98 protein-coding genes, 1 other RNA gene and 3 pseudogenes are annotated in these 115,343 nt (G+C 32.8%); 57 read left to right on the forward strand and 45 right to left on the reverse strand.

Going from position 1 to position 115,343, the window contains the following annotated elements:
- The 4 genes from HM982_RS12070 to HM982_RS12085 form a co-directional block, all read left to right on the forward strand.
- A partial coding sequence (locus HM982_RS12070; RefSeq protein ID WP_179353502.1) for a T9SS type B sorting domain-containing protein occupies positions 1 to 512 on the forward strand: 512 nt, incomplete at its 5' end.
- Between the two features lie 129 nt (positions 513 to 641).
- Complete coding sequence (locus HM982_RS12075; RefSeq protein WP_179353503.1) at positions 642 to 1,271, forward strand: NAD(P)H-dependent oxidoreductase; 630 nt, start codon at positions 642 to 644, stop codon at positions 1,269 to 1,271.
- Between the two features lie 78 nt (positions 1,272 to 1,349).
- On the forward strand, positions 1,350 to 2,549 hold the full coding sequence (locus HM982_RS12080) for a DegT/DnrJ/EryC1/StrS family aminotransferase (protein WP_179353504.1): 1,200 nt from the start codon (positions 1,350 to 1,352) through the stop codon (positions 2,547 to 2,549).
- A 92-nt stretch (positions 2,550 to 2,641) separates the two neighbouring features.
- Complete coding sequence (locus HM982_RS12085; RefSeq protein ID WP_179353505.1) at positions 2,642 to 3,634, forward strand: glycoside hydrolase family 16 protein; 993 nt, start codon at positions 2,642 to 2,644, stop codon at positions 3,632 to 3,634.
- A gap of 116 nt (positions 3,635 to 3,750) precedes the next feature.
- On the opposite strand, the gene ribB is transcribed toward HM982_RS12085, so the two are convergent.
- The 7 genes from ribB to pheT form a co-directional block, all read right to left on the reverse strand.
- Complete coding sequence (gene ribB, locus HM982_RS12090; RefSeq protein ID WP_179353506.1) at positions 3,751 to 4,902, reverse strand: 3,4-dihydroxy-2-butanone-4-phosphate synthase; 1,152 nt, start codon at positions 4,900 to 4,902, stop codon at positions 3,751 to 3,753.
- Positions 4,903 to 4,933: 31 nt separating this feature from the next.
- Positions 4,934 to 6,934: an LptF/LptG family permease gene (locus HM982_RS12095; RefSeq protein ID WP_179353507.1), complete on the reverse strand. Its 2,001-nt coding sequence runs from the start codon at positions 6,932 to 6,934 to the stop codon at positions 4,934 to 4,936.
- Positions 6,935 to 6,952: 18 nt separating this feature from the next.
- Entirely contained in the window at positions 6,953 to 7,594 is a 642-nt protein-coding gene (locus HM982_RS12100; protein WP_179353508.1) for a LolA family protein, read from the reverse strand.
- A 61-nt stretch (positions 7,595 to 7,655) separates the two neighbouring features.
- The gene (locus HM982_RS12105; RefSeq protein ID WP_179353509.1) at positions 7,656 to 10,085 is read right to left on the reverse strand and encodes an FtsK/SpoIIIE family DNA translocase; all 2,430 of its coding nucleotides are present in this window, start codon (positions 10,083 to 10,085) and stop codon (positions 7,656 to 7,658) included.
- Positions 10,086 to 10,497: 412 nt separating this feature from the next.
- A complete protein-coding gene (locus HM982_RS12110; RefSeq protein WP_179353510.1) occupies positions 10,498 to 10,866 on the reverse strand; it encodes a diacylglycerol kinase family protein in 369 nt (122 codons plus the stop codon).
- 221 nt (positions 10,867 to 11,087) lie between these two features.
- On the reverse strand, positions 11,088 to 11,588 hold the full coding sequence (gene tpx / locus HM982_RS12115; RefSeq protein WP_179353511.1) for a thiol peroxidase: 501 nt from the start codon (positions 11,586 to 11,588) through the stop codon (positions 11,088 to 11,090).
- 188 nt (positions 11,589 to 11,776) lie between these two features.
- On the reverse strand, positions 11,777 to 14,203 hold the full coding sequence (gene pheT / locus HM982_RS12120) for a phenylalanine--tRNA ligase subunit beta (RefSeq protein WP_179353512.1): 2,427 nt from the start codon (positions 14,201 to 14,203) through the stop codon (positions 11,777 to 11,779).
- A 205-nt stretch (positions 14,204 to 14,408) separates the two neighbouring features.
- Between pheT and HM982_RS12125 the strand changes: the two genes are divergently transcribed.
- The 3 genes from HM982_RS12125 to HM982_RS12135 all read left to right on the forward strand — a co-directional run bounded on the left by HM982_RS12125 (position 14,409) and on the right by HM982_RS12135 (position 16,569).
- Complete coding sequence (locus tag HM982_RS12125) at positions 14,409 to 15,626, forward strand: peroxiredoxin family protein (protein WP_179353513.1); 1,218 nt, start codon at positions 14,409 to 14,411, stop codon at positions 15,624 to 15,626.
- 134 nt (positions 15,627 to 15,760) lie between these two features.
- Positions 15,761 to 15,913 (forward strand): YqaE/Pmp3 family membrane protein, encoded by a 153-nt coding sequence (locus HM982_RS12130; protein WP_179353514.1) that lies wholly within the window; start codon positions 15,761 to 15,763, stop codon positions 15,911 to 15,913.
- Between the two features lie 14 nt (positions 15,914 to 15,927).
- Positions 15,928 to 16,569, forward strand: a complete 642-nt coding sequence (locus tag HM982_RS12135) for an SDR family oxidoreductase (protein WP_179353515.1) — start codon at positions 15,928 to 15,930, stop codon at positions 16,567 to 16,569.
- A 405-nt stretch (positions 16,570 to 16,974) separates the two neighbouring features.
- On the opposite strand, the gene recG is transcribed toward HM982_RS12135, so the two are convergent.
- On the reverse strand, positions 16,975 to 19,077 hold the full coding sequence (gene recG / locus HM982_RS12140; RefSeq protein WP_179353516.1) for an ATP-dependent DNA helicase RecG: 2,103 nt from the start codon (positions 19,075 to 19,077) through the stop codon (positions 16,975 to 16,977).
- 189 nt (positions 19,078 to 19,266) lie between these two features.
- On the opposite strand from recG, the gene HM982_RS12145 reads away from it, so the two are divergent.
- The 4 genes from HM982_RS12145 to HM982_RS12160 all read left to right on the forward strand — a co-directional run bounded on the left by HM982_RS12145 (position 19,267) and on the right by HM982_RS12160 (position 23,406).
- On the forward strand, positions 19,267 to 21,228 hold the full coding sequence (locus tag HM982_RS12145) for a M1 family metallopeptidase (RefSeq protein ID WP_179353517.1): 1,962 nt from the start codon (positions 19,267 to 19,269) through the stop codon (positions 21,226 to 21,228).
- The gene (locus HM982_RS12150; protein WP_179353518.1) at positions 21,228 to 22,112 is read left to right on the forward strand and encodes a patatin-like phospholipase family protein; all 885 of its coding nucleotides are present in this window, start codon (positions 21,228 to 21,230) and stop codon (positions 22,110 to 22,112) included. Before HM982_RS12145 ends, HM982_RS12150 begins: the two co-directional genes overlap by 1 nt.
- 224 nt (positions 22,113 to 22,336) lie before the next feature.
- Positions 22,337 to 22,813, forward strand: a complete 477-nt coding sequence (locus HM982_RS12155) for an Hsp20/alpha crystallin family protein (protein WP_179353519.1) — start codon at positions 22,337 to 22,339, stop codon at positions 22,811 to 22,813.
- Between the two features lie 104 nt (positions 22,814 to 22,917).
- Positions 22,918 to 23,406, forward strand: coding sequence for a hypothetical protein (locus HM982_RS12160; RefSeq protein ID WP_179353520.1), 489 nt, complete (start codon positions 22,918 to 22,920; stop codon positions 23,404 to 23,406).
- Positions 23,407 to 23,657: 251 nt separating this feature from the next.
- Here HM982_RS12160 and HM982_RS12165 read toward each other — a convergent pair whose 3' ends face one another.
- The 3 genes from HM982_RS12165 to HM982_RS12175 form a co-directional block, all read right to left on the reverse strand.
- Positions 23,658 to 24,203 carry an HNH endonuclease gene (locus tag HM982_RS12165; protein ID WP_179353521.1) on the reverse strand — a complete coding sequence of 182 codons (546 nt, stop codon included), beginning with the start codon at positions 24,201 to 24,203 and terminating at the stop codon, positions 23,658 to 23,660.
- Positions 24,204 to 24,473: 270 nt separating this feature from the next.
- Positions 24,474 to 25,355, reverse strand: coding sequence for a hypothetical protein (locus HM982_RS12170; RefSeq protein WP_179353522.1), 882 nt, complete (start codon positions 25,353 to 25,355; stop codon positions 24,474 to 24,476).
- Positions 25,356 to 25,719: 364 nt separating this feature from the next.
- Complete coding sequence (locus HM982_RS12175; protein WP_179353523.1) at positions 25,720 to 26,616, reverse strand: AraC family transcriptional regulator; 897 nt, start codon at positions 26,614 to 26,616, stop codon at positions 25,720 to 25,722.
- 207 nt (positions 26,617 to 26,823) lie between these two features.
- Here HM982_RS12175 and HM982_RS12180 point away from each other — a divergent pair, with 207 nt between their 5' ends.
- Together HM982_RS12180 and HM982_RS12185 are read left to right on the forward strand one after the other, a co-directional pair.
- Entirely contained in the window at positions 26,824 to 27,855 is a 1,032-nt protein-coding gene (locus tag HM982_RS12180; protein WP_179353524.1) for an NAD(P)-dependent alcohol dehydrogenase, read from the forward strand.
- Between the two features lie 48 nt (positions 27,856 to 27,903).
- Positions 27,904 to 28,653 carry an SDR family NAD(P)-dependent oxidoreductase gene (locus HM982_RS12185; RefSeq protein ID WP_179353525.1) on the forward strand — a complete coding sequence of 250 codons (750 nt, stop codon included), beginning with the start codon at positions 27,904 to 27,906 and terminating at the stop codon, positions 28,651 to 28,653.
- Positions 28,654 to 28,849: 196 nt separating this feature from the next.
- Here HM982_RS12185 and HM982_RS12190 read toward each other — a convergent pair whose 3' ends face one another.
- The 6 genes from HM982_RS12190 to nfsB form a co-directional block, all read right to left on the reverse strand.
- The gene (locus HM982_RS12190) at positions 28,850 to 29,416 is read right to left on the reverse strand and encodes a hypothetical protein (RefSeq protein WP_179353526.1); all 567 of its coding nucleotides are present in this window, start codon (positions 29,414 to 29,416) and stop codon (positions 28,850 to 28,852) included.
- A 217-nt stretch (positions 29,417 to 29,633) separates the two neighbouring features.
- Positions 29,634 to 31,082, reverse strand: a complete 1,449-nt coding sequence (locus tag HM982_RS12195) for a TolC family protein (protein WP_179353527.1) — start codon at positions 31,080 to 31,082, stop codon at positions 29,634 to 29,636.
- A complete protein-coding gene (locus HM982_RS12200) occupies positions 31,075 to 34,326 on the reverse strand; it encodes an efflux RND transporter permease subunit (RefSeq protein WP_179353528.1) in 3,252 nt (1,083 codons plus the stop codon). Before HM982_RS12200 ends, HM982_RS12195 begins: the two co-directional genes overlap by 8 nt.
- Before the next feature lie 22 nt (positions 34,327 to 34,348).
- On the reverse strand, positions 34,349 to 35,431 hold the full coding sequence (locus HM982_RS12205; RefSeq protein ID WP_179353796.1) for an efflux RND transporter periplasmic adaptor subunit: 1,083 nt from the start codon (positions 35,429 to 35,431) through the stop codon (positions 34,349 to 34,351).
- Between the two features lie 154 nt (positions 35,432 to 35,585).
- The gene (locus tag HM982_RS12210) at positions 35,586 to 35,999 is read right to left on the reverse strand and encodes a hypothetical protein (protein WP_179353529.1); all 414 of its coding nucleotides are present in this window, start codon (positions 35,997 to 35,999) and stop codon (positions 35,586 to 35,588) included.
- A 264-nt stretch (positions 36,000 to 36,263) separates the two neighbouring features.
- On the reverse strand, positions 36,264 to 36,923 hold the full coding sequence (nfsB, locus tag HM982_RS12215; protein WP_179353530.1) for an oxygen-insensitive NAD(P)H nitroreductase: 660 nt from the start codon (positions 36,921 to 36,923) through the stop codon (positions 36,264 to 36,266).
- Positions 36,924 to 37,020: 97 nt separating this feature from the next.
- Between nfsB and HM982_RS12220 the strand changes: the two genes are divergently transcribed.
- Entirely contained in the window at positions 37,021 to 37,377 is a 357-nt protein-coding gene (locus tag HM982_RS12220) for a winged helix-turn-helix transcriptional regulator (RefSeq protein ID WP_179353531.1), read from the forward strand.
- A 110-nt stretch (positions 37,378 to 37,487) separates the two neighbouring features.
- On the opposite strand, the gene HM982_RS12225 is transcribed toward HM982_RS12220, so the two are convergent.
- The 6 genes from HM982_RS12225 to HM982_RS12250 all read right to left on the reverse strand — a co-directional run bounded on the left by HM982_RS12225 (position 37,488) and on the right by HM982_RS12250 (position 45,831).
- On the reverse strand, positions 37,488 to 37,871 hold the full coding sequence (locus HM982_RS12225) for a VOC family protein (RefSeq protein ID WP_179353532.1): 384 nt from the start codon (positions 37,869 to 37,871) through the stop codon (positions 37,488 to 37,490).
- Positions 37,872 to 38,082: 211 nt separating this feature from the next.
- The gene (locus tag HM982_RS12230; RefSeq protein ID WP_179353533.1) at positions 38,083 to 40,386 is read right to left on the reverse strand and encodes an Lcl domain-containing protein; all 2,304 of its coding nucleotides are present in this window, start codon (positions 40,384 to 40,386) and stop codon (positions 38,083 to 38,085) included.
- 155 nt (positions 40,387 to 40,541) lie between these two features.
- A complete protein-coding gene (locus HM982_RS12235; protein ID WP_179353534.1) occupies positions 40,542 to 41,792 on the reverse strand; it encodes an arylsulfotransferase family protein in 1,251 nt (416 codons plus the stop codon).
- A gap of 263 nt (positions 41,793 to 42,055) precedes the next feature.
- The gene (locus HM982_RS12240) at positions 42,056 to 42,598 is read right to left on the reverse strand and encodes a DUF4287 domain-containing protein (protein WP_179353535.1); all 543 of its coding nucleotides are present in this window, start codon (positions 42,596 to 42,598) and stop codon (positions 42,056 to 42,058) included.
- 584 nt (positions 42,599 to 43,182) lie between these two features.
- Positions 43,183 to 43,710, reverse strand: coding sequence for a DUF4269 domain-containing protein (locus tag HM982_RS12245; RefSeq protein ID WP_218849836.1), 528 nt, complete (start codon positions 43,708 to 43,710; stop codon positions 43,183 to 43,185).
- 207 nt (positions 43,711 to 43,917) lie between these two features.
- Entirely contained in the window at positions 43,918 to 45,831 is a 1,914-nt protein-coding gene (locus HM982_RS12250) for a hypothetical protein (RefSeq protein WP_179353536.1), read from the reverse strand.
- 252 nt (positions 45,832 to 46,083) lie between these two features.
- Between HM982_RS12250 and HM982_RS12255 the strand changes: the two genes are divergently transcribed.
- Complete coding sequence (locus tag HM982_RS12255; RefSeq protein ID WP_179353537.1) at positions 46,084 to 47,223, forward strand: lycopene cyclase family protein; 1,140 nt, start codon at positions 46,084 to 46,086, stop codon at positions 47,221 to 47,223.
- Here the strand turns inward: HM982_RS12255 and HM982_RS12260 are convergent.
- Together HM982_RS12260 and HM982_RS12265 are read right to left on the reverse strand one after the other, a co-directional pair.
- On the reverse strand, positions 47,220 to 47,459 hold the full coding sequence (locus HM982_RS12260) for a hypothetical protein (RefSeq protein WP_179353538.1): 240 nt from the start codon (positions 47,457 to 47,459) through the stop codon (positions 47,220 to 47,222). The two genes, HM982_RS12255 and HM982_RS12260, sit on opposite strands and share 4 nt — an antisense overlap.
- Positions 47,460 to 47,489: 30 nt before the next feature.
- Complete coding sequence (locus tag HM982_RS12265; RefSeq protein ID WP_179353539.1) at positions 47,490 to 47,954, reverse strand: SRPBCC family protein; 465 nt, start codon at positions 47,952 to 47,954, stop codon at positions 47,490 to 47,492.
- A gap of 260 nt (positions 47,955 to 48,214) precedes the next feature.
- Between HM982_RS12265 and HM982_RS12270 the strand changes: the two genes are divergently transcribed.
- Genes HM982_RS12270 through HM982_RS12285 form a run of 4 tightly spaced genes read left to right on the forward strand, consistent with a single transcriptional unit; the run spans position 48,215 to position 53,384 of the window.
- Positions 48,215 to 50,146 carry a peptidylprolyl isomerase gene (locus tag HM982_RS12270; protein ID WP_179353540.1) on the forward strand — a complete coding sequence of 644 codons (1,932 nt, stop codon included), beginning with the start codon at positions 48,215 to 48,217 and terminating at the stop codon, positions 50,144 to 50,146.
- Positions 50,147 to 50,164: 18 nt separating this feature from the next.
- The gene (locus HM982_RS12275; protein WP_179353541.1) at positions 50,165 to 51,016 is read left to right on the forward strand and encodes a peptidyl-prolyl cis-trans isomerase; all 852 of its coding nucleotides are present in this window, start codon (positions 50,165 to 50,167) and stop codon (positions 51,014 to 51,016) included.
- Positions 50,979 to 52,424 carry a peptidylprolyl isomerase gene (locus tag HM982_RS12280; RefSeq protein WP_246296770.1) on the forward strand — a complete coding sequence of 482 codons (1,446 nt, stop codon included), beginning with the start codon at positions 50,979 to 50,981 and terminating at the stop codon, positions 52,422 to 52,424. Before HM982_RS12275 ends, HM982_RS12280 begins: the two co-directional genes overlap by 38 nt.
- Before the next feature lie 6 nt (positions 52,425 to 52,430).
- Complete coding sequence (locus HM982_RS12285; protein ID WP_179353543.1) at positions 52,431 to 53,384, forward strand: AAA family ATPase; 954 nt, start codon at positions 52,431 to 52,433, stop codon at positions 53,382 to 53,384.
- A 54-nt stretch (positions 53,385 to 53,438) separates the two neighbouring features.
- Here HM982_RS12285 and miaE read toward each other — a convergent pair whose 3' ends face one another.
- The 4 genes from miaE to dnaX form a co-directional block, all read right to left on the reverse strand.
- Positions 53,439 to 54,020, reverse strand: a complete 582-nt coding sequence (gene miaE / locus HM982_RS12290; protein ID WP_179353544.1) for a tRNA-(ms[2]io[6]A)-hydroxylase — start codon at positions 54,018 to 54,020, stop codon at positions 53,439 to 53,441.
- Positions 54,021 to 54,127: 107 nt separating this feature from the next.
- Positions 54,128 to 54,718 (reverse strand): hypothetical protein, encoded by a 591-nt coding sequence (locus HM982_RS12295; protein WP_179353545.1) that lies wholly within the window; start codon positions 54,716 to 54,718, stop codon positions 54,128 to 54,130.
- Between the two features lie 16 nt (positions 54,719 to 54,734).
- Positions 54,735 to 54,902, reverse strand: coding sequence for a hypothetical protein (locus HM982_RS12300; protein ID WP_179353546.1), 168 nt, complete (start codon positions 54,900 to 54,902; stop codon positions 54,735 to 54,737).
- 61 nt (positions 54,903 to 54,963) lie between these two features.
- Positions 54,964 to 56,691 (reverse strand): DNA polymerase III subunit gamma/tau, encoded by a 1,728-nt coding sequence (dnaX, locus tag HM982_RS12305; protein WP_179353547.1) that lies wholly within the window; start codon positions 56,689 to 56,691, stop codon positions 54,964 to 54,966.
- A 175-nt stretch (positions 56,692 to 56,866) separates the two neighbouring features.
- Here dnaX and rnpB point away from each other — a divergent pair.
- Positions 56,867 to 57,204, forward strand: an RNA gene (gene rnpB / locus HM982_RS12310) — RNase P RNA component class A.
- Positions 57,205 to 57,434: 230 nt separating this feature from the next.
- On the opposite strand, the gene HM982_RS12315 is transcribed toward rnpB, so the two are convergent.
- The 3 genes from HM982_RS12315 to HM982_RS12325 are packed head-to-tail and all read right to left on the reverse strand — an operon-like array spanning position 57,435 to position 59,504.
- Entirely contained in the window at positions 57,435 to 57,968 is a 534-nt protein-coding gene (locus HM982_RS12315) for an RsmD family RNA methyltransferase (protein ID WP_179353548.1), read from the reverse strand.
- Complete coding sequence (locus HM982_RS12320; protein ID WP_179353549.1) at positions 57,968 to 58,777, reverse strand: DUF3822 family protein; 810 nt, start codon at positions 58,775 to 58,777, stop codon at positions 57,968 to 57,970. The genes HM982_RS12315 and HM982_RS12320 overlap by 1 nt, the downstream gene beginning before the upstream one ends.
- Position 58,778: 1 nt before the next feature.
- A complete protein-coding gene (locus HM982_RS12325) occupies positions 58,779 to 59,504 on the reverse strand; it encodes a hypothetical protein (RefSeq protein WP_179353550.1) in 726 nt (241 codons plus the stop codon).
- Between the two features lie 163 nt (positions 59,505 to 59,667).
- Between HM982_RS12325 and HM982_RS12330 the strand changes: the two genes are divergently transcribed.
- The 7 genes from HM982_RS12330 to HM982_RS12360 all read left to right on the forward strand — a co-directional run bounded on the left by HM982_RS12330 (position 59,668) and on the right by HM982_RS12360 (position 65,433).
- Positions 59,668 to 61,110 (forward strand): ATP-dependent DNA helicase, encoded by a 1,443-nt coding sequence (locus HM982_RS12330; protein ID WP_179353551.1) that lies wholly within the window; start codon positions 59,668 to 59,670, stop codon positions 61,108 to 61,110.
- Positions 61,111 to 61,671, forward strand: coding sequence for a DUF4126 domain-containing protein (locus HM982_RS12335; RefSeq protein ID WP_179353552.1), 561 nt, complete (start codon positions 61,111 to 61,113; stop codon positions 61,669 to 61,671).
- Between the two features lie 52 nt (positions 61,672 to 61,723).
- Complete coding sequence (gene kdsB, locus HM982_RS12340) at positions 61,724 to 62,452, forward strand: 3-deoxy-manno-octulosonate cytidylyltransferase (protein ID WP_246296780.1); 729 nt, start codon at positions 61,724 to 61,726, stop codon at positions 62,450 to 62,452.
- 66 nt (positions 62,453 to 62,518) lie between these two features.
- Positions 62,519 to 63,238 carry an HAD family hydrolase gene (locus HM982_RS12345; protein ID WP_179353553.1) on the forward strand — a complete coding sequence of 240 codons (720 nt, stop codon included), beginning with the start codon at positions 62,519 to 62,521 and terminating at the stop codon, positions 63,236 to 63,238.
- 40 nt (positions 63,239 to 63,278) lie between these two features.
- Positions 63,279 to 64,361 (forward strand): iron-containing alcohol dehydrogenase family protein, encoded by a 1,083-nt coding sequence (locus HM982_RS12350; RefSeq protein ID WP_246296782.1) that lies wholly within the window; start codon positions 63,279 to 63,281, stop codon positions 64,359 to 64,361.
- 98 nt (positions 64,362 to 64,459) lie between these two features.
- Positions 64,460 to 65,008, forward strand: coding sequence for a 1-acyl-sn-glycerol-3-phosphate acyltransferase (locus HM982_RS12355; RefSeq protein WP_179353554.1), 549 nt, complete (start codon positions 64,460 to 64,462; stop codon positions 65,006 to 65,008).
- A gap of 104 nt (positions 65,009 to 65,112) precedes the next feature.
- A complete protein-coding gene (locus HM982_RS12360; protein ID WP_179353555.1) occupies positions 65,113 to 65,433 on the forward strand; it encodes a YtxH domain-containing protein in 321 nt (106 codons plus the stop codon).
- A gap of 64 nt (positions 65,434 to 65,497) precedes the next feature.
- Here the strand turns inward: HM982_RS12360 and HM982_RS12365 are convergent, their stop codons facing one another.
- On the reverse strand, positions 65,498 to 66,136 hold the full coding sequence (locus tag HM982_RS12365; protein ID WP_179353556.1) for an alpha/beta hydrolase: 639 nt from the start codon (positions 66,134 to 66,136) through the stop codon (positions 65,498 to 65,500).
- 54 nt (positions 66,137 to 66,190) lie between these two features.
- Between HM982_RS12365 and HM982_RS12370 the strand changes: the two genes are divergently transcribed.
- A complete protein-coding gene (locus HM982_RS12370; RefSeq protein WP_179353557.1) occupies positions 66,191 to 66,616 on the forward strand; it encodes a PaaI family thioesterase in 426 nt (141 codons plus the stop codon).
- Positions 66,617 to 66,619: 3 nt separating this feature from the next.
- Entirely contained in the window at positions 66,620 to 67,738 is a 1,119-nt protein-coding gene (locus tag HM982_RS12375) for a chorismate-binding protein (protein ID WP_179353558.1), read from the forward strand.
- Here the strand turns inward: HM982_RS12375 and HM982_RS12380 are convergent.
- On the reverse strand, positions 67,735 to 70,959 hold the full coding sequence (locus tag HM982_RS12380) for a S41 family peptidase (protein WP_179353559.1): 3,225 nt from the start codon (positions 70,957 to 70,959) through the stop codon (positions 67,735 to 67,737). The genes HM982_RS12375 and HM982_RS12380 overlap by 4 nt on opposite strands.
- Positions 70,960 to 71,212: 253 nt before the next feature.
- On the opposite strand from HM982_RS12380, the gene menD reads away from it, so the two are divergent.
- The 3 genes from menD (at position 71,213) to HM982_RS12395 (ending at position 74,401) form a co-directional block, all read left to right on the forward strand.
- Complete coding sequence (gene menD / locus HM982_RS12385) at positions 71,213 to 72,973, forward strand: 2-succinyl-5-enolpyruvyl-6-hydroxy-3-cyclohexene-1-carboxylic-acid synthase (RefSeq protein ID WP_179353560.1); 1,761 nt, start codon at positions 71,213 to 71,215, stop codon at positions 72,971 to 72,973.
- 102 nt (positions 72,974 to 73,075) lie between these two features.
- Positions 73,076 to 73,417, forward strand: a complete 342-nt coding sequence (locus tag HM982_RS12390; RefSeq protein WP_179353561.1) for a DUF2853 family protein — start codon at positions 73,076 to 73,078, stop codon at positions 73,415 to 73,417.
- A gap of 153 nt (positions 73,418 to 73,570) precedes the next feature.
- Positions 73,571 to 74,401 (forward strand): CvfB family protein, encoded by an 831-nt coding sequence (locus HM982_RS12395; RefSeq protein ID WP_179353562.1) that lies wholly within the window; start codon positions 73,571 to 73,573, stop codon positions 74,399 to 74,401.
- Here HM982_RS12395 and HM982_RS12400 read toward each other — a convergent pair.
- Complete coding sequence (locus HM982_RS12400; protein ID WP_179353563.1) at positions 74,393 to 74,815, reverse strand: hypothetical protein; 423 nt, start codon at positions 74,813 to 74,815, stop codon at positions 74,393 to 74,395. The two genes, HM982_RS12395 and HM982_RS12400, sit on opposite strands and share 9 nt — an antisense overlap.
- Before the next feature lie 118 nt (positions 74,816 to 74,933).
- Between HM982_RS12400 and HM982_RS12405 the strand changes: the two genes are divergently transcribed.
- From HM982_RS12405 to HM982_RS12440, 8 genes are all read left to right on the forward strand, one after another.
- Positions 74,934 to 75,773, forward strand: a complete 840-nt coding sequence (locus HM982_RS12405; RefSeq protein WP_179353564.1) for a 1,4-dihydroxy-2-naphthoyl-CoA synthase — start codon at positions 74,934 to 74,936, stop codon at positions 75,771 to 75,773.
- A 15-nt stretch (positions 75,774 to 75,788) separates the two neighbouring features.
- Positions 75,789 to 76,694, forward strand: coding sequence for a 1,4-dihydroxy-2-naphthoate octaprenyltransferase (menA, locus tag HM982_RS12410; protein ID WP_179353565.1), 906 nt, complete (start codon positions 75,789 to 75,791; stop codon positions 76,692 to 76,694).
- A 157-nt stretch (positions 76,695 to 76,851) separates the two neighbouring features.
- A complete protein-coding gene (locus HM982_RS12415) occupies positions 76,852 to 77,529 on the forward strand; it encodes a metal-dependent hydrolase (protein WP_179353566.1) in 678 nt (225 codons plus the stop codon).
- 41 nt (positions 77,530 to 77,570) lie between these two features.
- A complete protein-coding gene (locus HM982_RS12420; protein ID WP_179353567.1) occupies positions 77,571 to 78,386 on the forward strand; it encodes an alpha/beta hydrolase in 816 nt (271 codons plus the stop codon).
- A 222-nt stretch (positions 78,387 to 78,608) separates the two neighbouring features.
- A complete protein-coding gene (locus HM982_RS12425; protein WP_179353568.1) occupies positions 78,609 to 79,298 on the forward strand; it encodes a DUF2490 domain-containing protein in 690 nt (229 codons plus the stop codon).
- A gap of 4 nt (positions 79,299 to 79,302) precedes the next feature.
- A complete protein-coding gene (locus tag HM982_RS12430) occupies positions 79,303 to 80,337 on the forward strand; it encodes an o-succinylbenzoate synthase (protein WP_179353800.1) in 1,035 nt (344 codons plus the stop codon).
- A 2-nt stretch (positions 80,338 to 80,339) separates the two neighbouring features.
- A complete protein-coding gene (locus HM982_RS12435) occupies positions 80,340 to 81,302 on the forward strand; it encodes a CPBP family intramembrane glutamic endopeptidase (protein WP_179353569.1) in 963 nt (320 codons plus the stop codon).
- Between the two features lie 2 nt (positions 81,303 to 81,304).
- Positions 81,305 to 82,393 (forward strand): AMP-binding protein, encoded by a 1,089-nt coding sequence (locus HM982_RS12440; RefSeq protein WP_179353570.1) that lies wholly within the window; start codon positions 81,305 to 81,307, stop codon positions 82,391 to 82,393.
- A 147-nt stretch (positions 82,394 to 82,540) separates the two neighbouring features.
- Here HM982_RS12440 and HM982_RS12445 read toward each other — a convergent pair whose 3' ends face one another.
- The 4 genes from HM982_RS12445 to HM982_RS12460 form a co-directional block, all read right to left on the reverse strand.
- Entirely contained in the window at positions 82,541 to 84,910 is a 2,370-nt protein-coding gene (locus HM982_RS12445; RefSeq protein WP_179353571.1) for a GumC family protein, read from the reverse strand.
- 18 nt (positions 84,911 to 84,928) lie between these two features.
- Positions 84,929 to 85,705, reverse strand: a complete 777-nt coding sequence (locus HM982_RS12450) for a polysaccharide biosynthesis/export family protein (protein ID WP_179353572.1) — start codon at positions 85,703 to 85,705, stop codon at positions 84,929 to 84,931.
- 34 nt (positions 85,706 to 85,739) lie between these two features.
- Positions 85,740 to 87,539 (reverse strand): polysaccharide biosynthesis protein, encoded by a 1,800-nt coding sequence (locus HM982_RS12455; RefSeq protein WP_317167431.1) that lies wholly within the window; start codon positions 87,537 to 87,539, stop codon positions 85,740 to 85,742.
- A gap of 92 nt (positions 87,540 to 87,631) precedes the next feature.
- Positions 87,632 to 88,756, reverse strand: a complete 1,125-nt coding sequence (locus tag HM982_RS12460) for a DegT/DnrJ/EryC1/StrS family aminotransferase (protein WP_179353574.1) — start codon at positions 88,754 to 88,756, stop codon at positions 87,632 to 87,634.
- A 565-nt stretch (positions 88,757 to 89,321) separates the two neighbouring features.
- Here HM982_RS12460 and HM982_RS12465 point away from each other — a divergent pair.
- The gene (locus HM982_RS12465) at positions 89,322 to 90,275 is read left to right on the forward strand and encodes a YheT family hydrolase (protein ID WP_179353575.1); all 954 of its coding nucleotides are present in this window, start codon (positions 89,322 to 89,324) and stop codon (positions 90,273 to 90,275) included.
- 156 nt (positions 90,276 to 90,431) lie between these two features.
- On the opposite strand, the gene HM982_RS12470 is transcribed toward HM982_RS12465, so the two are convergent.
- Positions 90,432 to 90,716, reverse strand: a complete 285-nt coding sequence (locus HM982_RS12470; RefSeq protein ID WP_179353576.1) for a hypothetical protein — start codon at positions 90,714 to 90,716, stop codon at positions 90,432 to 90,434.
- 416 nt (positions 90,717 to 91,132) lie between these two features.
- On the opposite strand from HM982_RS12470, the pseudogene HM982_RS12475 reads away from it, so the two are divergent.
- Both HM982_RS12475 and HM982_RS12480 read left to right on the forward strand, forming a co-directional pair.
- Positions 91,133 to 91,996 (forward strand): annotated as a pseudogene (locus tag HM982_RS12475) (YifB family Mg chelatase-like AAA ATPase); the annotation flags it as partial.
- A gap of 32 nt (positions 91,997 to 92,028) precedes the next feature.
- Positions 92,029 to 93,765: a recombinase family protein gene (locus HM982_RS12480; RefSeq protein ID WP_179353577.1), complete on the forward strand. Its 1,737-nt coding sequence runs from the start codon at positions 92,029 to 92,031 to the stop codon at positions 93,763 to 93,765.
- Between the two features lie 183 nt (positions 93,766 to 93,948).
- On the opposite strand, the gene HM982_RS12485 is transcribed toward HM982_RS12480, so the two are convergent.
- Positions 93,949 to 94,659 carry a hypothetical protein gene (locus HM982_RS12485; protein ID WP_179353578.1) on the reverse strand — a complete coding sequence of 237 codons (711 nt, stop codon included), beginning with the start codon at positions 94,657 to 94,659 and terminating at the stop codon, positions 93,949 to 93,951.
- A gap of 295 nt (positions 94,660 to 94,954) precedes the next feature.
- On the opposite strand from HM982_RS12485, the gene HM982_RS12490 reads away from it, so the two are divergent.
- From HM982_RS12490 to HM982_RS12500, 3 genes are all read left to right on the forward strand, one after another.
- Positions 94,955 to 95,158: a hypothetical protein gene (locus HM982_RS12490; protein WP_179353579.1), complete on the forward strand. Its 204-nt coding sequence runs from the start codon at positions 94,955 to 94,957 to the stop codon at positions 95,156 to 95,158.
- Positions 95,159 to 96,026: 868 nt separating this feature from the next.
- Complete coding sequence (locus HM982_RS12495) at positions 96,027 to 96,305, forward strand: hypothetical protein (RefSeq protein WP_179353580.1); 279 nt, start codon at positions 96,027 to 96,029, stop codon at positions 96,303 to 96,305.
- Between the two features lie 216 nt (positions 96,306 to 96,521).
- Positions 96,522 to 99,185 (forward strand): hypothetical protein, encoded by a 2,664-nt coding sequence (locus HM982_RS12500; protein WP_179353581.1) that lies wholly within the window; start codon positions 96,522 to 96,524, stop codon positions 99,183 to 99,185.
- Positions 99,186 to 99,355: 170 nt separating this feature from the next.
- Here the strand turns inward: HM982_RS12500 and HM982_RS12505 are convergent, their stop codons facing one another.
- The 4 genes from HM982_RS12505 to HM982_RS12520 all read right to left on the reverse strand — a co-directional run bounded on the left by HM982_RS12505 (position 99,356) and on the right by HM982_RS12520 (position 102,767).
- Positions 99,356 to 99,955, reverse strand: coding sequence for a recombinase family protein (locus HM982_RS12505; protein ID WP_179353582.1), 600 nt, complete (start codon positions 99,953 to 99,955; stop codon positions 99,356 to 99,358).
- A 542-nt stretch (positions 99,956 to 100,497) separates the two neighbouring features.
- The gene (locus HM982_RS12510) at positions 100,498 to 101,004 is read right to left on the reverse strand and encodes a hypothetical protein (RefSeq protein WP_179353583.1); all 507 of its coding nucleotides are present in this window, start codon (positions 101,002 to 101,004) and stop codon (positions 100,498 to 100,500) included.
- Between the two features lie 137 nt (positions 101,005 to 101,141).
- Complete coding sequence (locus HM982_RS12515) at positions 101,142 to 101,798, reverse strand: hypothetical protein (protein ID WP_179353584.1); 657 nt, start codon at positions 101,796 to 101,798, stop codon at positions 101,142 to 101,144.
- A gap of 147 nt (positions 101,799 to 101,945) precedes the next feature.
- The gene (locus HM982_RS12520; RefSeq protein ID WP_179353585.1) at positions 101,946 to 102,767 is read right to left on the reverse strand and encodes a GNAT family N-acetyltransferase; all 822 of its coding nucleotides are present in this window, start codon (positions 102,765 to 102,767) and stop codon (positions 101,946 to 101,948) included.
- 302 nt (positions 102,768 to 103,069) lie between these two features.
- On the opposite strand from HM982_RS12520, the gene HM982_RS12525 reads away from it, so the two are divergent.
- From HM982_RS12525 to HM982_RS12575, 11 genes and pseudogenes are all read left to right on the forward strand, one after another.
- Complete coding sequence (locus HM982_RS12525) at positions 103,070 to 103,345, forward strand: hypothetical protein (RefSeq protein ID WP_179353586.1); 276 nt, start codon at positions 103,070 to 103,072, stop codon at positions 103,343 to 103,345.
- A gap of 220 nt (positions 103,346 to 103,565) precedes the next feature.
- Positions 103,566 to 104,276, forward strand: a pseudogene (locus tag HM982_RS12530) (YifB family Mg chelatase-like AAA ATPase); the annotation flags it as partial.
- A 245-nt stretch (positions 104,277 to 104,521) separates the two neighbouring features.
- Positions 104,522 to 105,385 (forward strand): hypothetical protein, encoded by an 864-nt coding sequence (locus HM982_RS12535; protein ID WP_179353587.1) that lies wholly within the window; start codon positions 104,522 to 104,524, stop codon positions 105,383 to 105,385.
- 15 nt (positions 105,386 to 105,400) lie between these two features.
- Positions 105,401 to 109,474, forward strand: a complete 4,074-nt coding sequence (locus HM982_RS12540; RefSeq protein ID WP_179353588.1) for a T9SS type A sorting domain-containing protein — start codon at positions 105,401 to 105,403, stop codon at positions 109,472 to 109,474.
- A 135-nt stretch (positions 109,475 to 109,609) separates the two neighbouring features.
- A pseudogene (locus HM982_RS18545) lies at positions 109,610 to 109,904 on the forward strand (magnesium chelatase domain-containing protein); the annotation flags it as partial.
- A gap of 124 nt (positions 109,905 to 110,028) precedes the next feature.
- Positions 110,029 to 111,144 (forward strand): DUF2891 domain-containing protein, encoded by a 1,116-nt coding sequence (locus HM982_RS12550; RefSeq protein WP_179353589.1) that lies wholly within the window; start codon positions 110,029 to 110,031, stop codon positions 111,142 to 111,144.
- Positions 111,141 to 112,367, forward strand: coding sequence for an Nramp family divalent metal transporter (locus HM982_RS12555; RefSeq protein ID WP_179353590.1), 1,227 nt, complete (start codon positions 111,141 to 111,143; stop codon positions 112,365 to 112,367). The genes HM982_RS12550 and HM982_RS12555 overlap by 4 nt, the downstream gene beginning before the upstream one ends.
- 46 nt (positions 112,368 to 112,413) lie before the next feature.
- Positions 112,414 to 113,154 (forward strand): 5-oxoprolinase subunit PxpA, encoded by a 741-nt coding sequence (gene pxpA, locus HM982_RS12560; RefSeq protein ID WP_179353591.1) that lies wholly within the window; start codon positions 112,414 to 112,416, stop codon positions 113,152 to 113,154.
- A 6-nt stretch (positions 113,155 to 113,160) separates the two neighbouring features.
- Positions 113,161 to 113,892 (forward strand): 5-oxoprolinase subunit PxpB, encoded by a 732-nt coding sequence (gene pxpB, locus HM982_RS12565; protein ID WP_179353592.1) that lies wholly within the window; start codon positions 113,161 to 113,163, stop codon positions 113,890 to 113,892.
- Positions 113,885 to 114,736: a 5-oxoprolinase subunit C family protein gene (locus HM982_RS12570; RefSeq protein ID WP_179353593.1), complete on the forward strand. Its 852-nt coding sequence runs from the start codon at positions 113,885 to 113,887 to the stop codon at positions 114,734 to 114,736. Before pxpB ends, HM982_RS12570 begins: the two co-directional genes overlap by 8 nt.
- An 85-nt stretch (positions 114,737 to 114,821) precedes the next feature.
- Positions 114,822 to 115,340 (forward strand): hypothetical protein, encoded by a 519-nt coding sequence (locus HM982_RS12575; protein ID WP_179353594.1) that lies wholly within the window; start codon positions 114,822 to 114,824, stop codon positions 115,338 to 115,340.
- Positions 115,341 to 115,343 lie beyond the last annotated feature (3 nt).

Raw genomic sequence — 115,343 nt, forward strand, 5'->3', positions numbered from 1 at the left:
ATATCACAGAAGTGATAGAAAGTGAGCCACCAAGTATTACCGTGGAACTTTTATCACAAGCTTTTGCAGATAATCACATTATAGAGGTGACAGTAGGAGCAGATGAGATAGGCGATTATGAATACAGTTTAGATTATGGTGCTTGGCAAGATGAGCCTATATTTAATAACGTGATACCAGGACAACACGAGGTAAGAGCAAGAGACAAGAATGGATGTGGAATCACCACAGAACCAATCTTTGTGATTGATTATCCAGTGTATTTTACACCAAATGGTGATGGCCAAAATGAAACTTGGAACATTGAAAACATAGGAAGTAGTGCCATCATCCATATATTTGACCGTTACGGAAAGCTTTTAAAACAAATTAGTCCTGAAGGAAATGGTTGGGATGGTACGTTTAATGGTGAAGCCATGCCTACAGATGGTTATTGGTTCACGGTAGAGTATGATGAGCCAAGTACAGGAGAACGCAAAGAGTTTAAAGCTCATTTTTCTTTGAAACGATAATTAACTAAATCATAAAATTAGAAGCCTGAGCATTATATTTTGCTCAGGCTTTTTTTGTTATTAGTCTTTAATTCAAATACATAAAAACGAAAGCTATATTCCGTACTTTTGCAAAAAAAATAATTAGAAATGTCCATCATAGAAAAATTACAATGGCGCTATGCCACCAAAAAATTTGATGCAAACAAAACGCTTTCCGAAGAAAAATTAAATATTTTAAAAGAAGCTTTTAATCTTACGGCTGTCTCTTACGGTTTACAAACCTTAAAATTAGTTATCATAGAAAATAAAGCTGTTAGAGAGCGTTTAGTTGAGGTTGCTTATGGACAGCGTCAGGTTGTTGATGCATCACACTTATTGGTATTGTGTGTTCAAACTGATATTAATGGTGAGGATGTAAATAATCACTTTAATACAGTTAAAGCGATAAGAAATACTCCAGATGAAATTCTTCAGCCGTTTAAAACACAAATGAAATCTACTATAGATGGTATGCATCCCGATAAAAAACGAAGTTGGTCTACTAATCAGGCCTATATAGCTCTAGGGAATTTGATGACGGTTTGTGCTGTAGAACAGATTGATAGTTGTCCTATGGAAGGTTTTATACCGAAAGCTTTAGATCAAAAATTAGAATTAGAGAAATACGGATTGAGTTCGGTTTTATTACTACCAGTAGGCTATAGAGCTGATAGTGACATGTTCTCTGCATTAAAAAAAGTGAGACAACCTTTATCAAAAACGATTATAGAATTTTAGCCTTTTTACGGTGGTGAGATATGTAAAATAGTATCTTTGCTTTCAAGCTAATAAAAACAAAAAAAAATAAAATTTAATATGCCAGGATTCGAGTTATTCAGTGATTTAGAACGTAAAGAAGTTAATGATGTCTTAGATAATGGTGTGTTAATGCGTTATGGTTTTGATGGGATGCGTAAAGGCCATTGGAAAGCTAAAGAATTGGAAACTGAATTAGCAACAACCTTCAAATCTAATCATGTGCAATTAGTATCTAGCGGTACAGCAGCTGTTTCTGTGGCTTTAGCTTCTGCAGGTGTTGGAGCAGGAGACGAAGTTATAATGCCTACGTTTACGTTTGTAGCTAGTTTTGAAGCTATTATGATGCTTGGCGCGATTCCGGTATTGGTTGATATTGATGATACATTGTCTGTGGATCCAAAAGCTGTAGAAGCTGCGATTACACCAAAAACTAAAGCGGTTATGGTGGTGCAGATGTGTGGTAGTATGGGACATATGGACGCCTTAAAACAAGTTTGTGATTCACATCATTTATTATTAGTTGAAGATGCTTGCCAAGCCATAGGCGCAACTTATAAAGGAGAACCTTTAGGAAGCATAGGTGATTTAGGGTGTTTTTCTTTCGATTTTGTAAAAACCATTACTTGTGGAGAAGGTGGCGCTGTAGTGACCAATAATAAAGATTATTATATTAATGCTGATCATTACAGTGATCATGGGCATGATCATATTGGGAGCGATAGAGGTGCGGAAACGCATCCCGCTTTAGGTTATAATTTTAGAATTTCAGAATTGCATGCTGCCGTTGGTTTGGCTCAAGTGAGACGTTTACCAGAGTTTATTGCCATTCAAAAAAGAAACTATACCATTTTAAGAAATGCACTAGAAAACATTTCTGGTGTAACATTTAGAACCGTTCCTGAAGGCGGTGTTGAAAGTTATGCATTCCTTAATTTCTTTTTACCAAATTATGAAGCGAGCCAAAAAGTTATAACTGAATTTAAAAATAATGGCGTAGATGCTTGTTGGAATTATTTTGATAACAATTGGCACTATATTAGAAAATGGAACCATTTGAAAGATTTAAAATCTTTGATGCCAATTTCTAAAGAAGTGAAGCAAGGTTTAGAATATCTTCAAACAAAAACTTTTGAGCAATCTGATAGTTATATTTCTAGAAACATATCCTGTTTAATAAAATTATCTTGGACCGAAGATGAGGTTAGAGAACGTGCAGAAAAAATGGCTGAAAGCATTCGGTCGGTTTTAAATAGTTAAATAAAAATACTGTTTGTATTGGTTTTGTATAGGTTCTAATTTCGTTTTCTAAACGAAAGATTTTTAGTTTTAGCAAAATTAAAAATCTATCAATGAAATTAAATGCCATTTTTGCGACATTTTTTGTGCTGTTTATAGGAGGTCTATTTATACTAGAGTTTTCTTCGCATATATTTTCTGAAACGAATCTTGTTAGTGCAATTGACTCCTATAATTCACCAGCTGTTTATAAAGATTACAGAGAAGCTAAACCGATAGTTTTTTTAAGTGATATTAAAATTAACGAAACAGATTCCATAAATAATACTGTATTAGATGTTGTCTATAGTGATTTAGTTTGGTCAGATGAGTTTGACTTAAATGGTGCTGTTAATGCAGAAAAATGGTTTCATCAAACGCAAATACCTTCTGGTGGTAGTTGGTTTAATGACGAAGAACAACATTATACAGACCGGTTAGAAAATTCATATGTAAAAGATGGCTTCCTATGTATTTCCGCAATAAAAGAGCTTTACACAAATCAAGATATTACTAAAACTTATACATCAGCAAGGCTTAATTCTAAATTTGCTTTTACCTATGGACGTGTTGATGTAAGAGCCAAATTACCTTTTGGAGCTGGTACTTGGCCAGCCATTTGGACTTTAGGTAAAAATATAAATGAAGACGGAGGTTATTGGGATAATGAATTTGGAACCGTTGGTTGGCCTGCTTGTGGTGAAATTGATATTATGGAACATGGATTAGGAGCATTAAATCACGTTAGTAGTGCTTTACATTCGCCATGCAATCAGTGTTTTGGTGATACTGTAAATCTAAAAGCCTACGAGTTAAATGATGTGGCTAATGAGTTTCATGTGTATTCTATGAATTGGTCGCCTAACCAAATTACATTTCTAATTGATGATGAAATATTTTATACCTACAAACCGGAGATTAAAGATTCTGGTACATGGCCTTATTTTGAAGATCAATATTTACTTTTAAATATTGCTATGGGTGGTGCTGCTGGCCCTATAGATCTAGATTTTACACAAAGTAGTATGGTAATTGATTATGTGAGAGTGTACCAAAATACTAAGTAAAAGACTTTATAAGTGTGCTCTATTTATAGTGAAATATAAAAAAGGTCTATAAATCACAATACACAAGTGATTTATAGACCTTTTTTAATCGTCTTTAAATAATTTAAAAAGAAAGATTAATAATTTACATATTCTTCAATCTCTAAACCATAACCAATCATCCCAACACGTTTGGTTTGAAGGCTGTTTGAAATCAATTTTAGCTTACTGATTTTAAGATCGTGTAATATTTGAGCACCTATACCAAAATCCTTTGTGTCCATACCAATACTTGGTGCTTTAACAAGTTTACCTTCAACTTGGTTTTCTTTAAGTAAAGAAAGACGTGTTAACAGATTCATAGATTCTGCTTGTTGGTTTATAAAGATAATAGCGCCTTTTCCTTCTTTATTAATCACATTAAACATGTTATCTAATTCTTGATCCGCATTATTAGTTAATGTACCTAATATATCATTATTGACTAATGTTGAATTAACACGAGTTAAAATTGGTTCATCAGATTTCCAAGTACCTTTTGTTAGTGCAATATGAACTTGATCGTTTGTGGTTTGCTGATAAGCGCGTAGTCTAAATTTCCCGAAACGGGTTTCAATATCAAAATCTTCTTTTTTATCAATTAAGGAATCATATTCCATTCGGTAGGCTATCAAGTCTTCAATAGAAACAATTTTAAGATCAAATTTTTGGGCAACTTCGAGCAGTTGAGGTAAACGTGCCATGGTGCCATCTTCGTTCATGATCTCAACGATAACTCCAGCAGGTTCAAATCCGGCTAAACGTGCAAAATCAATCGCAGCTTCAGTATGGCCAGTTCGTCTTAGGACACCACCTTCTTTGGCAACTAAAGGGAAAATATGACCAGGACGTGCCAACTCAAAAGGCTTTGTATCTTTTTTTACTAAGGCTTGTACAGTTTTTGCTCTGTCACTTGCCGAAATACCAGTGCTTACACCATTACCTCTTAAATCTACAGAAACTGTAAATGCTGTTTCCATTGGGTCGGTGTTATTCCTTACCATCATGTTAAGTTCTAATTCTTCACAACGGTGTTCTGTTAATGGAGCACAGATTAATCCACGACCATGAGTCGCCATAAAATTAATCATTTGTGGTGTTACATTTTCAGCAGCAGCTAAAAAATCACCTTCATTTTCACGGTTTTCATCATCTACGACAATGATAACTTTACCTTGCCTAATATCTTCAATGGCTTCTTCAATAGTATTTAGGCTCGTTTTTGTATTCATGGTTTTAGTAGTTATCATAATGCATTTTTAAGATGATGTAAAGATACGGTTATTTTATATTTTGAACACAGCTTAAGTAGAAGTCTTGAGAAATCTTATTCCTTAAATAAATGTATTTTATGGGATATACAGGTAAGGATAATAGAAGGAGTAGCGGGTTAATTCGTTTCCTTTTTTGATTGATAGTTTTATAAAATTTTGAATACACAAAAGCATGAACAACAACATAAATAGCAAAAAATATAAATGCTATAATACTCAAATTGAAAACTGCATCTGCTGTTTCTAAAAACTTATTATTTTTAAGAATAAAATGCAAGCCAAATAAAAGGGCACCAACGCAATAACTTACTAAACTTGTTTTAGAGTAGTCTTTGTAGTCTTTAAGCAAAACTCTAGCTTTAATAAGTTTATCATCGATATCTAAACCTTGCGTCTTTAAATCTTCCAAAGGAATTTTTCTGCCTAATAAATTGTGTAGTGCAATTTCTTTTGGCTTTTTATCTAAATCAAAATCATCTTGCTTTTTAATGACAGCGATTAATTCTTCTACAGAATAACGTTTATAATAGTTATAGGTTTTAGTATCACTTTCTGAAAGTTGAAGCTTATTTTTTGAACTAAATAAGCGTTTTAAAGGCACCGTTATCGCATCAAATTGAAAGACGCCTTTATCATTTGTGGCTCTTGTGGTTAAATAAATACTTAAGGGTAACATCACCCCTGTAGAAAGCCATGCACCAATAATTGGGCTGAAACTTCCTTTCTCGGCACTGTTTTTAGAGAAAATACCAAAGAAGTGATAGGTTAAAAATAATACAATAGCAACAACCATTGGTAAGCCAAGTCCACCCTTACGTATTAAAGCACCCAATGGAGCACCTACAAAAAACAGGATAATACAGGCAAAGGCTAACACAAATTTATCTTGTAAGGCGATAATGTGCTTATTTAATAGAATATCTTTTTTTTCTAAATTTTTCTTATTAGAATCTAATATTTGTCTGGTACTATTTGAAGAGTTAATCGCTAAATTTAAAATCTGTATTTTTTGATTATTACTATATAAATCAAGGATATTTTTGCCCTTAAATATGGAATCTACTTTAACGGTGTCTTTATTAGTGTTTAAGTTTTTACTGTTTAATGTAGAGTAGGTACTTCTGTTATAGAGTGTTTTAGATAAATCTTGATAATCGGTTGCTCTTTTGTTTTCTAAAGAATCTATTGTTTTGTTTAGCTGGCTAACATTAAGCATGTTGTAGCGGTCGGAGTGATTTTTTTGATCAAGATCATCCGTATTGAGTATTTCTAAATCAACATTGAAAATATAATTGTCAAAATAACTTTTTACATGGGGTTTATTTACGTTCTTCCTAGCATCTTTATTGACGATTTCTTCATAATAATTACCATTTATCAATTCGAGTTGAAGAATATTAGAATCTGGACTACTTTTTAATTCGCCTTTTTCAGAGACGATAACCGTGTAGTTTCCTGTACGCGAATCACTTTTTTGGTGTATAATAACACCTTCAAGAAACTGACCTCTATCACCATACTTTCTATCCACCTTAATATTAATATCACCTATTTCATTAAATTGTCCTTCAGCAATGGCGAGTGCTGGTTTTACCTTGGCAATATTTCGTCTTAGATTGTAAAAATTATATTCTCCCCAAGGAATCACATTATTAGCAAAAAAGAAGGATGCAATACCAAGCGCAACGATAAAGACGCTTAGACTACGCATGGCACGTTGCAATGAAATCCCTGTAGATTTCATTGCTGCGAACTCATAGTTTTCAGCGAAGTTGCCAAAAACCATGATAGAGGATAATAAAATTGTAAGTGGTACCACCAAAGGAATAAGCTTTGGCATGTAATACAAAATAAACTTTGCAGTCACTACAACATCTAAATCTTTACCTGCAAGTTCAGCAATATATAGCCAAACCCCTTGTAAAATAAAGATAAACATGAATATAATAAAGACGCTAAAAAACGTCCTTAAAAAAGTGATAAGTATGTACCTATCTAATATTTTCACACATTTAAGTTTTAAACCTTAATCAATTTTATTGATATAATAATCGCTGTATTTACTTTTGTCAAATGTAAATAAGGTTTTTGAAATAGGTTCGTTGGTTTCAAAAGAATTAACAGTTAATGTTGTTTTAGTTCCGTTTTTCCCCATTTCAATAAGGTTGTAAATGTGCTTTGTTGTAGCATCAATTCCTAATAAAATGTGTTTTATTTCAGAATTAGTGTCCATTGGATTCAATTTTACATATTGAATTTTTCGTCCTCTTACCGTTTGAACAATATCCATTTTATAAGTATAACCATCTTCATAAAACGATAGCATTTTACTTGGTGTTATAGTGCTTTCGTCTTCTGTGTTATCTGAAGAAATAGTAACTTCTTCATCCTCAGGACTAATAGTATATAAGGTCTTACCATCGAAAATACGTGTAATTCCTAAAATGTTGAGTTTGTATTTCTCGCCTTCGATAACGACATCGCCACGGGTTTCTTGACTCACTTTTTCAGTTAAATTATTTAATTCATATTTAAAATCTAGGCTGATGTTTTTATAGCTTTTAATTATGGTACTCACTTCATTTAATAAGGTTTCTGCTTTTGCATCATTTTGTGCAAAACCTGTAAATCCGAGTGCGATAAATGCTAATACCAATAGTTTTTTCATTTTCTTATTTTATTTAATAATCATTTTAATTTAATTTGATGTGCGCCATGACACACCAGTATTATTTTTCATTTTCTAGCAGCTGGTCTAAAGCAACTAAATCGGGTACTAAAACTTGGCGTGCTTTACTACCTTCAAAATTACCGACAATACCAGCGGCTTCTAACTGGTCGATAATTCTACCAGCTCTATTATAACCTAACTTTAATTTTCGCTGTAATAAAGATGCGGAGCCTTGTTGGGCTGTCACAATAAGTTCTGCGGCTTCTCTAAATAATTTATCGCGATCTGATATATCTACATCAAGAGTTGTGCCACCTTCTTCACCTACATATTCAGGTAATAAATGAGCATCTGGATACGCTTTTTGAGATCCTATAAATTCGGTGATTTTTTCGACTTCAGGCGTGTCTACAAAAGCACATTGAATTCTAATAAGATCATTACCTTGGGTGTATAACATATCACCACGACCAATTAATTGATCAGCTCCAGAGCCGTCTAAAATGGTACGCGAATCTATTTTACTGGTTACCCTAAATGCAATACGTGCCGGGAAATTGGCTTTAATAATTCCTGTAATAACATTCACCGAAGGACGTTGTGTGGCAATAATTAAGTGAATACCAATGGCACGTGCTAATTGTGCTAATCTAGCGATTGGGGTTTCTACTTCTTTACCAGCGGTCATAATTAAATCGGCAAACTCATCAACTACCAAAACGATATAAGGTAAAAAGGCATGTCCGTCGTTAGGGTTTAATTTTCGAGCTTTAAATTTAGCATTGTATTCCGCAATGTTTCTACAAAAGGCATTTTTAAGCATTTCGTAGCGATTATCCATTTCAATACAAAGCGAGTTTAAGGTGTTAATAACCTTAGTGTTATCGGTGATAATGGCATCTTCACTGTCTGGAAGTTTGGCTAAATAATGGCGTTCTATTTTATTAAACAGGGTTAATTCTACTTTTTTAGGATCGACCAATACAAATTTGACTTCAGCAGGGTGTTTTTTGTAGAGTAGGGAAGTTAAAACAGCATTTAGACCAACGGATTTACCTTGTCCTGTAGCACCTGCCATAAGCATGTGTGGCATTTTTGCTAAATCGACCACAAAAGTTTCATTACTAATTGTTTTACCAAAAGCGATAGGTAATTGCATCTCAGATTTTTGGAATTTCTGCGAGGCAATAACCGAACGCATAGATACTATGGTCGAATTCTTATTAGGCACTTCAATACCTATGGTACCTTTTCCAGGAATTGGCGCAATGATTCTAATTCCTAAAGCCGCTAAAGATAAGGCAATGTCGTCTTCAAGATTTTTAATTTTTGAAATTCGAATTCCTGCTTCAGGAACAATTTCATAAAGTGTAACTGTTGGCCCTATTGTGGCTTTAATACTTGAAATACCAATTTTGTAATTTCTTAGTGTTTCAACAATCTTATCTTTATTTTCTTCAAGCTCCGATTGATCGATAGAAATACCTTCATTGTTGTATTTTTTCAATAGATCTAAGGTAGGAAACTGATATTTTCCCAATTCTAGAGTAGGGTCAAATTGTCCAAAATCTTCAACTAGTTTATCCGCTAAATTATCTGTCTCCGATTTTTCGTCTTCCACCGTTTCCACTTCCATAGTTAACTCTGGGCTGTCTACCGATTCTTCTTCGGGTTTTTCGGTGACTTCCATTTGTAACTCTTCCGTTTCAACCTTTTTTGGTTTAGAGTGCTTAGTAATGGTTGGTTCTGCTTTTTCTAAAGTGAGTTCATGTGCAGATTTTATAGCTTCGGCTTCTTCGGTAAAACTATTGTCTAATGTCACCGTTGGTTCAGGTGCGATGGTGTCGGATTCTAAATCTTCTTTAATAGAACTTTTTGCACGCTTAAAAATGTTGACAATACTTTCGCCTGTAACTTTAAATCGTATCGCTAAAAAGCTAATGAAACCGAATATTAATAATAAGATAGTGCCTGCTTTACCAATGTAATCTTGAAGGAACTGATTCATTTCAAAACCAATGGTGCCGCCAAGTAAATCATATTTATGAGTAAAAAAGCCAAAGAGTATGGATAACCATATGACACTAAGTGTACCCCAAACCCAATGTTTAGTGAGTTTGGCTTTGTTTAAACTTAAAGTAATATATACTCCTGAAAGGCATAATAGACCAGCAAAAATAAAGGAAGGTATACCAAATCCCTTGGTAATAAAAAATTCGCTCACCCAAGCACCAAGTTGGCTGGCCCAGTTTTTATATTCGGTAGAGCGTTCAGGGAAATTATGAAGCACACTCTGGTCTTCCTTACCTGTAAAGACAAAAGATAAAAATGAAATAAAAAGAAGTATACCAATGATAATAAGAAAACTACCAAAAATCAGTTTTTGCTGACTAGTGAGTTTAAACGAAGGCCTTTTTAATTTAGACTTTGTTTTTGCACTTGGCTTTGCTTTAGTGGTTGTTTTCTTTCTGGTTGTTTTTTTTGCCATATTTATTTTCCACAGAAGTGGAAATCAATGTTTATTTATTTGTAATATCCTGCATGTATTAAATTAGCATTAGCTCTAATAGACTCGTATTAAGTCAAACAGAAAATACTTTTACTTTTCAGCTGCTAAAATACAAATTCCTAAAATTATTTAGGTCTAAAACCGACTCCCAATCCTGATATAATGAATTTGATTAGTGATATATATTTTAATTTTACTGTATAATCTCGTGATTTAACAGAACTGTTTAAGAAAACACTTAGCCTAGAGCACTATTTTATTCATTTAAAACAGCTGCTAAAATAGAACAGTACAAAAATACAAATATGAAACGTTTCAACTCTAAGTTTTGGTATAGAAGCCTACTTTAATCTTAAATTTAAAAGGTTTGAATTAGAAGTGGAAATTTGAGTTAAAATATTTTTGGTAAATAAATAATCCCAGCAATAATCATTGCTATAATTGAAGCTATAAAGACGGCACCAGCTGCGATATCTTTAATTAAGCCTATTTTTTCATGGTATTCAGGATGAATAAAATCGGCAATATATTCAATTGCGGTATTTATGCCTTCGACACTTAAAACCATACCAATCATTATTAATTGGGCAATCCATTCCATTTTTGAAATTTCAAAATAAAAACCCGCAATAGTTACTGCAAAAGCTATAAACAACTGAACTTTTATACTGGCTTCTGTTTTAAAAAGGATTAGCATTCCCTTTAAAGCAAAACTTAAACTCTTGAGTCTATTAATGAGGAATGATTCTTTTTTTTGCATTAAGTTGACATGTCAATTTACTATAAATAGGGCGGCTGATAAAACATTAAACTTCTGTTTTATGCCATAATTTTTTTTATAAAACAGAAGTGGAATGTATTGTTTATATGTTATAAGAAGCTATGTGCTTTTATAAACAAACTTATATAGTTGAAGCTTATGTGTGTAGTGAATTAAAATTCATAATAAATAAGCCTTTTGGGTCACTTTGATAAATAAAATTATTTCAAAGCTTCTAAAGCAGCGTCGTAATTTGGTTCATCTTTAATTTCAGAAACTTGTTCTGTATATAAAACACGACCGTCTTTTTCTATGACAACAATACAACGCGACAGTAACGTTTCTAAAGGTCCTGTTTTAAAGGTGATACCATAATCTTCTCCAAATTTTCCTGTTTTATAATCCGAAAGACTTTCTACATTATCTAGTCCTTCAGCACCACAAAATCGGTTTAACGCAAAAGGTAAATCTTTAGAAATACATAACACTTTAGTATGGTCTAATTGACTAGCTTTTTCATTAAATGTTCTTACTGATTGTGCACAAGTTCCTGTATCAACACTTGGGAAAATGTTTAAGATTAATCGACTGCCTTTGTAATCAGATAAAGATTTACTAGATAAGTCTGTTGCTGTAAGTGTAAAATCTGGAGCGTCGTTACCCGTAGATGGTAAGTTTCCTATGGTTTCTATTGGATTGCCTCCTAAAGTTATATGAGCCATTTTAATTGTTTTTATGAGTTAGTGAATGATAAAAATACCAACTTTTAAGTGTATTTGTATTAAATAAAATATAATATTTAGTTATGAAAGAATTTAACACGTTTACAGCAGGTAGTAATTATTATAAATAAAAAAAAGCTTATGAGAAAAATCATAAGCTTTTTGTGTCATTTTTTTTTAGTCTAGAACTATCGCAATTCTGCGCCAAGTTTACTTTCAAAATTAGATTGCAGCTTAGACATTATTTTGTCAATTTGCTTATCATTTAAAGTTTTGTTTTCATCTTGAAACATAAAGCTTACCGCATAACTTTTCTTTCCAGATGGAAGATTTTTCCCTTCGTAAACATCAAATAAGTTAACGTTTTTGAGAAGGTTTTTCTCGGTTTGCTTAGCTATGGTATGGATGTCTTCAAAAGTGACAGCATTATCAATTAATAAAGCGAAATCTCGTTTTGAGGATGGGTATTTAGGAATCGCTTTAAACTTAATTTTGTTATGTTGTGCCATTTCTAAAACGTGGTCCCAATTAAAATCCGCGAATAGGACAGTTTGTGAGATTCCAAAGTGCTTTAAAACCGATTTTTTAACCAAGCCAAAGTCAACTAATTTCTTTTTTCCGATATAAAAACTCATGCCTTCACTTAGAACATCTGAGGTGTTTGGTTTCGATTTTAAACGTGTTAGACCTAAACGTTCTAAAGTAGCTTCAATAGTACCTTTTAAATAAAAGAAATCACTTGTTGAGGCTTTAGAATTCCAACGTTCTTCCGATTTATTTCCGGTTACAAAAAGTGATAAGTGTTTGTGTTCTTCTCGAGTTTCGGCATACTGGTGGTAAGTTTTACCAAATTCAAACAATTTTAAATCCTCTTGTTTTCTATTGATATTGTGAGAAACAGCTTCTAAGCCAGAAAACAATAACGATTGGCGCATTACTTCTAAATCATTACTTAAAGGATTTAGCATTTTTATATTATGCGCCTCATTTAAATCTTCACTTAAGCTTATATACTTAGGTGTTGTTAATGAATTTGCCATAATCTCAAAGAAACCTTGAGAAGCCAATTGGTTACCTATGATGTTTTGAAGTTTGTAATCTTCAAATCGCGATGAGTTAGAAATTGAAGCATTTAGTTTTTGTGTGGTTGCAATATTGTTGTAACCATAAACTCTTAGTATTTCTTCAATAATATCAGCTTCTCGTTGTACATCGTTTCTATATGCAGGAACAGTTAATCCCACACCAGCTTCAGTAACATTATTTATTTTTATGTCTAAGGACGATAAAATACTTTTTATGGTTTCTTCAGGAATCTTTTCTCCAATTAATTTTTCAGCATTATCAAAACTTAAACGGACTTCAAAATCTCTTATTTTCTTTGGGTAGGTGTCAACAATATCACTAGTAATTTCTCCGCCTGCGATTTCTGTAATCAACAAAGCAGCTCTTTTTAAAGCATATTCCGTAAGATTAGGGTCAATACCTCTTTCAAACCTAAAAGAAGAATCGGTATTTAAATTATGACGTTTTGCTGTTTTACGAACACTTACTGGGTTAAAATAGGCGCTTTCTAAGAAAATACGAGAGGTGTTTTCAGTAACACCAGAATGGCTACCACCAAGCACACCTGCAATACACATTGGTTTTTTAGCATCGCAAATCATGAGGTCTTCTTCATGTAATTCACGTTCAACACCGTCTAGAGTTATAAATTTTGTACCCGCTTCACAGGTTCTGACTTCAATTTTGCTACCAGAAATTCGATCACCATCAAAAGCGTGTAAAGGTTGCCCTAGTTCGTGTAGTACATAATTTGTGATGTCTACAATGTTGTTAATAGGCGATAAACCAATGGATTTTAAGCGATTTTGTATCCAACTAGGCGATGGTTCAACTTTAATTCCCGAAATGGTAACCCCACTATATCTCGGTGCTTTTTCATAATCCATCACCTCAACATCGACTTTAAAGGCTCGGGCATCCACATGATAAGAACTTACTGAAGGTGTAATTAGTTCGAGATTAACTTCATTTTGGAGTAAACCTGCTTTTAAATCTCTTGCAACACCGTAATGACTCATAGCATCAGCTCGGTTTGGGGTAAGGCCGATTTCAAAAACTTCATCGTTTTCAACTTTAAAAAGGTCAGCAGCTAAGGTGCCAATTTTAACCTCAGCATCTAAAACCATAATACCCTCGTGCGATTCACCTAAACCTAACTCGTCTTCGGCGCAAATCATACCAAAACTTTCTTCGCCACGAATTTTACCTTTCTTTATAGTCCAAGCTTCACCTTTATCATCGTATAAAGTCGTACCAATAGTTGCCACAGGGACTTTTTGTCCGGCAGCAACATTAGGTGCACCACAAACAATTTGTACGGGCGCTTCTTCACCAATATTAACGGTTGTTACTTTTAGTCGGTCTGCATTAGGATGCTGAATGCAAGTTAAAACTTCGCCAACAACAATTCCTTTAAGTCCGCCTTTTACAGACTGGTAAGTGTCAATACCTTCTACTTCTAAACCAAGATCGGTTAATAAATCGCCAGTTTTTTCAGCGTTCCAATCTATCTTTATAAACTGCTTAAGCCAGTTATATGAAATCTTCATAGTTTCAATTTAATCAAAGCCACAAAGATAGTAATAGTAGGTTTGTAATGAAACTTCAAATGATAAATTTAATTACAATTTGAAGATGTTTTTTCAGTCATCCAAATAATGACAACAACAAATATCTACAAAATCAAAAAATAAGAATTGGCTTTTATATGTAAGGTATTTGTTGTTATTTCGAACTTCACTCAAATTATTTTTTATGATTAGAAATATCGTAGCATGCATAGTTGTAGTATTAATTTTTTCATGCCAAGAGGAAACTAAAGTTCAAAAATTAAAAAATGGCAGTTATAGAGCTGTTTTAGAAGTTCAAGATAGTCAAGAACTTCCTTTTCTTTTTGAAGTTACATCGCCTACAGAATTGCAGATTTTTAATGCTTATGAAGTGATTGAGGTTGATGAAATTGAATACAGAAACGATTCTATAATTATTAAAACCCCTGTTTTTGAAGGTTATATTGCTGCAATTTTTGATGGCGATAATCTTAAAGGACGTTTTATTAATGAAAGTTTGGAAAGGAGCGTGCCGTTTTATGCGATATATGAAAATGAGACACGGTTTAAAGTTGCTACAGATGCTACTGAAAATGTGTCTGGTGTGTGGGAAACCGTTTTTAACATAGGAACGCCTGAAGATGAATACCTTGCCAAAGGACTTTTTAAACAAACAGGTAATAAAGTTACAGGTACATTTAGTACAACAACTGGTGATTATCGTTATTTGGAAGGTGTAATGGATGGTGATACCATGAAATTATCAACGTTTAATGGTGCTAGTGCTTATCTATTTACAGCTAAAGTGTCGGATTCTATTTTAAAAGGGACTTTCTATTCGGGGAATCATTTTAAAACCGCTTTTGAGGCTAAACGCAATGCAGAATTTGAATTACAAAGTGCTAATAACCTTACTTATTTAAAAGAAGGGTATGACAGTTTAGAATTTTCTTTTCCTAATGCTGAAGGAGCCATGGTTTCTTTAAACGATGAACGCTTTAAAGATAAAGTGGTTATAGTACAAATTATGGGTACATGGTGTCCTAATTGCTTAGATGAAAGTAAATATTTTACAGAATTTTATAAAGCGAACAAGGGTAAAGGAGTTGAGATTGTAGGTTTAGCATTCGAATATGTAAAAACTGAAGAAAAAGCATTTAAAAGTATTGCTAGGTTACAAGACAATTTAGACATTCCTTATCCTATTCTTCTGGCTCAATACGGCACTTCAGATAAAGTTAAAGCTCAAGAAAAGCTTCCTATGTTAAATCATGTGTTGTCTTATCCAACGTCTATTTTTATTGATAAAACAGGTAAGGTGCGAAAAATTCATACGGGTTTTAATGGTCCTGCAACGGGTGATAAGTATGTAGAATTTAAAAATGATTTTGAAAGCTTTGTCGCTCAGTTATTGGCTGAGTAGGAGAGTTGTTTTCTTAAATTTCTACTTCTTTTTGTTTATGAATTTTGCGAATATGGGCTAACATCACTACCAATAAAGTCAAAGAATTATGACTGTTAGATTTAACTTTGCAGTGAATCAAAACTCATATTACAATGTCGATAATAACAATTATACTTTGTTTGCTTTTACCACCTTTAGCTGTTTTCTTAAAACATGGTTTAGGGAAAGAATTTTTAATTAGCCTTATACTAACCTTAGTAGGGTGGTTGCCTGGTGTTATTTACGCATTTTATGTGAATAGTTAAAAATTTAAAGAAAAATGGAAAATATATTAATTGCAGGTGCTCATGGTACCACAGGAAAGCAAATCGTTAATATTCTAAAGTCATCGCAATATTTTAATCCCGTTGCTATGGTTAGAAAAGAAGAACAACAAAACTATTTTAAAGATGAAGGTGTTGATACTGTTATGGCAGATTTAACTCAAGACCTAACTCATGCTGTGAAAGGTATAGATAAAGTGATTTTTGCTGCCGGTTCTGGCGGGAAAAATGTAGTAGAAGTGGACCAAGAAGGCGCTAAGCGTTTGATGGCTGTTTCCAAAATGGGTAATATAAATAGATTTGTAATGCTGAGCTCAATGGGAGCAGATAAACCTGAATCAGTAAATGAATTGCAAGAGTATTTAAAGGCGAAACAAAATGCAGATGATCACCTTAGAAATAGTGGACTTAAATATACGATTGTTAGACCTGGCACTTTAAATAATTCAGAACCCAAAGGCAAAATAGAATTAAGTGAGAAGTTAAATAAGCGCGGTGAAATAAGTCGTGCAGATGTAGCTCAAACACTCGTTAGGTCTTTAAATGATGATGCGCCTTATAACACAACATTTGAAATTTTAGAAGGCGATACACTTATCGGTGATGCTTTAAGTAATTTTGAAAATAAGAACTTTTAGTATTTCAGGAAATGAAATATTATAGTTTAAGAGATGCCTCTACAAGGTGTCTCTTTTTTTTTGTTATTTGTTCTTTATAATTAAAATTTTAACACAATTACTATGCGTCAGTTTAATAAACAGAAATTGTTTAAATGTTATTTAATTCCAAGTATTTTATTAAACGTTTTTAATTCGCATTGATAAAATTGAATAGCTTTTTGTTTGAATGAATTTAAGAAATTACGCATATTATAGAGTGTTTAAGTTCAATTATTAGACGAAAAAACATTGTATTTGTTACACATATTCTAAATTATTACTAAAATCAAGCTGAAAGAAATTGTGATTAAGGTGAATTACTCTTGTCAATTGTAATTGGCTTAAGTGTGTAAATGATTACCTAGTGAGTTATTACACCACCAGTTAACTTATATAATTCCAAATATTGCGATATTTGCTCATTTCTCTGTAGGTATTCAGAATAGTATGGTGTTCTGGCAAGGCTAAGCTTGGGTCTGTTTTTAAAATGTTTTTTGCGTAATAACGCGCCTGTTGTAAGATGTCCTTATCTTTTACAATATCTGCAATCCTAAGATTTAAAATGCCACTTTGTTGTGTGCCCATAATATCGCCTGGGCCACGTAGTTTTAAATCGACTTCTGCAATTTCAAAACCATCACTACTTCGCACCATAGTTTCCAATCGTGTTTTACTATCCTGACTTAGTTTATGACTGGTCATTAAAATACAATAACTCTGTTCTGCACCACGACCCACACGACCACGTAACTGATGTAATTGTGATAGTCCAAAACGTTCAGCACTTTCTATAATCATCACTGAAGCATTTGGTACATTAACACCAACTTCAATAACGGTTGTGGCAACCATAATTTGAGTTTCGCCTTTTACAAAGCGTTCCATTTCATAATCTTTATCGGCAGGTTTCATCTTACCATGCACAATTGAAATCTGATATTTGGGCTGTGGAAACTCACGAGACACACTTTCATAGCCGTCCATTAAATCCTTATAATCCATATTTTCGCTTTCTTGAATCAATGGATAAACAATATAAACTTGCCGACCTAAAGCGATTTCATCTTTCATAAATTTAAAAACCTTTAAGCGATTGTTATCAAAACGATGCACGGTTTTTATAGGTTTTCTTCCTGCTGGTAATTCATCAATCACAGAGATGTCTAAGTCGCCATAAACAGACATAGCCAAAGTTCTCGGAATTGGCGTAGCGGTCATCACAAGAATGTTTGGAGGAAGGGTGTTCTTGTGCCATAATTTACTTCGTTGTGCAACTCCAAAACGGTGTTGTTCATCTATAATAGCTAGGCCTAAATTTTTGAATTTCACCTTATCTTCAAGGAGTGCGTGTGTGCCAACTAAGATTTGTAAATCGCCATTTTCAAGGTTTTGATGAATAATTTTCCTTTCTGAAGTTTTAGTTGAGCCTGTTAGTAATGAAATGTTGATTTTTAGTGGTTTACATAACTCACTTAATCCTTGATAATGCTGAGCTGACAAAATAGCAGTAGGCGCCATTAGGCAGCACTGAAAACTGTTGTCAAGTCCTATGAGCATTGACATAAAGGCGACTATAGTCTTGCCAGAGCCCACATCACCTTGCAAAAGGCGATTCATCTGTGCATTGCTGCCTAAATCTTGTCTAATTTCTTTTAAAACACGCTTCTGTGCGTTGGTCAATTCAAAGGGTAATTGCTCTTTATAAAAGGTATTGAAATAGTTGCCGACTTTATCAAAAGTGAAGCCTTTTATTTTTGATTTATGAATAAGATTTTTAATAATTAATTGCAGCTGAATGTAAAATAACTCTTCAAATTTTAACCGAAATTGTGCTCTTGAAAGTAGCTCTGGCGTCTTTGGAAAATGAATATTAAATAGTGCTTCAGATTTTGAAATTAATTTTAATTCAGATATTACCGAAGTAGGTAAAGTTTCAACAAATCGGCCTTTAGTGTCCAAAAATAGCTGTTGCATAATTTTGGTCAGCACCTTGTTAGAAATCCCTTTATTAGACAGTTTTTCTGTGGAAGGATAAATGGCTTGCATCGCCGAACGTAAATTCTTTTCGTGTTCAGATTTTGGTTCGGTTTCAGGATGTGGCATGCTAAATTTGCCACTAAACCAATTGGTTTTACCAAAAATCACATAAGGCTGACCAATTTTTAAGCTTTCCCGTATCCATTTTTGACCTCTAAACCAAACGAGTTCCATCATTCCGGTGTCATCTTTAAAGTCGGCCACCAAGCGTTTACCTCGTTTTTGCGCGACTTCTCTAAACCCTGTAATAACACCAGCAATTTGAACTTCGGCATTATTGCGCTGTAGTTCGTTTATTTTATAATATTTGGTACGGTCAATGTAGCGGTTAGGAAATAAGTTAATTAAATCCTGGTACGTGTGAATACCCAATTCTGAGCGCAATAAATCTGCTCGGTTAGGACCAACGCCTTTGAGGTAATCTATGGGAGTTTGTAATTTCACGCTCATAACTGCGAATTTAATTAATTCCTATGGAAAATGGAATCCTATTATTAGCATTCCAAGAAAGAAAAATATAGACTGATATATACTATTTTGTGATTTTTTGCTTTTAACTATAAAGTAAATTTTTATACGAGGTTTCTTTTGAAAAGCTAGAAAAGCGTACTTTGGTCTTAATTGATTTTTATAAATGTTATGAAGAGTTTTTTTGTCATTTTTAATATGCTGTTTGTCCTATGGTTAAACGGTCAGCAGACAGCATATGTAGATTTTAAAACGGCAGATGTTGCTGTTAGTATTGCGCCAGATTCTAGCTTTGTTTCTGGCTCTGTGGCTTATACATATGATGTTTTAAAACCTATTGATTCTATCTTTATTGATGCTAAAGCTATGGTTATTGATATGGTGTTGTTAAATAATGAAGCGGTTGATTTCACTTATAAAAATGATAAAATAGTTGTTTCTAAACCTTTTGTAAAAGCTTTAAATCAGACGCTTTTAGTTAAGTATAACACCAAACCTAAAAAAGCACTTTACTTTTTAAAGCAAAATGATTATTGGAATATTTGGACTCAAGGTCAAGGGAAATATACGAGCAATTGGTTGCCGAGTTTTGATGATGTTAATGAAAAACTTATTTTTAATTTAGCGATTGAAGCTCCAAAAAATTATACAATACTTGCTAATGGTGTTTCAGAATCTATTGAAGCAACGGATAAAGGGAAACGTGTCCGTTTTAAGATGAAACACCCCATGTCTAGCTATTTAGTTGCTCTAGTTATTGGTAATTACGATAAAAAAACAGCAACTTCAAATAGTGGTATTCCACTAGAATACTATTATTACCCAGAAGATTCTTTAAAGGTTGAGCCAACTTACCGATATTCAAAACAAATGTTCGATTTTTTAGAAGACGAAATCGGTGTAAATTATCCATGGCAAAACTACAAACAAGTACCTGTGCATGATTTTTTATATGCAGGCATGGAAAATACAAGTCTAACTATTTTTTCGGATGCACTAGTAGTTGATGCAATTGGTTTTAATGATAAAAACTACGTCAATGTCAATGCACATGAACTGGCGCATCAATGGTTTGGTAATTTAGTGACAGCCAAGTCTGGTGAACATCACTGGTTGCAAGAAGGGTTTGCAACCTATTATGCACTTTTAGCGGAGCGCGATATTTTTGGTGAGGACTATTTTTATTTTAAACTCTTAGAATCGGTTATAGAGTTGAGTAGACAGGAGCTCTCAGGACAAGGTACATCGCTTTTAGACCCTAAGTCGAGTAGCTTAACTTTTTACAAACGAGGAGCTTTTGTATTACATGTTTTAAAGACGGCGGTTGGTGATGTGGTGTTTAATAAAGCCGTTAAAAACTATCTCGAAAAATGCCAGTATGGAAATGTTGAAACTTCAGATTTTATTAAAGAAGTACAGCGTTTACATGGGAAACCTTTATCTCAATTCGAGAATTATTGGATTAAAAACAAAGCTTTTCCTTATGATGATGCTTATGAACTTTTAAAGCAACAGTCGACTTTTATTAATGAATATGCTATGGTAGATTGTGAAACTAAGTCATCTAAATGTGCAGAATACTTAAAATATTATGTGTCTGATGAAGCGAAAGCTAAGGTGATTTCGCAGATGCCAGAATTAATTACTGCAGATGTTTTTAAAAATGGTTTGAAAGTTAGACAAGCGATAGCTGAGCATATGACTAAAATTCCAGAACATTTAAAATTAGAGTATGAGACTTTACTTGATGATAAATCGTATAAAACGATAGAAAGTGCCTTGTATAATCTTTGGGTTAATTTTCCTCTAGAACGTTCTAAATACTTAGCTAAAACTCGAAGATTAGAGGGGTTTAGTGATAAAAGTTTACGTATGCTTTGGATTGTTTTAAATCTAAATACACCTTATTATGAAGCCGATAATAACTATGCTTTACTCGATGAGTTATTAGGGTATACTAAAGAAAAGTACAATGTAGATGTAAGAATTAATGCGTTTAATTACCTAAATTTAATTCAATCCTGTAATGATGCTTGTCAGGCTAATTTAGAGCTCGCAAAATCACATCATAACTGGAGATTGGTTAAGTTTGCAAAAGAATTTTCTAATAAAATAGAAGAAAAAAAGAATTAATGCGTGCATTAGTAATATCAGGAGGTGGAAGTAAAGGTGCGTTTGCAGGTGGCGTAGCCCAATATTTAATGGAGCGCGAAAAGCACAACTATGACATGTTTCTAGGCACCTCTACAGGGAGTTTATTAGTGCCACATTTAGCGGTTAATGAAATAGGAAAGCTGTACGATATTTTCACCAATGTTCAGCAACATAATATTTTTAGTGTTAGCCCATTTGTGCAACGAAAAAAAGGCGATAGAGAATATGTGTCTATTGATTTTGTGAATTCACTTTGGCAGTTTATAAGACGCAAACGGACTTTTGGAGAGAGTAAAGCCTTGAAAAAACACATAAAAAAGCATGTTACTTTTGAAGAATATCAGAAGATTAGAAAAGACAAACACGATGTCGTAGTTACAGTGGCCAACTTGTCTTTAAATCGTGTGGAGTATAAGTCTATACAAGATTGTTCTTATGAAGAATTTTGTAATTGGATTTGGATTTCGTGTAATTATGTGCCTTTTATGTCTTTGGCAAAAGTAGATGGTTACGAGTATGCTGATGGTGGATTAGGAAGTGTTATTCCTATTAGAGAGGCTATTTTGCGTGGTGCAACAGAAATCGATGCTATTGTTTTGGAAGCTGAAACCTTAGGGAAACAAAAGGTTCTAGGGAAAAATCCGTTTTCTTTAATGATTAGTCTTTTTGGGCATTTATTAAATCAGGTTGAACGCAATGATATTATGATTGGGAAATTAGCAGCTCGAAATAAAAATGTAAAACTCAATTTATATTACACGCCAACCAGTCTTACCGAAAACTCGTTAATTTTTAGCAAACGACTCATGGAAAAATGGTGGCTTGAAGGTTACGAATATGCAGAACGACGACATGAAAAATGAGTGTTGATTTAAGGAATTTATAAGATGCATAAAAATGTCAATCTGACATTTAATTGGGTTTAAGAGGGGTCTGATGATGAATATTTGACATTTTATTTTGTGATTTTGATAGTTTAGTAACGTAAAAATGGCATTAATTTATTTTGGTATTTTATTTGCAAAGTTTAAACTGAAGTCGTGAGATTTCAAATTTGAAATAATGTTTAATTTAAAATTTTGTAATTATGAGCACTTTAGTAAATGTTCCTAAAAACGGAAGTTTAGCGACAACAAATTCAAATGTAAACTTCCCAACATGGTCTAATTGGTTAGATGATATTTTTAACAGAGACCTTCCTTCAGTATTTACGTCTAATTTTAATCCTGGCATTAGTTTACCAAAAGTAAATATTAAAGAGAATGCTGATTCTTATAGGGTTGAAATGGCAGTTCCTGGTTTAAAAAAGTCAGATTTTCAAATTGACCTAGATAATCAAGTATTGTCAATTTCCACAACCAAAAAAGAAGAAAGCGAAGAGGCGAAAGAAAACTTTACACGACGTGAATTTGGCTATGCATCGTTTAAAAGAACTTTTAGTTTGCCAGAAACAGTAGCTGAAGATAAAATAGAAGCAAGTTATAACGAAGGTATTTTAAGTATTCACTTGCCTAAAAAAGAGGCGGCTAAGCAAAAGCCTGCTAGACGTATTAAAATTTCATAACTATTTCAATACTACTATAGGTATATGTTGAGGATGAGGCTGTTGTTTCGGCCTCATCTTAAATTATACTTGCTTATGTATGTTTAATTTTAAAATTTGAAATAATGAAAACGCATATTTTATTACTGATGACTGTTTTCTTGAGCGTCAGCTGTAGCGGACAACATAATGAATCGAAAAAAGCAGCAGAATTAGAGCCTAAAGAAAATGTAGATAAAATGCCAAAAGGTAATTGGCAGGTAGATAAAGCGTATGATGAAAATGGAAACCTAATTAGATATGACAGTATTTATTCTTGGTCGTCTGTAGATGATTTAAACGGGCTTTCTGCAACGGAAAAGGATAGTCTAATCCACCACTTTAAATCTGAATTTTATACAAATTTATCAGGATTTAAGCATCAAGGATTTGAAGATGTGTTTTCGCAAGATTCGCTTTTTAATTCACAGTTTTTTAACGACGATTTCTTTGGAAGTGATTTTGGAAAAGACTTTATGAATCTAGATAAAATCAGACAACAAATGATTGAGCGACAGAAGGCATTTTTAGAAAAATACCAGTCAGAATTTATTAAGCCAGAAGACGAAGACTAAAAAGTTTTCGTCTTTTTTTTTTGACAGGTCTATATGCTTTGTGCTAACTAAGACGATCTGTTTTTTTATATGCAAAAGTGATGATTTTATTAACCCGATTGCATATTAATTTTCAGATTTGTTTTTGAAATACAGTGTTTATTTAATAGATCTTTGTTGCAGTAAACACGTAAATAAAAATCTAAAAAGATTTTTGTAAGAAAGTAAAAACTAACACTGAATTTTATATGGTATTAGTTAGCTAAGGTTCTTTATTCCTTTACTGAATTCCAATTTTCTCCTGTTTTTATTCTGTGAATTTGCATATCAGAGACGCCAAAACGTTTTGCAATTCTAGTGATTTTGTTTCTTTTGTTTTTTAATTGACGTTTAATAATCTTCACTTTCCCTTCGTTCAATTTGCCAATGTTTTTACTTCTTTTCTTAACAATTTCATTCCATTCAGGATGGCTAAATTGATGAAGTTCTTTTTCTCTTTTTGTGGCCCACTTTAAGTTTTCAACTCTATTGTCGGTTTTGTCGTAGTTTTTATGAATAACACAAATTCCATCATTTTTTTCCAGAAAGTGTTCAGCAACAAGTTTGTGTACGTATCTGCTAGTCTGTTTACCGTTCTTTTTTTGTTTTACTGGTAAATTCTGATACCCATTTATGAAATATTCTTTAACTAAAAATTCCTCCTCAGTTTTGCAGTTAATGATTCTGCCGTAATTAGATATTTTAAACTTTTCCTTTTCAGATATTTTATCGTCAAATTCAATATCTTTCCATTTTTCATTCCAATAATTCCTTATCATACTCAATCTTCGTCTTTAATCTTTTTAAAAGCAAATTTACAATAATTTCTCAAACAAGTATATTATACGCTAATTCGAGGGAATTAGTAGTTTTTGATGTGAGGCATATGGGGCAACGTATTTGTATATGATTTTTCGCCTGGTTTAGTGTTTAATTTAGCAAATATAAACCGAATAGATTTGAGCGTGGCGAACAGGCAAAGCAAAATTTTGATAAGATTTTGTAAGTAAGCGATGATCAGAATAGGTTATTTACGGAGTTAGACAATGTTATTTTGTTCTTACTGGTATTGATAATTTAATATTAGTACCAACAGCTTTCTTTTCAGCTGTTTTGGTAGGAATAAATTTAGGTAATGATTCAATTATCTTTTTAATAGCTTTACGGGCTTGATTACCGCCTGCAATTGAGTTTAATGGCTCAACTTTAGAAACTTCTCCGACTTTTGAAATACTAACTTTAAATTCTAATATTCCATCTTCTTTTGGTGGTTTTATATTTTTAGATTTTAGAGTTTTAATTACGTAAGCGTGGATTGATTTCTTTGTGCATTCCGTAATTTTAGATGTGTCTATTTCGTTTTCGCAACCTACAAATGTTAAAGGTTGAACAAGGGATTGGGCTTCTTCTTTATTTGGTAAGCAAATTCCCTTAATTCCATTTCGATTGGTTATGGCGACTAAACCTAATCCTTTTTTATAATAACGAATTTCTTTTTCTCCAGTAGAGTATTTGTTTTCTACAACTAATAAGTTTTCATAATTACAGTAAGGTGTTTCAAAACTTCCATTGATATCATCTATTTTTCCGGATGTCCATTTTATTCCTTTTTCTGGTTTTGCTATAAGTAAAATGGTTTCTTTTTTTAGTTTTTCATTAAACATATAAATGGTGTCATTTTGATTTCTCAACAACAAATCGTAGACAGTTCCATTTTGAAAATCTTGCTCGTACTTATAATATTCATTTCCATCAATGTTAATTTTCTTTGTTATTTTTTCAATATAGAATGTGTTTCCCCAAGTTATATTTTTTTCAAAACCTATTTCTAAAGGAAAGTAACTTTCGCCAAAATTCTTTTCACAAAAGTCACTTTGTGCAAATCCAAAAATTGGTAAAATTGCAAGAATAAATATTGTCGTTTTTTTCATGTGTTGGTTTTAGTTTTGCTTAAAGTTTATTTATAGGAATTGTGCGATTTTCTATGCAGGGATTTGCCCAAGGAAAATCAGGTGTAACACAAGTACTCATACTTTTGATTAAGTACTAAACTAAGTATTATTTTTATATGGTGTTGTAAAATGTTATTCTAAATTTTATGGCTTTAAACCTATTACTTGATTTGTTAATCTTTCTCTTAGTCATTTCGTTAAAATGCTAGCTCTAGACTCGTGGTCTTAAATTTTTAATTTTCCAAGATAGAAAATCGCACAGTACATCATTTATATAAAGTGTGTTGAAATAAGGTAAAATACAGTTGTAACCTTTTATCGATTGAAATAATTAAATTTGAAATTATTTTGAGCGCTTTGTTTTTAAATATTTTAGAGGTGTAATACCTGTCTCTTTTTTAAAAAACCGACTAAATTCTTCTAGGTTGTAATAGTGCAATGAAGAAGCTACTTCGGTTATGTTATACTTGCCAGATCGCAATAAGGATTTTGCTTGCGAAAGTAAAATTTCATTGATATGTTTTTTTGCTGATCTTCCGGTGTCTTTTAATAATATCTTGGTTAATTGATGTGTTGATATAGCTAATTTATTGGCATAGAAAAGTACTTTTCGTTCTTTAAAGAAGTTTTTTCGTAATAGTTCATGAAAATCAGAAATTACCTTGTCGTGTCTCATGTGTTTCCCTGTAGTATAATAAAGATTATGGTGACTGACTAATATGTTTTCAGTCTCATATAATAGAATTATAATAAGGTTTCTTATAATATCATTTCTAAAAAGATGCTGTTCGTCTTTCATTTTGTCTCGAATATTTTCAATCTGTATTATGAGTTTTTCTGCTTCTAAATCTGTTAATTTGACATAGTCTAACCCATTATTATTTAAAATCTTAAAACGATCCAAGAAATAAATATTGTTGAGAACTTCTACAAGAAAATTTTTCTTAAAAATTACAATTAGGCATCTGTAGTCTTCAGATACTTCTGTCATTTCAAAAACAGTTGAAGGTGTCAAAACCGCTAAAGTATGCCTGTCGTAGTAGATTTCTTTACCTTCAATTTTACCTTTAATGTAGCCCGAAGTACAAAGCGCTATTTGGTAACACGTAGAGCGAAAAGGTGTATTGGGTATGATATTGTTAATTAAAATGTCGGACACAAAAAAGTTAAGTGCATTAAGTGTTTTAGCTTCTCCGCGTGTAAACTCGTTAATATTTAATTCAGGAATTTTAAGCGACATCTGGTAGTGGTTTATATATTAAAAAAAAGTATTTTTTAGTCAAATAAAAATACCTTTTAGTCAAAGATATTGATTTTATAGAAAATAACTTTGTAAAGACGAGAATCCTTATTCTAATAAGTACGACACTGAAGGTTTTATAAGTAATTAAAAAAATAAAACCAAATAGATATAACACTGATAAAATAATAATTAAAAATAAAATATATGAAAGCAGTAAGATTTTATGGTAAAGATGATGTACGCATAGAAGATATAGAAAAACCAAGTCCTAAAACCGGAGAAGTATTGATAAAAATTGGAGGAGCAGGCGTTTGCCATTCCGATTTACATATTATACACGACGGTATACCTGGTGCTGATGAACTAACTCCGTTTACACTAGGACATGAAAATGCGGGCTGGGTTGAAGAGCTTGGAGAAGGAGTTACAGAATACAAAAAAGGAGATGCTGTAATTGTTTACGGACCTTGGGGGTGTGGACACTGTAAGCCATGTCAGGTATCTTCAGAAAATTATTGTGATTATCAATCCGTGCAAGCCTATGGTGGTGGACTAGGATTAAATGGAGGGTTAGCTGAATATATGATTGTTCCTTCTACGCGATTGCTGGTACCCATTGGTGATTTGGATCCCGTTATTGCTGCGCCGTTAAGTGATGCTGCTCTCACGCCCTATGCCGCAATAAAGCGTTCATTAACTAAACTTACCACAGATGCTACCGTTGTTGTAATTGGTATTGGTGGACTTGGCCATATGGCACTTCAAATTTTAAAAAGTGTTTGTGGTTCTACGGTTATAGCCGGAGATATCTCTGAAGATAAACTTGATTTAGCAAAAAAACATGGTGCCGATTATGTTATTAATACTACTGATGCTGATGCCGCCGAACAAATATTGAAAATTACAGGAATAAAGAAAGCAGCGGTTGTTTTAGATTTTGTGGGCATTGGCCCTACCATTGCACTCGGCAAAAAAGTTATAGGACTTGATGGTGATTTAACCATTGCAGGATTGGGAGGTGGAGCAATGGATGCCTCTTATGGTCAGCTTCCGTTTGGTGTAAGAGTGAGCACACCATATTGGGGTTCTAGAGCAGAACTCATTGAAGTAATAGCTTTAGCAAACCAAGGAAAATTAGACATTGCCATAGAAACTTATAATTTGGATAAAACAAAAGAAGTTTATGACAAGCTACATCACGGCAAAATTATTGGTAGAGCTGTTATGATTCCTTAATATGAGTTGATTACATATGAAAAACAATATATTTAAAAAGTAGTATACATGAAACTTTTAGAAAACAAAGTAGCAATCGTAACAGGTGCTGGATCAGGAATAGGTAAAGCAATCGCAAAATTATATGCTAAGAAAGGCGCCAAAGTCGTTGTAAATGACATTAGTAAAGATAATGGACAGGCTGTGGTAGACCAAATTCAATCTGAAAATAGAGAAGCTTTTTTTGTAGAAGGCGATGTCTCAAAAGCAGAAGACATTAAGAATTTAATTCAAAAAACAGTAGAAAAATATGGTAGATTAGATATCGCCTGCAATAATGCTGGTATAGGCGGAGAACAGAATAATACTGGGGCTTTTTCTATAGAAGGATGGCGTAATGTTATCGATATTAATTTGAATGGCGTTTTCTATGCTTGTAAATATGAAATAGAACAAATGGAAAAAAATGGTGGTGGTGTAATTGTAAATATGGCCTCTATTCATGGAGCTGTTGCTGCAGCGCTCTCTCCTGCATACACCGCTTCTAAACATGCTGTTGTTGGTTTAACCAAAAATATAGGTGTAGAATATGCACAAAAAAATATACGATGTAATGCTGTTGGCCCAGGATATATTGAAACTCCTTTATTAAAAGGGTTGCCTCCAGAAATCTTAGAAGAACTTAAGGCCAAACATCCTATGAATAGATTAGGTAGGTCAGAAGAAATAGCTGAATTAGTATTATTCCTGAGTTCTGAAAAATCATCATTTATGACTGGTGGGTATTACTTAATTGACGGTGGATATACCGCTATTTAGTGACACTAAAATACAATGATTAAAATAATTGCTTGTACTCGCCAACTTCTAAAAATCTTATCGAATTTTAGTTTGGTGTGTACTTGCAAACTTAGCTACTAAGTTGACAAATATAAACCGAATAGGTCCGTGCTCAGCGAACAGGCGAAGTAAAATCTCTGAGGATTTTTGTAAGTAGGTTAGGATTAGCCATTAATTATACAACGTGTTTTACCCCGTTTTTGTTTCTTTTTATTATTTCAAATATTCCTAAAGTTAACATCGCAATTATGATTCCTTGGATAAAGAATATTCCAATTCCATACGTTACTGATTCTATAAGTCTCAGGTTTCCATTTTCAGTTTGATAGTCTCTATGGAAGCTTGTTGTTAGTATTACAAAACGTTCTAGGTACATTCCGCTTTTCATTCCGAACGCAACAAATAATACATACCAAAATTTCGATGCTAAATTTTTAATAAACAATGTAAGTGGTAATATAAGGGCTCCAAAAAACATAATCCAATAAGCAATTGCATATGGTCCATTAGCTCGATTGATAAAGGCGTGTTCATCGGGATTCATAGCCATTTCAATCAGGTAAAAAGTAAAAGTAACTATCGTATAAATAATAATTGTCCAGCGAATTAGATTCAGAACTTTTTTAGTTTCAAATCGGTTTTTGAAAATTAGTTCCATAAATATTAATGTCAGAATTATAGGAATCAAACAGTGAATCAGATTCGCATCAATTAGTTCAATAATCCTTTTATATAATTCCATTTTTTGTTTTTCGTAGGTCGCTCGTCAAATTGGGTACAACATGTTATAAAATTATAAATATAAGTGTTATCCAATCTACCTTTTAGAATCTGATCAGTTTTTTATATTTTCACTAGTAGTGCTATTATTATTTTTATTATTATGAGTATTAGCATCTTAAAAAAAAAAGCCATTTTACAAATTGTAAAATGGCTATCAGACCTTGGAATCCCCTTAATTAATTCCAACCGCCTCCTAAGGCTTTATAAATTTTAACGTTCGCTAAAAATTGGTCTCTTTTGGTTTCAATAATTTCTAATTTAGAGTCTAAAGCTTCTCTTTGTGTTAATAAAACTTCGGTGTATTCTGCTCTGGCAGATTTAAAAAGTTGAATAGAAAGGGCAATAGCTTCCGTCATAGCATCAACTTGTTGGGCTTTTAGGTCGTAATTTGCTTTTAGATTATTAATGTCAGACAGTGTGTTGGCTACTTCAATATAGCCGTTTAGAATGGCTTTTTCATATTCAAACACTGCTTGTAATTGTTGGCTGTTAGCATTGCTATATGCTGCTTTAATAGCGTTTCGGTTTATTAACGGACTAACGACATCGCCAACTAATGAGTATAAAAGTGATTCTGGTGTGCTGGTTAAATACTTTGTGTTAAACGCTTGTAAACCAATACCAGCTTTAATACCTAGAGAAGGGTAGAAGTTCGCTTTGGCAATTTTGACATTCAATTTTGAAGCTTCTAATTCATATTCAGCTTGTTTAATATCTGGTCTGTTAGCTAACAGCTGTGCAGGTAATCCGGCTTCAATACTAGCAATCGGACGATCAATAAAATCAGAAGCATCTCTGTCAATAGTTTGTGGATATCGACCTAACAAGAAATTAATCTTATTTTCTGTTTCTACAATCTGTTGTTGAATCTCAAATTTATTACTTTGATTTTTAAAGACTTCTGCTTCAAAGCGTCTCACGGCTAACTGCGTAGCTCTTGCCGCTTGCTTTTGCAGTTTTACCATCTCTAAAGCATTATTTTGAATCTCTAAATTCTGTTCAATAATACTTAATTGATTGTCTAGTGCTAAAAGCTCGTAATAGGAATTGGCAATTTCTGAAACGATATTAGTGACCATAAAATTCTTACCTTCTATAGTACTTAGGTATTCTAACACGGCTGCTTTTTTGCCATTGCGCAGTTGTTTCCAAACGTCGAGTTCCCATGAGACATCTAAACCCACTGAAAAATCAGTTAAAGGTTCAGGGAATTCTTCGCCTTCTCTGATATCTAATTGCTGTTCTACAGCACCATTACGAGTGTATTCACCTACTTTTTCTACTTCAGCACCTGCATAAACGTTGACAAAAGGGAGATATTCCCCTTGTCTTACCTTAACTTCATTATTAGCCATCGCAATTTGCTGTAACATAATATGAAGCTCTTGGTTATTGGCCAAAGCCGTATCAATTAGTGCCACTAACTTTGAATCGGAAAAGAAATTTTTCCACTGTACGGTAGCCACATTTGCGGTATCTGAGGATTCATTTTGGTAGTGTTCTGGGACTTCTATATTGACGTCTCTAATAGCTTTTTGTGTTGGGACACAAGAAAAAACTAGGAGTAAGGTGAGCATGCCAATGAAGTACGATTTTCTATATGTATATGTTTTTATCTTAGTCATCGTTTCTGTTTTTACGAAGTTTTTTCAATAGTTTTCTGAGCTTACTGATTTCTTCAGTATTGGCTACAGTTTGATTTTTAGTTTCACTAACGCGCATCATCTCTTCAGAAATAGGTTCGCTGGCTTCATCTTTAATTAGACTTTTACCGTCTGCCATTTTTGCAAATATGTAGTACAGTCCTGGAATAATTAAAACCCCGCCAAGTGTACCAATTAGCATACCACCTAAAGCAGAACCCCCAATGGTTCTATTACCAATAGCACCTGCTCCTGAGGCAATAACTAACGGAATTAATCCGGCAATAAATGCAAAGGATGTCATTAAGATAGGTCTAAATCGTGCTCTTGAGCCTTCAATCGCAGCATCTAAAATGGTAGCGCCTTGTCGTCGTTTCTGTACGGCAAATTCTACAATTAAAACTGCATTTTTACCGAGTAAGCCAACCAGCATGATAACGCCAATTTGAGCATAAACATCATTGGCTAATCCCATGGATTTAAGTAAAATAAAAGAACCAAATACACCAACAGGTAAGGATAAAATAACAGCAAAAGGCAATAGGAAACTTTCGTATTGTGCGGCCAAAACAAAGTACACAAATATAAGTACGACTATAAAAATATAGATAGATTCATTCCCTCTTTGGGCTTCATCATAACTTAAACCTTCCCAAGCAATATCGTAACCTCTAGGTAATTTTGTGGCTGCGACTTCTTTGATGGCTTTTATAGCATCATCACTGGTAAATCCCGTTGCTGGTAAGCCTCTAATGGATGCTGAATTGTAAAGGTTATAACGTGTAATTTCGTTAGGTCCTAATTTTTTTTCAATACTCATAAAAGCAGAGTAGGGCACCATTTCACCTTCTTCATTTTTTACAAATAACTTATCGAGATCCGTAGGTAAGCGTCTGTATTCTGGTGCGGCTTGTGTATATACTTTAAAGAAACGACCAAAACGAATAAACCCTTGCTCATAGGTACTGCCAATTAAAATATTGAGATTTTCCATGGCTGTACCAATAGTTACGCCTTTCTGCATCGCAATTTTATTATTGATTTTTAACTCATATTGCGGATAGTTGGCAGAGAAGAAAGTGAATAAACCGGTCAGCTCTTCGCGTTCCGATAAGGCTTTCATAAAGTCATTGTTTACACTCTCAAAATGATGGTAATCTGTTGAGTTTGTCTTATCTAATAAACGCATGGCAAATCCACCTGAAGATCCAAAACCGGGTACTGCTGGCGGTTCAAAGTATTCTATAATAGCTCCTAAGTTTTTGGTTTCTTCTTCTAAGGCCTCCATGATTTCATGAACCGAGTGCTCACGCTCTGACCATGGTTTAAGGTTGATTAAACAGGTTCCGGCATTAGAGCCACGACCTTCAGTCATAATTTCATAACCTGCTAAAGAAGATACCGATTCTACACCGTCCATTTCTTCACAGATTTTCTGAAGATTTTTAGCCACTTCATTGGTACGCTCTAAAGTCGCTCCAGGAGGTGTTTGAATAATGGCATAAATCATTCCTTGGTCTTCGTTAGGAATAAATCCTGCGGGTAACACCTCGTTTGTAAAGAAAATTCCAACACAGAAGGCGGCCAATATACCGAAGGTGATAAAACGTCTGGCTACGATTTTATTTAAAACCTTAACATAACGCCCTGTCAGTTTTTCAAAACCACCATTAAACCAATCGATAAATCGATCTAAAGGTGAGGTTCGTTTTTTACCATGATTATTCTTTAATAACATGGCACAAAGTACAGGGGTTAAAGTCAGGGCAACAATAGCAGAAATAACTATTGAACCTGCCATGGTTATTGAAAATTGTCGGTAGAACACCCCAACTGGCCCCGTCATAAACGAAATAGGAATAAATACAGAAACCATAACTAAGGTAATAGCCACAATAGCACCACCAATTTCACCTAAGACTTCTGAAGACGCTTGGTAGGGTGTGAGGTGTTGGTCTTCTTCCATTTTTACGTGAACCGCTTCAACAACAACAATAGCATTATCGACCACAATACCAATCGCTAATACTAAAGCAAAAAGTGTAATAAGATTAATTGATAAGCCAAACATCTGCATTACAAAAAAGGCACCAATCAAGGAAACCGGAACAGCAATTATAGGAATTAATGTGGAACGCCAATCACCTAAAAATAAGAATACCACTATAGCAACCAAGATAAATGCGTCTCTTAGTGTGTGAATTACCTGATCTATGGAAGCATCTAAGAAGTTAGAGACATCATAACTAATTTGGAAATCGATTCCTGGTGGTAAATCTACTTCAAGCTCATCGAGTTTCTCTTTTACAGCATCAATAACATCACTACCATTACTTCCAAAAGTTTGTTTTAATACAATTGAAGCTGAAGGTTTTCCATCTAAATTTGAATAGATATCAAAAAACTCACTTCCTAATTTCACATCAGCAATATCAGCAAGGGTAACGATTTGGCCTTCTTTGTTGGCTTTAACAATGATTTCTTCATACTGTTCAGGTTCATTGTAACGGTTTTGATACGTTAATACATACTCTAAGGATTGTGATGTTTGGCCAGAACTTCGCCCCAAACGACCAGGTCGTGCCAAAATACTTTGGTCTTCCATAGCCTCTAAAACTTCCTCAGCAGAAATGTTATATGCACGCATACGATCGGGTTTTAACCACACACGCATGGCATATTTTCGACTACCTAAAATTTGCGCACTAGCAATACCTTTAATACGTTGTATTTCGGGAATTATCTTGGTGTAGGCATAATTATATAGAAACTTTTCGTCGTTGTCTTTAACCGTACTTGAGAGGTTAACGTACATTAACATACTCGGTTGCACGGGTGTAATAATGACACCTTCACGTTGTACCAATTCAGGCAGTAAAGGCATCACCTGATCGACTCTCGTTTTGACTCTTACAACGGCTTCATTGGGATCAGTTCCTGGTTCAAAAATAACACGTAAAGTTCCTTCACCTGCACTAGTGGCATCTGAGGCGATGTAACGCATATCTTGCACACCATTAATGGCAGTTTCTAGCGGAATTAATGTAGAATTTACCAATACATCAGCACTAGAACCTGGATACGCTATAAAAATATTGACTGTAGTTGGTGCAATTTGCGGGAATTGTGATATAGGTAATTGCTTTATAGCTAAACCACCTATAAATATAATGATCACCGAAATGACAATAGCCAAGACGGGTCTTTTAATAAATTTTTTAAACATAATGTCTGTAGATTAGTTAGAATTACTCAGCGTAAAGCTCTAGATTAGATAATACTGTAATAGGGTCTACAGATTTTGTGTGAATTTCCTCTTGGTCTCTTACCATTTTAATCCCTTCTAGTAGAATAGTTTCGGTTTCAGAAAGTCCTTTATCTACGATAAACAAGTGCGGTAATTCGGCTCCAATAGTGATTTCTCGTTGGTGTACCACGTGATTTTTATCTACCACAAAAACATAGGTTTTATCTAAGATTTCAAACGTGGCTTTTTGAGGCACGATAACTACATCTTTAAAAGGTATTGTCATAAGAATACTTCCTGTTTCACCATGTCTTAAAATACCATCAGGATTAGGAAACGTAGCTCTAAAGGCAATATTACCAGTTTCGCTATCAAATTCTCCTTCAATGGTTTCTACAATACCTTTTTGGTTAAATTGCTTGTTGTTAGCCATTAATAGGGCAACATTTTTGTTGTTTCTTTTAGCTTCACTTGTAATATAATCGAGATATTCTGCTTCAGGAACATTAAAATACACCCACATTTCACTGTTGTCTGAGAGTGTGGTTAAAAGTTCGCCTTCGTCTAATAGACTTCCTTCCCTGGCTTCTAAATGGTTAATAATGCCATTAAAAGGGGCTTTAATGCTGGTAAATCCTAAGTGGGTTTGTGCTAAAGACACTTCAGCATTGGCTTTTTCTAAGTTGGCTTGTGCCATGGCCAATTCATTTGGAGATACTACATTGCCATCGGCTAATAATTGCGTGTTGGCGAGTTCAATTTGTGCCACTTTAGACTCGGCTTTAGCTTTATTAAGTTCAGCTTGATAAATATTAGGCATTATCTGAAATAACTGTTGCCCTTTCTTAACGTGTTGGCCTTCATCTATAGAGATGTCTTTTAAATAGCCTTTTTCTAAAGCACGGAGTTCAATATGTCTAATAGAGTGGATTTGACTCACATAATCTTTAACAATTGTAGTGTCTTTTTTTATGGGGTTAGTGACAAGAAATGTAGATTCTTCGTGTTTTTCTTCTTTGTGTTCTTCACAGCTCGCTAGAGTTATACACATACATAGGCCTGTGAAAATGGTGATTTTCTTAATGGTATTCACTTGTAAAATGATTTTATAAAATGATATAATTAATTGGTCAAACCCATTAGAAATAGGGAATGCCATTCTTTAGAGTTTTGGTCGAAACTCTAAACCTTTAAATAAGAAACAGACCTGTTGTGGTTGTTAGTCTGTTTTAAGCTTATCAAATTATAAAAACTTGGAATTGTACATGAAGCCTAAGACGAGGTTCACTGAGGTGACTTTGTGGATGGTATATGCTTTTTTGAAGCTGTTTTGAAGACTGTTCAAATAATAAGGCATTTATAAAGGCTGTTTCTAAGTAATCTTTATAAAACTGTTTTTTTGTAGAAGCTTCTTCATCTTCAAATTGATTACTTTCTATAACTTCTACATTTCTTCTATCATCAGTGTCTTTGCGATGCGGAACAATAGTTGTCTTAGTTGATTGCTTAGCGTCATTGTGAGATATACTACAATAGCTTACAGCAAAAGGATTGGTTGTATGATTTACAGCTTCATTGGCCTGAATATTTGCAAATGCGCTGAGTAATACAACTACAACTAAAGATAAATATGTATTGAAAGTTTTTTTCATTTCAGGCCTCAAAACTATATCATAAGATTTAAATTACCAAAAAGCGACTGTTTTAATTTTAAGACCGCAATGATAAATATTTCTTAAAGAAAGGAAATTGTATTGCTGTAAATAAAATTTCCCCATGTTTTAGCAACGCTTCCCAATAGCTAAATAATGCTATTCTATCTTAGCATTTAACTAAGAGTTTTATTAGTCTAAATAAATTAAAAGTACTATCGGATATGATAGATGTTTTAATCCTATTTTTTACATTATTTGAAACTACAGCGTGGTAAATAATTCATTTTCTGGTAACCTTGCCTTTGGATTTTTATCGGTAGCGTTAAAATCGGATGTTGTTCTATAGCCTAAAGAAACTGCTACTAATGCGGTATATCCTTTTTCTCTTAATCCAAATTCTTCATCTAATGCTTTTACATCGATACCTTCCATTGGTGTTGCATCTATTTTTAGGCTGGCTACTCCCAACAAAAAACAGCCTATATTTAAATAGACTTGTTTTTCTGCCCAATGTTGTACATCCTTTAAGTCGTATTTATGTATGTTGGTAAAAGCGTTCATGGCACCAAATAATCCATTTTTTATATCTTCAGTAGGTAGTCTTCCGGCTTTGTCTTCTGTGTTTAAAATATGTGTTAAATAATCTTCGTTTACGGAAGTCTTGGCACAAAACAATACTACAGCAGAGGCATTCGTAACTTTAGGTTCGTTAAAATGAAAAAATCCTTGAGTGCCTTTGGCCATGCGCTCTTTTCCTACTTTAGTTTCGGCAATAATAAAGTGCCAAGGTTGTAGATTGATGCTAGAGGGACTCATTCTTAACAAATTTTTTATTTGAGACATATCGGCTTCAGAAATTTGTTGTTTTGGGTCAAAATCTTTGGTGGTGTATCTCCAGTTTAGCGTTTCTTCTAAGTTCATTTTGTATTGTTTTTAATTACTATAAAAATTATAGTTGCAAAAGTAAGTATAGTGTTTTATGTTTGCAATAACGGTCAAAAAGGATAGTATAAAATATATGGAAACAACAACATCAAAACAGCTCACTTATAGAGGTAAAGCCTACCCTTGTTGTGCAAGTTTAACAATGGGAATTATTGGGGGGAAATGGAAAGCAGTTATCTTATATCATTTACTTGAGAAAAAATTACGGTATAATGAATTAAGGAAAAAAATGCCTACTGTTACTGAACGAACACTGAGTTTGCAACTCAAAGCTTTAGATGATGACAAATTGATAAAAAGAAAGGTGTATACATCTAAACCGCCTTTAAAAGTAGAGTATTCTTTGACTGATTTAGGTAAAACCTTAATACCGTTAATTCAATCTATTGCGGATTGGGGCGATTATGTCGTTGAAAACCATACAAAATAGGCGTTCTAGTTTTTTTATTGTTGAAGTTGTTTTGTTTGGCAATCTATGTGTTTAGTTAGTTAACTATAAACAAGTTGTAGGTTAAGTGTTCTGATAGGAAATGTTCTTTATCATACATCATCGTTTATTTCTATCCAGTAACCATTGGGGTCTTGAAAGTAAATCTGTTTAATACCATCCTTTCGGATATATACTTTATTAGGTGTGTCCAACCAATCCGTAAAAACAATTTCTAAAGTATTGAGAGTTGCAATTATAGGGTCTATATTGGCTGTACTTAAGGCAAAATGCACAGCCTTATTAACTTTTATTTCAAAATTTGGACGTGGAATAAGATGGAGTTGTTTGCCTTCATTTAGTGATAGCCACCGTGTTTTTGATTCAGAAGCCGTGTTCTTTATTTCTTTAAGTTGAAGTACCTTTTTATAAAACTCAACAGATTTATCAACATCTTGTACAGAAAGACCAATATGGTTAAAAGAAAAAGTAGCCATTATTAAATAGGTTATGAGATTAAAATATTTTGTTAGTTTTTTTTGACTGTTTGTTAGCGATTGTGGATATGGTTTGCTTAGCCAGTACGCTATATTTATGTGTGTTAAGATAACTAAAATAGCAAATAAATTACAGATAGAATATTACATAAGAATGTATGTAAGTAGTTTAGAACTAAGAATAAATTATATGAGATATTGTAACCCGTTTTTATCGGTTTCTTCTTAGTAGTTCATCTTCAGTAATATAACCGTCTTTGTTTTTGTCTCGGTGAGTAAAATTCTCTTTCAATTTACCTTTTGCTTCTGATTTAGAGATTTTCCCATCATTATTGGTATCCATATGCGTTAGCATTTTGTCGAAAGATGGTGCTGAATTTTTCAAATCATCCCTATCATTTTTTTGTCGATTTTGCTTTGTCTGTTCTGTATTTGGAATTAGTTCTTGTGTAATCTCAGTTTGTTTTAAGTTGTTGATATCTCTAACGCATCTTACATAATTGTATACATATCTAACATCACCTTGAGGTCCAAAATATTGAGGATAATTCTGTTGAGTTCCACTTTTTGGGTCGCTTCTTTGAGCTCCAGCACCATGCACATCCATCAATTTGTCGTTCATTTGTCCTTGGGCTTCTCCAAAAGCAATATAAACTGCATGTGCAGCAGGATTTTGTCCGTCTAAATGTGTTGTACTCGTCCAGTAAAATGGATATTGTGTGTTTCCGTCAGGATCTTTAATTTGAGTCGATTCAAAAACAGGATGTATTGCCGCTGAATTGGTCGTTTGTGGCGAGCGCGTATAATCTACAATACTTTGTAGTTCTTTAGCATTAGGCAAACGCCAATCGGAATGCGCTGCTAGTGCACTATTTTCCGCATAATTTAGCGCTTCTTCCCAGTTTTTACCAATGCCATTATCCATTTTTTGCCACATTAAACCAGTAGCGTAATCACTCACTGTACCATCACCATTATCAATAAAATTATTTTTTCCATAATTTGTATTTCCACGGACTAAACGAAAATACATTTTGTTTTCAGCACCAGATCTAGGCTGGTATTTAGGATACCCTTTTATTCGACCATCAACAAAATTAACTCCGAATATTGTTTCATCATTTCTCATCGTTTTTCCAACATATGCAGTAGAAGACCACGTTTGTGCATCGATTTCGCGTTCTCCATTTTTGCGGTTACCCAGAGGTTGATTAAAATAATTGGTATCAATAAATAATTTTATAGCAGTAGCTCCTTTTACTTTTCCAGTGAACTGTATCAGTGAATACAGTTCTTTTATTGTAGGGATTCTCCAATCTGAATACCCACCTAATTTAGTGTCTTTTGCTTTCTTAAAAGCTTCTTCCGGTGTCATTTTTATACCCATATCCTGTTCCCACATTAAACCTGTTACATTATCCGTTATCGTACCATCGCCATGGTTGGTGTAGGAGGGCTGATGACCACTATAGTTGGCATCTTGTCCGTAAAAAGGGGCGCCAACAGCGGGTTTCAAAATTTCTTTGGTGTCAGAATAAAAATCTTGAACTGCAGTATCTACAATGGGATAGCTGTACGTAGAATTTGAATTTTTATTGCTAGAACTATTTTGTTTAAGCGGTACGGACATTAAGTCTTCACCATATATAATTGTGCCTGAATAGTTTTTTCGTATTTCTGTAGTTGTTGCTTCTTCATCAACAGTTGTAAAGTTGAAATGTGTTAGCACTAAATTTTTAACATGAGCTTCTTTAGCCATTTGCGAACTTTCTGCTAAATTAACGTGTGCTTTTTCTTTAGTTTTAGAGTTGTATCTATTGGTATTGCTTTTTGGAGCATTTCGTTGCTTTCCTAACGCAATAGCACCACCAGAGTCTATGATTAAATAATCGGCATTGTTAGCCAAAACCGGTAGTGATTCTGAGTACGTTAAATCGCCAGAAATTACAATAGATGAATGGCCTACGTCAAAACGATAGGCGAACGTTTCAATTGAATGTTTTACAGGTGTATAGGTGATTTTTATGTCTCCAATATAAAATGAGGAATTGCCAGTTAAGTTATTAATACTGAGGTTTGGTTTTACATCACTTATGCTTCTGTCAGATTTTGAGAGTCTATATGCTATGTCTTCTTCATAAATAGAGAGAATGTGATCAACCATGGTTGTTGTAGGTTTGGGCCCAGCAACACTAATGCTATTACCGCCAAGAAGTGACTGGATAAAAATTGGGGTAAATTCCTCATTATGGTCTAAATGATGATGTGTAAAAAGGAACCCGTCAATGGCTTTAATTTTAGTGTTGTTTTTGTTTAAGTTGGCTTGAGTACCATTTCCCATATCTACTAAAATTTGAGTGTTTTTATAAGTTATAAGTACAGAAGGTCCCGAGCGCTCTGTGTTATATTTAGGTGAGCCAGAGCCAATTATTGTTGCAGTTAAATGGTTGTTGTTTTCTTGTGTAAAAAGTTGTGAACCCCAAAAAAGTAGAATCAAAAACACGTATTTTGTCATGTTAAATATTTTGTTTGTTGGACATCTTTTTTCCTAAAAGGTTTAATCTGAACAGGAAAATAGGTCTGTTTTTTGTTATGATAAATGGGGTATAATAAAAATGACTTTTATTTACAATTAAATAAAAGTCATTTTGGTTCAGTTTGGGTATTAAATTAATTAATACCTAAGGCAGTCAATGCTTCGTCATCTATAGGAATAGCGTAGACTCTCCAAAGTGTGTCATATCCAGCATATTTCCAAACAACGTCTCCGCTCTCAGAAACTTCCCAAACTGTTCCGTCTCTACCTTCTGCAATAAGCGTATTTCCATTTGGTGTTCGTACTGCTCCTCCTAATCCAGCACTGTATAATTCAGAATCAGTGAAAGACCAAACCATTTCTGGTTCGTTGTCCTCGCCACTAACAAGCTCGTATGGTGGTAGTAATTCATATTCAAAAACAGCCGATTGTTGGTTGTAAATATTATTTGAAAACACGAGCATATTACCTGTGTCTAATAAATTAGGATAATGCACATCATTTAAAGTCACCTCTCCAATGTTATCATAGGCTAATGGGTTACCAAAACGGTAAACTAAGTCGCCACCTAAATTGTAATTTCCACCAGAACTTGTTGCGGCTTCAGCTGTGGTTGTACTATGATCTAAAACCCAAATCTCACTGTAGTTATTAACCGTTACATAGACAATATCGTTAAGTTCATCTACAGTAATACCGTTTATATGCATAATATCACCATTGTCTTGAGTGCTATTATAATTAATATCTACTTTATTAGGATTGTCTTGTACACTCCCATAATTTAGTTTAGTGCTGTCATAGTCTTGTATTAAATGGTCTGTAACGTGCCATTCCCAAATAATTTCTTCGGTTAAAGGATTCATTTCTACAATGGCTTCTGGGTAGATATCCTGAGTTCCAGAAAATCCTATGGCTGCCGCATCGCTAACAGTTTCCCATACAGGAAATATTATATTTCCATTAGATAAATATTCTACATCGTGATGAGCTGTTTGGTTGTTTGAACTGTATGTTACTTCCCAGTCTATGGTTTGGTCTGCATTTATTTTCTGGAATACGCCTCCATACCCACCAAAGGCAATTGTAGCATTGTCAGCTTTTAAACACACCACCATACTTCCGTCATCTAATAAGCTAGCGTCATTTCCTATGGCATCATCAAAATCCCAAGTAAAAATTTCGTCACCGTCATGATTAATAAGATCGGCGCCTTGTCCTGTTTGGTCTACAACCAAAATATAGGTTGAGGTGTCTATATCTTCCGTGGTAGTACTTTCGGTAGTTACAGAATCGTCACTACTACATGCTGTAAATACTGCGATTATCGCAATAGGTAGTAACGTTTTAATGAGGGCTAAATGTAATTTGAATGTATTTTTCATAATAATTGTTTTTATTTTTAGATGACGTTTTTAATAAAAACATGCGCACAATTATGAAAAATGTGTTGAATAAGGCTGAAATAGTTTGTTTAAGAGGCGATTGTAAATCTATACTTTTGTAAAAAAAAAATAGTTATAAGTCTCAATTATTTGATAAGCGGATTGGCCAATTTACCATTGGGTATTAAATATTACAAATAGTAATAAACCATTCAATTAAGGACTTAGTAATGCTGTTTTATAGACGTTATTGCTCGCTGTTTTTATTCTGCATTTTGATAAGATTCTATTAACCAAGATTTTAGTTCACTGTCAATTTCGTTAACACTAGAAAGTTTTACTCTGTGAGTACACATTGTACCAAAAGGCCCTGAATTTTCTAGTCGGTCTGTGGTGGGTTTGTCTTTAAGTTTTAATCCTAAATCAATTCTGGTTTTGGTGGCAGGTTTTAGTAAGGCAAATTGTTTTTTTCTGATTAAACTTACACTTGTTTTTTTTGGTGTGATTGTAATATCGTTACCAAATTCTTTGATCACTGCTAACAGACTTTCATAAATGGGCATCAAATTTTCTTTCCCTTTATATTGGTTTTTTACCAAGTCGGCTGGCGATTCGTTTTCTTCTTTTGATAATGTTACAATTGTGTTTGCGAATCCGTGGGTGACATTGTATTCTTTTTTAAGGAAATTTACCGCCTCTGAATGTTTAGAAAAAGACGTTGTTTTAAGCACTTTTTTCCATTCGCTTAAAGATTTACCCGTTTTTTCGGGCATATTATCAATCATTGTTTGAAGTGCCTTGTTCATAGTAGTCTGTTTTTGTCTTTAGTATCTGTTTTAAAAATTTATCGGTAAAAGTATAGCGCCTAGTTCCCTTCTGTTGTTTTTAAAGATGTAACACTAATTTCTGGAAAACCATTTTTGCTTAAAAGTCGCTATTTTTATTATGTTACTGTTATGCGTAACTGTCTAGACTTTGAGTAGTAGTTACGTGATTAAGTAACTAAGTTAGTAAATAATTACGAAACAAAAATTAGGAGGGTATTTTTGTGTTTAAGCTAAAAAAAGCAATTAATTATAGATGCTGTTAGCATTTCGTAATTTATATTCAGTCTCAAATAAATTTTTCCACTTTGCTTTATTTATCTCATACAACACTCCTCCAATTAGCATTATTCCTCCAGTAGCCATTCCAACCATTCCAAAAAAAGGTGTTTTCGGAATTCTAGTCAGAATTTCAGCTACAAATTGTTGTTTTTAATGAATGCTAAGGGTCTTGTGTATGTTTAGTAACGGGGTTTAAGCACTAAATTTAGCAAATAAAATCCGCGAGGATTTTATTAAGTAGGCTAGAACTAGCAATAAATTATATACGGTGTAGCCCACAGTATTTATTTTTTCAGTTTTAATAATTCAGAATATGGATTTCCATTCAACCCTAATAATTTAGCAAAAGCAGGTTCCGTTTTTATTCCGTTAGATTTTAATTCTTTCACTTTTTGTTTAAATTCAGAATCTTTTTCCTTTAAAATTCTATTTTCAATAATCATATGCTGATAAGCATTTTGCTTTTCGGTCGGAATATTTTGTCCAAAAATCTCAAACAAAAAATTATCCGTTTTAAATTCCGCAATAGTTGAATCAATTCCATTTTGTTTTGTTGAATAAACTTTAAAGTCTTTTTTGTTAGAAAAATTTTCAGATAGATATGTTTTAAATTCAGAGTGATTTTGACATTCACAAATAATATCTAAATCACTTTCTGGTAAATCAATTCCGATTGGAATAGTTCCAGTCAAAATTGGGTTATATTTTTCGAGTTTCTCTAAAATCTCATATTTTTTTATTTCAGAGAAAGCAAGTTTTTGTCTTTCGTTTCCGAATTCTAAATATTCAATATTTCTAAAATTTTCAATCAATTCGGGATATTTTATATTGTGGGCAACGTGATTGTATATGACTCGTAGCGTGCAAATTATAAAATTATTTTCGGATGAAGCACGAGCCGAATTTTTTAATTTCTCTTATTATCTTTTCTCAATAAGCCAAATTAAAAAATTTGGCGGACTCGCAAATATGCCTTAATTTCAATTAATCAACTCACTAGCTATGAGATATATACGTTGTTAGGCAACGTTATTTTCTCCGTAATAGTAATTTCGACTTTCTCTTTTATCTATTTCTATTTCTCCTTTAGGTTCAAGAACTCTCGAACACCAAGCTGAAACTTTTTGTCTGTTACAGCCAACTGCGTTTGCAACTTCAACAGCTGACATCGCTTCGTCTTTTTGTAAGGTTGCAATAAGACCTAAAATTTTGACTTCTACTTCCGCAAGATTCCCTCCATACACTTCGAATTCTTGATGTATGACTTCTTCTAATTTACTATCATCTTCAAAACAACGTTTCACTTTAGCTGGTGGAAGCTCATCTTCTTGATATATTCTATTACATTCAAGACATTTGTAGCTTTTTAGTTTTGTGTCGGTAAAATAACTATCGAAGTCTGATAATACTGTATCATATACGAAACGAACAGCAGTATATTCATCTTTGTTTTCAGCGTATTTGATATTTAGGTCCAAACAGATGTCATAATCAATAGAATACAAATCATAATGACCACCATATTTTGAAGCACGTCCTTCTTCTAAAAGGTGAACCAAAAAGTTCTCTTTAAATACATTAAAATATTTACTGCGATTAGGGTCGATTAGTATGTGACTTGCAGGTCTATCTGGATGTTTATTTTTTTCCGCAACCGCTTTAGTCATTATGGCGTTCCAAATATCATTATAAAAGCCTGGAATTAATTTTCTTTTTAAAGCTCCTGAATATTGTTTTTGGTAAGTTTTACGAGCAGACCTTATACCATAATTTAATTCAGATAAACCTATTTTAAAATCATTTACTTCAGCTTGTTTCCAAGTGTTTTGTAGAATTAAACCTATAGTTCTTGTTACTCCTATTGATTCTCTAGCTATTCTAGCGAAGATTTCGTTTTTATTTCCTTTTAATAAACTATCCAAAGGGACATCATTCGCGTAAATATTTAGTCTCCTTTGGATTAAGTTAGGTATTGCATTTTCTAATTTTTTCAATGTTGGTGATAAACCACCAAGACGTTCTACGTGTTCGTTTAAATCTAATGGAATCGGGAATATATCTCGTCCAATTATTATTTTATCTCCAAAATCAAATCTATCGGTAATTACGCCAACTTTAACAAATAGATTAGTTTTCGAGCCTAAAAAGCTTTTTAATAATTTTGAAAATTTCACTTGATAATCCTGATTTAAATCAGAATATTCATCAAGAAAAAGATACACAGAATCGATTTTGGCCTTTTTTAAAATTTCATTAATCTTATTTAAAAATTCTTGAACATTCAAACCTTTAGTTTGAGAGTATGTTTTTGATTTTTCAGAAGATGCCTCGTCTTTAATGTTCATTGAAAGGCCTAACGATTCTGGCGAAATACTTAATCTAGCTTCATCAGTTAATGTAGAAGCTTTTTTATCAGTAATATCAGTTGATTTAGATTGAAAAACAGTTTTCCCTTCAATCAATATTTTTTCAATATATTCTAAATCGTCTATTGCTGGATTATTTTTTCGAAAAAGGCCATAGGATTTTGCGTCATAAATGGATTCCAATTGTCTACCAAGAGAATCAATAATTTGGCGAACAAAATGTATTTCAAATAGTTCAAAATTATCTTTGTCAAAAATATCTCCGCAATTACTTAAATCAATATAAATAGGAAGAACTTTTCTATCTAAATAATTAGATTTTTCTTTACCTCTAATTGTTTTTAAACATTCAAAATATCCTTTTAGTAAAGCTGTAGTTTTTCCAGTACCTCTTCTTCCTGAAATATAATTATCCTGTTTTTGTAATATACTACCAATGGAATTAAAGAAGTCCACGAAGTAATTACTTAAATTTTCCAACTCATTGAAATCATCTAAAGAGAGATAATCAGCTCTCAAAATTGAATCAAATGCATTTTTAACCTTTGTGTTTTCTTTTATTTCCATTGTTTTTTTCTAATGTTGCCTAACTCATATCATAACAACTAAAACTACTGATATCCTATTTTTTAGTAAGGTAAAGTGTAAGTTTTATATTGATGTTATCCCGTAAATATAATTTTTTTATAGGAGTAAATCAATGATTTATATTTAATGTTAAGGTCTAATTGAGAATTATTAGTGCAACCTATAAAAAGAGATTTCTTTAAACCAATCAAAATGATTTACTTTTACATTTCAATACTGTAAAACATCAATTTGGCTAAGTACGATTATATCATTTTAGGCGCAGGAGCTTCGGGGTTACTGCTAGCATACCGCATGTCTAAAGATCCTTTTTTTGATGATAAGTCTATTTTAATTATAGATAAAACAAAAGAGAAAGGCAATGATAGAACCTGGTGTTTTTGGGAAACTGGTGTAGGTGAGTGGGACTCTATTTTAAGTAAAACTTGGAATAAAATTTATTTTGGGAGCCATACCTTTTCTAAGCATATTTCAATTTTGCCATATCAGTATAAAATGATACGAAGTGAAGCTTTTTATAAACTGCTTTGGGATGAAATTAGTTCAAAATCTAACTTTACTTTCATTGAAGCAACAGTCAATCATTTTTCTGAATTTGAAGAAAAGGTAGCGGTCGTAACTGAAAACAAAACCTATTTTGGAGCAAAACTCTTTAATAGTATCCCTTATCCTGAAGCTTATAAGTCGCAAAATAAATACCCTTTAATCCATCAACATTTTGTGGGCTGGTTTGTAGAAACAAAAGTGGATGCATTTGATGATTCTACAGCTACGTTTATGGATTTTACAGTCCCACAGGACGGAAACACACGATTTATGTATGTGTTGCCAATCGATAAGAAAACAGCGTTGTTTGAATATACTTTATTTTCAAAAGAACTGTTGGCTTATTCAGATTATGAAAATGCCATAAAAGCTTATTTAAATCAAAAAAACATAGAAGATTACGCTATCGTTGAAAAAGAAAATGGCAATATCCCCATGACCTCTTTTAATTTTAATGCCTTAAATTCTAAGCCTATATTACATATAGGAACTGCAGGTGGTTGGACAAAAGCTAGTACGGGTTATACGTTTAAAAATACAACTAAAAAAACAGAACAGTTGGTTAATTTTATTAGGGAAAACGATGACTTATCTAAGTTTAATAAAGCTACAAAATTCAGATTTTACGATTTAATTTTTCTCGATGTTTTAGCCAATCATAATAAGGAAGGTGCTGCTTTGTTTGCATCAATGTTTAAAAAAGCAAAGATTACAACTATATTTAAGTTTTTAGATGAAGAATCATCAATTGTAGAAGACTTAAAAATTATTCTTTCTGTACCGCCCAAACGCTTTATTCAAGCATTTTTTAAGCGGCTATTTTAATTTTCTGCGTATACTTGGCCACGATGTGGTTTTAGAGCATCTCTTATTGGTTTCATTTCAGATTCGTCAACTACCAAATACGCCAAACTGTGCATATCGCTTAGGGTCTCAACACCAGTAATTGCGATGTTTAGTTGGTTAATGGTGATATATTCTTTGAGGTGAATTAAATGGTGTTCTGCTGTTTTTTGTCCGGCAGGTCCTTTAAAATCCCATATAAGTTTTAATTTTCGCATCTTTAAATGTCTTGTTGTTAATCCTTTTTGTTAATTAGCCTTAAATGTGTTGACAGAAATTCCTTTTTCAATAAAATTCTTAAAGTTATTCAAAGATGTTTTGGTTTGTTTTTTAAATGCGCTAGGCATAATAAATAACATTAAACTCATCTTAAAACTCGTGGGTTGTAGTTCATTTTTAGAAACCCATTTAGTGGAATTAGCGCCTAGGGTTTCAAAATAGTTTTTTTGAATGTTGCGCATACCCTTTCCGGTATAACTTAAATGAAACTGATGCGGAAAGTCTTGTTTTGTTATAAGTTCTATAACTTCAACCTCACGGTTGCCAAAACTGTAGGTGAGCTTTATTTTAGAACCAAGCTCATTTGGAATTCCCGATAGGTGTTCTGCGCTCACCAAGCCATCATGCCAATATTTTAAGCTATCAATGGCACTCATTTTTTTTATGACTTCTAGTAAGGGTTTTTTTATGACTATTTCAGTGGTGTATTGCACGCAGATGATGTTTCGATAAATGTATAAAAAGTGAGCACAATAGTTTCAACTAATCGACGTTCGCAACGTTTTAATTGTTAAAGTCATTATAAAATAATATTAAATAGTAATCAAGTATGATTTTTACGGCGTAACTAGCAGAAACTAATAAAATAATGCCCTCTAAACCACTTGCTAAATACGCTATTTATGTTATTTTTGCTGAATTTGAAATGTGAATTATCTACCTAAACTATTACAAAATAAAAGCAGATTTAATTATGAGTATTAAATTTAAATGTTTGTTTTTAGTGTTTTTTGCACTAAATTTTACTTTTTCGCAGGAACAAGAACTTCTTACCGTAGATGGAGAGCCTATTTTAGCTTCAGAATTTTTAAGGGTTTATAACAAAAACCTAGACTTAGTAAAGGATGAGAGCCAAAAAGATATCGATGGCTATTTACAATTATTTACAGATTATCAGTTAAAATTAAAAGAAGCAAAGCGTCTTAAACTAGATGAGGATGAAAATTATCAACGAGAATTTTTAAGGTATAAGAAGCAACTCATTAAAAATTATATTTCAGAAAATGAAGTGACTGATGCTTTAGTTAAAGAAGCTTATGAGCGTAGTATTAGAGATGTAAATGCTGCACATATTTTAGTGCGATTAGATGCTGAGTCACAAGATACATTAAAAGCTTATAACCAAATTTTAAAGTTAAGGCAACGTGCTTTAGACGAAGGTTTTGATAAAGTAAAAGCCGAAATGCATAATGGGAAAACTATTTTTATTGAAGATTTGGGGTATTTCTCGGCTTTTAAAATGGTTTATGATTTTGAAACTGCCGCATTCAATACACCAGTAGGGGAGATTTCAATGCCGTTTAGAACACAATTTGGTTACCATGTTGTAAAGGTTAACGATAAGCGTTTCTCGAGAGGAACAATTACAGCAGCTCATATTATGGTGAATTTAAATTCTAATGACAGCCAAAGTGATCCTAAACAACGTATTAATGAAATTTATAAAAAAATAAATCAAGGTGAAAGCTTTGAGTCTATTGCAAAACAGTTTTCTGAAGATAAATCAACGTCTGGAAAAGGAGGAGAATTAACGCCTTTTAAGAGTGGTCAATTAAGTTCTGTAATTTTTGAAGATCAAGCTTTTGCACTTAAAAACGATGGTGATATTAGTGAACCGTTTAAAACAGCTTATGGTTGGCACATTGTAAAACGAATAAATCTTAAGCCTGTTAAAAGTTTTGAAGAGGTAAAAACATCTTTTGAAAATAAAGTAAAAAGAGATTCTAGATCTAAGCTTATTAATGAAGCAATGGTTGCCAAGCTAAAAAAACAATACAATATTGTATATAACCCTGAAGCAAAGGCATATTTTGTAACGCTATTAAATAAGGATTTTTACAATCGTGCTTGGGAATTACCAGAAGACTTCAACGCAAAGGATACTATTTTTACCATTAATGAAAAACCATTTTTATACGAAGCTTTCGGAAATCATCTTCAGATAACACAGCGTATTTATTTAAATAAGGAAATCGCTTTTCCTTTAATTATAGATAAAGAATTTGAAAGCTTTTTTGAAAAATCTATTCTTCAATTTAGAGAAGATAATTTAGAAGTAGAAAATCAAGAATTTGCTGATATCCTAAAAGAATATAGAGATGGATTGTTGTTATTTGATTTAATGGAAAAAGAAGTTTGGAATAAAGCTTCAAAAGATAGCACAGGTATTGAAGTTTATTACAACGATAATAAATCGAATTACCAATGGGCAGATCGCGTAGATATTGTTATGGCAACTTCAGCAGAGGAATCTTATATGAAGCAAATTCGTAAATTGATGAAAAGAGGAAAATCTGAAGATGAAATTAAGGAGGCTTTAAATACAGAGGATAAACAGAATGTAATATTTACAAAAGGAATTTATAACACCGATGATTCTATCCTACCATCAAACTTTAAAGCTAAAAAAGGTGTATCAAAAGTATATCAACATAACGAAGCCTTTCATGTGATAGATATACAAGCGGTTTTACCAGCAGGACAAAAAACCTTAGAAGAAGCTAGGGGAGCAGTGATAAATAATTATCAAACTGAAATTGAAACCAATTGGCTTAATGAATTGCGCAATCGTTTTGAAGTCAAAGTTAACCAAGAGGTTTTAACTGCGATTAAAGCTAAAATTTAAAACTAAGTTATTATTTTTTTGAAACAAACTTTATACATATTCTTTATAAGCTTACTCTTTACTAGCTGTGATTTTTTTAAAAAATCAGAGGGTTTAGACCCTATTGCTAGGGTAAATGAAACTTACCTTTATAAAGAAGACATTAAAGATGTTGTACCAGAAGGTGCTTCAAAACAAGATAGCACATTAATGGTTAATGCTTATGTAAATCGCTGGGCAAGACGTATACTTTTAATGGATGGCGCATTGCTGAATTTACCAGAAAGTAAACAAAATGAATTTTCAAAATTGGTAGAGCAGTATAAAAATGATTTATACACTAAAGCCTATTTAGAAGGTTTAGTTAAGAAAAATATTGATACAGTTGTACAAGTCGAAGAAGCGCAGTTGTTTTATGAAGCCAATAAGGAGTCCTTTAAACTCAATGATAACCTCATTCAGTTTAGATACATAAGTTTACCTTTAAATCCGATTAACTTAGACACCATAAAAACACGTTTTGAACGTTTTGAAACTAAGGATAAAGCGTATTTAGATTCTATTTCTGTACAATTTAAATCGTATTCTCTTAATGATTCCCTTTGGATTAAATTGAATCGTGTCGCAGAGAAAATTCCGATAATTAACAATGCAAACAAAAATCAACTGTTAAAAAAAACTAATTTCTTACAACTCAAAGATTCATTAAACCTATATTTGATGATTGTAAATGACGTACGACTTCAAAACGACTATGCGCCATTGGATTATGTAAAGACGTCCATCAACAAAATAGTTATAAACAAGAGAAAACTAGAGCTCATCAAGCAACTCGAAAATGATATTACAAAAGATGCCATTAAAAACAATAAATTCCAAACTTATAATTAAAGCAGCCCTTTTGGTTGGCTTTATTTCATTTAATTTTAGCAATGCTCAAGAAATCATTGACGATGAAACGCCTAGCATTGCACAGCCTAAAGTAAAAGATTCTATCACCAATAAAACGCGTATTAAAGCGGATGGTGTTGCAGCAGTTGTTGGTGATTTTATTGTTTTAGAATCCGATTTAGATCGAGAAATTGAGCAACTACAAGCGCAAGGTGCCGATTTAGAAGGTTATACTAGATGCGAACTTTTTGGTAGTTTATTAGAAAATAAGCTGTACGCTCATCAAGCCATTCAAGATAGTGTCATAGTTAATGAATTATACATTAGATCGCGAGTAGATCAACAAATTCAAGGGCTTTTAGGGCAACTGAATGGTGATATGGACCGCATGCTTAAGATGTATAAAAAAGAATCTGAAGAAGCGCTTAGAGAAGAGATGTATGAAATTAATAAAAATGGATATCTCGCCCAAGAAATGCAAACTAAAGTAACTGGTGATATAGAAGTAACTCCTGAAGAAGTACGAACGTTTTTTAATGAAATCCCAGAAGATGAACGCCCTACATTTGGTACGGAGCTAAAGTTGGCTGAAATTGTTGTAATTCCTGAAGTAACAGAAGAATCTAAACAAGCGGTTATTGACAGGCTTAAAGGTTTTAAGAAAGATGTAGAGGAAAACGGCTCTAGCTTTACCACTAAAGTATTGTTTTACACTGAAGATTCTGGTTCTAAATCAACTGGTGGAAAATACACCTTAAACAGAAAGCAGCCACGAATGGTAAAAGAGTTTAGAGATGTTGCTTTTTCTTTGCAGGAAGGTGAAATTTCAGAGCCTTTTGAAACCGATTTTGGATACCATATTATTTTATTAGAAAAAGTAAGGGGTCAAGAATATGATGTAAGACACATTTTATTACGTCCAGAATTAACTCAAGAAGCCATTAAGGAAGCCAAAGATTTAATAGACGAAGTAAGAGCTAAAATTGTAGATGGTACTTTAACATTTGCTGATGCGGCAAGAGAGTTTAGTGATCAAAAAGAAACAAAATTCGAAGGTGGTCAAATGACCAATCCTACCACACAAGATTTTAATTTTGAATTAACAAGAATGGATCCAGAACTTTATTCTCAAATTCAAGATTTAAAAGATGGTGAGATTAGTGAAGTATTACAAGATGAAGATCGAGTAAATAGAATAAAGTTTAAAATTTTAACGGTTACCGATCGTATTGATGATCACGTTGCAGACTTTTCAAAAGATTATTTAAAGATTAAAAACTTAGCTTTACAAGATAAACAGGTTAAAGCGGTTGAAAAGTGGCAAAAAGAAACAATTAACGATACTTACATTAAAATTAATGGTGAGTATAGAGATTGTGACTTTCAAAGTAACTGGTTAAAAAAATAATACAATATGTCTGATGTTGTTATCATTGAAAATTTCGTTAAAAAATATACTGCCCTAAAGCAGGAAGTTGCTAAAATTATCATTGGCCAAGAAGATGTAGTGGATCAAGTGTTGATTTCTATTTTTTCTGGAGGTCACTCGCTTTTAGTTGGTGTTCCTGGTTTGGCAAAAACATTAATGGTAAATACCATTGCACAAGCGCTAGGTTTAGATTTTAAACGCATTCAGTTTACACCAGATTTAATGCCTAGTGATATTTTAGGTAGTGAAATTCTAGATGAAAACCGTCAGTTTAAATTTATAAAAGGACCTATATTCGCTAATATTATTTTAGCGGATGAAATCAATAGAACACCGCCTAAAACACAAGCAGCTTTATTAGAAGCTATGCAAGAGCGTTCTGTAACGGTTGCTGGTCATCGTTATAAATTAAATTTACCTTATTTTGTTTTGGCAACACAAAACCCAATTGAGCAAGAGGGAACTTATCCTTTACCAGAAGCACAATTAGACCGTTTTATGTTTTCTATTAATTTACAATACCCTTCGTTTCAAGAAGAGGTTGATGTGGTTAAAGCAACAACTACAGATATTAAATCATCGGTAAATGCGTTATATACTGCACAAGAAATAATCGATTTTCAGAACGTCATTCGTCGTATTCCTGTTGCGGATAACGTAATTGAATACGCGGTGACTTTGGTGGGTAAAACACGACCAAAAGAAGATACAGCTGCAGCTATTGTAAAAGAGTTTGTAGATTGGGGCGCAGGACCTAGAGCATCTCAGAATTTAATTTTAGCAGCTAAAACTCATGCGGCTACAAAAGGAAAATTCTCACCTGATATTGAAGATGTTCAAGCGGTTGCTACAGGAATTCTAAGACATAGAATTATTAAAAACTACAAAGCAGAAGCCGAAGGCATTACTGACGAAAAAATTATTCAGAGTTTATTTTAATAGACTAGAGACTAGAGACTAGAGACTAGAGACTAGAGACTAGAACCTAGAATTTTACCCGTGAATAGTTTCCTTATTTCCTAAGTCTTTCATAATTTCAGCTTCGTAGTCCAGTAGAGCTTCCCATTTATCATCAACTTCTTTACGGTCGCCATATTTACGAGCAAAGTTTAAAAACATCGTATAATGGCCTGCTTCGCTTATCATAAGTTTACGGTAGAACTTAGCGAGTTTTTTATCTTCTAATTCCTCAGACAACAGCCTGAAACGTTCGCAGCTTCGTGCTTCTATTAATGCTGCATATAGGAGACGGTGTACCAGTTGGGTTGTTCGGCTTCCGCCTTTAGGAAAGAACTTTATAAGTGCAATGACGTAATCGTCTTTACGGTCTCTACCAAGTGTCCAGCCATTTTCTAATATGCGATCGTGGACCATTTTAAAATGACTCATTTCTTCTTCTACCAAATCAATCATTTCCTGTACAAGTTCTGTGTATTCAGGAAAACCAACTATTAAAGAAATAGCGGTACTCGCTGCTTTTTGTTCACAGTAGGCGTGATCCGTTAAAATATCCTCTATGTTTTTTTCTACAATATTTACCCATCTTGGGTCTGTTGGTAATTTTAATCCTAACATATTAAGCGTGTTTTTTTTAGATGGCTGACATGATATACGCAGTCTAATTAGTCGTAAAACTAAGTCAACCAGCTTTGATTAGACTGCTATCAGATATTAAGTTTTATTTAGTCTTTAACAACATCGACAAGAACGACATTAGATTTTCCTTTTTCGTTTATAAGCAATCGGTGTGAAGCAGACCTGTTTGATTCTGGTATGGCATATATAATATCAATGCGTACCATATTTGTGTAAGTCGGGTCATCATTGACTTCAATAGATTTTAAAACGGCTAAATTGTCAAAATTATGTAAATCAGAACCTGCAGCTAATTTAGAGTTATAATTGAATGCCTTATTAACCTTTTGTTTATCAAAACTCTTGTTGTAAATCTCTTTGTTATCTTTAGTGACACTAATGTCAAACTTAAAGTTTCTATAATAGGTTTGATAATTGATGGTGTCTTTTATTTTGGAAAAATGAACCGCATTAGCACTATCTGAATAGGTCTTTATTTTTACATGAAATCCATTACTCATTAAAGTATCGATGCTGTGTGTGGCAAAAACTTCTGGGATATATACTTCTTTCTCAAAATGAACCGTTTTCTTAAAAGTTTCAATGCTTTCTGCTAGAGCTTGATGTTTTGTTTTCTTACCGTTACAGCTTGATAGTACGAGTAGACAGATGATAAAAAGGCCTAATACATGTTTCATAGTTGTTGTCTATTAATCAATTATTTTTTTCGTTCTTTAATTGTAAGAGCATGGCAATAATAATTAAAATGCTAACTGTGGTTGATATCCCAAATCCCAAATCGTATGCTTCTGCAAATATAAAATGAGCAACAGTTAAAACAATACAGGCACTAATAACTATAATAGGCAGCTTAGTTTTCATAAAAGAACAGGAGTTAATTCCTAAAGTTATTATTATTTTAATTAAAGCGGGAAAAGTTCAGTTATATATCTAAACCAAAAGTTTGACGTAACACTTCAATATTGGGGTTTTTATCTTTTAATTTTTCATATTTTTCTAAAGGCGTAAAGGCATATTTTTTGGCGACTTCCTCATTAACGGTTATGTCTAAAGTCAAGTCGTAATTAAGTAACTTCTTCTTTAAAAAAGCCATTAAAGGAAATTCGGCACGTTGTAACTCAATCTTATTAGTGTTATTAGAATAGGTTAGATGAATAGTTGTGCCTTTTAATTTTGGTTGATCCATTTGAAGGATAGAAGCCATAATTTTTTCGCCTTTTTTATTCATTTTGGCGGTATAGCTTTGCCAAGCCTTATCTAAAGCTTCTTGTGTTACGGGTTCTTTAGGTAAATCGTCTTCATCTATAACAACGTCCATTTGACGCAATTGATGTTCTTTCTTTTCTCTTATACTTTTTAAAGATAAACCCGAAGTAGCAGATTTTGGTTTATTAATTGATATTTTAGGAATCTTAATTTCAGGTTCTTCAACTGTAGCAACGGTAGCCTTAGGTTTCGTTTTTTCTACGGAATCTGGAGTGTTTTCAGCCGATTTGACTTCAACTTTAGGTTTGGTAACAGGTATAGGTGTTATGCCACGCGCTTTAAAATATGACGGCGGAATTATGAACTGCTTAAGATTTTTTTTTTCTCCATCAAAAGTGATAGAGGCAAGTTGCATAAGTGCTAATTCAACGAGTAAACGCTGATTTTTACTGGTTTTGTATTTCAGATCACAGTCATTGGCAATCCGAATTCCCTGCATGAGAAAACTATGCGAGGTTTTTTGGGATTGTTCCATATATTTCTGACTGGTTTCTTCGCCGACTTCTAGCAAAGGAATTGTTACGGGATTCTTACAAACCATTAAGTCTCTAAAATGCGAGGCTAGACCAGCAATATAATGATGACCATCAAAGCCCTTAGATAGAATAGAGTTGAATTGTATAAGTAAATCCGGAATCTTATTTTCTAAGATAAAATCGGTACTTGTAAAATAGGTTTCGTAATCGAGGACATTTAAGTTCTCAGTAACGGCTTGTCTTGTTAAGTTTTTACCCGAAAAACTAACCACACGGTCAAAAATTGAAAGTGCATCTCGCATGGCACCATCAGCTTTTTGAGCTATAATATGTAAGGCGTCATCTTCAGCATTAACAGCTTGTTCGGTGGCAATAAATTTTAAATATGCTTTAGCGTCTGTAACCGTAATTCGTTTAAAATCAAAAATCTGACAACGCGATAATATAGTCGGAATGATTTTATGCTTCTCTGTGGTTGCTAGAATGAAAATACAGTGTTTAGGTGGCTCTTCTAAAGTTTTTAAAAACGCATTAAAAGCCGCTTGCGATAACATATGAACCTCATCGATGATATAGACTTTATATTTTCCAACTTGTGGAGGAATCCTGACTTGATCGGTTAGGTTTCTAATATCATCTACCGAGTTGTTTGAAGCTGCATCTAATTCAAAAATATTAAAAGCAAAATCTTCGTCTTCACTAGTATTGCCATCACTATTAATCATTTTGGCCAAAATACGGGCACAGGTGGTTTTACCAACGCCTCGTGGTCCTGTAAATAGTAGGGCTTGAGCTAAGTGATTGTTTTCAATGGCATTAAGTAAAGTATTTGTAATAGCCTGCTGCCCCACAACATCCTTAAAGGTCTGTGGTCTGTATTTGCGAGCCGATACTACGAAGTGTTCCATTGAAAAATTTAATGAATTACAAATTTAAAAAAAGATGCTCAAATTAATATTTAAAATTGATATAGTTTATTTGAGTTATTAACAGTTTGTTTATTTTTGCACGCAAGTAAATCGCCTTATCGCTTTTGTGCTGAATTTGTTTCAGCAACTTATTTCTTTCTAACTTAATAGTTGATAGGAAAAGGTACTGAAACAAATTCAGCACTTGAGAGGAAAGTCCGAACACCATAGTGCAATCATAGTGGTTAACAGCCACCCATCGTAAGGTGAGGAAAAGTGCAACAGAAAGTATGTACAGGTCATGCTGTAGTGAAACCAGGTAAACTCTATGTGGTGCAATGCCATGTATACTAACGCTTGAGCGTACACGCGCGATTGTTAGAGGGTAGGCAGCTAAAGTTTGCTGGTAACAGTAAACGTAGATAAATGATAAGGTAATTTTGTTCTTGAGAGGAAGAGATTCTAAATCGAGTTCAGAATGAACAGAATTCGGCTTATAGATTTACTTAGATTAAAACAAGCTTCGTGTGTATACATGGAGCTTTGTTTTTTATTGATTTTACTCCGTGAATCTCAGTGTAAACTTTGCATAAGAATAATTTCGCACAAAGTCACAAAGTCACAAAGCTAAACGTGATTGTTAATATAAACAAGAGAAGTCTCGGGAATGCTTTGTCTCTTTGAATCTCAGTGTATCTCTGTGTTATAAAATCAAAAAAAGTGCAAAAATAATAGGTGTAATATTATTCAAAAAAACTAAACATATTGCCACCATAACTTTTAGAGTATGAATAATGCGCTAAATGGCTTAAATCGGTATGTTTAGAGTGTTCTACAATTAAAATACCTTCATCTTCTAAAAGTTCATTTTCAAACACTAATTCAGGAATTTTAGAAAAGGCTTCTAATTCAAAATCATAAGGTGGATCAGCAAAAATAATGCTGTGTTTCTGTTTCGATTTTTCAAGAAATTTAAACACATCACTTTTAATGGTACTGATGGTCATTTCAAATGCATCAGCTGTTTCATTAATAAATTTGATACAACCAAAGTGAGCATCAACAGCAGTAATTTTTTCAGTGCCTCTAGAAGCAAATTCATAACTTATATTTCCAGTGCCAGAAAATAAATCTAAAACAGAAATATCATCAAAATAGTACTGATTATTCAATATGTTAAATAAGGCTTCTTTAGCCATATCTGTTGTTGGTCTTACAGGTAATTTTTTAGGCGCTGTAATTCGTCTGCCTTTAAACAATCCAGATATGATACGCATTAAAAAGAATTTAAAATTAAAAAATGTTGGTGTATATAACGTCGGTCTGTTTCGGCAGTTATTACATAATCATAAGCTTTTTCTATAAAACTTACGTGTCTTACATAGGTGTATAGAATGGTAAAAAGAGGATCACCAATTACAATACTACCGCTTACTTCAACAGGTATAGTTTCAACATCTAACTTTAGTTGCTCATAGATAAATAAAATGTAATAGATAAAATCTTCTTTACTATGATATTCAAAAACATTAAAGAGTTGAAGTTCTTTATTTTGTATCACTAAAATTTCAATAGTAATTTTGTTGACGTTAACGTAAACGATCGGTGTTTCAGTGTTAGTGTCTTTATTTTGTAATAGTGAATCTATTAGGATACTAGAGGCGTGTTTAAAAACAAATTCACCAAAAGTTTCAAAAATATAATTGTTAATGTTTATGTAAGGCACATAGACGTTGATACTCTTATTAATGGAAATAGTATCTTCTGTAATGTAATCGTTTCCAAGAATTTTTGAGTTGAATTTTAGATAATCAACCTTGAGTGCTGGGTTGTATAATTCTTCAGGGATTAGTGTTGCTAATTCATTTTGATGAATAACTAATACCGCATTAAAATCTTCAGAAAAGACACTATTATTACTTAATTCTGATTTTAAACAATCGAGTGTTTCCATTGGGTTTAATTTATGCTCAAACACAGTAGTTTTGAGAAACTCAATGGTATTTGTTGTTTTATTTAGAATACAAAAAGAAAGCCCATTCAAATTAATTTGAATGGACAGTTCTTTAATATCGTTTATTTTCAAATTACTCTTTATTTGTATAACTTTTTGGCCAGTTACCTTTAGTAAATACTTTTTCCATAGAACCTACTGTTAATGCAGAACCGTTAACACCATCTACAGATATAACCTGATTTTCTTTTTCTATTAAATAAGGTTCTTGGTCGTCTAAAACTACAGACTTCTCAACGCTAGCTTCAAATACCGGAATATCATCTAATGTTCCTGCTTCAAGTTTAAATTTAGCACCTTCTTTGCCAACGCCAACATTCATCATGTTTTTGTAGCGATCGTTACCTTTAAATATAGAATCTTTAACGGAGTAATAACTTAATGTGTCAATCAAAGTGACAGTCATCATCGTTTCTACACCACCAAATAATTTTGTTCTTTCTTCATCTAAAACTAAAGTATCACGTCTTTGTGTAATTGGTACTTTTCCAGTTTCAACAAATTTTATCAAGTCATTAAAGTTTCCTGCGTAAGATCCGTTAACATCTTTATAAGCTAATTGAGAATCTCTAATGTCAATTAAACGGTCAATAACAACAGCAAAACGCTTTTGTTTTAATTGGTTAAATTGTATTTCTTTATAAACAGACATATAGGTAATGTACCCTAAGAAAATAATTAATGCCCAAAGCAACACGTTAATAATTGGTTTTATCTTTTTTGGCACAAACTTGTCTATTACCCATACAATTCCAATGGTTAATAGTATAATAACTACAATTGCTATAATTACTTTCATATATCTTTTATTAATTAGGTCTAACGCAAATCTACAATTTTTTTTTGTTGGTTAAAACTATCTAAATTAAAAAAATCAAAAAAAATAAAAATCACTAACTAAGATGAAATTTAACCTTGAAAAACAGAGAATATTGCTATCTTGCTAGTTATTAAATTTCCGTATGATTTCAAATGCTTCCGCATTTTATTCGCTATTAAAATCCAAGTTTCCATTTGCACCAACATCGAAGCAAGATATGGTGCTAATGCAATTGTCTCAATTTATTTTTGATAATAATAAGAATTCAATTTATCTATTAAAAGGTTATGCAGGAACAGGAAAAACAAGTATAATAGGTACTATAGTTTCAAATTTATGGCAAGCTAAAAAAAGTGCTGTTTTGTTAGCGCCAACAGGAAGGGCGGCTAAGGTTATTTCAAATTATGCTAAAAAAGAAGCGTTTACCATTCACAAAAAAATATATTTTCCTAAAAAAGATCGAGGAGGAGGTGTTAATTTTGTAATGCAGCCCAATAAACATCGTAACACCATTTTTATTGTAGATGAAGCATCAATGATTTCTGATACGCCTTCAGACTCTAAATCTTTTGAGAGCAATTCCTTACTCGATGATTTAATGTCATATGTATATTCTGGTCACGAATGTAAATTGTTATTAATAGGAGATAAAGCACAGTTACCACCTGTAAAATCAGATTTAAGTCCGGCTTTAGATGATAATAGGCTCAGTTTAAACTACAATAAAGATGTTATTGGTATAGAATTGGATGAAGTGGTAAGGCAAGAGCAAGATTCTGGGATTTTGAGCAATGCTACAGAATTAAGAGCTGTTTTAGAATCCACGATATATGAAAGCTTTAAATTTGATTTAAATGGCTTTACAGATAGTGTGCGCTTAATTGATGGTTACGAAATTATGGATGCTATTAACGATGCATACAGTGCAAACGGCTACGAAGAAACGGCTATTATTGTTCGGAGTAACAAACGTGCAAACGCCTATAACCAGCAAATTAGACAACGGATTTTGTTTAACGAATCAGAATTGTCGGCTGGTGATTATTTAATGGTCGTTAAGAATAATTATTTCTGGATCAAACCTACTACTGAAGCAGGCTTTATTGCTAATGGTGATATTATTGAAGTACTAGAAATTTTTAGTATAAAAGAACTCTACGGATTTAGATTTGCAGAAGTAAAACTAAGGCTAGTAGATTATCCTAATATGAAACCTTTTGAAACCGTTTTACTTCTAGACACTATTGATGTAGAAAGTGCGTCTTTAAGTTATGAAGAATCAAACAGATTGTACCAAGAAGTTTCTAAAGATTATGAAGAGGAGCCCTCTAAATATAAGCGGTTTTTAGGCGTAAAGAACAATAAATATTTTAATGCTTTACAGGTAAAGTTCTCGTATGCTATTACCTGTCATAAATCGCAAGGTGGTCAATGGAATACAATTTTTGTAGAGCAACCTTATTTACCAGAAGGTATGAATAGAGATTATATTCGTTGGTTGTACACGGCCATAACTAGAGCGAAAGATAAGCTTTATTTAATTGGTTTTAAGGATGATATGTTTGTAGAGAAAGAAAATTTTTAAATGATATCAGAAACTATTTTAAGTGTATTTTTGGGCGTCGGACTCTCCGCTTCTGTCGGGTTTAGAGTGTTTTTTCCGCTATTTGCTTTGAGTTTAGCTGCATACTTTGATATTTGGGAATTAAATGAATCTTGGCTATGGATTGGTAGCACATCCGCAGTTATAACTTTAGGTATTGCTACAATTGTAGAGATTGGAGCTTACTACATACCTGTTATAGATAACGCTTTAGATACAATTGCTATTCCATTGGCTACAGTAGCTGGTACAGCTGTCATGGTTTCTACGGTTGCCGATTTAAGTCCTGTAATTACATGGGCTTTAGCCATTATTGCTGGGGGTGGAACGGCTGCTGCTGTAAAAAGTTCGGCTAGTGCAACCCGTTTAGGGTCAACTGTATCTACAGCAGGTTTTGGAAACCCAATAATTTCTACTTTTGAGACAGGAACCGCTGTTGTAATGTCAATTATTTCTATTTTCTTACCAATTTTGGCGATTTTTTTAGTGCTATTTATCTTTTATATAATTTTTAAGTTATATAAAAAGTTACGGCGAAATTGATAGAAATTATCTTTTAAATCTTATTTTTGAATTTCAACTCATTTTACCATAGATGAAAATTATATCCATGATTCCTGCACGTTACAGTGCCTCACGTTTTCCAGGTAAGTTAATGCAAAATTTAGCAGGAAAATCCGTTATTCTTAGAACTTATGAAGCTACAGTAGCCACCAATTTATTTAGTGAGGTCTATGTAGTTACGGATAGTGAGATTATTTTTAATGAAATCGTAAATCATGGTGGTAAAGCTCTTATGAGTCAAAATGAACACGAATCGGGAAGTGATAGAATTGCCGAAGCAGTCGCTAACATTGATTGCGATATAGTGGTAAATGTGCAAGGTGATGAACCTTTTACCGAAGCTAAAAGTTTAGAACGCGTTCTCGAAGTTTTTAGAGGTGATGAAAAGAAAGAAATTGATTTAGCGTCTTTAATGGTTGAAATTAAAGATTGGGATGAAATTAAGAATCCTAATTCCGTAAAAGTAATCGTAGACCAAGATAATTTTGCCTTATATTTTTCGCGTAGTCCAATTCCTTACCCAAGGGATAAAGACGTTGGAGCACGTTATTTTAAACATAAAGGGGTTTATGCCTTCAGAAAACAAGCACTGTTAGATTTTACTGTTTTACCAATGCAGTTTTTAGAAGCTTCAGAGAAAATTGAATGTATTCGATATTTAGAATATGGTAAACGTATAAAAATGGTTGAAACAGAGATTCAAGGTGTCGAAATTGATACACCAGAAGATTTAGAAAAAGCAAAGCGTTTGTGGAAATAAACAACATTTGTTGGATAAATCGAGAGTTGTACCGTAAACAATACATATCAGAGTAAAAAACAAAAATTGATTAAAGCATATAAAGATATAAAGGTAATAGGTTTTGATGCAGACGATACTCTGTGGATAAATGAAACTTATTTTAGAGAAGCTGAAGAAGAAGTAGGACAACTATTATCGCATTACGAAACCCCTAATAAAATAGATCAGGAGCTTTTTAAAATTGAAATTAAAAATCTCTCAACTTATGGCTATGGGGTCAAGGGATTTATTTTATCAATGATTGAGTTGGCAGTAGATTTGTCTAACGGAACTGTATCTAACACTGTTATTGCGCAGATTTTAGATATCGGTAAGGAAATGATAAATAAGCCAATTGAATTATTAGATGGTGTGGAGGAGGTTCTTAAAGTGCTCTCTAAAGATTACAAATTAATCGTTGCAACCAAAGGCGATTTGTTAGATCAAGAACGAAAATTAGAAAAATCGGGCTTATTAAAATATTTCCATCACATAGAAGTATTAAGTGAAAAACACCATACTAATTATGAGAAATTATTAAAACGCCTAGATATAGAACCTGAAGCTTTTTTAATGATTGGTAACTCGTTAAAGTCTGATATTTTACCACTGGTAAGTATTGGTTCTCAGGCTATTCATGTGCCATTTCATACGACTTGGCAACACGAGCAAGTTACTAAAAAAGAAACTCACGGAGTAGAATATAAAACTGTAAAAAGTTTAATTGAAATTTTAGATTTTTTCACTGAAGTCAATACCAAATAGTAAAACTAAGTTGTTACTTTTGTTAAACATATTAAATTAAATGACATATAAAAATTATCCAATGGTGTCTCGAGTTGTTTTCGGACGCGGAAGTTTCAATCAGCTTGACGAAATTCTAGCACCCAAACGAAACGGACGTAATGCGCCATTTATATTTTATGTAGATGATGTCTTTAAAGGCAATCATTGGTTAACATCAAGAATTAGATTATCCTACAAGGATAAAATTGTTTATATCCCTACTTTAGAAGAGCCTAGCACCGACCAAATTGATCAGTTAGTAGAAGATATCATATTAGAATATAGCGAACTTCCATCTGGTATAATAGGTATTGGTGGTGGTATTGTTTTAGATACTGCCAAGGCGGTGTCTTTAATGCTAACCAACAAAGGTGAATCTAAAGATTACCAAGGATGGGATTTAATTAAGCATCCTGCGATTTATCATGTAGGAATTCCTACTATTTCTGGTACAGGCGCTGAAGTTTCCCGAACTACAATATTAACAGGTCCTGTTCGAAAGCTAGGTATAAATAGTGATTACACACCTTTTGATCAAGTTATTTTAGATCCAGAATTGACTAAAGATGTGCCAAAAAATCAATGGTTTTATACCGGAATGGACTGTTTTGTTCATTGTGTTGAATCTCTTACAGGTACTTATTTAAACGCTTTTAGCCAGAGTTATGGTGAAAAAGCCTATAAACTCTGTGAAGAAATCTTTTTAGAAAATTCTTTGACAAAAGAAGAAGCACAAGATAAATTAATGATGGCATCTTGGCATGGCGGTATGAGTATTGCGTATTCACAAGTAGGTGTTGCTCATGCTATGAGCTATGGCCTTGGTTATCTATTAGGAATAAAACACGGTATTGGTAACTGTATTGTTTTTGATCATTTAGAAGAGTATTACCCTGAAGGTGTCGCTATCTTTAAGCAAATGAAAGCAAAACATAATATTGAACTACCACAAGGCATTTGTGCCAATTTAGAGCCAGAACAGTTTGATAAAATGATTGATGTCGCACTAAGCTTAGAGCCACTTTGGGAAAACGCCATTGGTAAAAACTGGAAAACCATCATAACAAGAGAAAAATTACTTCAACTTTATAAAAAAATGTAATCTCTGTTTTTAGATTGTAGATTCCCTTGTGTAATGTTGTTTAAAACAAGCATAACACTTTTTAAAAAGTTAATAATGATTACTAAAAATAGTGTTTTATGCGCTGGTTAGCTAAATTCATATACTTTAAACTGATGGGGTGGAAGATTGTTGGTAACAGTAATTTTTCAAAAGATACCATTAAAAAATCAGTAATCATTGCTGCGCCCCATACGAGTTGGCACGATTTCTATATTGGTATCCTTCTACGAAAAATTGCTGACGTTAAAACTAATTTTGTCGGAAAAAAGGAATTGTTTGCTTGGCCTTTTGGCTATTACTTTAAAGCTGTTGGAGGGCGTTCATTAGATAGAACATCCGGACAAAATAAAGTGGAAGCTATTGCAAAGCTATTTAAAGAAGCCGACGAGTTCCGACTAACCTTAGCTCCCGAAGGTACAAGGAAAAAAGTAGACAATTGGAAAACAGGATTTTACTACATTGCTAAAGCAGCTAATGTGCCTATAATAATGTTTACGCTCGACTTTAAAAATAAACAAAACAAAATATCAGAACCATTTTATCCTACCGATAATATTGAAGCTGATTTTAAAGTTATAAAGGCCTTTTTCGAAGGCGTAGAGGGTAAAGTAAAAGCCTATAGTTAATCACCGATATTCTTTTTGTAAATGCTTGGTATAGAATTTGTTTGTAACAAAACACTAAAGTTTACGACACATAAGTAAAGCAAGTTTAATTAAAAAGAAAAAATATGATTCATAAAGGCATATTTGCGGCAGGCGTATTATTAGGAGCTGCTGTAGGCGTTCTCTTAGCGCCAGAAAAAGGAAGTGTTACCAGAGATAAGCTTAAAAAAGAAGGTAGAGATATTAAAGACCAAATCACTAAAGATTTTATAGAAGTCAAAGATGATTTATCTAAAGCAGCAACTTCAGGAAAAGATAAATTTAAAGAAGATTTAGAAGATTTTGCTTCTAAATCGAGCTACAAAACGGAACAAGCCATTTCATTTTTAGAAAAACAATTGGCCATTTTAAAAGATAAGAATAAGACGTTTCAAAAGACGAGTTAATAGCTTATTAATGAACCGTCATTTTTAGCTATTGCAATCTTAATACTATTAATGACGGTTCTGTTTAAACCAAATTATTGATATATTCTACATTAACAACATGTTTTCCACTAAAAGGGAGTATGCTTAGGCGGTTGCCAAAAAGCATTTTAGCACGTTCAGATTCTAACAGTACTCGTTTTTCATCTAAATACTCATCTTCAGTACCATAAATCAATTTTACTTGGGTGTTTTTAGATAAATAATTAAAATTTTGAGCGGTTAATTCTTTAGGAATGCCTCCAGAATGAATTACCAATTGATTGCATTGTAATTGTCTTTTGGCTAAATACCGCAAGGCTACACTCACGCCTTGAGAATATCCTAAAACAATGAAATTAACGTTTTCTGAAATTTTTTCAGCCTCAAAAACGGCATCAAAATATGCCATAATGTTTTCTGTTCCAGCAACAGTATCAACTTTTGTAAGCCAGTTGGCGCCAACATGCATTTTGGGTTGAATGTAAAATTTACTCGGCGCTTGTGGCGCAATGATGTAGTTTTCTTCAGGGTTTAAATTTCTAAAATATCTTAAAAAATACCGGCTTAGGTAACCCATGCCATGGCAAACCCACCAAACGTTTTTTGTACGAGCCGTGAGGTGGTTTAAAGTAGAGTAGGAGTTGCTGGTGGTATAAGTGATTTCTTTCTCTTGTGAATTCATTATTCTAGGTAGTTTCAGTATTTTTGTATTCAACTATAAAATTACGCTTTTTCTATGTCAACAACCAAAGAAGATTATTTAGCGCAGGCCAACGCGGCAAGCAAAAACACCTTAATGGAAACCTTAGAGATTGAAATGGTAGATTTTGGTGATGATTTTTTAGTGGCAAGAATGCCAGTGACTTCAAAGGTTCATCAACCCGATGGTGTTTTACATGGTGGCGCAACGGCGGCTTTAGCAGAAAGTGTTGGGAGTTTTGCATCGCATATTTTTAATGATACTGAAAATAGGTTTGTGCGTGGCTTAGAAATTACTGCCAATCACCTTAAAAGTATAAGTGAAGGCTATATTTATGCCAAAGCAACTTTTCTACATAAGGGCAGAACAACCCAACTTTTAGATATTAGAGTAACAGATGAGGCAGATAATGTTATTTCAATTTGCAGATTATCTACAATTTCACTTCCCAAAAAGAAATAATAAATGAATGTGACTTCATTTTTTGAAGCTTTAGCGCAACATCACAAAAATAATTTACCTTTTGTTGTTTATCGTAAACCTAATTCTTCAACAATTAGTTGTTGGTTACAAAAGGATGTGCAATTACATAAAACCAACACATTTACTGAGAGTGGTTTTGTATTTGCACCTTTCAATTTAGAGGAAGAAAGTATTCTTTTTCCTAAGTCAGATTGTATGTTTTCTGAAATTAATGACGCTATTTTAGATGTTGAAAATTTTGAAATTTCTGAAATTATTCATGATGAAAAGCAAAAAAGACAACATCTAAGCCTAGTTTCCAAAGGGGTTGAAAGTATAAAAAGTAACGCTTTTAAAAAAGTGGTTTTATCACGGTGCGAAACAAAAACACTTCAAGCAAATAATCCTTTAACCATTTTTAAGAGACTCCATAACAAGTACATAAATGCGATGGTCTATTGTTGGTTTCATCCTAAGGTTGGACTTTGGATTGGTGCTACACCAGAGTTGTTATTTAAAGTTGAAGGAAAACAACTCACAACGATGTCATTAGCAGGAACCAAACCTTATAATGCTGATGAACCCGTAAAATGGACACCAAAAGAGCTTGAAGAACAGCAAATTGTAACTGATTTTATAGCTAAGCAAATTAAGCCTTATACAAATACTGTGAATATTTCGGATGTAGTAACGGTTAAAGCAGGAAGCTTATTACATCTAAAAACTAAAATTACGAGTGTTATTAAAGATGAAATGGACTTAAAAGCTATTATTAAAGCTTTGCATCCTACACCAGCAGTTTGTGGTTTTCCAAAAGCTGAAGCAAAAGATTTTATTCTCAAAAATGAACATTATAACCGCGAATATTATTCGGGATTCTTAGGAGAATTAAACCTAAAGCAAGCCAAAACAAGAAACACTAATAGACGTAATGTTGAAAATAATGCCTATGCCGTTATTAAAACACAATCAAATTTCTATGTAAATCTGCGTTGTATGCAACTCAACAAAAACACTGCAAATATTTATGTTGGAGGTGGTATAACCAAAGCTTCTAACCCATTAGATGAATGGGACGAAACAGTGAATAAAACGGCTACAATTAATACCGTGCTGAGTTAGATTTGTTTTAATAATTCTGTTACAGCAGCTTCAATTTGTTCGTCTTGCCCATTTGTAATGGTATTAAAATCATTTTTAATTTTAATATCGGGTTCTAGTTGTTTGTTTTCTAAAACATCGCCAGCCATATCTGTAACTTGCATGTTTGGAATTCCAAAAACAATTCCATTTTGAATGCGTTCCCACCAAACAAAACTACAGGTACCTGGAACAGGCATACCTACCAGTTTTCCAATTTTTAAATCCTTATAACCTGCAGGAGTACAATGGGCATCAGAGTAATTAGACTCACCAACGAGCATAATACTTGGCTTTGTCCAACGGCGTTGCGATTCTATACCAACAATTTTTCCGTTGTTCCTAAACTCCATGTATTTTTTTCCACTTAAAAATGTGGTTAAGTCATCTACTAAATCGCCACCGCCATTAAATCGTGTATCTACGACTAAGGCTTTTTTGTCTATTTCTTCTCCCATGACTTCTTCTAGAAACTCACGGTAGCTTCCGTCACTCATACTTCTAACGTGCATATAGCCTAGTTTTCCATCAGATAATTGATGTACTAACTTTCTGTTGGTAGCAATCCAGCGTTGGTAGCGTAATTCGTTTTCGGCCCCTAAAGAAATTGGTTTTACACGGGCTTTCCATCTCGTTTCTGTGTCAGGATTAAAATAAGATATAATAGTAGATTTACCTGCTTTACGATTTAAAACACGATAAAAATTGATGTGTTCTGTTAGTTCTACACCGTCAATAGCTTCTATAATTACACCTGAAGTCACTTTCTTTTCGCCTTGAATTAAAGGGCTGCCTTCCATGACTTCTAAAATTTTCAAGCCTTTTCCTTTATATTCACTGTCGTAAAATACACCTAAGGCAGCAGTTTGGTCGCCTTTTTCATTTTTTTTACTGAATCTAGCACCCGTATGTGAAGCATTCAATTCCCCCAAAAGTTCCCCTAAAATATCTTTAAAATCATAATCATTATTAACGTAGGGAACAAACTTTTTATAGTTACTTGTTAATGAATCCCAAGGCGCACCATGTAAATTGGGGTCTTGAAATTTCTTTTTTACTTGTCTCGACACATGGTTCATTAGATATGCGCGTTCAGCAGACAAATTAAATGTCATTTCAGAATTGATACTCACACTTTTCTTCTTGCCTGAACTGAGTTCTACTTTTGCTATTTTACCACCACTGAGGATAAAAAGATGCTTGGCTTTTTCATCAAAAGCTAAACGTCCTCCATTACCAAACTTACCTAAAGACTTAATTTCTTTAGTTCTTAAGTCGAGTTTCCATAAGTCGGCTTTACTATCAGTTCTACCAATATAATATAATTGCTTGGTGTCTTTTGAAATCAGAGCATCTGATAAACGGGTAGAGAATAAGGTTAGTTTTTGTTTTCGCTTGTGAAGATTGTCAAAGTCAATCGTGAGTGTTTTTATGGCTTTTTCCTGTTCATCCTCTTTTTTACTTTTTTTCTTTTTTGAATCGTCACTTTTAGTGTCTTCGTCTTTGGAATCTTCGTGTAAAAGTTCAAATTCATCTTTGTTAAGTTTGAATTTGTCAAAAGCTTTTTGCGTTAAAAACACGCCGTAAATATCACTCTCTGTAGGGCCAGTTTTGGCCACACTATGCATACCACTGCGGTCTGATGCCCAATATAAAATACTGCCGTCTGTAGACCATTTTGGTGAAGAGTCACTAAACCCACTTTTAGAAACATTAATTAACTTTTGATCGCCATTTGCATTCATAATTCCTATTTCTCCAACCCAATAACGATTAGGGTAGAAGGTAATGGCAAACCATTTTCCGTCAGGACTCCACTCAAAATCTTGATCGCCATCAGCATAAGAGAAATGTTGTTCACCATTATGAATCGTGGTGATTTTTTTCGATTTTAAATTAATAGTTTTAAGTTTGGTGCGGTCTTCTAAGAAAGCGATAGCATCATTAGTTGGAGAGAATTTTGGCTGAAATGTTTCAGCTTCGTTTTCTAGTAAAGTGTCCTCTTTTAGTTCTAAGGCATTTGTAAAATAATTTTCGTCTTTATTAGCAAGGGTTTGCGTGTAGAGGTTCCAGCTATTACGACGTTCGCTAGCATAGGCAATGGTGCGTCCATCAGAACTTATTGTAAGATGCCGTTCTTGTTCGGGGGTTTTAGTTAATCGTCTGGTTAAGCTGCCCTCTACTGAAGTTGCAAAAACATCGCCTCTGTAGATAAAAATTAACTCCTTACCATTTGGAGAAACCACCATTTCTTCAACTTCATCTTTAACAAAAAGCAATTCGTTTTGTAGTAAGGATAAGTCTCCAGAAATATCAACAGAAATAAGTTGTGGTGTCTCATTTGGTTTTTGAGTATAAATCTCACCATTAAAACTATAACAAAGTAAATCGTTATTTGAAATGGATAAATGACGTACAGGATGCATTTCAAATTTTGAAATTTGAGTTGTTTTTTCCGGATTAGATAATGACGACTGATGTACATTCATCGTTCCATTTTTTTCAGATAAATAATAAACGGAATCTTCAGAGCCAAAAACAGGATTTCTGTCTTCGCCATTAAAAGCGGATAGTTTTTGATAATCTCCTGAAGCTTTTTTTATCCAGATATCTCTTGTAACAGAAGACGTGTGGTGTTTTCTCCACTGATCTTCGTAACCTTTTATTTCTTCAAATAGAATATCACCTTGAGCATTATTTTGAGCTTCATAAGCCGGGATACTTAATAATTGTGAAGGTGTTTGTGCATCTAGTGTAACGGAATATAATTCTCCTAGTTGGTGAAAAAGTAAAGATTTTTGATGGTCTAATCGGATGGCGTTAAACCATACAGCATCGTCAGTTTGTGAAAAATCGGTAGCCCAATCATCGGAAGAATGATAGGTTAAACGTTTTAGGTTTCCGCCATTTAAATTGATTACAAAAACATCAAAATTACCATGTCTATTAGATGAAAATGCAATTTTAGACCCATCGTGAGACCAAACAGGTTTCGTGTCGTACGCACTATGTGTTGTTATTCGGTTTGCTTTCCCTCCGTTAGCAGAAACGACATAAATATCGGCATTGTAAGTAAAAGCAATGTGCTGACCATTAGGTGAAATGGCCGTGTTTCTAAACCATAAATCAGCATTTTTTTGAGCGCTAATTGTTTCACTATAAAACAGTGTAAAAATAGAAATAAGGATAGTGTAATATTTCATTTGGAATGGGTATTTATACGCTCTGAAAGTTAGGGAAAATTATGATATGATGCATGTTTTTTATGGCTTAAGGTTTAGTATAATTAAGTTGGTCTAATAAAAGCTATAAACATAGATTTTATGCCTTAATCACACTTAAAAGTCTATGGATACCTATGATGTTTTGAAATATTATTTTTAATTAATTTAAGCTGTTTTTTTTGATGGATTCTTATTTTTTTTAGCCCTTTAAATTAGGTAATTTTGTGTTTATATGAAGTATTCAAAAATACCCTTATCGCAAACCGTTGTTACCTTATGCAAAACGCATAATTTAAAACATATTGTTATTTCTCCAGGGAGTAGAAATGCACCTTTAACTATTGGTTTTACACATGATGATTTCTTTAAGTGCTACAGTATTGTAGATGAACGTTGTGCTGCATTTTTTGCTTTAGGAATGGCTCAACAGCTTCAAGAACCAGTAGCGGTTGTGTGTACTTCTGGGAGTGCATTATTAAATTATTATCCTGCAGTTGCCGAAGCTTATTACAGTCATATTCCACTAGTTGTTTTGTCTGCAGATCGGCCTAAACACCTTATTGATATTGGTGATGGCCAAACAATTAATCAGAAAAATGTTTATGGTGAGCATGTGTTATATAGTGCTAATTTAAAGTTGGATTTAAAAGAAAGCGAAAATGCACTTATCGCCAATGAGATGCCTATCATTAAAAGTCTAGAAAACAGACTCGAACGTTTTTTAGGGCTTCAAAAAGATATTCAGACTTACAATGAATCCGAAATTCACGACGCACTTACAACGGCGAAGTTAAATTCTGGCCCTGTTCATATTAATAGTCCATTTGATGAGCCATTATATGATAAGGTTGATGAATTAGTGATTAACCCGAAACCTTATAAAATTCAGAATAGAGTTGATAAAGTTGACGCTTTTGAAATAAAAAGCCTTTTAGAAATTTGGCATAATGCGAAACGAAAAATGATTTTGGTTGGTGTTTTACAGCCTAATTCTATAGAGGAGCAATGGTTGCAAGAAATTGCAGATGATGATAGTATTATTGTGTTTACAGAGACGACTTCAAACCTACATCATCCTGATTTTTTTCCAGGAATTGATAAAATGATTGCGCCTTTAGATGACGCTGATTTTAAAGCCTTGAAGCCCGATTTGTTAATCACTTTTGGAGGCTTAATTGTTTCAAAAAAGATAAAAGCATTTTTAAGAACTTATCAACCCGATTTTCATTGTCATGTTAGCCTGACTAAAGCCAATGATACATTTTTTTGTTTAGAGAAGCATATTCAGTTGAGTCCGAATACATTTCTAAATGCATTTTTACCTCAAGTAACTCATCATACCAAAAGCACTTACAAAAGTACGTGGCTTGCTGTACGTCAAAAACGCAGAAAGAAGCAAGAAGATTATATGCAAACGATACCATTTTCAGACTTTACGGTTTTTAATCAAGTTTTAAAAAGTGTGCCAAAACAGAGTTTGTTACAGGTGGGAAATAGTTCTGCTATTCGCTATACGCAACTCTTTAAAATCCCTAAAAGTATTGCTGTTTTTTGCAATAGAGGTACAAGTGGCATCGATGGAAGCACAAGCACAGCTATTGGTGCAGCAGTAGCGTTAAACCAGCGAACAACGTTTCTAACAGGTGATTTAAGTTTCTTTTATGATAGTAATGCCCTTTGGAATAATTATATCCCTAAAACCTTTAGAATAATTGTGGTTAATAATGAAGGTGGCGGTATTTTTAGAATTTTACCTGGTGAAAAAGATACCGAAAATTTTGATACTTTTTTTGAAACTAAACATCATTTAAGTGCCAAAAATTTGTGTGATATGTATGGTTTTGAATATAAAGTTGCTAAAAATAATACAGAATTAGAACAGCAATTAGATACATTTTATAACATGTCTAATCAGCCGAAGTTATTAGAGGTTTTTACGCCGTCTCGTAGCAATGATAAAATGTTGTTAGATTATTTTAAATTCATTAAATAACGGATTAATTTTACCTAAAGAAGTGACCTTTTGATTTTTAGTGTGTCTAAAAAATAACTACCTTTAAGGAAACTAATTTATTTAACTTAAAACAGATTTAAAATGAGCAAAAGAGATGATTTAATTGTAAAATATGCAGCAGATTTAAAAGATAAATGTGGTGTGACTCCAGACATGGATTTATTAACTAAAGTAACTGTAGGTTTAGGACCATCAATTTATAATGCAGATTCATCTACAGTTTCAGGTTCTGACGAAAAAGAATTAGCAACTGTAAAAAACAACTTTTTAATCAAAAAATTAGGGTTAGAAGAAGGTGCTGAATTAGATAAAGCTATTGATGCAGTCATTGAAAAATATGGGCGTTCTAATAGAACAAAGTATAGAGCGGTAGTTTATTACTTATTGACATTACATTTTAAGAAAGAATCTGTATATGCATAGATTAACTTAAATGTTGACTATAAAAGCGTTGTGATTTAATAATTGTAACGCTTTTTTTTGTACTATTTTTTTACTGATTATTCACTTTTTAAAATGTTCATATCAATTTTTTTTAAGTTTAAAATCTCATAAAAATATATTTACCTTTGCACTATGATACACTTAGGCGAATACAACACATTAGAGATTTTAAGAGATACCGAACCTGGCTTATTTTTAGGAGATGGTGCAGAAGGGGAAGTACTTTTACCTAATCGCTATGTTCCTAAGATATTTGAGATTGGTGACAAAATTGAAGTTTTTGTTTATTTGGATAATGAAGAAAGACCTGTGGCAACTACCGATCATCCTTATATTAAAAAAGGTGATTTTGCATTGTTACGTTGTAATCAAGTTACTGATTATGGTGCCTTTTTAGATTGGGGTTTGGTAAAGGAGTTGTTTTGTCCTTTTAGAGAGCAGGCTTTCAAAATGAAAACAGGAGGCTGGTATTTGGTACATTGTTATTTAGACGATGAAACGGAACGTCTAGTGGCATCGAGTAAAACCAATCGTTTTTTAGATAATAAAGAATTAACCGTTGCTCAGTTTGACGAGGTTGATCTTATTGTGTCTCATCCTTCAGAATTAGGAATGAATGTTATTGTAAATAAAACCCATTTAGGTTTAGTGTTTAACGATGACATTTTTAAAGATATGAGTGTTGGTGATCGTCTAAAGGGCATCGTTAAAAAAGTACGCCCAGATAATAAATTAGATATATCACTAAATCAAATAGGCTATAGAAATATTGAACCTAATGCTGAACATATCTTAAATGAATTGCATGATAATGGTGGCTTTATACCGCTTCACGATAAATCTAGTCCTGAAGCTATAAAGACACAGCTTCAAATGAGTAAAAAGAGCTTTAAGAAGGCAATTGGTTCCTTATACAAAGAGCGTCAAATAGAAATAAAAGAAGACGGTATACATCTATTGTAAAACTAAGTTGTTTTCTTTTTTTAGAGTTTCTTCAACCCAATACTTAGCGCTTTCAAAGTCCCTAAATATTTTTCTATTAAAATTGAAGAAGTGATTTTCAATTTTAATAATATCTTCGGTAAGACCGTGATGAGTTATTATAGCGTAAGCTTTTAGGTTTTTATAAGCTTTATTGCAAGCAAATACATCTTTTAATTTAATAGAGTAAGCGTTTGTTCTATTAGCTATAAACCCAAATGGTTTATCTCTATAGCTTATTAAAATTATTTCTGCAACGTCATTAAAGCTTTCAAAATTTAAATCTACGCCTTCGTTAAACTCAGTTAGAACAAAATTTTCGTAGAGAAAAATTTTTCCAACTTTTAAAGTGTAAGTTTTTAAAGGTTTGTTAGTTGTTGGTAAGTTGTAATTCATTGTCAATTAATAATTTGACGTGCAAATATATTTTACTTAGTTAATAAAATCAAGTAAAAAAAAGAGTTTAGAGTATTATTATTAATTTCTTACTTTTGCGCATTAAACAATGATAAATATGAGCCATATAGATTGGAAAGTTGTAAAGTCTTATGAAGATATAACCTATCAAAAATGTGATGGTGTTGCTAGAATTGCATTTAATAGACCAGATATACGTAATGCATTTCGTCCAAAAACGACTTCAGAACTTTATGATGCTTTTTATGATGCAAATGAAGATGTTAACATTGGTGTTGTATTATTAAGTGCAGAAGGGCCTTCTACTAAGGATGGCATTTGGAGTTTTTGTTCGGGAGGCGATCAAAAAGCTAGAGGTCACCAAGGTTATGTAGGAGAAGATGGTTATCATCGTTTAAATATTTTAGAAGTACAGCGTCTTATTAGGTTTATGCCAAAAGCTGTTATTGCCGTAGTGCCAGGTTGGGCCGTTGGTGGAGGTCATAGTTTACATGTGGTTTGCGATTTAACTTTAGCGAGTAAAGAACATGCTATTTTTAAACAAACCGATGCTGATGTTACCAGTTTTGACGGCGGTTATGGTTCTGCTTATTTGGCTAAAATGGTTGGACAGAAAAAAGCACGTGAGATATTTTTTCTTGGAAGAAATTATTCGGCACAAGAAGCTTATGACATGGGAATGGTAAATGCTGTTATTCCACATGAAGAATTAGAAACTACAGCTTATGAGTGGGCACAAGAAATATTAGCTAAATCACCAACGTCTATTAAAATGCTAAAGTTTGCAATGAATCTTACCGATGATGGTATGGTTGGTCAGCAAGTATTTGCCGGTGAAGCCACAAGGTTAGCTTATATGACTGATGAAGCTAAAGAAGGGAGAGATGCTTTTTTAGAAAAAAGAAAGCCTAATTTTGCTAAAAAATGGATTCCTTAATCTAAATTGACTCAAATGAATAAAATTAAACCATGGCTTTCTGCTATGCGCTTAAGAACATTACCGCTTTCTGTTTCGGGAATAATTTTAGGAAGCTGTTTCGCTTATTATAACGGTCATTTTGATTTTTTGATCTTCGCTTTAGCAATTTTAACAACTATAAGTTTACAAGTGTTGTCTAATTTAGCAAATGATTATGGTGATGGCGTAAAAGGTACCGATAATGATGAACGTGTTGGGCCACAACGAGCCTTACAGAGTGGTGCAATTACACCACAAGAAATGTTTGAGGCTATTAGATTTAATATTCTTGTTGTTATTATGCTAACTTTGGGGCTCCTCTGGGTTGCTTTTGGTTCTGGTAATTTTTTATACGTTTTATTATTTATTGCACTTGGTGGTTTTTCTGTTTATGCAGCCATTAACTATACTATGGGAAGTTCGCCTTATGGTTACCGAGCGCTTGGCGATGTTTTTGTATTTGTCTTTTTTGGCCTTGTTAGCACAATAGGGAGTTATTTTCTATACATGCACACATTAAATCATGTGGTAGTGCTTCCAGCTATAGCATTAGGGTTATTTAGTGTTGGGGTTTTGAATTTAAATAACATGCGAGATATTCAATCTGATACCAACGCTGGTAAAATTACTTTAGCGGTTAAATTAGGCTTGAATCGGGCTAAGACCTATCATTTTGCTCTAATCTTAGGAGCGATGATAATTACAGTAATATTTTCCTTACTGTATTATGTTGAACCTTATAATTTTCTTTATCTCATTGCCTTTGTGCCATTAATTATTCATGTAAAAAAGATAAAAAAAGCTAAAATAGCTAATGACTTTGATAGTCAATTAAAGGTTTTAGCGCTCTCTACGTTTTTATTTTCAATTTTACTAGGTATTGGTTATATCTTGTATTAATAGATTTGTAATAAGTCGATTTCTTTAAGAATTACATAGATTATTATTGACTGTTTAAAAAATTCATCGTAAATAACATTAAATATTCTATATGTTTTTAGATGGTTTTAAAGTGAATATTTTAGTATCTTTTAGCCAATTATAAAAACAATAACAAATGAAAATTACATTTTACGGTCATGCTGCATTTGGTATTCAAATAAAGGATATTCATATCTTAGTTGATCCTTTTATTACTGCAAATGAAAAAGCATCTCACATTGATATAGAAACACTAAAAGCAGATTATATTTTGGTGACTCATGCCCATCAAGATCATATTTTAGATGTTGAAGCGATTGCTAAACGTACAGGAGCAATAATCGTTTCAAATTTTGAAATCGTAACCCACTATCAAAACAAAGATTTAGAAGGACACCCAATGAACCATGGCGGCTCTTGGGATTTTGAATTTGGTACACTTAAATATGTTAACGCTATTCATACCTCTTCTTTTCCAGATGGTAGTTATGGTGGGCAACCAGGAGGTTTTATTATTGAAGGCGAACATAAAACCATATATATAGCTGGTGATACCGCATTAACGATGGATATGAAGCTAATCCCGATGCAAACCAAGCTAGATTTAGCCATATTACCTGTTGGTGATAATTTTACAATGGGGGTTTCAGATGCCATTATCGCAAGTGATTTTATAGAATGCGATAAGATATTAGGCTGTCATTATGATACTTTTGGGTATATTGAAATTAATCATGAAGAAGCTAAACGAAAGTTTTATGATAAAAATAAAGACTTAATGTTACTCGAGATAGGAGAACTTATGGAGTTGTAACATTGTGTTTCTTATCGTATTAATCAACCAAAAATATAATTATGAATAAGAGTTTACTACTATTATTGTTTTCCGCCATGCTATTGAGTTGTAATAATGCGCCACAATATAATGATCCAGTGCCACCACATGATGATTTTAAAATTGATTCTGAGTTACTAAAAGAAGAACGAATTATCAATGTTTGGACACCTCCAAATTATAAAACGAGTAATGATTCTTTACCTGTATTATATATGCCTGATGGCGGTATTGTACAAGAAGATTTTCCCCATATAGCTAATACTGTGGCTAAACTTGTTGAAAATAAAAGTATCCCACCAATTATACTGGTAGGTATTGCAAATACGGATCGCAGGAAAGATTTATCTGGATTTTCAGAAGTGAAAGAAGACGAACAATATTGCCCACTAACTGATGGTGCAAAATATTATCGCGCTTTTATCTCAGATGAATTAATGCCTGTAATCAACTCTAAATATAGAACAACCAACGAAAAAGGAATTATTGGAGAGTCTTTGGCCGGTTTATTCGTAATGGAAACCTTATTAATACAACCAAATACCTTCGATTTTTATATCGCTATGGACCCATCCCTATGGTGGAACAACCATTATTTAGAACAAAATGCGGAACAGTTATTACAAAATTTGCCAGAAAAAGAAATTAGGCTTTGGTTTGCAGGTGCAGATAGTCCTGATATTTCTGTATATACTAAAAGTCTAGCAAAAACAATAGAAAATAAGGCGCCAGCGCAATTAAATTGGACATATTCTGATAAGCCAGACGAAAAGCATAATACCATTTTTAGAGCAACCAAAGAAGAAGCTCTGACTTGGATTTTTAAACAGAAGTAGAATGCAGAGTTTTATTACTATTGTATTTATACATTAATCATAATTACTACTACGATTACTTTTTCTTATAAAAACGTGATTTAAAATTGATGGCAATCAATTAGCATACTCAACTAGTAATAGACAACTTAAATCGACTATTTTTCTTAAATATTAGTTTTTTTTTAGCATAATAGAAATAGAAGCTACGTATTTTTATGTTTTAAAGACGAAGCAATATTTATGAAGTTAAAATTATTTATTTTCTTATTAAGTCTTAGTGCAACCACTGTTTTTTCACAAATAGATGAATCACAAACAGGAGCTTGGTACATGTATTTTTATAAACACCAATTAAAAGAGGGACAATGGGGAATTCAAGGTGATTTTCAATATAGAGATTGGCAAGGTATAGGCGATAAGGAACAGTTATTATTGCGTTCAGGAATTACTTATTCACCTAAAAATGCTGATATAACATTTACTTTAGGCTATGGAAATATTACGAGTGGCGATTATGGAGAAAGTGATGAAGAGTCCTATGAAAATCGAATTTATCAAGAAGCCTTAATTCCACAAAAAGTAGGAAATCGTTTTTACTTCACACATCGGTTTAGATATGAACAACGCTTTGTAGAGAATCAAGATTTTAGAACACGTTATCGTTATAATTTATTTTTAAATATTCCACTCAATAAAACCCAATTAGAACCCAAAAGCATCTATGCCGCTTTATATAACGAGATTTTTATAAACGGATCTACCGATATTGGCGATGGAAATGAAGTTGAGATATTTGATAGAAACCGAACGTATTTAGGTTTAGGTTATGTTCTAAATCCAAATATTCGTTTTCAGCTAGGGTGGATGAATCAAAAAACAGTAAATTGGGGCAAAGGTCAACTACAACTAAGCATGCATCACATTATTTAACATGATTAAAGCCAATTATAAAAAGTATATCCTAGATTTTAAAAGACCAAGTGGCACCTCTAGAGGTGTGATGACAACTAAGGAAACTTGGTTTATTTTATTAGAATCAGATAGTAAATCTGGAATAGGAGAGTGTGGTATTTTAAGAGGTCTATCTATAGATGATAGACCAGATTATGAAGCTAAACTAAAATGGACTTGTCAAAATATAAATCTTGGTTTAGATGTTTTAATAGCCGAACTCATTGAATTTCCGAGTATTCAGTTTGGTTTAGAAACCGCTTTTAAATCCTTAGAAAGTATTGATAAGTTTCAATTATTCCCTTCCAATTTCACTTCTGGAAAAGATGCTATTCCTATTAACGGTTTGGTTTGGATGGGAACTGAAGCTTTTATGCGTGATCAAATCGAAGCTAAAATTAAAGCAGGATTCAATTGTATTAAATTAAAAATAGGAGCGATTGATTTTCAAACCGAATTAGATATTTTAAAGTCGATAAGACAAACATTTTCAGTTTCAGATATAGAATTACGTGTTGATGCTAATGGAGCATTTTCTCCAAATGATGCTTTAGAAAAGCTAAAGCAACTTTCAGAATATCAATTACATTCTATTGAGCAACCCATAAAACCAAAGCAATTTGAAGCTATGGCAAAACTTTGTGAAGTAACGCCCTTACCAATTGCATTAGATGAAGAATTAATCGGTGTGTTTTCAGAAGTAGAAAAACGCGAATTACTTCAAGCTATTAAGCCACAATACATTATTTTAAAACCAAGTTTGGTAGGTGGATTTACTGGAAGTATGCAGTGGATAAATAGTGCAGAGAGTCAAAATATTAAATGGTGGATCACAAGTGCATTAGAGAGTAATATTGGTTTAAATGCCATTTCACAATGGACCTATACCTTAAAAAATAAAATGCCACAAGGTTTAGGCACAGGAAGCTTATTTACTAACAATTTTCCTTCGCCATTAAGCGTAAAAAATGGTACTTTGCATTATAATTCAAAACAACCCTGGGAATTAAATTTTTAACTATGGATTATATACAACAAGCCTATAATTCACTACATGATTGGTGGCGATATGTCATAGGAATAGTAGTCGTATTCTTCTTTTGGCAAGTTATAGGAATGATTCCTTTACTTATCTTCATTGGAATTGAAGTTTTGAATGGCGCAGACATGAGTGTGGCTACAGATATTGCTTCTATGGCAAATTTATTAGGAAATAATTTATTTCTATTTTTAATGCTAATTTCATTTGCAGTAGGCTTGGTCGGTATTGTTTTAACATCAAAAGTACTACACAAACAATCATTTCTACAGCTAACAACAACAAGACCTAAAATAGATTGGAAACGATTTTGGTTCATTTTTATAATTTGGGCTATTTTCTCAATAGGGTCTACTTATTTGTCATTCTATTTAGCGCCAGAGGATTATGTTTTTAATTTAAATTTAAAGCCTTTTTTAATTCTCTGTGCTATAGTCGTTGTTTTTATTCCACTACAGACCAGTTTTGAAGAATATTTTTTAAGAGGTTATTTAATGCAAGGTTTTGGTGTGATAGTGAAAAATAGATGGTTTCCTTTACTGATTACATCGCTTATTTTTGGGTTATTACATGGTTTTAATCCGGAAGTAGAAAAATTAGGGCCAATTATAATGGTCTTTTACATAGGCACAGGATTGCTCTTGGGAATCATGACTTTAATGGACGAAGGTTTAGAGCTCGCCTTAGGTTTTCATGCTGCCAATAATATGTTTGTAGCATTATTAGTGACTTCAGATTGGTCTGCTTTACAAACCGATGCATTACTAACCCATACTGCAGATCCAGCTAAAATGACTATAACTGAAATTGTGGCACCAGTATTAATCGTTTACCCTATATTGTTACTTATTCTTTCTAAAAAATACGGCTGGACTAACTGGAAAGCTAAATTATTTGGAAAAGTAACAGAGCCACCAAAAGAAGATTATAAAATAATTGAATAGATATGACACCAACATTCGACAAAGTACATAACCGTTTTAAATTTAATGGCCTTCATTTTAGTCATGAAGAATTAAAAGAAGTAGCCTACAGCCTTATAAAAGAAGGACAGCCTTACGAAAAAGTAACCGGTGATTTTTTAATCGATTGGTTAAATCATAAGGATTATTTAATTGTTACAACATCGGGGTCTACAGGTTCGCCTAAACAAATTAAATTACAAAAACAAGCCATGGTTAACTCAGCTATTGCTACAGGTAATTACTTTGGATTAGAGCCAGGAGACAAAGCTTTACATTGTTTGCCTAGCCATTTTATAGCAGGTAAAATGATGTTTGTTCGCGCTTTGGTTTTAGGTTTAGAAATCGATTTTGTAGAGCCAACTGCTCATCCTGTTTTTGACTATGAAAAGTCTTATGATTTTTGTGCTATGATTCCGCTTCAAGTAAAACATACCATTAATCATATTCATAATATGAAAACCATTATTGTTGGAGGTTCTAAAGTAACGAAGCCACTTCTTGAGCAAATTAAAAATTCTAAACCCAAATTTTACGAAACATACGGAATGACTGAAACAGTGACACATGTAGCTTTAAGGTCGTTAGAGTCTAAATCAGGAGATCAGGAATCGTATTTTAATGCTTTAGAAAATATTAAGTTTGAAGTGGATGAAAGAAGCTGTTTAGTGATTCATGCACCAAATTTAGTCGCGGAAGAAACTTTAGTAACTAATGATATCGTTGACTTAGCATCAGAAACTAGTTTTAAACTCTTAGGACGTTTTGATAATGTGATTAATTCAGGAGGTGTTAAATTATTCCCCGAACAGATTGAAGAAAAACTACAACCTATAATTGATGAACGTTTTATTTTAGCGGGGCAAGATGATGCGGAGTTAGGTGAAAAACTTATTTTAATTATTGAAAACCCAAGAGATTCTATTGAAAGCATAAATAATAGAATTAAGCATCTTAAGGGCTTGTCAAAGTTTGATGTTCCAAAAGCAATTTACACAACCAGTCAATTTGTAGAAACTGTGAATGGAAAAATTCAACGAGATAAAACGATTAAAGCTGCTTTAGGTAGTTAACCGAACTCTATATAATTAGAGGTTTCATTAATTTAGGTAAACCATAAGGTAGCTTAGATTAGAGGTTATTAAAAAATGAGATAAAAGAAAAGCCATTACTCCTGTAATGGCTTTTTATTTTTATAGGAAATCAGAAAAATTTAATAATCACTTAGATTTCCAAAATTGATACCATTTTTTCTTTCGCTGTGGGTTATTACCATAACCGTAACCATAACCATAGCCGCCATAACCTTTTTTACCTAAGCTAACACCATTGAGTAGCATGGTTAATTTTGGTAATCTTTTTTCTTCGTATAATGGTTTTGCTACATGTTGCAGTAAGCGACTATCAATTTTATCGGCACTTACAACATAAATAAACATATCAGCCAACTTAGAAATTAGAAGTGTATCACTTACAATTCCAACAGCAGAGGTGTCTGCAATAATATAATCGTATTTTGAGTCAAAATGGTTAAGTAATTCTTCAACTCTGTCGCTCATTAATAATTCAGATGGATTTGGAGGAATCGTACCAGACGAAATAATATCTAAGAATTCAGTGTCTTTATGTTTTAATACGATTTCCTGTGGCTTAACAGATTTGTCTGCTAAATAATCTGAAAGTCCTTGACTAGGTTTCTCTTTAATATCAAGATATTCCAATATTTTAGGCACTCTAATATCTGTTTCTATTAAAAGTACAGATTTACCAGAATACGCAATGGACATCGCTAAATTTGTACTTGTATGTGATTTACCCTCTTGTGGTACAGTGGAGGTTATAAATAGTTTTTTAGAGTGTCCTTTAATATCTCTTAACATAAAATCTAAATTCGATTTTATAATTCTAAAAGCTTCTGCTTTAGGTGAGTAGTCGACTTTTTTTACCAATTTATGCTTTTTAGAAGTTTTAGGCACATCTCCTAAATAAGGGATGTCTAGTATACTCACTAAATCCTCTTTTTTATAAATCTTAGTATTTAATAAATCAGTGACATAAATAAATCCGATAGGAATACTCAAACCAAATAATATACAAGCAATATAAATCAACATCCCATTTGGAGCAACAGGCTTATGTGATGAGTGAGCACTATCAATAATTTTAGCATTAGGGGTATACATGCCTAGTCTTATAGCTGACTCTTCTCGTTTTTCTAATAAATAAAGATAAAGACTTTCTTTTATATCTTGTTGTCTTTTAATGTCTCTAAACTGACGCTCTTTAGTTGGTGCAGAATAAAGTCGTCCTTGGATTCTTGCATTATCTCTATTTAAACTATTTAATGTCAGTTGCGAGGTTTCCTTCATGTTCTTTAACGAATTTTGAAGGTTGGTTTTTAATGAAGAAATTTGATCATTTAACTGAATGATAATTGGGTTTTGTTCAGAAGAATTTTTAAGGAGTCGATCTCGTTCCGCTACTAAGTCGTTATGACTTTTTATAACCTGTGCTGTATTTGCATCACCAATACCAATATTAGCAGGAAGTAAGTCGCTAGTTCTATTTTCACTACGAACTTCATCCTCTAAAAAAGAAATCATTTGTATATTATTGGTTGTAGCTGATATTTGTGTTTGTAATTGTTGACCACTTTGGAGATTAAGATCTGCTTGAGACCCTAAGGCAGTTAAATTATTATTTTTTTGTGCTGTTTCTGCTGTATAATCTACTTGTTCAAGCTCTACAGAAACCTGCTGAAGTCTATTGTTTATAAAGTCAGAAGTCGCTTTTACTACGGCTTCTTTATCTCTTAAAACATCGTTGTTATATTCTTTAATAACCTGATTTAAAAAGTCAACAGCTCTGTGTGAGTTACTTTCATTTAAACTTAATTTAAGGACACTAGATCCTTTGTCTGTCATTACATTTATTCTTCGTTGATAGCCATTTATTAACTTACTAATTGAAGTTATTGATATTTTTAAGTTACTACCAATTTTAGGTGCATGTTTGTCGATATTGGGTGTTAATACCATATCTCCAAAACCTGTTTTTATACGGGCGCCAAATTTATAGGCTACACCTTCTTGTTCATCACGATCAATTAAGGATTTGCCTTTTTTTTCAAAGGCTAAAAATTCAGTCGCAGATTTCACCTTAATATACAAGGTGGTGTCTACTTTATGTATGATTGAATCGCTAGCAAAAAAATTGATTTTTACAGGAGGGTTAGTATATATTTCTCGCTCAATGATACTTCCTTCTGTAAAATATCTAACATTAAGATTTAATTGTTTGATGACGTTCTCAATTAACGTCCTAGATCTAAGAGTTTCAATTTCATCTTTAATTTTGTCAGTACCATTTGAGAACAATCCATCGCTCGAAATTTCTTCGATAGATGGTAATTTATTAGACTGTTTTTCATCTCTTATTTTAATGGTTGCAGAGGCATTGTATTCATAAGTTGCATAACGCAGATAGGTGTAACCTAGAAATAATGCTATAATTACACAAAAGAGAATTGTTTTCCAATATGAAAAAAATAAGTCTACACTTTGTCTAACTTGATTAGGTTTTGTTTCCATAAGAGATAATAAATTATACTATTTTATTAAGAATACAGCTAATATGGTTGTAAGTGTTCCTATTGCTGAAATTAAAACACCATTATTTTGATTGTAAGTAGAAGATCTGACTTTAGCATTATTTTGTTCAACATAAATAACATCGTTTTGTTGCAAATAATAAACAGGTGAATTTACTACATTTATAGATGTTAAATCAATATTGGCAAACTTCTTTTTGCCATCAACTTCTCTAATTAGCTTAACGTTATCTCGCTTACCAAATATAGTTAAATCGTTAGCGTAGCCTAATGCTTCTAATAGAGTAACGCGTTCATCTTGCATAGTAAAAGTCCCTGGACTAGAGACTTCCCCAATGACTGTAACTGTAAAATTGGCTAGCCTAACATTAACGATAGGGTCTTTAGCCATAACTTTTATACGATCGACTAATAGGGTTGTTAATTCTTTACGAGTTAAACCTTCAACTTTAATAGTTCCTAATACTGGGAATTCAATATTACCTTCATAATCAACTAAATATGATTGTTGTTGTAAGGCACCTTGAGCACTTCTTAAATCGGTAGTATTATTTGAAACTACAGGAAGATTAAAAGGCATTGCAGTAGTTGGATCTAAAGCAGACACATTAATAGTTAATATATCATCTGGTTTGTAAGTTAGTTGAATTGGCTCTGATGTAAACAATCCCTCTTCAAGTGGTTTATCTTGAAAATAAATGATGTTTTTTCTTGAAGCACAAGACGTAGCAGTAATTATTGCTAATATTGAGATGATAAGGAATCGTGTTTTCATTTGTGTTTATTTATAAGTTGCAATACAGAATGTATTATTTTTTTGTGTCCAATACTTCGTAAGTAGAATTATTAGAGATGTATTCTGGAATTAATAACTTTATTGAAGATACTATTTCTAATGGTTGTGTCATTGAGTTCACAGATGTAAGCTTGTTAATTTGTTTTTCAACACTAACAATGTCAACATGTCTCGATTTTGCAATCATTATTTTATCGTGATAGGTTTTTTTTGTGTTTTCACCATCTGCTAAAAGTTCTTCATATATCTTTTCTCCTGGTCTCAAACCTGTAATTTTAATATCAATATCTTCAGGATAGCGAAGCCCAGAAAGAATAATCATATTCGTCGCTAAGTTAAAGATTTTAATAGGCTCTCCCATATCAAACACAAAAATTTCACCGCCATTACCCATAGCTGCTGCTTCAAGAACTAGCTGACATGCTTCAGGAATAGTCATAAAATAACGTGTAATATCTTTGTGTGTAACCGTAAGTGGTCCCCCTTTTTCAATCTGTTTTTTAAATAAAGGGATTACAGAACCATTTGATCCTAAAACATTTCCAAATCTAGTGGTTATAAATTTAGTGTGTCCTTTACCTTTTAGACAAGTAGCGTAAAGCTCAGCAATTCGTTTTGTCGCTCCCATAACATTAGTAGGGTTGACAGCTTTGTCTGTTGAAATAAGAACAAATTTATCAACGCTGTGTTTAACGGCAATATCAGCGACGTTTTTAGTGCCTCCAATGTTAACACTAACAGCTTCAAAAGGGTTGTTTTCCATTAAGGGAACGTGCTTATAAGCAGCGGCATGAAAAACAATTTTAGGTTTATATTGATTAAATATTTGATCGATTCTTGTTCTATTTCTAACATCGGCAACAATAGCATCAATATTTTCTAGCCCTTGCTGTCTAAACTCTTGTTGAATGTCATAAAGCGCAGACTCTGCATTATCTACAAGGATGAGTTGTTTGTAATTATACAGACTTACTTTTCTACAGATTTCACTACCAATAGAACCGGCCGCACCAGTGATTAAGATAACTTTATTATCGTATTGTTCTTCTAAATCTGGATTTTTAATGCTAATTGGGTCTCTTCCAAGAAGGTCTTCAATTTTAACTTCTTTAATTTGACCAACACTTAAATCACCATCAATCCAACTTTGAACTGGAGGTACAATCTTTACCTTAAGTCCTAAAGAAAAAAGATTACCTGTAATTTGAAGGAGTCTTGAAGGGTCTATATTTTGTATCGAAATTATAACCTCTTCAACATTATTCTTATTTATGAAGTCTTCATCAATGGAATCAATGCTGTAAACTTTGAGAAGGTTTATTTTTTTTCCAATTTTACGTTCATCATCATCAATAAAACCAACTACAGCAACACCATTTTTAGTGTCATTTTGAATGGCATCATAAGTTAGCATTCCTGAATTTCCTGCGCCAAAAATTAGAACATTGGAAATCGATTGAAAATCTTGAGTAATATGATTGTATAGAGATTTAATGAATAATTTCGCACTAATAAGGAACAGTATATTTAATAATAAATGAATGTATATAATTGAACCAGAAATATTAAAAATACTATCTTCTCCAAAATACTTTCTACTCATAAAAGTGCAGCATATAAGTAGGGTAGCTAAGATGTTGGCACCTATAATCAGGTTTACAATATCTTTGAAACCTGTAAATCTAACAACACCTTTATAAGCTCCAACAGCAATGAGGCTCACTGCAGCAATGAGGATAACATAAGGAACTTGTTTTAATACAATGATAAAATCAAATTCTAGCGCAAAATTAAAACGAATTAAATACGCCATAAAAAATGTCACGACTACTATTGAGATGTCAAATAGTAAAACGAGCCATTTAGAAGCATATTTCTCCGATATTTTATTTAGAAAACGGATTATCATGTTACAAAATACGAATTTATAGCAGAAATAACCCTATTTAATTCGTCGTCAGTAAGGTTAGATCCACTAGGTAAACAGAGTCCTTTTTCAAACAATTCGTCTGAAACACCATTAAGATAGCTTGGTGCATCTTTAAATACAGGCTGTTGATGCATAGGTTTCCATAAAGGTCTCGATTCAATATTTTCTTTTTCTAAAGCTAACCTTAAACCCTCTCGTGTTTGTTTGGAATCTAATAAAATACAAGATAACCAACGGTTAGAAAAATAACCATCAGGTTCTGATAAAAATGAAACCTGAGTATGTTGTTTAAGGGCATTAATATAGAATTCGTAGTTAGAACGACGTTTGGCAACATGACTGTTTAAAATTGTCATTTGTCCACGGCCAATACCAGCAACAATATTAGACATTCTATAATTATAACCAATATGAGAATGTAAATAGTGTGGCGCGTTATCTCTTGCTTGTGTGGCTAAGAAAACAGCTTTTTCTTTGTCTTCTATAGATTTAGTAACTAAAGCACCACCTCCTGAAGTGGTTATAATTTTATTTCCATTAAATGAGAGAATAGAAAAGTCACCAAATGTTCCACAATTTTGGCCTTTGTATTGACTTCCTAAAGATTCGGCACTGTCTTCAACAATTGGTATATTATATTGTTTTGCTATCGTATTAATTTCATCAACCTTATAAGGCATTCCGTATAAGTGAACAGCAATAATTGCTTTAGGTGTTCTGCCTTTAGAAATTCTATCTTTTATTGCTATTTCCAGTTGCATAGGGCACATATTCCAGGTGTCTTCTTCACTATCTACAAAAACGGGAGTTGCACCTTGATAAGCAATTGGATTGGCAGAAGCAGAAAATGTTTTACTTTGGCATATAACTTCGTCACCAAGACCTACACCTAATAAAATAAGACTTAAATGTAATGCAGAGGTGCCAGATGCTAAAGCAGCAACATGTTTGTTGTCGTCAAGGTAAGATTCAAGATCTTTTTCAAAACCATTAACGTTTGGTCCTAACGGAGCTACCCAGTTAGAATCGAAAGCTTCTTTGATGTAAGGCTGTTCATTACCACTCATGTGTGGAGATGATAACCATATTTTTTTGTTCATAGGTTAATACTTTAAGTTAAGACCTAAAGGTTTTAATTATAGGTGATTGGGACCTGAATAATTAATGATAATTACAGTGCTAATATAAGTCCTTAAATATTAAAGAATGAAACAATAATATAATTTTACGATAAACTGTATATTTTACACGACATACCATTTTAGTGGTGATTTTAAACGTCAAAAAATCAGATAAAATGCAATTGTATTTTTATATTTTAGAGTTGTTTTTTTACTTATCATATTTAATTATTGGACTTTTTTTTATAAAATTGATTAGTGTAAATCAAAGCTTTAGTTTTGTATTAGTCTGTTTTAATGGTTTTTACGATTCAAATGTTTTTTGTTTTTTCAAATTAGATTAAAATTCATTTTCTAATGATAAGTTATATTGAGTGGATGCGAACTCTAATTTTATAGTGTTTAATTAAGAGAGAACGGGGATGATTTTAATTCATATAATTTATGTAAAGTTTGCTTAAATAGTGATAACAGACCATTGCTTTTTTATATTTGTGAAATTTGACAATGGATTTTGTGATAACGTATAATTTTAAACTAAAACATGCCAATATTAACCCCAACTTATAAACCTCCGTTTTGGGCAAAGAGAGGTTTTATTTCTACCGTTTTTTCAGGATTAGCTCGAAAAGTAGAAGGAGTCCAACAAACTAGAGAACGTATCACATTAAGTGACGGTGATTTTATGGATTTAGATTGGAGCTATGCATCACAAGAATCTAAAAAAATTATAATTCTACTTCATGGACTCGAAGGTCATGCGCAGCGCCCATACATCACAGGTACAGCAAAACTTTTCAATAACAACGGTATTGATGCTGTTGGTGTTAATTTTAGAGGATGTAGCGGAACACCTAATCTGTTATTTCGAAGTTACCATTCGGGAGCAACAGAAGATTTAGATGCTGTGGTTAAACACGTTTTGGCCAAAGGTAATTATCAGGAAATTTATATTAAAGGTATAAGCCTTGGAGCTAACATGGTTCTAAAATATGTTGGTGAAGGTAACGACTTAGCAAAAGAAATTAAAGCTGTAATAGCTGTTTCTGCACCTTGTGATTTAAGTGGTTCTTGTGGTGAATTACTTAGTTTAAAGAATAGGCATTATGCTATTCGTTTTTTAGGACATCTAAAAGATAAATTAAAGCCTAAAATCAATCAATTTCCTGAAAACATATCTATTAGCGATTTTAATTCAATTAAAACTTTAAAAGATTTTGACGATATTTACACAGCTAAAGCACATGGCTTTAAGAATGCTTTAGATTACTACGAAAAGTCTAGTTGCTTACAGTTTCTGCCAAATATTAAAGTGCCATCGCTTATCATTAATGCGCTTAATGATTCTTTTTTATCAGCAAAATGTTATCCGGTTAAAGAAGCAAAGCAAAATCCTAATATCTTTTTAGAGATGCCAAAACATGGTGGTCATGTTGGATTTGTAAATAAAAAGAATGTTTATTATAACGAACAACGTGCTTTGGAGTTTGTTAATTAATATTTTCTAATTGACTTACAATTTCATTTTGGTACTAAAAATGCACTAGAAACTATCTAAACTAAATTTAGGTTTTAAAAGCATTCTATGTAATTAAAGAAAATAGCTTTAATACCTTTCAAAAATATCACTTTGATAAGGTGCTATGTTATAATATTAATTACATTCTATTCTATAAACTTCTCTAACCTCGCTTCCGGTAGGAGGTACTGAATAATTAGTTTCTTCTTGGCAGTCTACATCTTCACGATCAGTTTCGCTATAGCTGAGTAGCCAGGTTTCTGTAGTTTCTTCTAAGTATTTAGCTTCAATGTAGGTGACTTTCTCACAGGCGCAATCATCATCATCATCATCAAGTTCTGATTCTGCAGAGCAGCCTAATAAAAATGTAAAACTAAACATAAGGTAAATTGGTAAAACTGTTTGTAATTGTTTTTTCATGATTAAGTAAATTTGGGATTACAAACATATATAATTATTTTCTTAAAATCTACAAAGTGTATAATAAAATCGATGAAATACATAATTTTGTTGATTTTTTAGTGAATTTTCTTACTTTTATTGTTGATAACTACCTTTTTTGACTATTTTTATTGTTTAAAATTGTGGGTGTAGTCTAATTTTTTGGTTGTTAGGTAGTTCTAATTAAAATTACAGCTATTAATGCTTTAAATAGAATAATTGCTAAGTCATTTTTAAGTTTAAACGTTTTGGATTATTTTTTTGGGTTTAATATGATAATGTTTCTTTTTAACTTTTGAAGTTATTTTCTTTAATCTATCCCTTTTCTTGAGATTAAGTTTTGAAAGGCTTTTTTATTTCATTGATTTTCTTAATTTTAGGAAAACTAACAATTCATGCTCAAAAAAGTCTTCGCAAGTGCCGTTTTTGGTGTTGAAGCTTCTACAATTACAGTAGAAGTCAATGTGGATAAGGGTGTTGGTTATCATTTAGTTGGGCTTCCAGATAATGCCATCAAGGAAAGTAATTACCGAATTGCAGCTGCACTTCAAAATAATGGTTACCGTATTCCTGGTAAAAAGATTACCATAAATATGGCACCTGCCGATTTGCGGAAAGAAGGTTCTGCCTATGATTTAACCTTGGCTATTGGAATTTTAGCCGCATCCAATCAAATTAAAGCAGAAAACCTAGAAGATTATCTTATTATGGGTGAATTGTCTCTAGATGGTAGTTTACAACCGTTTAAGGGCGCTTTACCAATTGCTATAAAAGCAAGAGAAGAGGGGTTTAAAAATATCATTCTTCCAGTCCAAAATAGTAAAGAAGCTGCTATTGTTGATGACATAAAAGTCTTTGGTGTTGAAAATATCATGCAGGTAATCAATCATTTTGATAAGGAGGAGCCTCTTGAGCAAACTATCATAAATACAAGAGAAGAATTTTATAAAAGTCTCGATTTCCCCGAATTCGATTTTGCGGATGTTAAAGGGCAAGAATCCATAAAACGCTGTATGGAAATTGCGGCTGCTGGTGGGCATAATATCATACTTATTGGACCGCCGGGCTCTGGTAAAACCATGTTGGCAAAACGTTTACCAAGTATATTACCACCGATGACTTTACATGAAGCTTTAGAAACCACTAAAATTCATTCGGTTGTGGGTCGTGTAAAAGCACATGCGGGATTAATGGCACAGCGACCATTTAGAAGTCCACACCATACCATATCGAATGTTAGTTTTACAGTTGTGGGGGCGAATTAATTATTATATTTGAAAAAAAATATAATATGCTTGCTATATACACAAGGTTAAGCCGTGAGGATGACAAATCTACATCAATCGAAAATCAAATAAGGGAGGGGAAAGCGTTCGCAAAGAAGCATAACCAACAATTTACTATATATAACGAGGGAGAGGGTGTAAGTGGCACACTTGAATTATCTGACAGACCTCAGCTATATAATTTAATTTCAGACATTAAAAGCGGTGTAATTAAAAGCGTTTGGATGAGAAACCAAAACCGTTTAGACCGTAATACGGCAACGTTTTACTTATTCGTGTCGGCTGTAAAAAAAGCTGATATTAACGTTAGTTTTGGTGATGGGGAGGCATTGGATTTTAACGACCCAACAACACTACTACAAACCTCAATTATTTCATCATTAAATCAATACACAGCACAATTACAAGGAGTACAAACAAAAAAAGCCCTTAGAGATTCCGCTAGTGAGGGCAAAGCGTGGGCTGTTATTCCATACGGTTACTCAACGGACGAAAACAAGCATATTATAATTGATGAATCGCAAGCCGAAACGGTAAAGGAAATATTTAATTTATCCTTAGAGGGTTGGGGTGTTAAACGTATTTCAACACATTTAACAGAAAAGGGCGTTCCGACCAAGTATAACGCTTATGATGGAACGATTAAGATAATTAACAAGCATAATAAAAACGTCACTGAACGAGCTAAAAAAAATATTGTCTGGAGTGCTAAAACCGTGTTAGGTATTCTTAAAAATAAATGGTATATCGGAACTCGTACTTATAGTGGAGTTGAATATCCGACCCCTCGAATTATTGATAATGAATTATTTGATAAAGTTCAGAAGAACCTTGTAAAAAACCGAATTAAGAGTAGTGGTAAGAAAGTTGAGTATAGATATTTACTAAAAGGTTTATTGACGTGCGGTAAATGTGGGCGCAATTATTACGGACGTACTCGACCATCAAAACGTGATAACTTTTATATGTGTAGTTCTAAGCGTTACCCTAAATTAAATTGCGGTAACAAATCAATTAGTATTCCATATTTAGAAACCTTTATAATTAAACACCTCTTTCAATCAAAAGACTTATTAAATCATTTACAAGCATTAGATAAGGTTGATAATTCATTGAATGAGTTGAGGGCTGAACGTGTACAAGTGGTATCTAACATAGAAAAAGAGATTGAAGTTAATGAGCGTTTATTTAACTTATTAAGTAATCCTAAATTAACTTATGACGATAAACTTATCAGTAATTATGATAAATCTAAGAAGCAAATAGAGGTGTTTAAAGCACGTTTACAAACAATTGATAATAGTATAAGTGAACGCACGAATAATGACCGTATAGAAGCCTATAAGAATGAGGTTAAGAATGTTGATTTAACCAACTTTACACAACTTAAAACAGCTATTAATAATATTGTTGAGAGTATTGAAATACTATCGACCAAAGATGTTAATAATGTAGATGTTTATGCGATTTCAATTAAATATAAAGCCTTTAATGAGGTTTCAACGTTCTACACTAAATTACCGTATAATAAATGGATATATGTATCCAATTACACAACTGAACAAACTCAACAAGATATTAAAGATAATATAGAGTTATATAAGTATGAATATAAATTAAAGCACGGTGTTGAAATTGAAGTTCCTATTGAAGATTATCATTTATTCACATCTGAATCGGGTGGTACTGTTATTTTCGATGCGTTGGAAATAACCAAAAATGAATTAATTGAATTTAACTGAATTTAACTAAGTATATAAACAAAAATAACCACCCCCATTAAATCGAGGTGGTTATTTATTTTAGTGGTGCTATACGGCTAAATTTAACACCACTTGACAGAATAAAAATAATTATTCTTTGTTTCGTGGGGGCTAGGATTGTGCGATACTAAAACCCCCAATGTAGGAAGATAAACCCTACATTTATTTTTTTATATAAGACAGTCTAGGACGTAAAGTGTTAAGGTGTGAATCGTATATTAAAACGTCACTCATTAGTCGCTGTAATTGGTGTATTTTGTAATTGTTATGCCCTTTACCTATCACATTGGTAAAACACTCTATAAACTCATTCATTTGCTTTAAACGTGTGTTTTCGGCTTGGTTGGTTGTATAGTGTTTAAAATTGTCCTCATTAACATTCGTAACTACATTATTATTTTCGTCTAAGATTAAATATGTCGGTCTGTAATTTTTTGTCAGTTGTTGAAATTTTGATAAATCAATTTCTAGTAATTCGACAAGTTTAGTAAATGAGATTGGTATATCTATTTTACTTGCATACTTTGAAGTAATTGCATTTTCAACATACTTGTTAGGTGTTTTTAACAGTTCCGTTAAATCTTCTTTAGATGTTGGAATAGGTAAAAACTTTGTTAATTCGGTTTTAATTGCTTCAAACTGTTTAAGGTTCTTTCTTGCAGTTCCAAAAGCTGTTCTATATTCATCATTATCAAAATATATTAGTTTGGGTTCGAATATGACCTCATCTTTTTCATCTCCATTAATTTTATGCCTCAACAATGTAGTTAGGGGTAATTTTTTATTGTCGGCTTCTTTTTGGTATTGTTGTTTATCTTCTGTAGTTAATCTAAGTGTTACCTTTTCGGTGTATGTTTGTTTTTTATTTTCCATATCTTTTAATTTATGTCTTTGTTTATATATCAGTGATTTAGGTAATAAAAGACCGATAATGGCAGTCAAATATGCCAATGATTGACCGCTAATGACTTACAATTGTATTATTTAATATTAATGTAAATCAAAAACCATACATACTAGATTATCAGATAGTTGAATTTTACAAGTATTTAACGTGTTAAAAATATGTTAAAGTTATGATTAAATATTGCTATGTGAAAAATTTGGTTATAAGGTTTGTTTTTTCGATATTTGAACCACGTTAAACAATTAATAAAAAATTACAATAATGAGTAGAGTAAGAATGGTTTATCCAACACCAGTAAAAAGAACAAAAAAAGAAAGAGATGCATTAAATGAAACTGCTGAAGGTCGTTTAATATTGATAAATGAAATGGTAGCAAAAGCTGAAGTTGAATTAAACAATTTATTATATACTAAAGAATCAATTGAAGCTACTCTTAAAGCTAAAAAAGATAGTATTAAAGCTTAAAGCTGAAAATAAAAGGTCAATACCTTTAAGTAAAGAAAACCCCTTAGAACGTCGTATTTGATGTTTTAAGGGGTTTGTTATTGTTATGTTTGTTCAAAACTTCAAAACTTATGTTCAAAACTCTTGACAATTTAAATATAGAAGTATATTTATTTTATTTAATTTTGAAACAGCTTGATAATTGATTTATAATCAGTGTTGAGTGGGTAGAAGTTTAATTAAATCATAGTTTATTTATGACTGAAACTAGTTATAAAGAAAAACTGCAAACCATTTACTGGTTTACAGCTGTTCTTTACTTTATTACTGGTATTGTAGAAATAGTTAGCGGACTAGTCTAATACCTTAAAGTTTTTTTAGTCGAAGCACTTGATGCTTCATTCATTCCCCACTTATTTATTAGGTGGGGTATTTTTTTACATATACAAATATACAAATTTTATTGTATAATATATACGCTATATACGGTATATATTATATTTTTTTTACTAATTAGCACATTCAATATGACTAAACATATTGATTTTGTTGCTGGTGGTGGTGGTTTTGATTTATAAACCTAAATGTATGTGTTGGAATAAGGTACACCAGGTTAAAAATAAAAACCCTTTGAGTGTCTTGTATGATGTTTTAAGGTTTTTTTTATATAATAATGTAGGGTTGTTGTATATGTGCTTAATTAAATATATGATATTAATAAGTGTATTTAATTGTTATTTTATTAATAAATGTTAATTTATTTTAGTGATACAATAAAAATGTAATATAAGTTAGAAATAAAATTGACTTTATTTGGTTATTTAAGTATATTTGTGTATAGGGCGGTGGTAATGATGCTTGTCAGCTACTGAACTATTTTAAAAAATATATGGAAATACCAAAAAGGCAATGGAAACTTAATCCAAATTGCACAACTGAAATGTCAGTACAAGAAAAAAAGGATGCTTACTTACTTGTACTATTACTTAATCAATACGGAAACTATAACGAAACATTTGAAGCCATCAAAAAGGACTGGTTAAACTTGTTATATAGTTTGCCATCAACCAAGGATAAAAAGGCTTATAACAGCGTTAAAAGTTCTCGTAGCTATACTATGCTTAGATTAAAATCCATCTTTAAGAACTATATTATTCAATCTAAATAGTCGGAGATGAAACAAAAAAAAAGATAGCTAAATCACCAAAACTATTTAACTATCTCTTTAAGGTGGGGTGAGTCCTCACCAAATAATAACGTGATTAGTTTAAAGTGTCAATTGTTGGAGCAATTGAATCACGACCGATAAACCTCTCTCATATAAATATACTTAAAAAGTTAAAAAAAGTCAAGTTTATAAGGGTTTACGAATACCTATTTAACCGTGTCAAAAAATGAGGTTAAAGAAATTAAATTTCAAAATAAATACGTAAACGGTCAAGCCTTAGAGGTTATTACCGATTTTTCAAATAATAGCTACATAATCAAAGGTAGTACTGGAATAGGTGGAACAACCGCCTTGTTAAATTACACACAAGGAAACTGTTTAATAGTATCTCCAAACGTGGGAATGATTGAGGGCAAAGCCCAACAAACAAAAAATTATAATAGTGATTTTAGAGCGTTTATTTATAGTGGCTCTGAAAACATTGATATAAATAATAGTTGGGATTTTGTAAATAATTATTTGACCCATACAGATGAATCTGAGCAGAATATTATTATTAATTGCACTCCAGACCAACTAATTAAACTCAGAGCGACTAACAAGGGTTTGTATAATCAGCTTTTAACTATTCCTATCTTTATTGACGAATACCATAGTTACACTATAGATAGCGAGTTCCGAAATGTTATGGGTGAGTTTTTGGAGTTGGTGTATAATGAATGGAGGGCAAATTTTAAACTTTCAACAGCAACCCCAAATTATAATAATATTGATGTTCCAACCGATAAAGATGTTAAGTACTTCAAATTAACTAAGTCAGACCAACAACCTAAACCGCTAAAATTATCAAATAACCTCGCTGATGTTAAAAGGTTTGTTTACGATGAAAACACAAAGGGTCGTTTAGTTGTTCTTTTTTCGAATGATAGTGATTTACATAAGTCGTTCAAGGATTTGAAAGTTAAAAACCTCGTTGGTAAAAACCTTGGTATTAAATTAAAGGCTTATAAACGAGGGGTTGAGGTAAGTAGTGATTTATATAATGATTGCGAATTGTTGATTCTTAGTAGTAGTTATTTTGCTGGGTTTGATATTGATGTTAACTGTAGTATATGTATTGTTTCTAATCAGAAAAGTGATGCTTTTAAAATTGGTGTAAATGATGCTGTTCAATGTTACGGACGTGCAAGAAAACAAGTATTTAACGCATTGTTTGTTAATGCAAAAAGTAAGATTGATGTTAATACTAAATTAGCAACTCAATATCCAACTTCAATAAATGAAATAACTAATAGTATCCAATTTTTTAATAATCAATTAGAGTTCTTTAATTCCCAAATTGAGGGGGTTACACTATATCACGACATCAAACACATTAAGGAGGTCACTCCGCATTTATACGTTAATAGAGCTGTTTTAATCGAACCTATTTTAAAAAATGTGTTGAATTATCAGTTATATAATAAGGAGGTTCTAACAGCAGAATTTGAGCGTTATGGGTTTGTGTTAAGTCAGTATGATAATAATGATTTTGAAATACCAAAACAGAATAATTCAACACCATTTAAGGAGCGTTTAACCAACTTATTAAGTTATGATAGTGATATGCTTCTAAAGAATTATAAACATTCAAAATACAACCTCAAATCAAAGAATAACGGTAGTTTCTCGCATAAGGCAACATTTGAATTATTGACAGCTTATTTATTGAAAATAACTAATAGTGAAATAATTAATAAGTTAAATAATAAGAGGGTGAGACCTAACGAGTTTTTTAATAGTGTTGATTTGTTTTTACGTGTAAATTTTGATTCAAAGTATGTTTTTGAGGGTTTGAGCGTTCAGCAAATAAGTAATGCAAGACGTTTGTATTATAGTGATGGTTTGAGCGATTATTTTCGTGAAAATTATCTACTGAATGACTGGCAGTATTTATATAGTTGTTTTAAAGTTGATAATAATATTTTATCTGAATCAATTGAGAGGGAGATTAAACTATATGAGGTTTTTTATGATGTTAGTTTATATGAACCTTTAGTTATTGACAAATCTCATAGAGGGAGGAACATTAAAAAAATTATACATTCAGAATTAAATAATTTTAATATCGTACTTAATGAAGATGAAAAAGACTGGTTAAAAGATGTTAGTAATAAGATTTTTAAAAAGTTGGATAGTGGGGAGAAGTATATTAATTATAATACACGTTCAGCAATTAAAAGTAAAATGAATAACGTTCTTATATACCTTTTAACAGATGGGAAAATAGGGAGTGTTTCAGAAGTGAAAAATAGAGAGTACAACCCATTAACTCAAACACCAAAGGCTTTACGTTCAATAATACCAATTAAGTTGGTGAGCGTGGATTTGACGAGCGCAAACCCTCAAATAGTTGATAGCATCCTAAAAACTACCATAGGGTTAAACGTTTATAATAATTTAATGACCGCCCGAAACATAAGCCGTAATAAGGCAAAGAAAATATATAATACTTGTTTAAATAATCATAATCTAACAGTATCAAACGCTAAGAAAATATATTTAGATTGTGGTTACTCGGATTGTAAGGCTTTGGAGTTGGCAAGGTTAACCGCTAATGTTGAAAAAGGTAGTTTCTTTGAAATTATGACCGCTAACGAAAAAATACTTATGCAACGTTATAAGGATATATTACCGTTTAACTCTTATAGGTTTCACGATGCAATAATTATGTCTTTAGAAGATATTGAAACTAATAATATAATCTTACCAAATGTGGTAAAAGATTATGTGTATCATAGTGAGTTATTTAATGATTCTAGTAAGTATTTAGGTTTAACCACTAACACACCATTTAATATAATTGGATTTGTAAATAATTACACTAAGTTGGCTAGTTAGTTGGTGTTGAATATCAATATTATTGGTGTTGAATATGATATTTAACACCAAGATATTACAGTTAAATATTAGTAAAACGCTTGAAAATGAGGTGTTTATATTGTGTTGGTAGGTCACGTCCTCAGAGAGTTGTTCTATAGTAACCTATTCTAAGGACGTACCCTAATTATCTAACTAACATCTTGTAAGATACCTTTAACTTTTTGCACCGTACCAAGACTAACATTTGATAATTTAGCAACGTTTCGCAATGAGTGATTCTGTTTGAGGTACTTAACAACCTCCTTATGTTTTGTCAATACGGTTTTATTTGATTCCTTTGAACCTTTAGCACGACCTTTATAAGTTCCGTTTGCCTTAGCTATTGCGATGCCCTCGGCTTGACGTTCTAAAAGTGTTGAGCGTTCCATTTCGCTAATGTTAGCAAGTACTGATATAATTAGTTTAAATGCACTATTTTCTTTGCCATCGATTAATGATTCAATACCAAGGTTATCAACTTTTACAGTAACTCCCTTAGCTGTGAACAGTTCTAAGGTGTTTAATATATCTAGTAGGTTACGACCTAAGCGGTCAATTGAATGCACACTAACATAGTTTATACCACCATTGTTAACAGCCGTTAATAATTCCCTAGCATCTTCACGCTCTGCAAATGGTATCGAACCGCTACATATATCATAATAAACCCTCTCGTTATTAGATTCATTAATTAATTGTCTTTTCTCTGATTGGTTTGATGTTGAAACTCGTATATATCTTGCTTTCATAATATGTACTATTTAAAAGTTAAGCAAATATATATTATTATAAATTATTGTACTAATTTTAGGGTGGTTATTTTTAGTACACTCTAAGCTTAGTATTTCTGTAAGTTGAATTTTTTTAAGTGTGATATGTTTAGACCATAATCTAAATTTGGTACGCTCCCAAAAAATGGTATAATTCACTTTTAACCAAAATTTGAGATATTTATAAAATTTCAGAAAATTTTAATGAAGCACATCGAGTGCGTGAGGTTTAAACGCAAAAATGTGTATATCTAAGAGAGGTTACATTATTCAATTAATTGGGTTAAATGATACGTAGGGAGGTGTTATGTAGGGAGAGGGGGTACATAGGAGGGTTAAATCAATTATATAGTGAATACGTGGCAACATTGACCCATTTAGGAACATAAAGGGGGTGTAGGGGGGCTAATTTGTGCGCCGTGCGTACGTTTGAATATATCTAATTAATACCTCCCTATATAGAACCCTAAGTAAAATTTACAATAAGTATGCAATTTGTAAAACATAAAGTTTAATTAATATTAAATCTTGCTATTTGCTAGGTTCTGTACGTGGAAATGCAAGGTGTCTATACTGTTTTTATTTATGTATTCAACGATAAAATCAATTATATCATTCCGAAGTTTAATGTTACTTTCTAAAAATTCTTTATAATTAGTCGTTTTTAGTTTTCCTTCAGAATTTGTTTCAAGGATAATATCCTTGATAACTATTTCGGCTAATTTTTTTTCTGGATAAGTAATTATTTCGTCAACAAAACGTGGATTTCTGTTGGTATGAGCAAATACATTTCTGTTTGAAGATAGTTTTCTCAATTGGGTAATTTGATTTTTTGAGAAAATATTTAAATTTATCAGAATTTTAATTTTTGCTCCAAAACTAATTACACTCGTGTTTAGAATATAATTCAAAAAGAATATTTTATCCTTTGGACTTATATGGTGTGTTATTATCAAATTTAAGAATAATTCAATTTCGTTGAAGATGTGAATAGATTCTCCTATATTTATATGTGTTTCCTCTTTCATTGCGTTTCGAGTAATGTTGCCTAACGTGATTGTGTATGGTTAGTTGCGTGGTTAAGCAACGACCAAAGCAATTAATTATACACGGTGTTAGCAAATCGTTTTTTATTATTTTATAAATCAATTTATAGTTATATGAATTATTCTAATGTAAATTTATAAGTAGAACCTCCAAAAGCAATTACAACCATTACTTTTCCTTTCGCATTTACTATTTCGTTGTATATGTCGCTTTGTGACCAGTCATAATATCCATATTTTATTTGGTTTTTTACACCCATTGCACCAGTTGTTAATTCTTTGTAGCCAGTTATTGTAACATTACCTCCTAAAAAAGCTGGTGAACTTAAGTTTGCTCTTATTTTTTTGCCATCAGAGGTTTTAATTGAAATCATTCCCGTTTCGATACCTATCATACTTGCACTTTTGTCTTTATATTCATAAAGTTTGAATTGAATAGAACCTTTAGTGTTTTTTGTTGTCTCCAACGTTTTTTTAGCATATTTCAAAGTAGTTTCAATATCTTTCTCTGAATATCCATTTTCTTTCAATTGTTGACTCAAATATTCTTTATATTCATCTAAACTCTTAAATTCCGGCATTTCATTTAAAATAGTATGTACTCGTAAATCTGAATCATTAGTAGCTGAATTTGAAAAAGTGCCAAAGGAAACATTTCTTTGTACTTCACCAATCTTATCTCCAAATTCATCTACTAAGTCTGTCTTTTCAAAAAGTTTTTGAGCATTAATAATATTTATGTATAGTAGAAAGAAAAGTATTGTCGTTATTTTCATAAGTATTTCGTTTTTAATGTTTGCCAACGGTTTTTGTGTATGGTTAGTTGCGTGGTCAAGCATCTAATTTAGCAAATAAAAACCGAATAGAAAATCCTCGAGGATTTTCGTAAGTAGGCTAGAACTAGCAATAAATTATATACGGTGTTAGCCATAGTTTATTTCTGTCATTGCGTATTCATAAATTGGCTCAAATCCAACTGCTTTCATTACTTGATTAGAAGCCAATTCGTTTTTGTCAGTCATTACATAAACAGTTCCGTTCTCCTTTTCTAATAACCTAGAACAGAAAGAAAGCAAAATTTTCCCATATCCTTTTTTTCTAAATTCCGAATTGGTAAATAAAATACCAATATCTGGGTCAATTATAGAACAAAAACTTAATAATCTATTTGATTTATTTTTTAAAGTATAAACTTTAGCTGTTTGAATTAACTGAAACATTCTTTGTTGCATCTCTGCTAATGACTTATCATTTTCTCCATTGTATTCTTCGTGATAATATTGTTGAAGCATTATAGCTAATTTATTAAGTTCAGCCATTCTGCCTAATTCTATTTTAAGTCCGTTATAATCGAAATCTCGGATTTTTTCAGACTTGTAAAATATTCTTTCTTTCCTCAAAGTATGTTTATCAACTTTGAAAAACTCAATTAGTTCTGTTATTAATTTTGCATCTCCACTAGCTATGTAATTCGTGTATTGGTTCAAGTCAAATATTTCCTTTATTTCATTAAACTGTGATTCATTCCAATTGTGTCCATAAATCAAAAGTATATCTCCGTGTAAAACTAAAATCCAACCGTTTTTAGTTTTATTTATAAAAGAAGCATCAAATAGTTTTTTTGAACCACTTTGAACTCCTTCAATATAGTCTTTCAAAAATTTATGTCGAAATAAATTGATTCCAACTTCTTGGAACAAAAGTTTATTAAATTCTTCGGGATTATCTTTTGGCGTAAAGTTCATTCAAATTATGGCTAACTGGTTATATGAAACATAAATATATACATAATCTTTATGTATATGGGGATAACAAAAGTTTTTTTGTTTCTCTTTAGTTGGTTTTTTTATAGCTATTTAATTGAATTTGTTTTACAGAATAATTACTTAGTTCAAATATGGGGTAAACATAGGATTTTAAAAATGGTACGTAAATTTCATAACGAAAATTGCTTTTGTATGTAGTTAATATTTGCTACTGAATGTAGTAATTTAATGTCTTGCATTATAAAATTATATACTTTTATACTTTAAAAATTCATATAGGTTTGGCGGTAATAATTAGAATTGAGATAAAGCAATTGGATTTGCTTGAATGGGAGGATGAGTTCAGTCCAGAGCAACAAGATGATTTAAATTCTTTAATTTATTTTTTCAAAAATAGGGTTAAAAAGAACTTAGAGTACTTGATTAATGGCTATTATCAAGTTAATTTGGTGTTTAATTTTAATCCTTTGACCAAAAAGTTTATATTGGTAAAGTGTTCAAATTTTGAGCATATAGTATTAGAAGTTCTGAGAACGGATTTAAAAGATTATACATAAATTAAATGACTTTAAGTATGGATAATTACAAAAAAAATGATGGTAGAATGTGGTTTTTTCATTCTAAAATCGGGAGCTTTATAATAAGGTTCATAATACTTGGTGTGATTGCGTTAGGTTTATATAGGTTAATTTTCGGTTAATATTAAAGGGGTTCTTAATCATTAAGTTGTTGATTATTAATTAAAAACGTGTAATGTAAATAACCCACACAACTATTACTAAAACAAACGTAGCCCTCGTCGGCGGTGGAAGTTATCCGCAACCTGGCGAAATTTCTTTATCACACAATGGTGTTTTATTCCTAGATGAATTGCCAGAATTTAAACGTGAAGTTTTAGAGGTGATGCGTCAGCCTCTAGAAGATAGAGAAGTAACAATATCTAGAGCTAAATTTACGGTGACTTACCCGTCATCTTTTATGTTGGTAGCCAGTATGAATCCTAGTCCAAGTGGATTTTTTAATGATCCTGATGCGCCAATCACCTCATCGCCAGCGGAAATGCAAAGGTACATGGGAAAGATTTCAGGGCCATTGCTAGATCGAATAGATATTCATATTGAGGTGACGCCTGTGCCTTTTGAAAAACTAGCAGACGAAAGAAATGGGGAATCTTCGGTTGAGATTAGAAAACGCGTTACTAAAGCTAGAGAAAAACAAACCGAACGTTTTGTAGATTTAGAAAATATACATTACAATGCACAAATGAACACTAAGCAAATCCGAAAATATTGCAAATTAGAAGAAGCGTCTATGCAGTTGTTGAAATCCGCCATGGAACGACTTAATTTATCGGCTAGAGCCTATGATAGAATCCTTAAGGTGGCAAGAACTATTGCAGATTTAGAGGGTTCACAAGATGTTTTGGGTGCGCATATTAGTGAGGCTATTCAGTATCGTAGTTTAGATAGAGATGGTTGGTTGGGCTAAGATTTAAGCTAAGTCTAGGGTTTTGTTGATAAAGGTAATGTGTATTATAATGAAAAACCTGCATTAGAGTTTGTTAAAACAATTAGTTTTAAATTAAAAAAAACAGTCTACTTCTATCACTATTGAATTAAATCTAAAGTCAGGTAATAATTTAATAATATAGGTAACATAATAATGTAAATATTGTAATAATCGAATAACATTTACATAATAGATTAGGGGTTTTAATTTCATTTTTTTGTGAGATGAAACTGAAACCCTTTTTTATAATCCAGATTTGTGCTTTTCTAATCTTTATAGCAAGAGCCTACCAATTTTATTTTTTTGGCGCACCTTTTAGAGCCATTCTTTGGGATGAAAGCTTAATGAGTCCTATTGTAGAAAACATTTTTAATACGCCGTGGTATGATTATGCCACAAGTTCTAAAACCAATAAAGGTATAGCTAATCTTACCTTGTTTTTTAGCATTACCTTATTTGTGTCAGCATTTGTCAGTCTTTTTTGGAAACAGATTCCTTATGTTAAACTTAAAAAAAGTATAATAGGGTTTAGTTTGTTCATCTTGTTTATACTTGGTGTATGTATGGTGAAAGATAAAAACTATGACTTCTTACAATTCTTTGAGCTTACTATACAATTTGCAGCGCCTTTAGTACTCTTTTTTACTAAGGATTTTGATACACTTAATAAGCAAAAACTTATTTTTTGGTTAAAAGTATCAATTGCATTGACGTTTATTCCTCATGGGATTTTTGCTATGGGATTCATATATGTACCAGGTCATTTTATAGATATGACCATTAAAATATTAGGTGTAACAGAAACACATGCGAGACAGCTATTGTTTGCAGTTGGCCTTTTAGATGTCATAGCAGCAATTTTTCTGTTTATTCCTAAATTGGTGAAACCTGCTTTTATTTATATTATCGTTTGGGGAATCTTAACAGCACTTGCCCGAATAGTTGCTGGTTTTAATCCTGATTTCTTCCTTAATTCCATACATCACTTTTCCTATTTAACAGTTTATAGATTACCGCATGGTTTGTTGCCTTTGGCGACTTTGATACTCTATGGCATTTATGATAAAACACTTAAAACAAAACACTAAAACAAAACCCTAATTATGAAATTAAAATTACCTCTAATGTTTCTTATTTTGCTTGGCCTAGTTCGCATAGGTTATGCAAATAATGACAAGTACAGGCTTATTCTTTTAGATGATCCTGCAACCACAATTACAGTGGCTTGGAATCAAATTTCTGGTTCTAATGCTTCTGTTTATTATGATACTGTAGATCACGGTACTGATTTTGGAGCTTATGCTTTTAATAAAACGGTAGATAGAGAGACGTCAGCAAAAGGAATGTCTAATCAATTTGCAAGATTATCTGGTCTATTACCTAATACAACTTATTATTTTTTAATAAATGATAGCGAAGGTGTAAGTCAACAATTTTGGTTTAGAACAGCACCAGATGACGATAGTAGATTATTTTTTATTGCAGGAGGTGATTCTAGAAATAATAGAATACCAAGACAGAATGCTAATAAATTAGTGAGTAAATTAAAACCACATGCCGTTTTATTTGGTGGTGATATGACCAATGCGGATAGTAATTCGGAATGGCAAGATTGGTTTGATGATTGGCAATTAACTACAGCTGCAGATGGAAGAATGTTTCCTATTGTACCAGCTAGAGGTAATCATGAAAATACATCTTCAATATACGACCTTTTTGATACGCCAAATGCGGATTCTTATTACGCAATGACGTGGGGAAATAATATGATTAGAACATACACATTAAATTCTGAAATTTCAGTGCTTGGTGATCAGTTAACTTGGTTAGAAGATGATTTAAATACGTCTTCTGATTTAACATGGAAAATGGCACAATATCATAAGCCAATGCGTCCACATACTTCAGGTAAATCTGAAGGAAATGCGCAATACGGTGCATGGGCACAATTATTTTATGACCAACAAGTAAGGTTGGTTGTAGATTGTGATTCGCACATGGCTAAAACAACATGGCCAATTAAACCATCGTCAGATCCAGGAAATGATGAGGGTTTTGTTATTGAAGAACAAGCCGGAACGGTATACACAGGTGAAGGATGTTGGGGAGCACCATTAAGAGATAATGATGATGATAAGAGTTGGACAAGAAACTCAGGGTCTTTCAATCAATTCAAACTGGTTTTTGTAGATAATGAAAAAATTGAATTACGTACCATAGACGTAAATAATGCCGATGAGGTTGCCGAAGGAAGTAATACAGATCCTTTTACATTACCTGAAGCATTAAATATATTTTCACCAGAAACAGGTAGTGTGGTAACAATTTCTAACTCTAATTTAACGGATAATCCTTGTCCTGTTGTTGGTGTAACTTGTGATGATGGAGAAGCTACGACTTTATATGATGAAGAAGATGGTTTTTGTAATTGTGAAGGTGTGCCAGATTTTGAATTGGTAGAAGAAACGATTGCAGTACAAAACAGTAGTGATGATGCTGAAGAAGAAATTGGAACAGGCTTAGTGTATACGCAAAGTACAGACTTAGAGTTGATCTATGATGGTATTGATCAGTTGGTGGGTATTCGTTTTGAAAATGTTCAAATACCACAAGGTGCTACCTTATACCGATCTTATGTTCAGTTTCAAACGGATGAAACAAGTACTGAAGGTGATGTTGCAAATTTAATTATAAATGGAGAATTATCAGTTGCTAGTGAAACATTTTCATCTAATAATAATGATATTTCAGTAAGACCATTAACGGTTAATGCTGTAAACTGGAATGGTATTGAGCAATGGGAAACTGAAGGCGAAGCGGGTGTTAATCAACGTACACCATACTTAAATAATGTGGTTTATGAGGTTATTTCTCAAACAGGTTGGGAAGTCGGTAATGCAATGACATTTATTTTATCGGGTTCAGGAGTAAGAATAGCGGAATCTTTTGATGGTTCAGCGGCACCAGAATTAAAATTATTTTACAAATTACCTTGTGAAGATGCTGGTACGACTTGTGATGACGGAAATCCTAATACGGTTTTAGATTTTGAAGATGGTAACTGTAATTGTATTGGTGTAGAAGCGTCGGGGACGTTAACTTACCAAGTGAACCATGCAGATGATGATGCTGAAGAGGCTGAAACTGGAGGAGCTATGTATACAGATAGTTCAGATTTAGAATTAGTTTACGATGCTTATCAAGATCAATTTAATCAAACGGTAGGTATGCGATTTAATGGTGTTACCTTACCTCAAGGTGCTGTAATTTTAGATGCAGCAATTCAGTTCACTACAGATGAAATTAATACCGAATCTACAAACTTAATTATAAGCGGTGAAAAAACGATTAATAGTTTATCTTTTACTACGGATCCTTACAATATAACTTCTAGATCACAAACAGAAGCAGTAGTGACTTGGAGTGATGTTCCTGCTTGGGAAACTGTAGGAGAGGCTGGAGAAAATCAGAAAACACCGAGTTTGAGAACTATTGTTCAGGAAATTGTGGATCAACCAGATTGGTTACCGTATAGTTCTATGTCATTTTTTATAACAGGTTCGGGTGAAAGAACAGCGGAGTCATTTAATGGCGATGAAGAGTCTGCACCTCAATTAATTATTACTTATACGTTATCAGCTAATGATTGTCCTGCTTATGGAACGCCATGTGATGATGGCGATGCGAGTACAATTAATGATGAAGAAGATGGTTTTTGTAATTGTAATGGAATTCCTGATGATGTTGTAGAATCTGTTAATGAGGTGCTTAACTCTAGTGATGATGCCGAAGAGGAAGTTGGTACAGGACTTGTCTATACGGAAAGTTCAGATTTAGAATTGGTTTATGATGGTATCGATCAAGTCATTGGCGTGCGTTTTGAGAATGTTCAAATGCCAGAAGGTGCTGTATTGTTTAGAGCTTTTTTGCAATTTCAAACTGATGAAACAAGTACTGAAGCTGATATCACTAATTTAGTTATTAATGGAGAGTTGGCAACAGAGAGTGCGACTTTCACTTCTGATTTAAATAATGTTACCTCAAGAGATTTAACAATAAGTTCTGTAAATTGGGATGATGTTGCTATGTGGAATACTACAGGTGAAGCAGGTCTTAATCAACGTTCACCTTACGTTACAAATATTGTTGAAGAAATTATTGCTCAAGAAGGTTGGTTAAGCGGAAACGCAGTTACCTTTATTATTTCAGGTTCAGGGAAGCGTGTGGCGGAATCATTTGATGGGTCGGCAGCACCGATTTTAAAATTATATTATCAAACACCTTGTGAGCCTGATGGAACGTCTTGTGACGATGGTAATGCAGATACGTTTTTTGATATAGAAGATGGCGATTGTAATTGTGAAGGTATTCCAGAAACTGGTACATTAATTTATGAAGTTAATAGATCTAATAATGATGCAGAGGAAGAAGTGGCAACGGGAGCTATGGATTTAGGGAGTTCAGATCTAGAGCTCGTTGATGAAAGTGGTTCTACTAACCAACTTGTAGGTGTAAGATTTACAGATATACAATTACCTTCTGATGCTGTAATTACTAATGCTTATATTCAATTTACAGTAGATGATGATAATACAGATGCTACAAGTGTGGAGATAAGAGCTGAGGCTAATGCAAATTCATTAGAATTCTCAAACACAGATTTTGATATTTCATCTAGAACACTTGGAAATAATGTAGTAAGTTGGAATGATATACCTGCTTGGGAAACTGAAAATATTGGAGATGCAGGTGTCAATCAACAAACACCAAATATTGCTTCATTAGTAGAGGAAGTTTTAGCGCAAGAAGATTGGGCAATGTTTAATGCAATGACCTTTGTAATTAATGGAAGTGGAGAGCGTGAAGCAGAAGCTTTCGATGGTACTGCGGGACCTCAATTAGTTATTGAGTATTCGCTTTCTAGCTTGTCGGTAAAGGATGAAAGCTTAGAAGATGCTATAAGAATATATCCTAACCCGGTTTCTGATGTATTAAATATTGAATCAACTGTAGTTATTGATCAAATCACTATTTACGATGTAAATGGAAGACGTATTAATATTGTGAAAAATAATAGTAATTCATCTATTGATGTTGGAGGGTTATCAAATGGAGTGTATTTCTTGGAGATTCAATCTGGTGTTGATAAAACTATTAGAAGGTTTGTTAAGAACTAAATAGTTTAACTTTTATAAAACTAAAGCCTTTCAAGATTATATTTTGAAAGGCTTTTTTATTTCGTTGATTTTCTTAATTTTAAGAAAACTAACAATTCATGCTCAAAAAAAGTTTTTGCAAGTGCCGTTTTTGGCGTGGAAGCGTCTGCAATTACGCTTGAAGTAAATGTAGGTTAAGGTGTTGGTTCTTATTTGGTTGGTCTTCTGTATAATGCGATTAAAGAAAGTAATTATCGTATTGCTGCGGCATTTCAATACAATGGTTGCTGTATTTCAGACAAAAAGATAACCATCAATATGGTATCCATCGATTTAAAAAAAAAGATAGTTCTGCTTACGATTTAATCTTGACTATTGGTATTTTGGCAGCTTCGAGTCAAATTAAAGCAGAAAATTTAAAGGAGTATCTTATTTCATGGGGGAATTGTCCTAATATGGCAGTTTGCAGTCTTTAAAAAAAAAAGGGGGGCAATTGTAGTTAGGGGTATGGAAGAAGGGTTTAAGGCAAACGAGTTAGATTTACAAAAAAAACTTTAAAATATAATTAAAAAAACATGAATAAACTATACATATTGTCAATTGTGATTTTGGTATTCAGCTGTAACAATACTAAGGAAAAACAAAATTTAGAAGAGCATACTTCTCAAAAATTAGAAATCGTTGAAACACCGACTCTAAATCTAGCTCAAGCCAATCATTTAGCGCAATTACCGGTAAATTGTATTAATGTAGAATACCCCAATAAGTTAGGGCAAACTCTTGGAAGTGCGGCAGATTTAAAATCGCCTAAAGAGTTGCATCCGGCGTTTTATGGTTGTTTCGATTGGCATTCGGCCGTTCATGGGCATTGGAGTTTAGTGAGTTTGTTAAAGCAATTTCCTGATTTAGAAGAAAAAGAGGCCATTGAGCAACAACTACTTCAAAATATTTCAAAAGAAAACATAGAGCAGGAGATTGCGTATTTTGATGGAGAACACAACAAGTCTTACGAGCGGACTTACGGTTGGGCTTGGTTGTTAAAGTTAGCGGAAGAATTACATACGTGGGACAGTGCGGTTGCAAGTGAGTTGGAAGCAAATCTTCAACCTTTAACGGATATCATTGTCGCTAAATACATTGAATTTTTGCCAAAATTGAATTATCCTATACGTGTAGGAGAGCATACTAATACGGCCTTTGGTTTGAGTTTTGCATACGATTATGCGGTGACAGTTGAGCATTTAGAGCTAAAAACCCTAATTGAAAATAGAGCTAAGGATTTCTATGAGAATGACCAAGACTGTCCAATAAGCTGGGAGCCTAGCGGATTCGATTTTTTATCACCGTGCTTAGAGGAAGCTGCTTTAATGAAGCGTGTATTGCCAGTGGATGAGTTTAAAATTTGGTTAAATGATTTTCTTCCAGAATTGAGTAATGAAAATTTCGATTGGTCTGTTGGTGAGGTTTCCGATAGAACCGATGGTAAATTAGTGCATTTAGACGGTGTTAACTTTTCAAGAGCATGGAGTTTAAATTACGTGGCTAAAGGTTTGCCTGAATATCAGCATCTTCAGAATTTAGCCAAAAAACATATAAATCATTCACTTCCAGGTATTGTAGGTGATAGTTATGAAGGAGGACATTGGTTAGGAAGTTTTGCAATTTACGCCCTGAACTCTATAGAAGAATGATTGTAAAATTCTTTAAAAATATTGGACCTGGGCCTTTGGTGGCGGCAGCTTTTGTAGGACCCGGAACCGTAACGGTTTGCACGTTAGCTGGTGTTAATTTTGGTTTTGCACTGCTATGGGCAATGCTGTTGTCTATTGTGGCAACGACTGTTTTACAAGAAATGGCAGCACGATTAGGTATTGTGGCTCAAAAAGGCTTGTCTGAAATTATTCGCGAAGAAATTAAACATCCTGTGATTAAAGGATGCGCTATACTGTTAATTTTAAGTGCTATTGTTGTAGGGAATGCAGCTTACGAAGCAGGAAACATCAGTGGTGGCGCATTAGGAATGGAAGCTGTTATAGGTAGTGTGACTTGGGAAATAGGGCGCTTAAAACTCAATGTAATGAGTTTGATAATCGGATGTATCGCATTTGTTTTGCTTTTCATAGGGAATTATAAAGTCTTAGAGAAAGTCTTTATGGTGCTAGTTATCCTGATGAGTATCGCATTTGTGACAACAGCGGTTTTAACGCAGCCAGACGTAATAGCTATTTTAAAAAGTGTATTTGTTCCTCAAGTGCCAGAAGACGGAGTTTTAACGGTAGTCGCTTTAATAGGAACAACAGTGGTGCCTTATAATCTCTTTTTGCATGCGTCTTTAGTAAAAACGAAATGGAACTCTAAAAGCGATTTAAAATTTGCGCAAAAAGACACACTTGTTGCTGTGGTTTTAGGAGGTGTCGTATCTATGTGTATTATTGTTGCGGCTTCTGCGATTCAGAAACAATCCATTACAAATGCTTCGGATTTAGCTTTGGGTTTAGAGCCTTTATTTGGAAGCTTTGCTAAATACTTTTTAGCGATAGGTTTGTTTGCGGCTGGGATAACAAGTGCTATTACGGCACCTTTGGCGGCGGCGTTTGTAACCTGTGGTTGTTTGGGGTGGGCGTCCGATTTAAAATCCAAAAAGTTTAAGGCTATTTGGATGTTTGTTGTGGTATTGGGGGTGCTTTTTTCAAGTTTAGGCTTTAAATCTATTGAAATTATAAAATTTGCGCAAGTGGCTAATGGTTTGTTATTGCCTATTATTGCTGGTTTTTTGCTTTGGATAATGAATAAATCTTCTGTTTTAGGAACTTATAAAAATTCAAAATTCCAGAATTATTTAGGATTGATTATTTTGGTGATTACTATTTTTTTGGGCTTAAAAGGGATTTTAAGTGTGTTTAATGTGGTTTGAGTGTTTGTGTTTTATAGAAAAACAGAAAAAAGTTTAAAGAATTAAAATGGAAAATTGGAATATAGATATTAATGCGGATGTAGGCGAGGGGATAGGTAATGAAGCGAAGCTGATGCCGTATGTATCATCTTGTAATATTGCTTGTGGTGGACATGCGGGAGATTTGCTAACCATGACAACTGTAGTCAATCTTGCAGTAGCTAATCATGTAAAAATTGGCGCACATCCATCATTTCCTGATAAAACCAATTTTGGACGCGAAATTATGGAGTTGCCAGCAGCAGATTTGTACGCTAGTTTAAAACATCAGATAAGAACCTTGCAAACGGTATTGCATAAAGAAAAGGCAGAATTACATCATATAAAACCGCATGGTGCTTTATATAACTTAGCCGCTAAAGATGAAAAAACAGCACGTGTAATTATTGAAGTCATTAAGAGTATTTCATTGCCTTTAAAATTGTATGCGCCTTATAATTCTGTGATTTCAAATATGGCACAACAAGAGGGTATCGAAGTGAAATTTGAGTCCTTTGCAGACAGAAATTATAATGCTGATTTGTCTCTCGTTTCAAGGAAAAAATCCGACGCTATTTTGTATAAAAAAGACACTATTTTGAGGCATGTTTTAAGTATGGTTAAACAGCAAAAAGTGATAGCGGTAAATGGGGAGGAAGTGCCGATTAAAACGTCGACAATTTGTGTGCACGGCGATACTAAAAATGCATTAAATATTTTGAAATATTTAAAGTTTAATTTAAGTAAAAACAACATAACGATTCAATAGTGATTTATGAATTATAAGCTTCGATTTTCGCAGTATAATGAACGCTCTATTTTGGTGGAGTGGCCGGCTGTTGTTGATGAAAATATGCTTGGTGACGTGCTTAATTTTAAAGAAGAAATAAAAAGAAAGTATGTTAAATTGATAGTTGAGGTGGTTTCTGCATATAATTCAATATTAATTATATATGCGTATACTATTGAAGATGTCAATGACAGGTTTTTAGACTTAAAAAGGCTTTATTTGAGCAGAGAAATAAATATTGAAGTTAAACCGAAGACCTACAAAATCCCTGTGTGTTATGAGGATGAATATGCCATGGATTTAGAGACTTATGCTGATGAAAAAAAGCAATCAAAATCGGCGGTAATCCGTTTGCATACTGAAACGATTTATACCGTTTTTTTTATCGGGTTTTTACCTGGTTTTTTGTACTTGGGAGGGCTCGATTCGAGATTGCATTTGGACCGAAAAATAACACCAAATCTCAATGTGAAAAAAGGGGCTGTTGGCATAGGTGGAAAACAGACCGGAATCTATCCGCAAGATAGTCCTGGAGGTTGGCATATTATTGGCAATTCACCGGTGGAATTATTTAACCCAAAACATAGTCCTCCGTGTTTTATAAATGCAGGCGACCGGATACAGTTTTATGCCATTTCGGTATCGGAATATCATGACCTAAAAAATGAAATAGCACTTTCAAACTTTGATTCAAAAACACTTTTAATTCATGATTAAAGTTTTAAAAGCTGGATTTTATTCCACCATACAAGATCAAGGTCGTTTTGGGCAACGTGAATATGGGGTGCCTGTTTCAGGAGCTATGGATTCGTATTCTAGTGAGTTTGCAAATAAGCTACTGGGAAATGAGGCTGCTGCTGCAGTTTTAGAAATGACAATGACAGGTGTGGAATTGCAATTTTACAAATCGACCACTATTGCTGTAACAGGTGCTGAGATGTCACCGAAACTGAACGGGAAACCGGTTAAGATGTTCAAATCTGTAAAGGTAAGCCCTAATGATATATTGTCTTTTGGAGGTTTTGTGAGTGGTTTTAGAGCCTACCTCGCTGTAAAAGGCGGATTTTTAACAAAACCAGTTTTGGGAAGCCGAAGTATGGCTAAGGGGATTACGCCAGCCGTTGTAATTCAAAAAAATGATGAATTAGAAATAAAAGATTTTTCAAATCGACTAAATACGAAGCATGTAAATTTGGTATTTAATACCTTGTATGCAGAGGATGATACCTTAGAAGTTTTAAAAGGACCTGAGTTTGATAAATTAACTAAAAAGCAACAAGAAATACTTTTTAGTAAAGAGTTTGAAGTGTCTAAGCATAATAATCGCATGGCGTATCAGCTTTTGCCTTTATTTCAAAATAATTTAGATTCAATACTAACGGCGCCGGTATTACCAGGAACGGTTCAACTAACACCATCAGGGCAACTCATTATTTTAATGCGCGATTGCCAAACCACAGGTGGTTATCCTAGAGTATTACAATTAACGGAAAAAGCTATAAATAAATTAAGTCAGAATAAAGCTGGTAGCTATTTAAAAATGAAATTAAGTGAATTTTAAAATAAGGAAATATCTAATAAAAGTTTTATAATAGGAATAAAAGCAATAATTTTCAGTAGCTATTTAATCAACCTAATTATTCAATATGAAAAAATTCAGTCTATTTGTGCTTGGTATTGCCTTAGGAGCGGTTGCCATGTATTTTTATTGCTCTAACAGCGAAACCGATTTTGAGTCTGCGCCGCCAGTGGTGGCTCCAAAAGGGATTATTACGCCAAGTGCAGCCAAAACATTAGATACTGCTTATGATATTAAACATCAAATTATTAACGATTCGCTTTTTAAGAAATCTACAGACGGTGGTGATAATAGATCGTCTTGGTGGTCATTAGAAGATGTTCAAAATTATATTAACTATGCAGAACATCAATCAGGAGAATTAGGCTACACCATGGATGGACTTAGAGTGTATTTGGGCTCTTATCCTAATGCTAATAATGGTGAAGCTGGTTTAACTACCATGTTTATGGTGCCAACCGGAGTTAAGAATGTTGCTAAAGGAAGTGCTTTTTCATTTCAAGGAGGAAATATCGATATTAAAGATGCAGATGTTTTAAATCGTTCTGAACACGGCAACCCACCAAGTGCAAATTACCCTCAATAATAT

The sequence above is a fragment of the Winogradskyella vidalii genome (genome assembly GCF_013403955.1).
Lineage (GTDB): Bacteria > Bacteroidota > Bacteroidia > Flavobacteriales > Flavobacteriaceae > Winogradskyella > Winogradskyella vidalii.

Excerpts from the sequence above, each read along its gene's own strand:
- HM982_RS12075 (WP_179353503.1), top strand. The coding sequence starts at position 642 with ATGTCCATCATAGAAAAATTACAATGGCGCTATGCCACCAAAAAATTT.
- HM982_RS12080 (WP_179353504.1), top strand. The coding sequence starts at position 1,350 with ATGCCAGGATTCGAGTTATTCAGTGATTTAGAACGTAAAGAAGTTAAT.
- HM982_RS12085 (WP_179353505.1), top strand. The coding sequence starts at position 2,642 with ATGAAATTAAATGCCATTTTTGCGACATTTTTTGTGCTGTTTATAGGA.
- ribB (WP_179353506.1), bottom strand. The coding sequence starts at position 4,902 with ATGATAACTACTAAAACCATGAATACAAAAACGAGCCTAAATACTATT.
- HM982_RS12100 (WP_179353508.1), bottom strand. The coding sequence starts at position 7,594 with ATGAAAAAACTATTGGTATTAGCATTTATCGCACTCGGATTTACAGGT.
- HM982_RS12105 (WP_179353509.1), bottom strand. The coding sequence starts at position 10,085 with ATGGCAAAAAAAACAACCAGAAAGAAAACAACCACTAAAGCAAAGCCA.
- HM982_RS12110 (WP_179353510.1), bottom strand. The coding sequence starts at position 10,866 with ATGCAAAAAAAAGAATCATTCCTCATTAATAGACTCAAGAGTTTAAGT.
- tpx (WP_179353511.1), bottom strand. The coding sequence starts at position 11,588 with ATGGCTCATATAACTTTAGGAGGCAATCCAATAGAAACCATAGGAAAC.
- pheT (WP_179353512.1), bottom strand. The coding sequence starts at position 14,203 with ATGAAGATTTCATATAACTGGCTTAAGCAGTTTATAAAGATAGATTGG.
- HM982_RS12125 (WP_179353513.1), top strand. The coding sequence starts at position 14,409 with ATGATTAGAAATATCGTAGCATGCATAGTTGTAGTATTAATTTTTTCA.
- HM982_RS12130 (WP_179353514.1), top strand. The coding sequence starts at position 15,761 with ATGTCGATAATAACAATTATACTTTGTTTGCTTTTACCACCTTTAGCT.
- HM982_RS12135 (WP_179353515.1), top strand. The coding sequence starts at position 15,928 with ATGGAAAATATATTAATTGCAGGTGCTCATGGTACCACAGGAAAGCAA.
- recG (WP_179353516.1), bottom strand. The coding sequence starts at position 19,077 with ATGAGCGTGAAATTACAAACTCCCATAGATTACCTCAAAGGCGTTGGT.
- HM982_RS12145 (WP_179353517.1), top strand. The coding sequence starts at position 19,267 with ATGAAGAGTTTTTTTGTCATTTTTAATATGCTGTTTGTCCTATGGTTA.
- HM982_RS12150 (WP_179353518.1), top strand. The coding sequence starts at position 21,228 with ATGCGTGCATTAGTAATATCAGGAGGTGGAAGTAAAGGTGCGTTTGCA.
- HM982_RS12155 (WP_179353519.1), top strand. The coding sequence starts at position 22,337 with ATGAGCACTTTAGTAAATGTTCCTAAAAACGGAAGTTTAGCGACAACA.
- HM982_RS12160 (WP_179353520.1), top strand. The coding sequence starts at position 22,918 with ATGAAAACGCATATTTTATTACTGATGACTGTTTTCTTGAGCGTCAGC.
- HM982_RS12165 (WP_179353521.1), bottom strand. The coding sequence starts at position 24,203 with ATGATAAGGAATTATTGGAATGAAAAATGGAAAGATATTGAATTTGAC.
- HM982_RS12170 (WP_179353522.1), bottom strand. The coding sequence starts at position 25,355 with ATGAAAAAAACGACAATATTTATTCTTGCAATTTTACCAATTTTTGGA.
- HM982_RS12175 (WP_179353523.1), bottom strand. The coding sequence starts at position 26,616 with ATGTCGCTTAAAATTCCTGAATTAAATATTAACGAGTTTACACGCGGA.
- HM982_RS12180 (WP_179353524.1), top strand. The coding sequence starts at position 26,824 with ATGAAAGCAGTAAGATTTTATGGTAAAGATGATGTACGCATAGAAGAT.
- HM982_RS12185 (WP_179353525.1), top strand. The coding sequence starts at position 27,904 with ATGAAACTTTTAGAAAACAAAGTAGCAATCGTAACAGGTGCTGGATCA.
- HM982_RS12190 (WP_179353526.1), bottom strand. The coding sequence starts at position 29,416 with ATGGAATTATATAAAAGGATTATTGAACTAATTGATGCGAATCTGATT.
- HM982_RS12195 (WP_179353527.1), bottom strand. The coding sequence starts at position 31,082 with ATGACTAAGATAAAAACATATACATATAGAAAATCGTACTTCATTGGC.
- HM982_RS12200 (WP_179353528.1), bottom strand. The coding sequence starts at position 34,326 with ATGTTTAAAAAATTTATTAAAAGACCCGTCTTGGCTATTGTCATTTCG.
- HM982_RS12210 (WP_179353529.1), bottom strand. The coding sequence starts at position 35,999 with ATGAAAAAAACTTTCAATACATATTTATCTTTAGTTGTAGTTGTATTA.
- nfsB (WP_179353530.1), bottom strand. The coding sequence starts at position 36,923 with ATGAACTTAGAAGAAACGCTAAACTGGAGATACACCACCAAAGATTTT.
- HM982_RS12220 (WP_179353531.1), top strand. The coding sequence starts at position 37,021 with ATGGAAACAACAACATCAAAACAGCTCACTTATAGAGGTAAAGCCTAC.
- HM982_RS12225 (WP_179353532.1), bottom strand. The coding sequence starts at position 37,871 with ATGGCTACTTTTTCTTTTAACCATATTGGTCTTTCTGTACAAGATGTT.
- HM982_RS12230 (WP_179353533.1), bottom strand. The coding sequence starts at position 40,386 with ATGACAAAATACGTGTTTTTGATTCTACTTTTTTGGGGTTCACAACTT.
- HM982_RS12235 (WP_179353534.1), bottom strand. The coding sequence starts at position 41,792 with ATGAAAAATACATTCAAATTACATTTAGCCCTCATTAAAACGTTACTA.
- HM982_RS12240 (WP_179353535.1), bottom strand. The coding sequence starts at position 42,598 with ATGAACAAGGCACTTCAAACAATGATTGATAATATGCCCGAAAAAACG.
- HM982_RS12250 (WP_179353536.1), bottom strand. The coding sequence starts at position 45,831 with ATGGAAATAAAAGAAAACACAAAGGTTAAAAATGCATTTGATTCAATT.
- HM982_RS12260 (WP_179353538.1), bottom strand. The coding sequence starts at position 47,459 with ATGCGAAAATTAAAACTTATATGGGATTTTAAAGGACCTGCCGGACAA.
- HM982_RS12270 (WP_179353540.1), top strand. The coding sequence starts at position 48,215 with ATGAGTATTAAATTTAAATGTTTGTTTTTAGTGTTTTTTGCACTAAAT.
- HM982_RS12280 (WP_246296770.1), top strand. The coding sequence starts at position 50,979 with ATGCCATTAAAAACAATAAATTCCAAACTTATAATTAAAGCAGCCCTT.
- HM982_RS12285 (WP_179353543.1), top strand. The coding sequence starts at position 52,431 with ATGTCTGATGTTGTTATCATTGAAAATTTCGTTAAAAAATATACTGCC.
- miaE (WP_179353544.1), bottom strand. The coding sequence starts at position 54,020 with ATGTTAGGATTAAAATTACCAACAGACCCAAGATGGGTAAATATTGTA.
- HM982_RS12295 (WP_179353545.1), bottom strand. The coding sequence starts at position 54,718 with ATGAAACATGTATTAGGCCTTTTTATCATCTGTCTACTCGTACTATCA.
- HM982_RS12300 (WP_179353546.1), bottom strand. The coding sequence starts at position 54,902 with ATGAAAACTAAGCTGCCTATTATAGTTATTAGTGCCTGTATTGTTTTA.
- dnaX (WP_179353547.1), bottom strand. The coding sequence starts at position 56,691 with ATGGAACACTTCGTAGTATCGGCTCGCAAATACAGACCACAGACCTTT.
- HM982_RS12315 (WP_179353548.1), bottom strand. The coding sequence starts at position 57,968 with ATGCGTATCATATCTGGATTGTTTAAAGGCAGACGAATTACAGCGCCT.
- HM982_RS12325 (WP_179353550.1), bottom strand. The coding sequence starts at position 59,504 with ATGAAAGTAATTATAGCAATTGTAGTTATTATACTATTAACCATTGGA.
- HM982_RS12330 (WP_179353551.1), top strand. The coding sequence starts at position 59,668 with ATGATTTCAAATGCTTCCGCATTTTATTCGCTATTAAAATCCAAGTTT.
- HM982_RS12335 (WP_179353552.1), top strand. The coding sequence starts at position 61,111 with ATGATATCAGAAACTATTTTAAGTGTATTTTTGGGCGTCGGACTCTCC.
- kdsB (WP_246296780.1), top strand. The coding sequence starts at position 61,724 with ATGAAAATTATATCCATGATTCCTGCACGTTACAGTGCCTCACGTTTT.
- HM982_RS12350 (WP_246296782.1), top strand. The coding sequence starts at position 63,279 with ATGACATATAAAAATTATCCAATGGTGTCTCGAGTTGTTTTCGGACGC.
- HM982_RS12355 (WP_179353554.1), top strand. The coding sequence starts at position 64,460 with ATGCGCTGGTTAGCTAAATTCATATACTTTAAACTGATGGGGTGGAAG.
- HM982_RS12360 (WP_179353555.1), top strand. The coding sequence starts at position 65,113 with ATGATTCATAAAGGCATATTTGCGGCAGGCGTATTATTAGGAGCTGCT.
- HM982_RS12365 (WP_179353556.1), bottom strand. The coding sequence starts at position 66,136 with ATGAATTCACAAGAGAAAGAAATCACTTATACCACCAGCAACTCCTAC.
- HM982_RS12370 (WP_179353557.1), top strand. The coding sequence starts at position 66,191 with ATGTCAACAACCAAAGAAGATTATTTAGCGCAGGCCAACGCGGCAAGC.
- HM982_RS12375 (WP_179353558.1), top strand. The coding sequence starts at position 66,620 with ATGAATGTGACTTCATTTTTTGAAGCTTTAGCGCAACATCACAAAAAT.
- HM982_RS12380 (WP_179353559.1), bottom strand. The coding sequence starts at position 70,959 with ATGAAATATTACACTATCCTTATTTCTATTTTTACACTGTTTTATAGT.
- menD (WP_179353560.1), top strand. The coding sequence starts at position 71,213 with ATGAAGTATTCAAAAATACCCTTATCGCAAACCGTTGTTACCTTATGC.
- HM982_RS12390 (WP_179353561.1), top strand. The coding sequence starts at position 73,076 with ATGAGCAAAAGAGATGATTTAATTGTAAAATATGCAGCAGATTTAAAA.
- HM982_RS12395 (WP_179353562.1), top strand. The coding sequence starts at position 73,571 with ATGATACACTTAGGCGAATACAACACATTAGAGATTTTAAGAGATACC.
- HM982_RS12400 (WP_179353563.1), bottom strand. The coding sequence starts at position 74,815 with ATGAATTACAACTTACCAACAACTAACAAACCTTTAAAAACTTACACT.
- HM982_RS12405 (WP_179353564.1), top strand. The coding sequence starts at position 74,934 with ATGAGCCATATAGATTGGAAAGTTGTAAAGTCTTATGAAGATATAACC.
- menA (WP_179353565.1), top strand. The coding sequence starts at position 75,789 with ATGAATAAAATTAAACCATGGCTTTCTGCTATGCGCTTAAGAACATTA.
- HM982_RS12415 (WP_179353566.1), top strand. The coding sequence starts at position 76,852 with ATGAAAATTACATTTTACGGTCATGCTGCATTTGGTATTCAAATAAAG.
- HM982_RS12420 (WP_179353567.1), top strand. The coding sequence starts at position 77,571 with ATGAATAAGAGTTTACTACTATTATTGTTTTCCGCCATGCTATTGAGT.
- HM982_RS12425 (WP_179353568.1), top strand. The coding sequence starts at position 78,609 with ATGAAGTTAAAATTATTTATTTTCTTATTAAGTCTTAGTGCAACCACT.
- HM982_RS12435 (WP_179353569.1), top strand. The coding sequence starts at position 80,340 with ATGGATTATATACAACAAGCCTATAATTCACTACATGATTGGTGGCGA.
- HM982_RS12440 (WP_179353570.1), top strand. The coding sequence starts at position 81,305 with ATGACACCAACATTCGACAAAGTACATAACCGTTTTAAATTTAATGGC.
- HM982_RS12445 (WP_179353571.1), bottom strand. The coding sequence starts at position 84,910 with ATGGAAACAAAACCTAATCAAGTTAGACAAAGTGTAGACTTATTTTTT.
- HM982_RS12450 (WP_179353572.1), bottom strand. The coding sequence starts at position 85,705 with ATGAAAACACGATTCCTTATCATCTCAATATTAGCAATAATTACTGCT.
- HM982_RS12455 (WP_317167431.1), bottom strand. The coding sequence starts at position 87,539 with ATGGCGTATTTAATTCGTTTTAATTTTGCGCTAGAATTTGATTTTATC.
- HM982_RS12460 (WP_179353574.1), bottom strand. The coding sequence starts at position 88,756 with ATGAACAAAAAAATATGGTTATCATCTCCACACATGAGTGGTAATGAA.
- HM982_RS12465 (WP_179353575.1), top strand. The coding sequence starts at position 89,322 with ATGCCAATATTAACCCCAACTTATAAACCTCCGTTTTGGGCAAAGAGA.
- HM982_RS12470 (WP_179353576.1), bottom strand. The coding sequence starts at position 90,716 with ATGAAAAAACAATTACAAACAGTTTTACCAATTTACCTTATGTTTAGT.
- HM982_RS12480 (WP_179353577.1), top strand. The coding sequence starts at position 92,029 with ATGCTTGCTATATACACAAGGTTAAGCCGTGAGGATGACAAATCTACA.
- HM982_RS12485 (WP_179353578.1), bottom strand. The coding sequence starts at position 94,659 with ATGGAAAATAAAAAACAAACATACACCGAAAAGGTAACACTTAGATTA.
- HM982_RS12490 (WP_179353579.1), top strand. The coding sequence starts at position 94,955 with ATGAGTAGAGTAAGAATGGTTTATCCAACACCAGTAAAAAGAACAAAA.
- HM982_RS12495 (WP_179353580.1), top strand. The coding sequence starts at position 96,027 with ATGGAAATACCAAAAAGGCAATGGAAACTTAATCCAAATTGCACAACT.
- HM982_RS12505 (WP_179353582.1), bottom strand. The coding sequence starts at position 99,955 with ATGAAAGCAAGATATATACGAGTTTCAACATCAAACCAATCAGAGAAA.
- HM982_RS12510 (WP_179353583.1), bottom strand. The coding sequence starts at position 101,004 with ATGAAAGAGGAAACACATATAAATATAGGAGAATCTATTCACATCTTC.
- HM982_RS12515 (WP_179353584.1), bottom strand. The coding sequence starts at position 101,798 with ATGAAAATAACGACAATACTTTTCTTTCTACTATACATAAATATTATT.
- HM982_RS12520 (WP_179353585.1), bottom strand. The coding sequence starts at position 102,767 with ATGAACTTTACGCCAAAAGATAATCCCGAAGAATTTAATAAACTTTTG.
- HM982_RS12535 (WP_179353587.1), top strand. The coding sequence starts at position 104,522 with ATGAAACTGAAACCCTTTTTTATAATCCAGATTTGTGCTTTTCTAATC.
- HM982_RS12540 (WP_179353588.1), top strand. The coding sequence starts at position 105,401 with ATGAAATTAAAATTACCTCTAATGTTTCTTATTTTGCTTGGCCTAGTT.
- HM982_RS12550 (WP_179353589.1), top strand. The coding sequence starts at position 110,029 with ATGAATAAACTATACATATTGTCAATTGTGATTTTGGTATTCAGCTGT.
- HM982_RS12555 (WP_179353590.1), top strand. The coding sequence starts at position 111,141 with ATGATTGTAAAATTCTTTAAAAATATTGGACCTGGGCCTTTGGTGGCG.
- pxpA (WP_179353591.1), top strand. The coding sequence starts at position 112,414 with ATGGAAAATTGGAATATAGATATTAATGCGGATGTAGGCGAGGGGATA.
- pxpB (WP_179353592.1), top strand. The coding sequence starts at position 113,161 with ATGAATTATAAGCTTCGATTTTCGCAGTATAATGAACGCTCTATTTTG.
- HM982_RS12570 (WP_179353593.1), top strand. The coding sequence starts at position 113,885 with ATGATTAAAGTTTTAAAAGCTGGATTTTATTCCACCATACAAGATCAA.
- HM982_RS12575 (WP_179353594.1), top strand. The coding sequence starts at position 114,822 with ATGAAAAAATTCAGTCTATTTGTGCTTGGTATTGCCTTAGGAGCGGTT.